This is a genomic window from Sulfurirhabdus autotrophica (assembly GCF_004346685.1).
GTDB lineage: Bacteria > Pseudomonadota > Gammaproteobacteria > Burkholderiales > SMCO01 > Sulfurirhabdus > Sulfurirhabdus autotrophica.
On the sequence record NZ_SMCO01000001.1, the window covers coordinates 692,058 to 807,400 of the forward strand.

Consider the following 115,343-nt stretch of genomic DNA (forward strand, 5'->3'; position numbering starts at 1 on the left):
CGCCTGCTTTCCATATCAGCAAACCACCAACTGCCATCAAACCCAGACCATAGCTTGCAAGACTGGAATACTCTGGCGCACCCAATTCCCTGCGCAAGACTCTGAGAGTAGGTACCTTTCTGAGTTGCAACAAAGGAGGCAGACTGAATGCCAGCAACAATACCAAGCCCGTGAGTACCCCTTCCGCAACTGGAAACAATGTGGGTTGTGGCAATTCTCCTGGCACAACAGAACTTAACCAATGAGCCAAAACTGTCTGGGCCAGATAGCCGAATAGACTACCGATCAAGCTTGCTGCTATTCCTAACCACAAAAATTGATAAAAATTCAATTTAAAAATCAAGGATTGACTCGCCCCCACACACCTCATGACGGCACATCCATCCAGATGACGCCGCATAAACCGGCGTGAAGCAACCGCTACAGCTACCGCTGCGAGCACAACACTGACCAGAGAAGCCAGCCCTAAATACTTCTGGGCGCGCTCAAGGGCAGCACGAATTTCAGGCCGGGCATCCTGCACGCCTTCCAGCTTTTCACCCCTGGCAATATGCTGCTCTGCCCAAGCACGATATTTTTCAACGGCAAGGGCGTCACCTGCTATAAGCAGTCGATAATTAGCCCGGCTACCCGGTTGAATCAATCCTGTTTTGGCCAGATCATCCAGATTCATCATCAACCGGGGGGCGATACTGAAAAAATCACCTGACCGATCCGGCTCTTGAGTGAGAACAGCAGATACAGTCAGGCTTAGCCCACCCAACTCAATTTTATCCCCCGTCTGCAAACCCAACTGCGTCAAAAGACGAGGCTCGGCCCAAACATTCCCTTTTTTTGGGCCTTCATTTACTGCCACACCTGCTGCATATAATTGACTACCTGCCTTCAATTTTCCACGCAATGGGTAACCAGGGCTTACCGCTTTAATTTCAGCGAGCTGGCTTGCTTCCTGGTTTAACACCATGCTTGGAAACAAGACAAAACTCGCCACTTTCAACCCTGAAGAAATGGCTTGAACAGAAAATTCAGTACGAATTGGATGGTCTGATGCAATAATCAAATCAGCACCCAATAACTGATTGGCCTGCCTGCTTAAAACTTGCTGCACCCGGTCAGTAAAAAAACCGACTGTTGTGACGCTGGCTACAGCAATAATGACCGCGAGCAATAACACATTCAACTCGCCAACTCGCCACTCCCGCAGAAGAAATCGCAGGGATAATTTAATCGTGTTCATGCTTTTTCAACAATACACCAATGTTGCGATCATCAGCATTACCTTCCATGATAAATTTACCCGATGCCAACTTGATACGGCGATCACACCTCCCTGCCAGGGCTTCATCATGCGTTACCATCATTAATGTAGTGCGTTGTTCACGATTTAATTCAAACATCAGGTCAATAACTTTGGCACCTGTATCTGTGTCCAGATTGCCTGTCGGTTCATCTGCAAGCAATAAGGCCGGTTGCGTAACAAAAGCTCGCGCAATCGCCACACGCTGCTGCTCACCACCTGAAAGCTGCTTGGGGTAATGCCCCACTCTGTCTGATAACGCCACCCGGTCAAGTATATTCAGCGCCTTATCTCGCGCATTCCTTGTGCCCGACAATTCAAGGGGCAGCATGACATTTTCTAATGCGGTCAAAGCAGGCAACAATTGAAAAGACTGAAATACAAAGCCCAGCATTTCACCTCGCAGGGCTGCCCGACCATCTTCATCAAGTGAAAAAAGTTCCTGACTATTGATAAAAACCTCTCCGGAACTTGGTGTATCTAAACCAGCGAGCAACCCCAGCAAGGTTGATTTACCTGAACCGGAAGCGCCAACAATTGCTACCGATTCGCCCTGTGATACTTTAAGATTGATATCATGCAAGATAATTAACGGCTTACCTTCACTCATTACTTGCTTGGTCAAGCCGTTAGCTTGAACTATTGGACCCGAGAAAATATCTGACATGCTTACACGATTCCTCTTCATTTTTGCGTTACTTTTCGCCACACCCATCCATGCAGCTCAAACCATACTGGTATTTGGAGACAGCCTTTCAGCCGGCTACGGTTTGCCTCAAAACACTGGCTGGGTGAGCCTGCTGGAGCAAAAACTGAAACTAAATAAATTAAATTACAAAGTGGTTAACACCAGTATTAGCGGAGAAACGACAACAGGCGGGCTATACCGCATAGAAAAAACACTGGCCCTGCATAAACCTAAAATCGCCATTATCGAACTCGGTGCAAATGACGGATTACGCGGCTTGTCACTCCAGGCAACAAAAAACAATCTTGAAGGTATCCTGCGAGCATGTAAGCAACAAAAGGCTGACATTCTGATTATCGGTATGCGACTCCCTCCCAATTATGGCAGGGCTTATGCTGAAAAGTTCCACAATATTTTTCTGGAAGTAGCTCAGCATAGCAAATCCTCCCTTGTTCCTTTCTTGCTGGACGGTTTTGCAGATCATCGTGAATTATTTCAGTCGGATGGATTGCATCCCACTGTTGAGGCACAACAACTTATTCTGAATAATGTTTGGAGAAAACTGCAGCCTATGTTGGCAGAATAATTCTAAAGGCGGCTCCACCCAATGGGCTTTCATATACATCAACACTGCCATTATGCAGCTCAATAAATGCCCTGACCAGCGCCAAGCCAAGACCAGAACCAGACAACGTCCGGCTTGGATCGATTCGCGAAAACCGTTCAAATATCTTTTCACGCATCTCGGGTGGAATGCCGGGGCCGTTATCTTCCAGCACAATTTCAACAATATTATCTTTCTGGGATGCACGCAACTGTAACGTACCCCCTTCTGGGACATATTTTAATGCGTTATCAAACAAATTTGATAACGCTTGCGCAATCAACTGCCGATCAACACGAAGGTGAATATCAGATGCAATTTCACTTTTCAATTCCAGGCCATGTTCTTCTGCACTGGGTGCGTACAACTCTACCATTTCACCCAGGAATGCCGTGATATCCACTTCCTTGCGCTTGATCCGCATGCCGCCAGCTTCTGCCTGCCCCAAGGACAATAATGAATTAAAAATAGTTTGCATATTTTCCAATTCTTCCAGCACCCGTTCCAGCGTGGCATGATCAATTTCCGGGTCCTGCTGCCTTAAAGCGACTTCCACATCTGCCCGCAAACGCGTTAGCGGGGTGCGTAAATCATGGGCAATATTGTCGCTCACCTGGCGAATACCTTGAACCAGCCGATCTATTCGCTCTAACATCGCATTGACGTTAATTGCCAGACTGGCAAATTCATCGTTACCCGCAACAGGCATACGGCTGGACAAATCACCGGATTTCACAATTTGCTTTGCTAACTGGTTGAATGACTCTATACGACCATGAAACCGTTGGGTCAGCCAAAAACCTACTGCTGCACCTAGCAAAACAATCAGAATTTCAGTTTTAACAAACGTCAACCATAATTCTTGTTTAAGCTGCTGCAACTGACGGGTGCCAATAGCGACAAACATATTTAATTTATCGGAAAGCGGAAAGGCAATTACTCGCGCGTCGGTTTTGTCTTTTTCGTTCCCAAGCCCACCTAATGTAATTTCCTTAATGCCTTTGAAAGGCTTCATTTCTGGCAAAAAAAGACCGCCGATTTCGAACAAAGTCTTTCCTTTTGCATCGACAACGCGATAAGCCCGGTCTTCTTTACCCTTACTGGAAATCTCATTATCAACAGCTTGAACCATGCCACGATAGCCAGAATCATGCTGTTTGAGCAACATGAGTGTCTGCTGATCTTTCAGCGCACGATCAATCTGCAACGTGAGCGTGGCTGACAACTGGTAATTGAGATACCCAAAAATCAGCAAAGAGCCGAAAATATAGAGCGAAAGAAACCCGATGGTTAACTTAACCGGGGTAGACAAAGAAAAAAAGTTCACTTGACCGATCTAATCACATATCCCGCACCGCGTACTGTATGCAGCAAAGGTGGCGAATAATATTTATCGATCTTGAAGCGCAAACGGCTGATATGTACATCCACTACATTCGTTTGCGGATCAAAAAACAGATCCCACACGTTTTCCAGCAACATGGTTCGAGTGACCACTTGATCGGTGTGCCGTACTAAATACTCTAGCAGCCTGAATTCTCGAGGCTTGAGAAAAATTTCCTGACCTGCACGGGTAACGGTACGTTTAAGCAAATCCAGTTTGAGATCAGCCAACTCAAGCTCAGTTTCAGGTGAGGCTTCTGCAGACATTGACCGACGCAACAAAGCTTCTATCCGTGCCTGAAGTTCTGAAAACGCATAAGGCTTAACGAGATAATCATCACCTCCTGCACGCAATCCCTCCACGCGGTCGTCCACATCACTCTTGGCACTCAAAATTAGCGCGGGCGTTTGCCGGCCTTCTGCACGCAGCATTTTCAGCATGGAAAGGCCGTCCAGCTTTGGCATCATGATATCAATGACCCAGAGGTCGTAAGTGTTGGCTCGTGCCATTTCGAGCCCTTGCTCACCATCCAGTGCCACATCAACTTCATAGCCAAATCCTAGCAGCCCTTTCTTTAAGGAATCCGCTGCCGCTGCATCATCTTCTACAATCAGGAACTTCATAAACTTCCCCCATACCCCTATGTTGTATTGTCGAATGTTATCCGAAGCCTAGAGATTTAATATTAAAACTATTTAATTAGGATTAAATAAATCAGCAAATTATAATTTGCAATATTAGCTAGTTATACTAGCATTGATGTATAACTTACCGGAGGAAGCAAATGAACAACAAACCTTCTCTTGCCGGCTATGTAGTTGAGTTTATTCCTTTTGAACGCAGGCTCGCTCCAAGAAGAACCCCCGTAGAAAATGCTGTTTCTGAACTGAAAGGTGAGCGCAGAAGAACATTTGGACGACGGGGTGATGACCTTGTTGAATCTAAAGCTACGAAACCTGCAAACCTTTCACACTGATTCAGTTTTTCCAAAACATTTAAAGTGGCATGGTTCAAACCATGCCAGTGGTTAGAATACGCTAATTTCACTCTCACCGAATTTTAGCTTCCCAACGATTGTTGCGTATTCAAAACCTTGCTTGTGAAACAATTCCAGCACACTATCAGCCGCTTCTGGCGAACATGAAACCAGTAATCCCCCACTGGTCTGAGGATCACACAGCACATTTTTTTGCCATTCTGGCATGTTTTCAGGTAAAACCACATTATCACCGTAACTTGCCCAATTTCGGCTAGCTGCACCGGGTGCGTATCCTTTTTTTGCAAGCTCTAACGCTACAGGCAGTATAGGCAGTTTAGCAAACTCGATCTCAGCCGATAACCTGGAACCACGACAAATTTCCAGTAAATGTCCCAACAAAGCAAATCCGGTAACATCTGTCAGGGCATGCACTCCCGGCATATCCACCAAAACGGAGCCAGGTGTATTAAGTTGCGTCGTACTGGCCACCATCTGCTGATACCCTTCATCAGATAGTTCACCTTTTTTCAAAGCCGCACTCATGATCCCGATCCCGATTCCTTTCCCGAGTATCAAAACATCGCCAGCTTTGGCTGCATCATTTCGCTTAACTTTGTCAGGATGCACTATTCCCAACGCAACCAAACCGTAAATCGGTTCAGGTGAGTCTATGGAATGACCTCCTGCGATAGGAATCCCCACAGAAGCGCAAACCGACTCTCCCCCTGCCAGTATTCCCTGAATGGTTTCTATTGGCAGTTTATCAATGGGCATACCGACAATTGCCAAGGCAAAAATCGGCTGCGCACCCATAGCGTATATATCCGAAATAGCATTTGTTGCTGCGATTCGACCAAAATCGAATGGATCATCAACAATGGGCATGAAAAAATCGGTTGTGGCGACGATAGCCTGATAATCATTCAAGCGATATACTGCTGCATCATCGCTAGATTCTGTCCCTACCAATAAATTGGGGTTTGGAAGTCTCACTGGGGATTTAGCAAGAATTTCGCTCAAAATGGCGGGAGCAATCTTACAACCACACCCTCCGCCATGAGAAAACTGTGTCAATTTGACATCCATATTATAATCTTTCTGTTCCATGTATTTTTAAGGCCTGATTTTTGATGCAATCCAATGGTATCACCGTATCACAATTGTCTGAATTTGACGAGATCATTGACGTTCGCTCTCCTTCAGAGTTCCGAGAGGATCACATTCCAGGTGCGATTAATTTTCCAGTACTGAATGATGAAGAACGCGCACGGGTTGGGACTATCTACAAGCAGGTCTCTACTTTTGATGCTAAAAAAGTAGGGGCTGCTCTGGTATCCCGCAACATAGCCGACCATATTGACGAACATTTTTGCAATAAGCCTAAAAACTGGCGTCCACTGATATATTGCTGGCGTGGTGGTAGCCGTAGCGGCGCTATGGTGCATATTTTAAACAAAATCGGCTGGCGCGCAGGGCAATTGGAAGGGGGATACAAAAGTTACCGTCGCAGCGTTCTGGAAGAGTTGGAAATATTACCGGCAAAATTTCAATATCGGGTGGTGTGTGGTTTAACTGGATCCGGCAAAAGTCGCTTGCTCCAAGCCATTGAAAAACTCGGTGCACAAGTGCTAGATCTGGAAGGCTTGGCTTTGCACCGTGGTTCGGTGTTGGGAAACTGGCCAGAAACAGATCAACCTCCACAAAAATTATTTGATAGTTCAGTATGGTGGAAATTACGTCACTTCGACCCGGCACGCCCTGTCTACTTGGAAGCTGAAAGCAAGAAGGTAGGCAATATACGTGTGCCAGAAGCCCTCATTCAGGCTATGTGGCAAGGGCAGTGTATTCGCCTGGAAGTCAGCCGGGAATTGCGTATTACACTCTTGAAAGAAGAGTATGCGCATTATCTGGAAAATCCGGAATCATTGAACAAAAAACTGGATTTTTTGACCAGTATTTACGGGCATGATCAGATCGAAAAATGGAAACAGCTGGTACAAGATGGACATTGGGATAGTCTGGTCATGGCGCTTTTAGAAAGACATTACGATCCCTCTTATAGTCGTTCCATGCTGAAACACTACCCTCATTTTGATCAGGGAATCCTGCTGAATGTCACTCAAATTGACGAATCGGGCATGCTTGCCTTGGCTCGGCAAGCTTTATAAATATACTTGTTCATAAACAATACGATAAATTCATTTACTTGACGATCAATTCAAAAGTGCTAGGCTGAATTCAGGGCATCCCTTTAAATCTTCCAGGCATTAAAGTATGAGCATAACTTGGGTTCTTGTTGCAAATTCAAGCAACGCAAATTTATACGTCAATAATGGTCCTCACAAAGGGCTGCAACTCACCAAACAATTCACACATCCAGAAAGCAGGGAAAAAGCTTCTGAACTGGTCTCGGACCGCCCAGGGCACGATCAAGCCCATGGAGGAGGTCATGGATCTTTTACACCGGCAACCTCTCCCAAAGAGCATGAAGCAGAACAGTTTGCTCAGCAATTGGCACATGAACTTGACCAAGGCCGGGCAACGAATTTATACAGCCGCCTTATTCTGATTGCTTCTCCTCATTTCATCGGGATATTAAATAACCGGATCGATGAGCATGTTCGTAAACTGGTGAGTGAAACCATTGAAAAAGATTACACGCAAGCAACTGAAAAAGAACTCGCCGAGCATCTTAAACCTTACCTGTTTTTATAACTTTTCCAGGTATTCGGATTATTAATCGGGTACCTTTTCCTGGCATCTTGACGCAACATTTGAAGAGAGTATTCTGATTATGTATTTCAGGATGTTTTTATCTACAATTAAATTTGGAGAGATCATGGCTACAACTTGGATATTAATTGCTAATGCCAGTTTCGCACGTCTATACGCAAACCATGGTGTAAAAAAAGGATTAGAACTCATCAAAGAATTCAGTCACCCGGAAAGCCGCGAAAAGAGCTCCGAACTGGTATCAGACCGTCCTGGACATAACCAGGGACAGGGTAATGGACATGGCTCATTTGTGCCCGCTTCTGAACCCAAGCAAGTTGAGGCTGGCAGGTTTGCTCAGGAACTCGCGAAAGAACTGGAACATGGGCGTGCAAACAATATCTATGACCGGATTATTCTGGTTGCTTCATCTCCATTTATCGGATTACTGAACAGCCGTTTCAGCAACCACGTGCGCGGATTTATTACCGACAGCATCGAAAAAGATTACACCAAAGTTGCCCAGCAGGAACTGCCTGGCCGTCTGGCGCATTGCATTTACCTTTAACATTGCGACTGGCCATTCCCGATTATTGCGGGGATGGCTACTTAGCCACTGATTTTAATGGCCACCGCCCGACCACCTCGTAAGTCGACCCCTTTTCGCTCACCACAGATTGCACCAGCACAAACTCCTTGTTACCCCACAAAATCGGATCAATTTCCGGCATTTTCTCATGGCAATTTGCCTTTCTTAGCAAAGTTGCATGTGGCACATAAGGGCGCTCATCAAAATGGAATCCGGCTTCTTTAAGCCGAGATGACAAATTTGCTACAAGCTCAGTTAATGCTTCTGGCGTTTCTTCAGGTGTTGCCCAGGCAACCCGGTTATGCCGCCACCAACCTAGTCGGGTGATATTGAGTTCAAACGCAGATGCCTCAACCAGTGCAGCTTGCGCCTTGAGCTCTTCAATACGATCTACTACCACATCTCCAAGGAATACCAGAGTAATGTGAATGGTCTCCGCCCTGGTACGCCGCCCACCGCAGACTGTGAGCAATTTCTTCCCTGCCCGATCCAGTGCTGACCTCACCTTGGCAGTTGGCCACAATGCAAAAAACATACGTGATGTTTTTTGGCCTTCTTCTGTCATACTTTCCGAATCAAGCACACTGCTTCTGCGGCGATACCTTCGCCTCGCCCCGTAAAACCCAGTTTTTCCGTAGTAGTTGCTTTTACATTGACACAATCTGCTGTCACACCGATATCCTCAGCAATATTGAGCACCATTTGCGCAATATGCGGTGCCATTTTAGGGGCCTGAGCAATAATGGTAGTGTCTACATTACCCACCACATAGCCCTTTTCACGAATGATACGTGCCACTTCTTGCAATAATTTTCTACTATCTATTCCCTTGAACCGGGCATCTGTATCGGGAAAATGTTTGCCGATATCACCCAAACCCGCTGCACCCAGCAGCCCATCGCAAATTGCATGTAACAGTACATCTGCATCGGAATGCCCAGCCAAACCTAAATGATAAGGAATATTGACACCACCAATAATCAGTTTGCGGTTTTCTGCAAACGCGTGGACATCAAAACCGTGGCCTATTTTCATTGTTTTCCTTTTAATAAAGATTTTTCAGTGTTTGCTAAGGGGCGAGGGAACCTGCTGCTGACAAATATTTAAGTTTAACTTACCCAAAAAACGCCAGACAAAACGTAAAAATTACCAATACAATTAATCCACCAAATTTTCCAGAATTAACGCTGCCAATTGCAAATCCTGCGGATAGGTGACTTTTAAATTTCGGCTATCGCAAGCGACTAACTTTGGATGAAATCCGAGGTGCTCCACTGCGCGAGCTTCATCCGTAGGAGTATCCGTCCCTAACGCCTGTAAAGCTTTCACCAACAAGCCATATCGGAACATTTGCGGTGTTTGCGCCTGCCAGAGCCCTTCCCGTGGCTCTGTTTGTTTGACTCTACCCTGCGCGTCTGCACGTTTCAATGTATCCGCTACAGGTACAGCAAGCAGCCCGCCTGTTTCATCCTCTCCAATTACTCGAATCAAATTGGCAAGATGCTCATTGGTCAGACAGGGGCGTGCGGCATCGTGCACCAGCACCCAGTCGTCAGCCTGAACAGTTTCCTGAATTTTCTGCAATCCATTCAATACGCTTTCCGCACGGGTATCTCCCCCGCAAAACAGAGGGTTAAGCTTAGATTTAAAAGCACTCCAGTCATATTCGTTCCACATAGTGTCTTCAGGGGACAGTACCACATAGACCTGTTTGATAACGTGGGCACTGCACAAGCGCTTGATCGCGTAATAAATCATGGGTTTTCCCAAAAGCGATAAATATTGTTTGGGAACTTCGTTACCCATTCTGCTGCCAAAACCAGCAGCTGGAATAAGCGCAATATAGTTAGACATGTTTATCCTAAAGACAGCTTTCAGGTTTATTTTTCTTTAACAAAGGTAATTATCGTGTCTTGTGAGGAAATACCGCAAGCTGCACTTGATATTTGGCAACTTACCCTCATCTACTTTTTAAGCATAACCTGTTATTTTTAAGGAGGTTTACATGCATCAAGTTCGTCCAGCCGCTGTAGCAGGCGCCTTCTACCAGAGCAACAAACAGGCATTGGAAAATGATGTCAATGCTATGTTGGCGACTGCCAAAGAAAACAATAGTGAAACAAGTATTGCACCAAAAGCAATTATTGTCCCCCATGCTGGCTACATCTATTCAGGACCAATTGCCGCAGCTGCCTACGCCAGATTAGCTGCTGTTCGCGCTTTGATCAAACGCGTTGTATTGCTCGGGCCAGTCCATCGTGTGCCAGTTCGCGGGCTCGCTCTACCTGGGGTAGCCGCATTTGCCACCCCCTTAGGGGAAATTCAGATCGATCAGCCTGCTGTTGCGGCTATAGAGAAGCTGCGTCAAGTGGTTGTAAGCTCAGCTGCCCATGCCATGGAACATTCTTTGGAAGTACAACTGCCTTTCCTGCAATCGGTTCTGGATGATTTCAAACTAGTGCCATTAGCCGTAGGGGATGCGACATCGGCAGAAGTCGCCGAGGTACTGGATACTTTATGGGGAGGCCCGGAAACACTGATTGTGATCAGTTCTGACCTTTCCCATTTCTTGCCTTATCAGGCAGCACAAGCTGTTGATGCAGAAACGGTACAACATATTCTGAATCTGCACGGCACACTGAATCATGAGCAAGCCTGTGGCGGCACACCTGTCAACGGATTATTGCTTGCAGCCAAACAACACCACCTGCAGCCACAATTGCTGGACCTGCGCAATTCAGGCGACACCGCAGGCGATAAAAGCCGCGTTGTAGGTTATGCCTCATTCGCTTTCATGGAGGAAACAAAAGATGTCCATTAATCAGGGTGAAATTTTGCTCCCGATTGCCCGGTCTTCTATTGCTAATGCATTGGGGCAAGTTCATACAGCAGCAGAGGATGCCCTTTGGCTGCAGGAAAATGGCGCCTGTTTTGTCACGTTAACCCAGGAAGGCCAATTACGGGGATGCATAGGTACACTGGAAGCTCACCGCGCTTTATTGGAGGATGTAAAAGCCAATGCCAAAGCGGCGGCTTTTCAGGACCCGCGTTTTTCACCTCTAACCTCTGCTGAATTTAGCTATACTGAAATTGAAGTTTCATTACTGTCACCCATGCAAGCTTTAAGTTTCTCTAGTGAGCAGGAGGCGCTGGCGCAGTTGCAACCGGAAGTGGATGGCGTGGTATTTGAGTTTGGTCGTTACCGCAGTACGTTCCTGCCCCAGGTATGGGAGCAGTTACCTGCCACCACCGATTTCATGGCGCATTTGAAACATAAGGCGGGGTTAAGACCTGATTTCTGGGCTGAGGAAGTCAAACTCTACCGCTACACAGTGAGTAAATGGAAAGAACGCGATTTAAAGGCGCAAATAGCATGATGGAAGGTTCGCATCACCCTGGCCGTTACTGGCATGTCATCGACGATGGTCGCATTCAATGCGATCTGTGCCCACGTGACTGCAAGTTACACGATGGTCAGCGTGGTGCGTGTTTTGTGCGCATGCGCGAAGGCAACCAGATGGTGCTCACCACCTATGGGCGTTCATCCGGGTTCTGTATTGATCCCATCGAGAAAAAGCCGCTTAACCACTTTTACCCTGGAAGCAGCGTGCTTTCCTTTGGCACTGCCGGTTGCAATCTTGCCTGCAAATTTTGCCAGAACTGGGATATCAGCAAATCCAAAGACATGGATCGCCTGATGGATCAGGCTTCGCCAGAAACCATTGCCATTGCAGCTGAAAAAAGCGGCTGCAAGAGTGTCGCTTTTACCTATAACGACCCGGTTATTTTTGCAGAATATGCCATGGACACGGCCGATGCCTGCCATGCTCGGGGGATCAAAACTGTCGCTGTTACCGCCGGTTACATGCATGCGGAAGCGCGAAAGGATTTCTACTCAAAAATAGATGCCGCCAATGTAGACCTGAAAGCATTTACCGAAGACTTTTATTTCAAATTGACTGGCTCACAGCTCCAACCAGTGCTGGATACTTTGATCTATCTCAAACGTGAAACGGATGTATGGTTTGAAATTACTACCTTGCTCATTCCCGGTAAAAATGACTCAGATGAAGAACTGACCGCTATGAGCAAATGGATCAAAAAAGAACTGGGGCCGGATGTTCCACTGCATTTTTCTGCATTCCATCCAGATTATAAAATGCCGGACATTCCTCCCACCCCACCTGCAACCCTTGTACGTGCGAGGGAAATCGCCCTTAAAGAAGGCTTGAACTATGTCTATACTGGTAATGTGCACAACATTGAAGGGGATACCACCTTTTGCCCGGATTGCCACTCTCCGTTGATTGTGCGCGACTGGTATCAAATCAACCTGTACCGGTTAACCAAAGAGGGACATTGCCCTGACTGCGGCTCAGCATTAGCAGGCAGATTTGCAGAAACCGCCGGGCATTTTGGCAGAAAGCGGATTCCAATTGCAATTAATATGGCCGGAGTCTGATAAATTTTGTTTGTCGCAAGGGCGCGGATAACTTACGTTTAAGTGCCTCTGTGTCTCTGTATTAATAACCGGGGTTAAACCATGACTGCAAAACTGGAACAACTCGTTCACATTCCTGCTGACCAGGTAAAAATTGAAGGCATGCTGGTAATACCGGAGCATGCCAAAGGCCTCGTACTGTTTGCTCATGGTAGTGGCAGCAGCCGACATAGCCCGCGCAATAATTATGTTGCTCAAGTACTCAGAGAAAGTAACATAGGCACGCTTCTAATGGATTTGCTGACACCACAAGAAGACATGGACTACGAAACCCGATTCAATATTCCATTGCTGACTCGCCGTCTGCTCGCTGCCACGCAGTGGATAAAGCATGAATCTGCAACAAAGAATCTGCCAATTGGTTATTTTGGCGCCAGTACAGGCGCTGCTGCTGCTTTGCAAGCAGCAGCAGAAGCAGGTAAGGAGATCAGCGCTGTTGTCTCTCGAGGGGGGCGCCCGGATCTTGCTGGCAATTCTGCTTTATACAATGTTAAATCACCCACATTATTGCTGATCGGAGGCTTCGACGATGTAGTGACCGAACTCAACCGTGAAGCTTACTCCCACATGAATTGCCCAAAGGAATTTTCAATCATCCAGGGTGCTACTCATCTGTTTGAAGAGCCTGGCACATTAGAAGAGGTTGCACATCAAGCCGCTGCGTGGTTCAGCCGTTATTTGATGCCGCCGCAAGTGAGCCAACTATAACAGGTAGCGTTTCTTATTTTAAATAACCTGCAGTGCTATATCGGGCTGTTGATAACCGATTTGCTATAACCTATACAATAATGCGTGCGATACTATCCAGCGCACCTGATAAAAAACGGATATCACAATACATGCCGGAAAACCCACAAGCCGTTTTTACTGCCAAAGCCCTCACCAAAACCTACTATATGGGTGAAGTAGAAATCCCTGCTCTGCGCGGTGTTGATCTGGAAGTTTACCAAAGTGAGTTTATCGTACTACTGGGGCCATCAGGCAGCGGAAAATCCACCCTGCTCAATATTATGGGTGGACTCGACACCCCTACCAGCGGCGACGCGTTCTGGCGCGACCACGATCTGGCGCATGCCAATGAACGGGAACTGACCAGCTATCGACGTGAGCATGTAGGCTTTGTTTTCCAATTTTATAACCTGATCTCCAGTCTCACGGTACGAGAAAACGTGGCGCTGGTTACCGAGATTTCGGTCAACCCACTAAAACCTGAAGAAGCACTGCAGCTGGTGGGGCTTGAACACCGGCTGGATCATTTTCCTTCCCAGCTTTCTGGTGGCGAACAGCAGCGCGTCGCCATCGCCAGAGCCATTGCCAAACGGCCTGATATACTGCTGTGCGACGAACCCACCGGGGCACTTGACTACCAGACAGGTAAAGTAGTGCTGGAGGTCATAGCTAAAATCAATCAGGAACTGGGCACAACGGCAATCGTTATCACCCACAATGCTTCTATCTCTGGAATGGCTAACCGCGTCATGCACTTGGCAAACGGACAGATTGTTTCTATTGAAGAAAACGCCCATAAACTCACCCCTGCGGAGTTATCCTGGTGAAGGCGTTGGATAAAAAACTGCTGCGAGACCTGGCACACATGAAAGGCCAGGCGTTCACCATTGCCCTGGTAGTTGCCGCCGGCATCGGGGCGTTTATTGCTCAGATTTCCACTTATGATTCCTTGAACTGGTCCCGCCAGTCCTATTACGAAACATCCCGGTTCGCTCAGGTATTTGCCGATGTAAAACGCGCGCCCAAGGCTGCAGAACGCCAGCTTGTAGAAGTCCCCGGGATTGCTGATGTTGAAACCACTGTCATGTTCGATGTCACGCTCGATATTCCAGAAGTGGCAGAACCGGTCATCGGGCGCATGATCGGGTTAGCTGATTCCGGCCAGCTACGATTAAACAAACTGTTTCTGCGTCAGGGGCGGATGATTGAGTCTGGGCGCGGTAATGAAGTGTTGGTATCCGAAGCGTTTGCCAAAGCCCGGAAACTTAAACCCGGCGATCAACTCGCTGCCATTCTGAACGGTAAACGCGAGCAATTGCGCATTGTTGGCGTGGTATTGTCGCCAGAATACATATTCGCCACCCGTGGTGGTGTTCTGCCGGATGACAAGGGGTTCGGGATTTTCTGGATGGACCGTGAACGTCTCGCAAGCGCGTTCAATATGGAAGGGGCATTTAACCATGCCGTTTTTCGACTAGCGCCTGGCGCTAACGAACAGGCAGTGATCGATGCATTGGATCGCTTGCTGGAACCCTATGGCGCATTTGGAGCCCACGGGCGTGAAGACCAGATTTCCAATAAGATTCTGAGCCAGGAAATCAACCAGCAAAAGACCATGTCCACGGTTTTTCCGACAATTTTTCTGGCAGTTGCAGCCTTTCTGCTCAATGTCGTGCTTTCCCGCCAGGTAGCCACCCAGCGAAGTGAAATTGCAACGCTTAAGGCAATTGGCTATTCAGATACAGCCATCGCCGCACACTATCTTAAACTGGTACTGTTTATTGTATTTCTCGGGATTATCATGGGCTGCCTGATCGGGGCATTGCTTGGCTACAAAATGACTTCCTTGTACACCGATTTTTTTCATTTTCCACAACTCACTTATCGCGTCCAGCCATGGATTCCTTTAGCTGCCTCCGGCATAAGCCTTATTGCAGCTTTGGGGGGTGCGCTTAAAACCATGCACGGCATCATGCAGCTTGCACCCGCTGAAGCCATGCGCCCGCCCTCCCCTACCAAATTCAAACGAATGTTGCTGGAGTGTTTGGGGCTGGCCAATTTACTATCACCTCAGTCACGCATGATTATTCGTAATTTAGAGCGTCGCCCGTTTCGGACGCTTCTCACCTCTTTTGCTATCGCCTGCGCTGTCGCCATCATTGTTTCAGGCACTTTTTGGGGAGACGCCATTGATTTTCTTGTTTCTGTCCAATTCAACGCCATTGAAAGAGGTGATGCGCAAGTAGTATTTGCCGAGCCAGTCAACGGCCGGGCCCAGTATGAAATAGCTCACCTTCCGGGCGTCTTGTTCACTGAAGCTGCACGATCTATTCCGGTGCGCCTGCGCGCAGGCCATCTTTCTTATCGCACAGCGGTTTCTGGTCTGCCTGAAACTGCTGAATTACACAGAGTTCTGGATACGCACCAGCAACCAGTATTACTGCCAATTGAAGGCGTGCTATTAACAGACCGCCTTGCAACAAGACTCAAGGTAAAGCCGGGAGAACATATCCAGCTTGAAGTGATGGAAGGAAATCGCATAAAGCGCGATGTATTGGTTGCAGGCGTAGTTAACGACATGTTTGGTTTGTCCGCATATATGAATTTCGATACGCTTAACCGCTTGCTTGGTGAAGGTAATACCATTTCTACTGTATCGGTTTCTTTAGATAATTCCCAACTAAACCAATTCAATGCACAAATAAAAGAAATACCTAAAGTGGCAACAGTTACGTTCAAGACCACAGCACTACAAAGCTTCCGGGAAACCTCTGCAAAAAACATCCTGGTATTCACCACAATTGTGACGGTTTTTGCAGCAGCCATTGCGATTGGCGTGGTTTACAATAGTGCTCGCATTGCGCTGGCTGAAAGAGCTTGGGAATTGGCTAGCCTGAGAGTGCTGGGTTTCACAAGGCATGAAGTATCCGCATTGCTGTTAGGCGAGCTCGGTATCGAACTACTTTTGGCAATTCCTTTCGGTCTCTGGCTGGGTTATCTTCTCTCCTTGCTCATAGTGACGCTCACGCATACTGAAACCTTTGCCATTCCAATTATCATTGAATCTAAAACCTATGCCTATGCAGCTTTAACAACGCTTATTGCAGGGATTGCAAGCGCATTATTTGTAAGGCATCGAATTGACCAGCTGGATCTTGTCGGCGTACTAAAAACAAGGGAATAATATGAAATGGACGAAGCGGGCTTTCCCACTTTTAGCAGTATTAGTAATCATCGGTATTTTTATCTGGGCATTTTTACCCAAGCCAGTAACTGTTCAGGTTGCAGAAGTAACTCAGGGTGCTTTCCAGCAGATTATTGAAGAAGACGGCAAAACCCGTGTACGTGAGAGATATATTGTGTCAGCTCCCCTTACCGGGAAGCTTCAACGGATTTCCCTCAAAGCGGGTGACGCCATCCAGCAGAATCAAGTAGTTGCCCTTATCGTAGCCAGTGCCCCGGCTTTGCTGGATGCACGCTCAGAGCGTGAATTAAAAGAACGTGTCGGCGCAGCCGAAGCACAAAAAGAACAATCTACTGTCACAGTAGCGCGTATTCTGGCAACACTCGAAAAAACCAAAGCCGATCTCAAACGCGCCAAACAACTTGCCGCCAATAAATTTATTTCAGCCGCTCAGCTCGATCAGACCGAACTGGATGTCAAAATAAATACCCGCGAGCTGGAAGCCGCAAAATTTGCAGAGCAAGCGGCCAAACATGAGGTTGCCGTGGCCCGCGCCGCATTTCAACAGTTTCACTGTGATGCAGATTGCGAAAAGCTGTCTGGTCGCCATTGGCAAATTCGCTCACCTGTATCTGGCCGAGTGTTGAAAATCGTGCAGGAAAGTGAATTAGTCGTACCAATTGGAGCGCCCTTGCTTGAAATTGGTAACCCCGCGGATTTGGAAGTTGTGGCAGATATACTATCGAGTGATGCTGTCATGATCCCTCCCGGTGCCAAAGTACAGATGAAAGGATGGGGCAGATCTGAACCGTTACTAGGCCAGGTTCGGCGTATAGAACCCTCCGCGTTCACCAAAGTATCCGCACTCGGCGTAGAAGAACAACGCGTCAATGTAGTCATTGACCTCACCTCTCCCCCTGATCAATGGCTAAACCTGGGTGATGGCTTCAAAGTGGATACACAAATCATTGTGTTCAGCACAGACAAAGCCACCAAAACGCCGGTTAGCTCACTATTCAGAAAAGGTAATCAGTGGGCCGTCTTCGTCGCCAAAAATGGCCGCGCTGAAACTCGCACCGTAAAAATTGCCCGCCGTAGCGGGCTGGATGCAATGGTCGAGTCCGGACTGAAAGTCGGTGAAAAGGTCATTCTTTATCCAGGAGATCTAGTGAAAGATGGCATAAAAATAAAACCACAGGAATAAAATTCTGTTTTCCTCTCCACACAACAGGTTCCGCATTGATTACCCCTTTTCCATCATGTGCCGTTTCAATGAGCAGTTTTTGCTGCCCTTTGCCTGAAAAGCAAAATACTGGCCAGCATAAAAGCGAAAATAGCCGCCGAAGCAGAATAGCGGCTTAATGCCAGCCCTCCGGCGCTAAGCGGTTTATCAAGAAAATCACCAACCACTGCACCAAGGGGACGTGTGAGGATGAATGCGGCCCAAAAAAGCACAGTACGAGAAACCATTGTCCAATAGTAAGCTGCCAAAACAAGTGCCAGCAGGGCACTAAACACCATCGCACCTCCTTCATAGCCTAGACCCGCCGTTCCAGCTGTCCAATCGCCCAATGCGGTTCCCAGAGTTTGAGAAAACATGATTGTCATCCAATAAAACATCTCAGCCTTTGGGGAACTAACAGTCTCAACCGATACAGAGCCAAGTGAGCGATACCACACGGCCAAAGAGGTAATCAACAAGGCAAACAGTAGCGTACTACCCCCTGCATATCCAATCCCAAGTGAGCGATCCGCATAATCTGCCAATGTCGTTCCCACTGTTGTTGTAGCGATAATGGTTGTCCAATAAAGGAATGGGTGAAAGCCTTTTGCCTTAATTTGGGCAGCAACAGCAAATAGAAATATTGCTGCAAAGATAGCCGTTCCAACCAGATATCCCAAATTCATTGACATGGACACCGCATCCCCCCCTGTTTCACCCAGTGTGGTAGCTGCAATTTTAATAACCCAGAAGATCAAAGTCACTTCTGGAACCTTGCTCAAGCTCTGTTCGATAGCCTTGTTCATACGGATGCCCTTTTCAATGCTAAATTTATGACTGCTCATTCATGGGGTTAAGTACGACGGGAGAAAAAATCTCTAGGCGTTTAGTCCGCGTTAGGCCCTTCCGGTGCATTTTCCAGGAGATTGCCAGTTTTGGCATCGACACCAACTTCTTGCGTTACCTTGCCATGCCGGATATCGAAGGAATAACGAAGCCCACTCCCTCCTTTTTCCTTTTCCAGTTCCTCATCAGTGATTTTTCCAGGATGCGCTCTGAGTGCAATCACCCGCGCTTGTTCCAGACTTATTTTTGCTTCACCAGCAAGTTCCTGGCCAGTAAATGCGAGTGCATTTGCTGCGGCAACTGTAAAAACCAAGCCCAATGCTTTTATTACACGTTTCTTCGATGCTTTCATGGTTATGCTCTTGTCGAGTTGATTAAAAACATGCAGACGCATTTGCATCTACTGTGATAATCACTCTACACCGCAAAAGTTAGCTCAAAATTAGCAAAGGAGAATTAGCTGAGAGATTGAATCGAAAGCCGGTTGCCTCAACAAATTAAGAATACTGCAGGCGAAATTATCCCATCAAATAATCTACCAACAGTAGTTTGTGAAATTATAACTTTGAAATACTGGATGGCGCACTATGCTTTAAAATCTCCACCACTTCTTCATCTTCTACCTGTGGAAAAGATGCATAGAACTGCCCTACTGCCTGAAAATAATCAGGGGTTTCAAGGCACACCACCTCATCCGCCATATTGGCTACCTTTTCCAGCGTATCCGGTGGTGAGACGGGAACGGCACAAATCAGTTTGGCAGGATTTTTGGCTCGTATGCTATGCAGGGCTGAGATCATGGTTGAACCGGTGGCTAACCCGTCATCAATGACTATGACTATTCGCCCAGCCGGGTCAATAGGCGGACGAATTGGTGTGTATTGGACGCGGCGCTTGCGGATGGTTTCCAGTTGCGCCTGTTTTTCAGACTCAATGTACTCCTGAGTCCCTCCCGCAGATGCCGCATAATCTCCAATATAGGTCCAACCGCTTTCGTCAACGGAACCGATGGCAAATTCGGGGCTGAACGGTGCACGCAATTTTCTCACCAGCACCACATCAAACTCCCCATCGAGTGCATCGGCAATGATTTTTGCCATTGGTACAGCCCCGCGGGGGATAGCCAGAATCAGAGGATTTTTACCTTTGAAGGGAGCAAGCCTTTCAGCAAGAAGAATTGCGGCATGATGGCGATCAGCAAATTGCATGGTTGCTTACCTCGAATTTTGATTGTATTTATTTAACTCTAGCCGTTTCTTGCCGTTTTACCAGCTCAAGCCATTAGTTAAAGCGCATGCTGATTTATTGTCTTAAAATCGGTATAATTACTGGATTTTTCTTTCACGACATGCTTTTTAATCAACCACTTCCAAAGCAGGGTTTACGCAAACGCTACACTAACCTCAATGGTTCAAGTGATGCCTTGGCTGTGGCGCAATTGGCCTTGCAAGCACAACCCCTGATTGTTATTACGGAAACAGCGCTGGAAGCGGCCCGCCTGTGCGAAGAAATCCCCTACTTTGCACCGCAACTCAAAGTTAGCCTGTTACCTGATTGGGAAACGCTCCCCTACGATACATTTTCTCCACATCAGGATCTGGTTTCAGAAAGATTAGCCACGCTTTACCAGATCAAGCACAACCAGTGTGACGTTGCAATCATTCCGGTCACCACTGCACTCTACCGCTTACCCCCTGTTGAATTTCTGGCAGCTTATACATTCTTTCTGAAGCAGGGCGAGAAACTGGATTTGGCCATATTCAAGAGCCAGATGACTTTGGCTGGATATAGCCACGTAAACCAGGTATTGACGCCCGGGGAATACAGTATACGGGGCGGTTTAATAGACTTGTTCCCCATGGGCAGCGCAGTACCCTACCGGGTCGATTTGTTCGACAATGAAGTGGAAACCATTCGCACTTTTGATGTGGATACTCAGCGGAGTATTTATCCGGTTAAAGAAATTCGCATGCTGCCTGCGCGCGAATTCCCTCTTGACGAAGGAGGTATCAGTCACTTTCGCCAGAGCTTCAGAGAAAAATTTGAAGGCGACCCATCCAAAAGCCAGCTATATAAGGATGTCAGCAAGGGTTTAGCACCCAATGGGGTGGAATATTATTTACCGCTGTTTTTTGATAACACGGCCACCTTGTTTGACTATATTCCTGACAACGCCACCCTTTGTCTTTACCACGCATTAGAGTCTGCCACTCAGCATTTCTGGCAAGACACCCAGTCACGTTTCGAATTGTTGCGTGGGGATCGTGATCGCCCTCTCCTGGCTCCGCAAGAGTTGTTCCTGACAGTCGATATTTTTTTCGGTGCGTTGAAAGCTTATCCGCGCATTGAAATACTCAAAAATGCCGAAGAAGCGTCGGAAACTAAAGATATCGTCGCATGTACCACTGGCCCCCTGCCTTCTATCCAGGTAGATCGACGAGCCGATGACCCCACACAAAAACTCAAACAGTTTGTGGATGGATTTAGTGGGCGTGTCCTGCTCCTTGCAGAAAGTTTGGGACGACGCGAAACCATGTCTCAATATTTTGCCGAGCAAGGTCTGATACCTTCGCTGTGCGAAGGCTATGAGCAATGCATGGACAGCGGCCAGCATTTCATGTTGGGTACAGGGCCCCTCAATAACGGCTTTATTCTGGATGATGGCCTCGTAGCCATCATTACAGAAAACGAGCTATACGCGAATCTGGTTCGGAGCCGGTCTGCAAGAGATATCTCACGCAAAACTTCAACAGAAGGCATGCTGCGCGACCTATCCGAGCTCAAAGTGGGTGATCCGGTAGTCCATGAGCAGCACGGAATCGGCCGTTACCTTGGTTTAATCAATATGGATCTGGGTGAAGGGGAAACGGAATTTCTGCATCTGGAATACACCGGTGGCGATAAATTATACGTCCCCGTTTCTCAGCTACACCTGATCAGTCGATACAGCGGCGCTTCGCCAGATGCTGCACCATTGCATAAATTAGGCAGCGGACATTGGGAAAAAGCCAAACACCGTGCCATGAAACAAATCCGCGACACAGCTGCGGAATTACTCAACCTTTATGCCCAGCGTGCTGCCCGCAAAGGCCATTCCTTCACGATAAAACAGCATGACTACGAAGCCTTTTCCGATGGTTTTGGCTTTGAAGAAACCCGTGATCAAGCCCAGGCTATTCAGGCGGTCATGGCTGACATGCAAAGCGGCAAACCCATGGACCGCCTTATCTGTGGTGATGTTGGCTTTGGTAAAACGGAAGTTGCGCTGCGTGCTGCATTTATCGCCATGATGGATGGGCGACAGGTTGCCGTTCTTGTGCCCACAACGCTTTTGGCTGAACAGCACTTTCTGACTTTTTCTGATCGATTTGCAGACTGGCCCATTAAAATTGCCGAAATATCCCGATTTCGTTCGGCCAAAGAGCAAGCTGAAGCCTTGAAGGGGCTGGCTGAAGGAAAAATCGATATTATCATCGGCACTCACCGCCTTATCCAGAAAGATGTGAAATTCAAAAATCTGGGGCTGGTCATCATTGATGAAGAGCATCGATTCGGTGTGCGTCAGAAAGAGCGTTTTAAAGCACTGCGCTCAGAAGTTGACGTCCTGACTCTAACTGCAACCCCTATCCCACGCACTTTGGCTATGTCATTGGAAGGACTGCGAGAATTCTCCATTATCGCTACCGCCCCGCAACGGCGGCTCGCAATCAAAACATTTGTCAGTAAATACAGCGATGGCGTGATTCGAGAGGCCGTCCTGCGTGAATTAAAACGCGGCGGACAAATCTACTTCCTGCACAATGAAGTCGAAACCATTCAGAACATGCAGGACAAACTCGTCAAGCTCTTGCCAGAGGCGCGCATTGCCATTGCCCACGGCCAAATGCGCGAACGTGAGTTGGAACATGTCATGCGTGACTTCTACCAGCAAAGGTTCAACATCCTGCTGTGTACCACTATCATCGAAACCGGTATCGATGTCCCCACGGCCAACACCATCATCATGAACCGGGCTGATCGTTTCGGACTGGCTCAGCTACACCAGTTACGCGGGCGTGTCGGCCGTTCCCATCATCAGGCATACGCCTATCTGCTTACCCCCGGTGACGAAGCGCTTTCCGCACAAGCAAAAAAACGACTGGAGGCCATCCAGATGATGGAAGACCTTGGTTCGGGCCTCTATCTTGCCATGCATGATCTGGAAATTCGTGGTGCCGGTGAAGTGTTAGGTGAATCGCAAAGTGGTGAAATGCAGGAAATAGGGTTTTCTCTTTACACCGAGATGCTAAACGCTGCAGTAAAATCACTCAAAAATGGTGAAGAACCTGACATGCTGCAACCGCTGGGTATTACGACAGAAATCAATCTGCACCAGCCAGCACTCTTACCCAACGACTATTGCGGCGATATTCACGAACGGCTGGTACTATACAAACGCCTTGCCAACTGTGATCTGCAAGAAGAATTGGACGGCTTGCATGAAGAGTTAGTTGACCGATTCGGCCTATTACCGGATGCTGCCAAAGCATTGCTGGAAACACATCGTTTGCGCATACTCTCAAAACCCCTGGGCATTGCCAGAATCGACGCTAGCAGTGAAAGTATATTAGTTCAATTTGTGCCTAATCCACCCATTGATGCGATAAAAATTATCCAGCTGATTCAGCAAAGACGCAATTACAAACTGAGTGGGCAGGACAAATTGCGAATCGAAGTGTCCACCCCAAACCTTGCTGAACGACTTAATACGATCAAAACACTGTTCAACGAACTTACTTAACTTTACAGGAAGCATTGTTTCATGAATCTGATTATCCAGGGCCTGGAAGTCCAAACTCAAGACCTCAAACAAATTGCCAAACTTTGTGCCGCAAACGGTATTGAAAGTATTAATCAGCAAGCCTTCCGTCTGGTAAACACCCACCACACTGACAACATTGCTGAAATTGAGTCTTATTGTGCAAACGCCAAACTGGATTACGCATTTGTTCCAGAAACCCGTGCTATTGATCAATTTGGCTTGCTTGTCATGGATATGGATTCCACCCTGATCACCATAGAATGCATCGACGAAATTGCCGATATGGTAGGCGTAAAGCCTCAAGTAGCGGAGATCACCGAAGCAGCCATGCGCGGCGAAATTGATTTTGCAGAAAGCCTGACGCGTCGGGTTGCACTGCTAAAAGGACTTGATGAATCTGCGCTGCAACGAGTCTATGATGAAAGACTGGAACTCAGTCCTGGCGCAGAAAAAATGTTAAAAAAACTGAAAGACCACGGCATAAAAACTTTGCTCGTTTCAGGGGGATTTACTTTTTTCACAGAAAAACTCAAATCTCGCTTAGGACTGGATTACGCCTCATCCAATACCCTTGAAATCATTGACGGGAAACTCACTGGCAATGTCCTGGGGAAAATTCTGGATGCACAAGGCAAAGCTGATGCACTGAATCAGCTTCGTACAGAACTAGGTATGACAAAAGAACAGGTAATCAGTATGGGGGATGGCGCAAACGACCTGAAAATGATGGCCGAGGCAGGTATCAGTATTGCTTATCGGGCAAAGCCGATAGTAAGAGCACAAGCCAGCTATGCCATCAGCCACGTTGGACTGGATGGCATGCTCAATCTGCTTAATGCATTATAGTAATTTAAACATGGACAGGCTGGTCACTTGCACATATGTTTTTTGCGAAGCTTCCAGATTAAACTGGCGCTGGGTCATCTCACTGATTATTTTATAGGGATCTACATCCAGCAATGATGAAAGCGTTGCAGTATATTGGAGAGTCAAATCGCTATTAATACTTTGTGCGTTATCTATTTCATTCAATCGCAAGCCAACCGATGCCCTGACTGTAGAAACATTCTTTAATTCGTTACTTAATTCAGCCAAGGCTGTTTGTACAGCGGTTGCAACAGAGGCTGGCGTTGCCGTTGAATTCAATGCATTGGCTAAGTCATCCAGCGTTTTAAAGATATCTTGACCTGCAACGCCCGGCTTAAAAACGGCCGCACCAGAATCATTCGCATCGATTTGTCGTGAAGGGCTGATCTGAATTTTTCTCTGTCCTTGATCCCCAACATACACTCCCGCACCGCTCAGTTGGGTAAAAGGTGGTGTTGAACCTTGGTAGTACCCTGAAAAAATATACTCACCACTACTATCTTTCTGATTAGCCAACCCTAACAACTCATTGTATCTGGCACGTACTGCAACACCCAGACCTTCATATCCTACAGACCCGATCGTTGGGTTACCCGCCTGTACAGCACTATCCTGAACATTTTGAATCAAACTGGTAATACTGCCCAAAAACCCATCTTCCAGACTTAAGTTTCCTTTTACCAAGTTTGCATTCGCATCATATTGTTTGATAATTGATTGCGATTGCTGCATCTCTAACCCACGAGCAGAAGCGATAGGATCATCCGAAGGATTTAAAACACGCCTCCCTGTAGAAAACTGCTCCTGATTTTTTACCAAAGCAGCTTGCTGGTCTTGCATCGCTTTGACGCCGGTTTCATAAATCATATTAGAACTAATACGCATGGCAGCTCCTTACTATCCTAGGCTCAAAATTGTATCAAACAATTTAGATGAAATTTCCAGCGCTTTGCTTGCTGCCTGATAAGCCTGTTGATATCGAACAAGATTTGCAGCCTCTTCATCCAGATTCACACCAGATAAAGATTGTTCTGCCTGACGTGTCTGATCAATCAGTGAAGTTTGCGCCTGATTTCTGATGTCGATTTCGCGTGTTTTAATGCCAACCGTGCTAACTAACTGGCTGTACGCACTCTGATAAGAAACTGTAGCTTTACCCGCCGCATTATTGACGAGTGTATTTGCTGTTTGCAAACTGGTTAACTGAAGCGCGTTTCGATTATCACTGGTAGCAGTAAAACCAGGGCCATAATTTGGAGAGATATTAAAAGTATCTCCGTTAGCCGGTGTGCCAGTAATGACAAAATTCACGCCATTCAAAGATATCGTACTGCCAGATGTGTAGGGAATGGGTGCACCGCCGTTGTAACTTGGATCAGCAGAAGACTTTACAAAAGATGAAGTGCTGCTGTCGTATGTCAGCGTTACACTAGCAGTTGGCAGAGTTGCCACACTGCTAACACCGTTAGAACTAATCTGTCCAGTACCCGTATTACTCGGTGTTGCAGAAGTCTGAACCGGTGCAGCTGCAGCGAGATCAGATGTATTCGTTATAGCTACGCTAATATCACGCGCACCATAACGCGTTGGCAATACCAGGAAAGAGTCGCCATTATTGGGAGTACCCGAAGCACTTAAGGTAATTCCGCCAATTGCGGTAGAAAGCGATGCAGCTGCAACGGTTGTAGACGTATTTGAAGTCAGATCGGTGATATTGTAATTTGCCCCTGCTGAATCATAAGTTATTCTATAACTGCCAGTCGTCAGTGAACCCGCAGCGTTAGGGTCAAATGCTGCTGTGAGCTTTACTCCACTGGTATTATTTGTATTTCCACTTACGGAAGGGGACGTGGCAGCTATACTAAAAAAATCTTTTCCCAATACACCGTTCAGATCAACGCCTAGCTTATGTTGGCTATTAAATGTTTCGGCTAAACCAACAGCCACCCTGCCTAATGAGTTTTGAGCAGTTTCGAGAATATTACTGCGAAAATCCAGCAATCCGCCTAATTTACCACCGCCAAGGCTTGCAGTGCTAATAGGTGTATTGGTCGTACCGCTTGAGTTGTAACCAATTACCAGATTATCTGGATCCTCAGCTGACTGATTAACCGTTAAACTGAATGTGCGTTGCCCAACTACCAATGCCTGACCGTTTCCAATATAGACATTTAGGGTGCCATCATATTGCTTTACAACAGTTGCCTTAGCCAGCTTGTTGAGATCACTGACTAATTTATCACGTAGATCCAATAAATCATTAGGTGACTGAGTCGCACTTGCCGTTCCCTGAGCCAAAACAATTTGTTCATTCAAGTTGGCAATTTGTTTTGCGGCGGAGTTAATTTCAGCAACAGTCCCAGACAATTGAGTATTCACATCCTGACGTAAATCAGAAAGGCGCTGATTAATTGTGCCAAAACGACTCACTAAAGTTTGTGCTTCACTCAATACTGATTGTCGCGCTGGAGCTGAAGATGGATTTGAGGCCAGCTCCTGAACGGCGCTAAAAAACTGCTGTACTGAAGGGGAGAGTCCCGCATTGGGATCAGCCAATAAATTATCTATCTGTTTGACTTGACCGTAATACGCGTTCAGGTATTGACCTTGTGCCTCGGTATTCATCACTTGATCGGTTAAAAATTGACTATATAACCGTTGAACGTCGGTAACCTGAACACCTTGCCCCAGGAAGCCCACACCCGATTGCTGAGGTATAGCAGCACCCTGAATAATTTGCTGGCGATGAAAACCGGGCGTAGCAGCATTGGCAATATTATGTTGGGTCGTGATCAAACCGGCTTGAGCAGCCTGAAGTGCGGATATCCCAATACTATATGTGCTCATCTAAACTCCCAGAATGGCACCGAATGGCCATCAATTTAACTATTTATCGGCTGAAAAATCGGAAACTTAAATGATATTTTACATCCCCGTTTAAATACCTGTTTATCAGCTCGTTACAAATTAACATTGTAAATATATAAGTAAAAATCGAAACTCAGGCATTTGTTAACGCAAGCTGCATCGTTTTGCTATTTAAAATACGAGTAATTTTGCTGGCGTAAAGTGGATCCGTTGCATATCCGCCTTGCTGCAAACCTTTGGCAAATCCTGCCGCATCTGTCCCTTGCTCAAGAGCTGAAGCATAGCGTGGATTATTACGCAGTAAATCCGCATAATCACGAAAAGCATCCGCATAGGAATCATAGGCGCGAAAACGCTCAACTGATTTAGTCGCCACGCCGTTGACATATTCTGTTGTCGTTGCCTCGGCTACCGCCCCTTTCCAGTTTTTTCCTGCCTTGATACCAAACAGGTTATAGCTGTTATTTCCCGCTGTATCGCGAATTTCGCGGCGCCCCCAACCACTTTCCAATGCAGCATGACCAATCAGAAAATGTGCCGGCACACCCAATTCTTTACTTGCATCAACCGCTTGTGGCCACATTTTATCAACAAAATCTTTGGGGGAATTCATTCGTGCTGCATCTGAGGGGGTTTCTGCCGCACCCGGAATCACATTCATTTCAGGCAATGGCGTACCTACAATACGATTAGCAGCAGTAACATTGCGCTCAAGTGGCTTTATGACAGGCGGTACATCGCCAGGTTGCACTGAATTGCGCGTTAACTGCTTTACCATCATGTCTGCAAGTCCCAAACCGCCGGAAGTGGAGAACTTCTGAGACAGCTGCTGATCCAGGATGCCTGTATATAAATCGGATTGACTGCTATCAAATAGACCGTCTTTAGGTGTTGCATCGCGCATGCTTTTGAGCAGCATGTTCATGAACAGCGCTTCAAACTGCTTGGCAACCACTTTAAGTGATTCAGTAGTATCCGTTTTAGCTGCCATGCGCAGCTTGCCGACGCTATTAACATCCAACGCAAAATCTGTATGAGTATCTAATCGGTTAATCATAAAGACCGCCCCTCATTCATTAGATCACTTCCAACTCAGCGCGTAGTGCACCTGCGGATTTCATGGCTTGCAATATGGCCAGCATATCCTGTGGGGTAGCGCCAACTGCATTCAATGCCTTAACCACATCACCCAGATTAACACTGGCTGGCAACACAATCAGCCCACCTTTTCCAAACACCACATCAACCTGCGCCTTTTCAGCCACAACTGTTTTACCCTTTGAAAGCGGTGCGGGTTGACTGACAACCGGTTCACTTGAAATGGTAACAGATAAATTACCATGTGCCACCGCACATTTATCCACAGTCACCGTCTGATTCATGACTACAGATCCAGTTCGCGCATTCACAATGACTTTGGGTGCAGATATCCCTGGATTTACCGGCAAGTTTTCCATTCTGGCCATAAAAGCCACACGCTGATTGGCATCCAAAGGGGCACGCACCTGAATCATGCGACTGTCCAACGCATTGGCGACGCCATCTCCCATAGCCAGATTTATAGCCTGCACCATTCGATTTGCTGTAGTAAAGTCAGCGTCGTTCAATTCCAGATTAACATATTCACCTTGGCCTAAAGGGGTATCCACTTGCCTTTCCACTGTTGCGCCAGACGGTATGCGCCCAACATTCAAATGGTTCACCTGAGCGCTGCTCCCTCCGGCTGAAGCACCTGCACCGCTCACCACAATATTCCCCTGAGCAACGGCATAGACCTGACCATCCGCTCCTTTTAAAGGACTCATCAATAACGTTCCGCCACGCAAGCTTTTAGCGTTTCCAATGGAAGAAACTGTCACATCAAGAAGTTGGCCTGGCCGGGTAAAAGCCTGCAAACTGGCTGTCACTGTCACGGCCGCCACATTTTTCAATTGCAAACTTGTGCCGGCGGGCAAATTAACGCCCAGCTGCGACATCATGCTGACCAAACTTTGCACTGTAAATGGCGTTTGCGTGGTCTGATCGCCGCTGCCGTCCAGACCCACAACCAAACCATAACCAATTAACTGGTTGGTGCGCACACCTTGTATAGAAGCGATGTCCTTGATCCGATCCGCACGGGCCGGCAGCACGGTCAAAAGTGCCGAAACCAGTAATATCCAGCGCATTTTTTTCATTTTTAACATCATTATATTTCCTCTAAGCCCTGCTCAGAAAGGTAGCACTGTCAGGAAAAATCTAGCCAGCCAGCCCATGGTCTGCGCTTCATCAATATACCCCGTACCCTTGTATTCGATTCTTGCATCAGCCACTTTGGTTGAAGATACCGCATTACTTCCATTGATAGTAGTTGGATTGACAATACCAGAGAAACGTATGTATTCAGTCCCCTGATCAATCGCCACTTGTTTTTCACCACTCACAAGCAAATTGCCATTGGCAAGCACTTCAATCACTGTTACGGCAATATTGCCCGTGAACAAGTTATTGCTGCCGCTATCCCCTTTACCAGCAAAAGTATTCGAAGATGAACCATCTAGCGCAGTACCCTGGAAAGTTTTGCCAGGCAAGCCAAATATGGTGGGCACTGAGGCACTGGCACTGCCAGTTCGACTGGCTGAACTACTGGATTTTTTAGTCGCGTTGGTTTTTTCTTCAATGAGTATATTCAAGGTATCGCCGACAAAGCGCGCTCGTCTGTCCTCAAAAAGTGTCAACCTGGCAGTTTCTGCCTTATAGATACCACCGTTTGCCGCTGCTTTTTCAGGCATCGGCTGCGGTCTGGCGCTCATCGGCTGATGAACATTTGTTGGTGGAACCATGGCACATCCAGATAACACGAGCATTCCCAGGCATCCGGATAATAAAATCTTGCTTACGTTTTTCAGCATATTCACTTCCACCACTTTTAACTGGAACACACTTTAATTTAAAGCAAGATTAATGCCAGTTTTTATGTCATCTGAACCAGTTTCTGAAGCATCTGATCAGAAGTAGTGATTGCTTTAGAATTAATCTCGAAAGCACGCTGTGTCTGAATCATGTTAACCAACTCTTCAGCCACATTGACGTTAGAAGTTTCCACCATCCCCTGATTCAGGACACCCAAACCATTTGCGCCAGGTGCATTAGCACTGGGCGCACCCGATGCAGAGGTTTCAACGTACAAATTTTCACCCTGGCTTTGCAAACCAGCCGGATTGATAAAACTTGCCAGTTGCAAACTACCCACTTGAGAAGGGTTAGCACTGCCAGGCTGCAATACAGATACTGTACCATCCCGGGCGACTGTTACGGTAATGGCATCAGCGGGAACTGTAATAGCCGGCTGCAGTTGATAACCGCTGGCTGTTACAACTTGCCCCTGACTATCCACCTGAAAAGAACCATCACGCGTATAAGCAGTAGTACCATCCGGCTGCAAAATCTGAAAGAATCCCTTACCGCTGATAGCAATATCCAGCGTGTTGCCTGTTTGCTGAAGATTTCCCTGAGTAAAAATTCTTTCTGTCGCTACCGGCCGAACCCCCGTACCTACCTGAAGACCAGATGGCAATTGCGTTTGCTGAGAGGATTGCGCACCCGGCTGACGCAATGTCTGATAGAGCAAATCTTCAAAAACGCCTCGCGCCCGTTTGAAACCGTTTGTACTCACGTTTGCAAGGTTGTTGGATATGACATCCATCTGCAACTGCTGGGCTTCCAGTCCGGTTTTGGCAATCCATAATGAGCGAATCATGATTTTCCTTTTTTATCTTAAAATCGACTTTCCGCGTTATGCGGTAAGGCTCAGAATCTGGCTGCTTGATTGCGCATTACTTGCCGCTGTTTGTATCAGTTTTGTTTGCATATCAAACTGTCTGGCCAAGTTAATCATATTTACCAATATTTCTGCAGCATTTACATTACTGCCTTCCAACGCCCCTCCAGCCAAATTCACATTGGCATCTGCTGGTGCTATCGTACCGTCCCTAAGTCGAAACAGACCGTCGCCCGACTTAACGATATTAATCTCAGACGGGTTAACCAGTTTAATCCGGCCAACAATGGCTCCTGAAGCAGCCTGCCCAATCGGCACTGTGGAGACAGTTCCATCTTTACCTACAGTAATTTCAGAATCAGGCGGGATAGAGATTGGACCAGAATCGCCCAATACATTTTGGCCGTCGCGTGTTTGCAACACACCATTGGGACTGATCTGCAAACTGCCATTGCGGGTATACGCCTCACTACCATCAGAAGCCTGCACTGCAATCCAGCCCTTACCGTGAACCGCCATGTCCAGATCACGCCCGGTTTGCTGGATCACACCAGGCGTAAAATCGGCGCCAGTTGTGGAATCCACTACAAAAGTCCGAGTAGGCAGCCCCTCTCCATATACAGGCAACGCACGGAAAGCATTTAACTCTGCCTTGAAACCGGTTGTCGTTACATTGGCAAGGTTATGGGCTACCGTAGCCTGCTGCCCTAACGTATGGTTAGCGCCTGTCATTGCAATATAGATCATGCGATCCATTTGATTACCCTCTCAATCCTTCAGTTATCTCAAGTTCACCAATGTCTGCAGAACCTGATCCTGCGTTTTAATAGTTTGCGCATTGGCCTGATATGAACGTTGGGCTGTAATCATGTTTACCAATTCCTGAGTCAGATCCACATTTGAATCTTCTACAGCTGACGACTGCAACACCCCTAAGCTCGATGTACCCGGCGCACCTGGAATTGGCTGACCTGAAGCTGCCGTTTCCGCCCAAAGGTTATTACCCAGCGGCTGCAATCCCTGCGGATTTTTAAAATCTGCCAGCACTACTTGCCCGAGATTGAGTGACTGACCGTTTGAATACCGAGCCTGCAAAATGCCGTCAGCGTCAATTCCAAAGCCTGTTGTTCGTCCTGAAGCATAACCATTTTGAGTTAACGCACTGACACCAAACGAACTTCCATATTGTGTTGAACCAGTAAAGCTTGGTAAAAACGATGCAATCGCAGTTGCTCCTGTCCCCAGCATGGTAGATGTAATTGCAGGCAACGTCACCGTAGATGAAGCCAGCGCGCCGGTACTTGCACTAAAGGTTAGCGTACCCAAACTGGTAACCGCTGTTGGCGTCCCTGTTGGCGTTGTAGCAGGCGTGGCATTCAATATAGTGACATCGCCAGCCGGGTTCGTCACGGTGCCATATACATCCCATGTGTTTGCAGCAGTTTTTGCAAAATAGACACCCAGCGTTTGCGCATTCCCCAAAGCATCATAAACTGTCATAGCAGTTGACGTAGTGTAAGACGTTGTTACCGTGGGGTCGAAGGGCGTGGCCGTAACAACTGAAGCGCGCGAATCCAGATTCACGCCAATATTTGCAGTGGTAGTCACTGACGGCGGAAGATTTGCCGTTGTCACCTGCATATTGGTTATCGATCCAGGGGTAATAACACCCGCAGCATTAGCAGCATAGCCTGTCAGGTTCTTTCCTGAAGAAGTAACAATGAAACCATCTTTATCCAACTGAAACTGACCGTTTCGAGCATACGCAATCGTACCGTTATCACTTATCCGGTAAAACCCTTTTCCATTTATTGCAAGATCCAGTGGGTTGTTGCTAGTGGTTACATTACCCTGAGTAAATTGCTGCACAACGGATGACACCTGCGTACCAATACCAATTTGCAAACCACCAGCACCTGTCAGAGAATTTGCATACACGTCTGCAAACTGCGCTTGGGAAGCCTTAAAACCCACCGTTCCAGAATTCGATACGTTATTACCAATCGTATCCAGATTCTTGGAAGCCGCATTTAACCCGCTCAATCCTTGTTGGAAGCCCATATCTGTCTCCTGATTTCTATAGTATTTGTTTGATCAGCGATAATGCAACAGTCCCTAAACCCGTAGTGTTCAGTGCCGTGCCCAGTGCACCCAATGTAACGCTGCCAACCTGACCATAAGCCAGTTGATCCGCCACAACACTAACACCTTTCTGCACGGCTTTAACGCTAAAGGCATAAGCACCATCTGCAGCAGTTGACCCATCACTCTTAACACCATCCCATTGAAAAGCAACTACACCTGCGTTTTGTGGACCCAAATCAATACTCTGCTGCGCATTACCAGCAAGATCGTTCACAGTCACGACAACACTGTCTGCTGGTTGACTTAAATCAATCCCACCAATTGCCATGCCACTTTGCAACGCGAGCGATGAGCCAGGCGCCAAAACACCTCTACCAATCAACGAAGCTGCTTGCAAGGTTTGACCTTGCGCATAGGAGGCAGACAGTGCTTGCACCGTAGCATTAAGCTTATTGATACCATCAACCGTACTAAGTTGTGCCAATTGAGAGGTAACCTGCGCATTATCCAGCGGATTTAACGGATCCTGGTTTTGCATTTGCGTGACAAGTAATTTCAAAAACCGAGTCTGACCATCATCTACAGCCGATTTGGTGACAGCGCTGGTATTATTCACGCCAAACAACTGACTAGCGCTTGTCGCATCCTGAACTGTGCTCATTTTATTTCTCCTTTAACCTGTTACTGCCCTAAAGCCAATGTCTTAAGCAGTAACGTCTTGGCTGTATTCATCATATCCACGTTGGTTTGATACGAACGGGATGCGGAAATCATATTCACCATTTCTTCCACAACATTTACATTCGGCATAGATACATAACCTTTTGAATCCGCCAAAGGATTTTTCGGGTCATATACCTGTTTCATCGGAGAGGGATCTTCAATAACCGAAGTCACTTTGACACCCGTTGCGCCGGCAGCCTGAAGTGGCACTGCTGAAAAAACCACTTGTTTAGCGCGATAGGGCTGACCTGTGGAACTTGTTGCACTATCTGCATTGGCCAGATTACTCGCCACCACATTCAGCCTTTGTGACTGCGCAGTTAACGCGGAACCCGCAATGCTAAAGACATTAAACATTGACATAGTTATTGACCTTGAATTGCAGACTTTCTCATCTGAACTTCAGCATTCAGAAAACTGAGGACAGCCTGGTAATGAATGGCATTGTCAGTAAATTGCGCCATTTCCACATTTGTATCTACAGTATTGCCGTCAATACTGGCTTGTGAAGGCACTCTGTACATTTCAGCGGCATTCAGAGGCCCACCAGCGTGGCCTTTAATATGGGCGGATGCTGATGTATCCATGGGCAATACACCCCGTGCTGATTGGGCACCTTTCAACACACTTGCGAAATCTACATCGACTGCTTTGTAATTAGGGGTATCCGCATTAGCAATATTTGAGGCCAGCATTTGTTGACGATGGGCGCGCAGATTCAACGCATCCTCAAAAAAATTATTAACTGAGCTCATTCCTTTCATCATCGCAAGCAAACTCCAAATTAGTTACTTGATAAAGACACAAGCATGAAACATGCCAAGTCGGTTTATTGCGAAACTGAATGACTTAATGCTTGAATTATTCGAAGAGAAAAAATAATGCGGCAATTCTTGCCGCCCATACGGCAAGAATTGCATTGGAACAACGAAGGGATGTTTATTGCAGAGAACGACTTAAAAAATAGGATTCAAAATTGATATAGCTCAGAAACGGTTACGCCACTTCCACTCTGTTTCGACCCGCTTCCTTGGCAACATATACCGCCTTATCCGCCCGACCAATCAAAGACTCAACACCTTCATCAGGAAGACGTTCGGCAATACCGGCACTAAACGTGATGAGCACACGTTCGTTCTTGTGCAAGAAAAACTTTTTGGTTAATTCTCGTTGAACCCGTGTCATCACCTTAACGGCTTCTTCAACGGGCGTATCGGGCAATATAATGACAAACTCTTCCCCACCATACCGTGCAATCGTATCCATCGGCCGCAAAGCCTCTTTTACAACGCGCACCAGGTGAATCAAAGCCTCATCCCCAGCCTGATGACCGAGAGAGTCGTTTAATCGCTTAAAATGATCCACGTCCAGAACCGCTACAGATAAGCTAGACTTTACGCGATCAGACCTTGCTATCTCTCGCTCGAACGCGTCGTCCATACCCCGGCGGTTCAAAGTGCCTGTTAACTGGTCTTCGCGCACCAGTTCACTCACCTCATCCAACTCAACTTCCAGCTTAATAATTTTCTGCTCAGCTGATTCAACCTGCTTCCGCGCTTCTATCAACTCATCTCGCGAACGCATTACATCTAACTGCATGCCTTTAGTATCTGCCAGCAACTCTTCCAGAATTTTATTCAGTTGCAGAATATCCTCTGTCTGACTGATTTTGGTTGAGTAACCTTCAATCTTCGAATGATATCCGTCAGTACTTTCAGACAGTTCACCCAATCGATCTACAAAGGTAGTCAGCATGTTTTTCAGGGTAGTTTTTGCGTCATTCAAGCTATGCTTCAATGCGCTTTGCTTGTATATCACTTCCTTAAAACTTCTCTCAGCATCAAACAGCGAGCGAGTATCCAAAGGCTGAGCAATAATCTCCTGAATCACCGCGACTTGCCCATGCAACCATTGGTCATCAATGACCAACTCGCCTACATTATCCACTAGCAAACGCAATAAGCTCATTATGCCAGCCAGCACTTCAGAATCGCTCTCACCCCTTACTTCCAGCTTAAACCAGAATTGTTTCAAATCCTTTGCAAGCCCTTGAAATGCAAGCTCATCCCTAGCTTCTCTGGCCTGTTTTGCTAATTTACCAGCCTCGCCCATCAGTTCAGGAAAATGCGACAAACGTGGCATCACACCTAACTCCAGTGACTGCACCAACAATTCTTGAAGGTATGACTTTGCATCCCCTTTAATGATGCCTGCCAATTGATCTTCACTTCTGGATTGCCTGGGCACTTCACTCTTAGACTCAATCGTCTTAGATTCGGGTTTGCCAACCTCTGCATCAGCCAAACTATCATCCATCTCAATGCCAGATTGCTTGGGCATTTCTGACCAGGATCGAACCAAAGCACCCAGTTTTTCCTGAAGCGCTGCAGAATCGGCAGAGAAATTAGCCAGTACGCGGTCAACACCTTCACGTTTTCGTTTTGAAGTAATACCGCTATGTTTCAGTTCCCATTGTTTGAGCAACTCTTTGATCAAAGTTCCCCAGGAACCTTTTGCTGAACCTGCTACACCTGTACCGCTAGCCAGCGCTGAGAAAGCATGCTCAAATTCTACCCAGTTTTTTTCAGAAAATGCCTTTTCCAGCAAATGCACTGGCTGTTTAAGCCCCGGCGCGTTTTTGACGACATCTTTAAAGATTTTCTGAAGAGCAGGCTCTATACCAGTAGCTACATCCCCTCCAGCACCAGAAATTTCTTGATAAAGCTTTTGATAGTTATCAGGTGTAGGAACCAATCGACGAGTCGTCAAGAGTTTCAACGTTTCACGCGCGATATCTGTAGGGTTAGTGAGCTTTTGCATAGGATTTTATTGAAAGTAATCTAAAACAAAAATAAACATAGAATAGGCCTTATTTTTGTAATTTTCCATTGAATATCATATCATCCGAAAGGATGTTGCCACAATCGCGCATCCTTCCCAATCATCTGGAATTTTTCATGTTACGCATTCGTCTGCTCTTACTATTCTGCTTTTTAGTACCACACTCTGCTTTGGCAGCCTGGCAAGACATTAATGAAATGCGCAATACGATTGATCAATACATTAAATCTCAAACAACTGAATTGCCAGGCAAAGTTGAAACATCCATCGGTACTATTGACCCTCGATTACAACTACCACAATGCCTGAAACTGGAAGCATTTAATATTTCTGGCGGCAGACTTTGGGGAAACAGTACTGTAGGCATTCGTTGCGAGCAGCCTTCATCCTGGTCAATCTATGTACCTGTCAATGTCAAAGTCACAGGAGAGGTTGTGGTCAGTGCACGCCCATTATCCCGTGGCGCGACAATTGGACCGGATGACCTCACTAGACAAAACGCAGATTTAACACAATTACCATCAAGCGTCATAACTCAGCCTGAACAGGCCATTGGCAAAACCGTCACCAGCAGTGTACCGGCTGGAAATATCCTGCGTATTGAAATGCTACGCGCCCCAATTGCAGTAAAGCAAGGTCAAATCGTAAAAATCATCACCAAGGGTTCCGGATTTACTGTCAGCTCTGAAGGAAAAGCATTGTCCAGTGCAAGTGCAGACCAGATAATTTCGGTACGCACATCATCCGGTCAAATTATTAGTGGAACGGTCACCCCTGAAGGAACGGTAGAAGTTCAATTCTAAAATTCGTTCCACTCAAGACGCTAACCGAAACAATCGCTTTTTGCATATATTATTGCCCATGATATTGCTATAATTTCATGAGAAACACTTGTTAATTAAGCGACATAAAATAAACCTAAAGTTATTCGGCTATTAGTCGATATCCTCGTCATGAGGGTTGTTTTATTGTCACCAACCTTAGTTACAACTCATATTTTAAATGGTTTTATAAGTTGATAGAGGTAATAACCTTGAAGATCGATCATACAGTTACAACAGCCTCCGGCCTCAAAATTAATGAGAGCAAGGGTCAGCAAAATCGGGTAAGCAGTACACCTGCGCCTTCCTCCAAACCCGCTGCCGACAGTGTTAGCATCACATCGCTGTCATCCCAGCTACAGGCTTTGGAAAGCAGTTTGTCTGCTGTTAGCGTAGTAGATACCGCCAGGGTAAATGCCATTAAGCAAGCAATTACCGAAGGGCGTTTCAAAATCAATCCTGAAGTGGTTGCAGACAAACTGCTTAATTCTGTTAAAGATCTGGTTTTTAACCAGAAGGTATAATTTTGGCAACAAGCGGCAATATCAGCACCACTTCTCAATTAGTCGCCAACATCAAGGCAGAAATTGAGAATTTTGCTGCATTTTGCGAAATTCTCAAAACAGAACAGGAAGTGTTAAATAATAACGAAATTGATCAACTACTCTCAATTTCAAAGCTAAAATCAGAAAAAGTTGTGCTTTTATCCCAGCTTGCAGAAATTCGTAATCGATTTCTTGCCGGACAAAATTTACTCCCCGATCAGAATGGAATGGAAATTCTCATTAAAATGGGAAATTTACCTGATCCGGATGGTGATATATCCAAATATTGGGGGAAGCTAATTGAGTTAGCAAAAAAAGCACAGCAGTTGAATGAAACAAATGGCATCATGATTGAGACAAAACTTAGTCATAATCAGCAAGCTCTGACAGCACTACAATCTGCAGCAAACCAAGCCACGCTATATGGGCCTGATGGTAAAACGCATTCCACAGGGACTGGCCGCCCGTTAGGCAAGGGTTAATCTTTAGATCAGCATACCCTGTTCAGGCTAATTACTGAGTACCGAGTGGAATTTCAGTTACCCCTTCCTGAACATCCGAAAGAATCATCACTGTCACTCTCCGATTTCTGGACCGCCCTTCAGCTGTATCATTGGTATCAACTGGCTTGTTTTCACCATAACCAATCGCCACTAATCTTTCGGGCGAAACACCACTGGCAGTAAAAACGCGTACAACGCTACTGGAACGAGCGGATGACAATTCCCAATTCGATGGATACTGGGGTGTACTGATTGGAGAATTATCACTATAGCCCTCTACCTGAATATTATTATTTACCCCGGCCAGAACATGCCCAACTGCGGTTAATGCATTGGTAGAGTCAGGCTCCAGCAAGGCCATCCCTGACTCAAAAAGAAGACTAGCGTTAATCTCAATTGCCACACCGCGACTACTCTGCGTCACTCTCACCTTCCCCCCTTTCACTAAGGGTTCCAGAACCTTCAGGATATCCTTTGCAATGCTTTTCATTTTAGCTTCTTGCTGTTTGCGTTTCTGGTCCTGCACCGGCGTTCTCTTGATGGGTAAAACTTGCGACGGCTGATTTCTTTTTGCAGCACCACTTTGCGTACCTGTTGGAACAGGCATATCTGCTCGCGATTGTGTTTTAAACGCATTCACGAGGGAATCGCTCAACACACGATACTTACCTTCATTGACTTGGGAAATAGAATACATGACCACAAAGAATGCAAACAGCAACGTGATAAAGTCGGCATAGGAAACCAGCCAACGTTCATGATTTTCATGTTCTTCCTGTTTATGTTTGCGCGCCATAACGCCGGCTCCAGGCAGTCTGTTCTGAAACGCTCACTACTATTTGTAGAATAGGCAGCTTCAAGCAGCTAAACCCAATATCCCCGAAGTTTGGTTTCTATCATGCGAGGATTCTCGCCATTGGAAATAGAGACCAAACCATCAATTAACATCGATTTCATCATGACTTCATGGGAAACCAATGATTTCAGTTTATTTGCTATTGGTAAAAAAAACAGATTAGCTGAACCCACGCCATAAATAGTCGCTACAAAAGCTACAGCAATACCGCCACCCAGCTTGGATGGATCTGAAAGATTTTCCATCACATGTATCAAGCCCATCACGGCGCCCAAAATACCGATGGTCGGCGCATACCCCCCTGCGGCCTCCCAAATTTTCGCCGCTGCGCGATAGTGTTCTTCATAGGCATCTATTTCAAGCTCCATGGACTCACGAAGCGTTCCCGGTTCTGCTCCATCCACCAGCATTTGCAAGCCTTTCCGAATAAATGGTTCATCTACCGATTCAATCATGGGTTCAAGTGCCAACAAGCCACCCTTACGAGAAACGTTGCTCCATTGGACAATCTGATCAATTAAAACCTGAGGCTCTTTTTCAGGGGGACGAAAAACCCATTTCAGCATTTTCAACCCGAGAAAAAACACTGGCATCGAACTCTGCAACATGACCGCACCAATCGTGCCGCCCATCACTATGATAAAAGCAGTAAACTGGACAAGCGAGTGAACGTTTCCACCTTCCAGCAACTGCCCACCCAGAATGGCTACAAAAGAGATGACAATACCGAAGATACTAACCCGATCCATCAGCAATTCCCTGCTTTGTATTGTAAGTTAAATAAACGGGTAGGCAAGCTTAGGCATCCTCTGGCATTATTCATTTTCAACATATCAGGGAAAAAGTTCAGCAACCATTCAAGCAAGGTTTTTGGGGCATAAGTGAGCTATAACGACACACTTTCCATTTTCTTTACAGCGTGGATTAATCGCGCCATTCTTTTAGACGGCCTCTGAGCCTGGCAACAGCCTGGCTATGTAACTGGCAAACCCTGGATTCACTGACACCCAATACCTCGCCAATTTCCTTTAGGTTTAACTCCTGATCATAATACAAGCCCATTACCAGTTTTTCGCGTTCAGGCAGATTTTCAATACTTTCTGTCAAAACATGGCGAAAACGGTCATCTTCCATGATTTCCAGGGGGTTTGGCGCACCGCCTTCAGCATAGCTTTCAAAAAAATCGCCATCTTCAGACCCTTGAAAATCTTCATAATGCAGCAGTTGATAGCCCCGGGCATCCTGCAACATATCCTGATACTCTGCCAGCGGCACATCAATTTCTTGTGCCAGTTCTTCTTCATTTGGTTGCCGGCCAAGACGTTGTTGCAATTTATTGATCGCCGTTTCAATCGTACGCAATTTTTTACGCATAGTGCGCGGCAACCAGTCAGCCTGCCTTAATTCATCCAGCATGGAACCTCTGACGCGTTGCACTGCATAGGTTTCAAACTGTGCGCCACGATCACCATCATAATTTTCGACGGCTTCCAGAAGACCGATCAATCCAACCTGAATCAGATCATCTACGTGCACACTGGCCGGCAATCTTGCCATAAGATGATAGGCAACGCGTTTCACCATTGGTGCGAATTCAGCAACTATCTGTGTTTTATCAAAACCTGATGCGATTTCACTCATAACAATCTCATGTCATGCGGGTATTATGTAAATTACCGGTAATACGGCTACTTTGAATGAGGCGTTGCATAAATACATCCAGGCGCCCATTGTCCGCTGTTGGGTAAGGCCACTGCTCCAGCATTTCGGTCAATTGCCGGAATGCAACCGCTGATGGTGCCGAAGGAAAAGCATCCACCACGGGCCGATGCATACGGGATGATTGTTTCAGTTTATCATCAAGCGGAACATAGCCCATATAATCGAGAGAAACATCCAGAAAACGACCGGCAGCCTGTGCCATATTATCAAATATTGCCTGTGCTGCTTCAGCTGAAACCGTATTAATCAGAATACGAAATTTTTGTTTCGCATAATCTTGGCTCAATACTTTAATCAATGCATAGGCATCCGTAATAGAGGCAGGTTGATTAGAAACCACAACTACCACTTCTTGCGCTGCCAGACTGAGTGAAAGTACATTACGCTCAATGCCTGCTACTGCATCCATTAATACCACATCTACCGGTTGTGGAAGTTGACGAAAAGACTCTACTAGTCTTTCCCCACTTCCTGCATCCAATTCTGCCAGTGCTTTGACACCCTGCGCAGCTGGCACAATGCCTATTCCTTCTGGACCACGCAGAATAATCTGCTCCATGGTTTTTTCACGACGCAATACATGCAGCAAATCATATTGTGGCTCCAGGCCTAACAAGCGAGACAGGTTTGTCTTTCCCGCATTTTCGTCCAGAACCAATACATTTCTACCCCGTCTGGCAAGCGAAACGGCAAGATTCAGCACTATGCCCGTTTTCCCCACTCCGTTACGACCACTGGCGATGGTAACAATCCGCGCTACGTCCTGAGCAAGCAGGCGCCTTAAACCTTCTGCCTGATCATGTAACGTGTCATCCACGGTATGCTCCCTCACCTGATTTTCCTGTATCGCGAGCAAAACCTGGCTTTTCTTCTGTTGCATTCGCCCCACCAGCCATAACCAGAGGGCAATCGAGCTCATTCATGGAAAAAGGAGAATCGTCTTTACCCGCTTTAAGTGCACGATCAATAAGATAAAGCGGATTAGCAAGATGTAGATCCTCCGGTACACGCTGGCCATTTGTCACAAAGTGCAGGGTTAGCTTATGACGCGTTACTACATCCAGAGCACTACCAAGGCTAAGTGCTTCATCCACCTTGGTTAAAATACATCCAGCCATCCCTTCACCCTGATAGGCACGCACGACGTCTTCCAGAGTATTACCTTGAGAAGTAGCACTCACAAGCAACAAACGTTTTACATCGCGCCCTTTACCGCACAATAAAGAAATTTGCTGAGCCAGCCTGCGATCACGTTGACTCATACCAACCGTGTCGATCAATACCAGATGACGATTTTGCAAGTCAGCTAGAGTCAGCTGCAAATCGGCTTCGTCTTTAACGGCATAGACTGGGACACCAAGAATACGCCCGTATATGCGCAACTGGTCATGGGCGCCAATCCGATAGCTGTCTGTCGTAATCAAAGCAAGGCTATTCGGCCCATGTCTCAGGGTGCAACGCGCTGCCAGCTTGGCCACTGTCGTGGTTTTCCCTACTCCAGTAGGCCCTACCAAGGCATAAATACCCCCTTTTTCTATAATGTCCTGCCCTGACCCAACCGCATGCAGATTATGTACCAGAGCAGTCTTTATCCATTTCAGCCCTTTATCAAAATCATAACCAGCGGGCATATTATCGAGCAACTGCCGGGAAAGCGTCGGGCTGAATCCGACTGTCAGCATCTGGCGCAGGATTTCAACTTTGGCCGGTTCGCGTCTTTGCAAATCTGACCACGCCAACCCGGCTAACTGACCTTCCAGCATCCCTCGCAGAAAACGGATTTCCTTCACTATTTCGGAATTGACTTCCTGATTCTTATCTGCCGCTGGTGTTGCAGGCGAAGGGGTAGGTTCAGGTGCCGGCTGTTGGTTGGAAACAGGGGCACGGGCAGGAGTTGGAGAAACCGTCGGTCGAATGTGCTCTGCAAATATCTCATGTTGAACACTTTGTGGCGCAGGGTTCAGTGGCATCTGAATGCCGGAAGCAGGAGATGCCATGCCGGGATGGTTGGACAGTGACGCCACATCCATATCAGCAACCGCCATGATTTCCACGCCCCCCCCAACCTGACGATTAGAGAGAATAATTGCGTTTGGCCCTAATGCATCCCGCACCTGCCGCAAAGCTTCCCGAGTAGTACTGGCGTGAAACTTTTTAATCATTAAGCCCTGCCCCCGATAACGGCGGTCACTCTAATCGACTTGGTTTCGGGTACTTCGGCATGAGAAATTACTTTTAACTGGGGAATAGAACGTCGAAGGAAACGGGATAATAGTGTTCTTAATGGAGCAGGCACCAGCAATACCGCTGGCAATCCAAGTTGTTCCTGACGCTGCACCGTCACATCTGCCTGCTGCAGAAGATTCTCGGCCAAGCCCGGTTCGAGTCCGGCACCCTCCACTCCCTTGGTTTGGGTCGCTTGCATCAGAATATTTTCTAGCGTGGGCTCCAGCGTTATCACCTGCAATTCGTTTACACCTGGATAAATTTGATGAATGATAGCACGACCAAGCCTGGTGCGTACCGCTGCCGTCAATTCCTCTGCATCTTGTGTACGCGGACCATATTCAGCCATCACATCGATTATGGAACGCATATCGCGTATATGCACCCCTTCATCCATCAGATTCTGCAATACTTTCTGCAATACGCCCAGCGGCACAACCTTGGGAACCACCTCTTCCACCAATTTTGGAAACTCTTTGGAAAGATGATCCAGCAACTGCTGCGTTTCTTCCCTGCCCAGCAATTCAGCAGCATGGCTCTGAATCAGGTTGCTCAGGTGTGTCGCTACTACTGTACTTGCATCCACTACAGTATACCCAAAAGTTTGCGCCTGTTCACGCAAACCGGCCTCTATCCAAACCGCTTCAAGGCCAAATGTCGGATCTTTAGTGACAGTGCCTGGCAATGCACCCAGTACTCGGCCTGGGTTAATAGCCAGAAACATGCCGCCATACGCCTCGCCTTGACCCACTTCAACGCCTTTAAGGGTAATACGATAAGCATTGGGGCGTAGCTCCAGATTATCTCGGATATGCACTGCTGGCACCAGAAAACCCATCTCTTGCGCGAATTTTTTACGAATACCCCTGATCCTGCGCAACAATTCACCATCCTGTGTCTTGTCTACCAAGGGAATAAGGCGATAACCTACTTCAAGTCCTAACACATCTACAGGCAACACATCATCCCAACTGACTTCAATGGGCTCCGTGCTGGATGGGGGCACCATAACGGGTGTTTCTTCTACAACTTCCACCTGCCTGTCGAGCATATAAGCTGAGCCACTCAAAATTGCCGCGATCAAGAAAAAGGCAAAGTGCGGCATACCGGGAATCAAACCCATCATGAACAAAATAGCGGCTGTTACATACAGCACCTGAGACTTTTTGAATAATTGACCTAACAATTGCTGACTCAGATCTTCATCAGTCGCCACTCGACTGACAACCAAACCAGCCGCGGTAGAAATTATCAACGCGGGAATTTGTGCTACCAGACCATCACCAATTGCCAAAAGTGTATAGTTGGTTAAGGCGGTGTTTATATCCAGGTCATGTTGAAAAATACCGACTGCCAAACCACCCACAATATTAATCAAGAGAATCATGATGCCGGCAATCGCGTCACCACGAACAAACTTGCTCGCACCATCCATGGAACCAAAGAAGTCTGCTTCCTGAGAAATTTCTGAGCGCCTTTTTCTGGCTTCATCTTCAGCAATCAGGCCGGCATTAAGATCGGCATCAATCGCCATCTGTTTGCCCGGCATGGCATCCAAAGTGAAACGCGCGCTCACTTCAGCAATACGGCCGGCACCTTTGGTGATCACGACAAAGTTAATGACGACCAAAATAATAAATACCACCAGACCGACGGTATAATTCCCGCCCACCAGAAAGTGTCCAAATGCCTCAATAACTTTTCCTGCGGCATCCGGCCCGGTGTGCCCTTCCAACAACACAACACGAGTGGATGCAACGTTAAGAGAAAGTCTCAATAACGTGGTGACCAGCAACACTGTGGGAAATACAGAAAACTCCAGGGGCTTTTTGGTGTACAGACTGACCAACAGCACTATCATTGCCATCGCAATGTTGAAAGTAAACAGCAAATCCAGCAAAAATGGGGGGAGCGGCAGTATCATCATTGCGAGAATCATGATGATGAGAACCGGCCCTGCCAGCTTGGTCAGATTCATTCTGCCAAGAACTGATTGATCTTCAACTCTCGCATTCATTCTTCAGTTCCCGGATCAAGGTTTTCCGGAACAGGCAAATCACCTGGCGCTTGAGGGATTGCACCTCCACGCGTATCGTATTGACGAAGCTGGTAAATATAGGCCAGCACTTCTGCAACAGCCGTATACAATTCAGAAGGAATTTCTTCACCCATTTCGGCATGTCGATATAATGCACGCGCCAAAGGTGGTGTGCGCAAGATAGGAATCCGATTTTCTTTACCCAGTTCAATAATCCTTTCGGCTAAAAGATGCGCACCTTTTGCGACCACCTGTGGCGCACTCATAGCCTTATCTTGATAACGCAATGCAACAGCATAATGTGTCGGGTTAGTAACAATTACATCCGCCTTCGGCACTTCTGACATCATGCGTCTACGCGCCATTTCACGCTGCATGCTGCGAATTCTTGCTTTGAGCTGAGGATCACCCTCAGATTCCTTGGCTTCCTTGCGTACTTCCTCCTTGGTCATTTTCAGTTTTTTACTGTGTTCCCAAAGCTGGAAGGGCACATCTATCGCCACGATCAAAATCATCGATCCGGAAACAAAGAGCAGTGTATTGCCCATTAAGCGAATGACCTGCCCCATCCCTTCGTCCAACGGAATAGTCAGCAAACTTAACATAACATCGACATTGTGCCAGATAAACCATGCTCCCACTCCCCCTATCAATGCAGATTTAGCAACAGCCTTCGCGAGTTCAACCAGACTGTGCGAAGAAAACATCCGCGCCATCCCTTTGAAGAGATTGAGACGTTTAATATCAGGCGTCAGTGCCTGGAATGAAAACATCCAGCCTGAAAGCATAATAGAAGAGGCCACTGCTGCAACTGCCATCAGTAATAAAAAAGGGAGAAATGCAATCAATATTTCTTGTGAAGCCTGATGCAGCCGGGTTAACATCAGCGTAGTATTAAAAATATCTTCTCGGCTCAATGTAAGTCCATGGCGCATTACTGCAGAAAGACGATCTATCAGAGTTGGCCCCATGAGTATCAGCCCACCGGCAGAAGCCAGCAAACCAGCGAAAGTAGTTAACTCACGCGACCGTGCTATCTGACCCTTTTCACGTGCTTCTTCAATTCGTCGGGGCGACGCAGGTTCTGTTTTTTCTAAGTCGCTATCTTCAGCCATTCCCACCTCTTTGGTGCGGCTAGTTTACCATGCCAGGAGGCAGTGAAAAACTAAGTTTTAACGCAATTCATGCACCCTGGTTTTCTGACAGACATACCCAAATAAAAAGGGCGCCCATTGCGGAGCGCCCTTTTCTGAAATCACCTGAAGAAACAATCTATTCTGCCTCATCAATCCAGGCTAACTGAATCGCTTCCAGAATTTTCTCGTTAGATTTATTGGGATCATCATCAAAACCATCCAACTCTGTTACCCATCGATGCAAATCTGTAAAACGAACATATTGCGGATCTACATCGGTATGCTTTTCACTTAATTCAATGGCAATATCCAGCGTATCAACCCATTTCATGGAATTACTCCTTAATGGCCTTCTTTTACCATATTAATCGTATATTTAGGGATTTCAATCACTAAATCCTGTCCATCCACAATTGTCTGGCAACTCAGACGGGAATTAGGCTCCAGACCCCACGCTTTATCCAGCAGATCATCTTCCTTTTCGTCAGAAGGATTTAAAGATTCCAATCCTTCCCGGACAATCACATGGCACGTTGTACAAGCGCAGGATTTCTCACATGCATGCTCAATATCCACCCCATTAGCCAATAATGTGTCACAAATGGTTTCACCTTTTTTGGCTTCAATTACAGTTCCTTCCGGACATAATTCCTCGTGGGGCAATACAATCAATTGTGGCATAAATAAACTCTGTTTTAGTTTTAAATAATCAAAATAATTTGTTCGCGTGGCAGCAGTATCCCGCCGCCAGATCAGGAGTTGGCAATCTCTTCAATTTTCTGGCCTGCCAGCGCTTTTTTGACGCTTTGATCCATACGCCGTCCAGCAAAGTCAGTTGTAACATGATTAAGCGCCTCAGCAGCCTGCTTAATAGCCTGATGATTATCACCGTCAAGTACTGCACGTAGTTTATCCAAAGCTTCCAATATGGTAGTGCGCTCTTCTTCATTCAGCAGAGTATCACCATCTTCAGCCAAAGCATTTGCAGTTGCTTCCACCAGTGAACGCCCTTCTACCTGCTGTTCGCGCAATGCACGGGAATGCACATCATCTTTTGCATACACATAGGAATCCTTGAGCATACGCGTAATTTCATCATCAGTCAGACCGTAGGACGGTTTCACGGTAATGGCAGATTCTACGCCAGAACTTTGTTCCTTGGCAGAAACGCTTAGCAAACCATCTGCATCCACCTGAAAAGTCACCCGGATTTTTGCAGAACCAGCCACCATAGGAGGGATGCCGCGTAATTCAAACTTGGCCAAGGACCGGCAATCACTTACCAACTCTCGCTCACCCTGCACCACATGAAAACTCATTGCGGTCTGACCATCTTTATAGGTCGTAAATTCCTGGGCACGCGCCGTAGGAATTGTGGAGTTTCGAGGAATCACCTTTTCCGCTAATCCGCCCATGGTTTCAAGGCCCAAAGATAAGGGAATCACATCCAGCAGAAGCCAATCATCATCAGCACGATTACCTGCCAGCACATTCGCTTGAATAGCTGCACCCAAAGCAACCACTTTATCCGGGTCCAGATTATTAAGTGGTTCCTGCCTGAAAAATTCGGCAACAGCTTGCTGAATTCGTGGCATACGCGTTGAACCGCCCACCATCACTACACCCTTGATATCATCGACGGACAGGTCTGCATCTCTCAGCGCCTTACGGGTCGGAATCAAGGTTTTATTCACCAGACTCTGCGTCATTTCCGTAAAATGATCCGTAGTCAACACCAAATCAATAGTTTCACCTGTCGACAACACCGCTGTTATCCGTGTTTCAGAATAGTCCGTCAGACCTTCCTTGGCTTCGCGTGCTTTGGTCAACAACAGTCGCGTATCGTGCGCATTCAAGGCAGACAGTTTGGCTTCTGCCAGAATCCAGCAATAGATGCGATGATCAAAATCATCGCCACCCAGTGCAGAATCGCCATTTGTAGCCAACACTTCAAACACGCCACGGGAAAGCTTTAAAATGGAGATATCAAAGGTACCGCCCCCCAGATCAAATACGGCGTACACACCTTCAGCCGAATTATCCAGGCCATAGGCAACAGCTGCGGCAGTCGGCTCATTCAATAAGCGAAGTACATTCAAACCCGCCAGCCTGGCAGCATCTTTCGTTGCCTGACGTTGGGCATCATCAAAATAGGCAGGCACTGTAATCACGGCACCAACCAACTCCCCACCTAGCGCTTTTTCAGCACGTTCGCGCATTACTTTCAGTATCTCGGCAGACACTTCTACTGGACTTTTCACGCCAGCAATCGTCTTGAGTTGCACCATACCTGGCGCATCTACAAAACCGTAAGGCATATCACTCACATCCGGCAGATCTTTTAATCCGCGCCCCATGAAACGCTTCGCAGAGACGATTGTATTATGTGGATCTTCGCTCTGCTTGGCTTGTGCGGGGCAACCGACGTCCACATGACCATCCGCAAAATACCGTACTACGGAAGGTAATAGTGGACGACCTTTCTCATCGTTGATAACGACACTGATACCATTCCGAACAGTCGCAACCAGCGAGTTGGTCGTGCCAAGGTCTATCCCGATCGCCAGCCGATGCTGGTGTGGGGCCGTGCTCATGCCAGGTTCAGCTATTTGCAATAATGCCATTATGAATCCATTGTTTCGTATGCGTCATTGATCTCAGAAATCAGTTTTTCCAGAAAGCGCAGCTTACGCACATTTTGCGCTGCACCCGGGTAATCTGCCTCTACATCCAGCTGTTTCTCAAGTACGCCATGCAGAGATTTTATTTCCGCTTTTAAACTACTTTCGGTTTGTTCCAGAGCATTTATATCATGCGCCATTTTGGCGTCCATAACCGCTTCACGCAACTCCATCTGCTCCATTAGAAACGCAGCAGGCATAGCCGTATTGGTTTCTTCCTGAGTGTCTACCTGATGGAGATTAAGTAAATAACGTGCACGATTAATAGGTTTTTTCAGGGTCTGGTACGCTTCATTGGTCAGCGTTGCCCATTGCATGGATAGCCGGCGTTCAGCATCGCCCAAATGGGCAAATTTATCCGGATGTACTTGACTCTGTATATCTCGATAAATTTGATCCAACTGGTTGAGATCAAGCTTGAATGCTGGCTGGAAGCCAAAAAGCTCAAAAAAGTTTTTATTGAAATCGTACTTCATTGTGCAGTTAGCCGTTCCGGGTATTGCAGTACAACTAGCTAAACCCGGAACCTGATGATTGAAAGGTTAAACGTTGAAGCTTTCGCCACAACCACATGCATCTTTTACATTGGGGTTATTGAACTTGAATCCCTCGTTCAGTCCTTCGCGCACAAAGTCCAGCTCCGTGCCTTCAAGATAAATGAGACTTTTCGGGTCAACCAGAACAGTTACGCCATAGCTCTCAAAATGCAAATCATCATCATTTGCCTCATCAGCAAACTCTAATTTATAAGCCATGCCCGAACAGCCCGATGTACGAACGCCCAAACGCAGCCCAGCACCTTTACCACGCTTGGCAATAAAGTTTTTCACATGGGTTGCTGCGCTTTCAGTCAATGTCACTGCCATAACAATGCCTCTTTATGGATTTCAATAAATAAAGGGTTAGCTCGCAGCTGCCTGCTCGGACTCTGCTGAACCATGTTTGGTTTTATAGTCGGAAACAGCGGCTTTAATCGCATCTTCCGCTAAAATAGAACAGTGAATCTTTACCGGTGGCAACGCCAGTTCTTCAGCGATCTGGGTGTTTTTAATCTCCATGGCCTGGTCCAGAGTTTTCCCCTTGACCCATTCGGTTACCAAAGAGCTGGATGCAATAGCCGAACCGCAGCCATAGGTTTTGAACTTGGCATCTTCAATAATGCCGTCCTTGTTCACTTTGATCTGCAACTTCATCACGTCACCACAAGCTGGCGCGCCGACCATGCCAGTACCAACACTGTCGTCACCTTTTTCAAAAGCACCCACGTTGCGGGGATTTTCGTAATGATCCAATACTTTTTCGCTGTATGCCATGATGTTACTCCTTACAAGTTATCTGGTTTTACTACGTAAACTTTTAATTAGTGAGCTGCCCACTGCACGGTATTCAAATCAATACCTTCTTTAAACATATCCCAAAGCGGCGACAGTTCGCGCAATTTTGCGATTTTATCCTTTAACAGCTGAATAGCGTAATCTACATCTTCAACAGTCGTAAAACGTCCAATGGTAAAACGAATGGAGCTATGCGCCAATTCATCATTACGGCCCAGCGCTTTCAATACATATGAAGGTTCAAGGCTCGCTGAGGTACAAGCTGACCCACTGGAAACAGCCAAATCCTTGATCGCCATGATCAGGGACTCGCCCTCGACAAAATTAAAGCTGATGTTCAGGTTGTGAGGGACGCGATGTTCCATATCGCCATTCACATACACCTCTTCCATGTCTTTCAAACCGTTATATAATCTGTCGCGCAGCATACGAATACGTTCATTTTCTGTCGCCATTTCTTCGCGGGCAATACGGAAAGCCTCACCCATACCAACAATCTGGTGAGGAGCAAGCGTACCGGAGCGCATACCTCTTTCGTGACCACCACCATGCATTTGCGCTTCAAGGCGAATACGTGGCTTGCGACGCACAAACAAAGCACCAATTCCTTTTGGTCCGTAGGTTTTATGAGCAGAAAAAGACATCAGGTCTACTTTCAGCTTTTGCAAATCAATGGCTACTTTTCCAGTGGACTGAGCTGCATCAACGTGGAAAATGATGCCTTTTTCACGGCATATTTCACCGATAGCCGCGATATCCTGAATCACACCGATTTCGTTGTTAACATGCATAATGGAAACAAGCACAGTATCAGGGCGAATTGCAGCCTTGAGTTTTTCAATGTCCAGCAAACCATTTGGTTGTGGATCGAGGTAGGTCACTTCATACCCTTCGCGTTCTAATTCGCGCATGGTATCAATGACAGCCTTATGCTCTGTTTTCATGGTGATCAAATGCTTGCCTTTACCCTTGTAAAAATGAGCAGCACCTTTGATAGCAAGGTTATTGGATTCGGTTGCACCAGATGTCCAGATGATTTCCTTTGGATCGGCATTGACCAGCTTGGCCACTTCGTCACGTGCATTCTCAACTGCTTTTTCAGCAGTCCAGCCAAATACGTGGGAACGACTTGCAGGATTACCGAAATCTTCCGTCAGGTACTTCATCATCAATGTTGCAACACGTGGATCAACGGGTGTTGTCGCCGAATAATCCATGTAAATTGGTAACTTAACCATAACCTTCTCCGCTTATAACTTATTTGCCAATAACGATACTAAACTGCAATCGCAGATAATTTTCTCAAACGCGCCAATACGGTTTCCAATGCCACTACAAATCCATCAATTTGCGCATCTGCAGTGTCTTTTCCAAGGCTGACCCTTAAAGCGCCACGCGCCAAGTCACGCTCAACCTGCATAGCCATCAGCACTGAACTGGGTTCTGTGCTTCCGCTGGAACAGGCAGATCCGCTCGCCACCGCATATCCAGTACGGTCCAACTCCATTACCAACGTTTCGCCATCAATGCCGGGAAACGCAAAATAACTGGTATTCTGCACCCGATTAGTTGCCTGACCAAATATCACTGCACCTAACCCAGCTAACCCATTCTCAAGTTTTTCGCGCATTGCGAACAAAATGCCGGATGAACCAGCCAACCTTTTTTGAGCTAGCTCGCAAGCCACTCCAAAACCCACAATCGCTGATACATTTTCAGTACCTGCTCTTAATCCTTTTTCATGCCCACCCCCTGAGATCAGGGGTTTCAACTCAAGTCGCTTATCTACCACCAGCGCTGCGGCACCTTTTGGGCCGTATATTTTATGAGCTGACAGCGTCATCGCATGGACATTCAACGATGCAAAATTTACATTAATCTTTCCTAACGCCTGCACTGCATCGGTATGCATCCATGCACCCTGTTTGCGTGCCAGCTCAGCTATTGCTGATACATTCTGTATGACACCCGTTTCGTTATTCACTAACATTGTTGAGACCAATCCGGTTGGTGTCTGCAATGCCAGCTCTGCATCACTTAAATCCAGTAAACCATGACCATCAGATGCAATTTTTCGCAAACTCCAGCCCATACATGCTAACTCTTGCGCTGGTTTCATCACACTGGGATGTTCAACTGAGCCTACAACCAACTGGGAAGGTTTGAGATACGCAGATGCGCCCTTCAACATAAAATTATTGGCTTCAGTCCCACCGCTGGTAAATATCACCTGAGAAGGGTGCGCTCCAACAGCATTAGCTACTTGCTCACGCGCCTCTTCTACTGCCTTTCGCGCATTTCGCCCATATTCATGACGACTGGAGGCATTTCCGAAATGTTGCCTGAAATATGGCAGCATTGCTTCAAAAACTTTTTCGTCTAGTGGCGTTGTGGCATTGTGATCTAGATAAGCCAGCATACTGCAACTATGCTACAAGCAATCCTTCAGCTTTACCGATATGACCACCGCGCCCATCATTTGCAACAGCGACACCTTCGACATTCTGACTTTCAACCAGATGCGAGAGTTTTACCGATGTAAGATAGTCAAAAATGCGCGCATTCAGATTCATCCAAAGATCATGGGTCATGCATTGCTGTTCATCATCGCGACAGTTGCCACGCCCGCCACATTGCGTTGCATCGATCGGTTCATCGACAGCGCGAATAATATCGGCAACGGATACTTCATCCATACTCTTGGCCAGACAGTAACCTCCACCTGGGCCACGAACACTATCAACCAGTGCATGGCGACGCAGCTTGCCAAATAATTGCTCTAAATAGGATAATGATATTTTTTGGCGGTCACTGATACCTGCCAAGGTCACCGGGCCTTGGCCGTGACGCATACCCAAGTCAATCATCGCTGTTACCGCAAAACGGCCTTTCGTTGTCAATCGCATTTTTAACCCGTCCCAGATGAAACGTAACGTTAATATTCGAGATTGATAATATAATACCCGATTGTTTTAGTCAACAATTTTATTCAGGTATTTCGGATCAAATTTATCAGCGGATTCCGGCTCCGGTTCAATCTGAATCCCCATCTTCTCCAACTGTTCCAGAATCAATTCTAGACGATGATCTGTCGTCACGCTGTGGTCTATCAAACCATGCACCGCTTTAACAATGGGATCATTCATGTCTTCACTAATGGCATAAGCGGAAAACCCCAATTTTTCAGCTTTGGCAGCCCGCGCCTTGTCTTGATCGCCATCCAGAATACGTGCTGGTATGCCTACTGCTGTGGCACCGGCAGGCACATCTTTTACAACAACCGCATTAGACCCGATTTTAGCACCATCACCAATCATGATTGGCCCAAGTATCTTTGCGCCAGCTCCCACCACAACACCCTTGCCAAGTGTAGGATGGCGCTTACCTTTATTCCAGGAAGTGCCGCCCAGCGTTACTCCGTGATACAAGGTACTGTCATCACCAATCTCCGCAGTTTCTCCAATCACAACACCCATACCATGATCGATGAACACCCTACTCCCAATAGTTGCTCCGGGATGGATTTCAATGCCAGTCAGCCAGCGACCTATATATGAGATAAAACGTGCCAGCCACTTCAGGTTCCATCTCCACAACCTGTTAGTCAACCGATGAATCAGGACGGCATGAATCCCGGGATAAGTTGTAATGATCTCCCAAGTAGACCTGGCTGCCGGATCGCGATCGAAAACAACCGAAATGTCGCCCCTGATTTTCTTAAACATGCATTATATTCCAGACATTTTTTAAAAGTATGTAATACCATACTAAATTAGTCAACTTTTTGCGTTGCTGACAATATTCCCCGCAGTATATTGACTTCTTCCTTCTCGAGCTGCGCTCTTACAAATAATCTGCGCATACGTTGCATCAATCGTTTCGGCTCGTTCGGGTCAAGAAATCCGGTTTCAACCATTACCTGCTCAAGATGATTATAAAATCGTTCAACATCTTCAAATTGAGCCAATTCTCTTGATTTGGCTTCGACCAGCCCTGTTTCTGGCAACGTCATACGCAATTCATAAGTCAATATTTGTACAGCCGCTGCTAAATTCAATGAAGAATATTCAGGATTAGACGGAATAGTGACCAGCATTTGGCACTTATTGACCTCTTCATTCGTCAACCCGGACATTTCAGTGCCAAAAACGAGCGCAATCTTACAGTTAACAGCATTTTCAAGAATTTGTGGCGCTGCTTGTCTTGTCGTAAACACAGCATGAGACAAATCCCGGTGGCGAGCTGTCACCGCTACCGCCAATGTCGTGCCCTCCAACGCTTCATCCAGCGAAGTGCATACAACTGCATTGACAAGCAAATCATCCGCACCTGCAGACATCGCATTTGCGTGTCCATCAGGAAAATGTTTGGGATTTATTAAATATAATGAATTAAATCCCATGGTCTTCATTGCCCTCGCAGCCGCGCCAATATTGCCTGGATGACTGGTATGACTCAACACAATTCGGATATTATCTAAAATGCCGGGTTTATTCATTTACGGAATACCATTAAAATACGCAAATTCGTTCCTTAATATTTCAAACTGAAGGGTTTACATGCACCCAATGCTCACCATAGCGGTGAAAGCCGCCCGTCGCGCCGGAAGTATCATCAACCGGGCTTCGCTTGATATTGACTTGCTCACAATCAAGCACAAAAACAATAATGACTATGTCAGCGAGGTCGATGATGCGGCTGAACAGGCTATCATTGAAATTCTGCTTGATGCCTACCCAAATCATGCGATTTTAGCAGAAGAAAGCGGACATCAGGGGGATTCAGAATATCAATGGATCATCGACCCTTTAGATGGAACCACCAATTTTTTACATGGTTTTCAACAATATGCAGTGTCCATTGCCTTGCTTCACAAGGGGGTTCTATCTCAGGCTGTCATCTATGACCCTTCCAGAAACGACCTTTTCACGGCATCCAAAGGGAAAGGCGCCTATCTTAATGACCGCCGTATCCGGGTCAGCAAACGCTCTTTCATCAAAGATGCGCTGATAGGAACAGGCTTTCCTTATCGTGATTTTGACCATTTGGATACTTACATGGCCATGCTGCGCGATATGCTGCAGAAAACCTCAGGTGTCCGCCGCCCAGGATCTGCAGCTCTGGATCTGGCTTATACAGCAGCAGGACGCCTCGACGGCTTTTGGGAAATTGGCCTCAAACCGTGGGACATCGCGGCAGGATGTTTATTAGTTCAAGAAGCTGGCGGATTGGTAGGTGATTTTCAAGGCAATGAATCCTATATTGAAAGCGGCAATATTGTGGCAGGCAATCCAAAAGTATTTGCACAGTTATTGCAAATACTTGCGCCACATTTGACTGAAAACTTGAAATAGCCAAAGATCTACTTAACAAATAACAGGTAGTGAGTCAGGTAGCCACTTTGCGCCTGACTCAGCATTACCAGCTAACATAGCGCAGCCCTGCGCTTTATTATTTTCAAGTGGTAAATACTCAAAAATGACTGTCACCCATACCCCCATGATGCAGCAGTACCACCGCATCAAGTCGGAACATCCTGATATGCTTTTGTTTTATCGAATGGGTGACTTTTACGAGTTATTTTTTGAAGATGCCGAAGAAGCTTCCCGCCTGCTGGATATCACCCTGACAACCCGAGGTTCTTCAGCCGGCACACCGATTAAAATGGCAGGCGTTCCCTACCATGCCGCCGAGCAATACCTTGCCAAACTGGTAAAACTGGGAAGATCGGTGGCTGTGTGTGAACAAGTCGGTGACCCGGCAACCAGCAAAGGCCCGGTAGAACGCCAGGTTGCTCGCATCATCACCCCCGGCACGCTGACAGACAGTGCGCTAATGGAGGACAAACGCGACAACATTCTGCTCGCGATTGCTCCTTCCGGAGAAAAAATAGGACTGGCCTGGCTCAATATTGCGAGCGGCGCATTCAGCGGCACAGAAATTACCGAAACACAGCTTAGCAGCGAATTGGAACGCCTGAATCCTGCAGAAATCCTGATCCCAGAGGATTTTAAGCATATTGCGCTAAGCAACACGAAATGCGCATTGAAAAAATTACCGCCATGGCACTTTGACTACGAAACAGCTAATCAACGGCTTTGTCGGCAGTTTTCCACCTTGAGTCTGGAAGGGTTCGGTTGTGAAAATAAGCAGAATGCCGTGCAGGCCGCCGGTGCATTACTTGAATATTCATTGCACACACAAAGAGCCACTCTGCCTCACATCACCGCCTTTTCAGTTGAAAACACCAATATTTATGTTTCAATGGATGCCGCTACCCGACGCAACCTTGAAATCAGCGAGACCCTTCGTGGCGAAGCCTCTCCCACCCTCCTGTCTTTGCTGGATACAACAGCCAGCAGTATGGGTAGCCGATTACTGCGACACTGGTTGCACCATCCCTTGCGCGATAGGGAGATTATTGCCAACCGCCACAATACCATTCTTGCTTTACAAAGCGGAACCGATAGCCCCCCCTATCAAAACATTCACGATACATTGCGGCATTGCGTCGATATCGAGCGGATAACTGCGCGTATCGCACTAAGAACAGCACGCCCCAGAGATTTATCAGGCCTGCGCGACAGCCTGAAAATTTTGCCTTCACTGATCCACATTCTCGCCAGCCTTGATACACCGCGAATCAGGGACTTAAAAGCACTGCTTTCCCCACAGAATGAACTACTGGAATTACTTACGCGAGCAATTCAGGCAGATCCCAGCGTTGTGCTCCGTGAAGGAGGAGTGATTGCAGATAACTACGATACCGAACTCGATGAATTACGGGCAATTCAAACCAACTGCGGTGCGTTTTTACTCGAACTGGAAGCCCGGGAAAAAGAACGCAGCGGTATCACAACACTCAAGGTGGAATACAATCGGGTTCACGGTTTTTATATCGAAGTTTCCAGAGCGCAGAGTGATAAGGTTCCGGATGATTATCGACGCAGACAGACGCTAAAAAATGTAGAGCGTTACATCACTCCCGAATTAAAGTCCTTCGAAGATAAGGCGTTATCCGCTTCAGACCGTGCACTGACTCGGGAAAAGTTACTGTACGAAGCTCTGATTGATAGTTTGCAACCCCACATTCATGGCCTGCAAATCATTGCGACAGCCGTTTCGGAAATAGACGTGCTGGCAACACTGGCAGAACGGGCCATCAAACTGAATCTGACCGCGCCAGAATTTACATCAGAACCAAAGCTGGAAATTATTAATGGGCGCCACCCAGTCGTAGAGAGGCAAATCGATCATTTTATTGCCAACGACACGCTGCTATCCAGATCGCGCCAGATGCTGCTGATTACCGGCCCCAACATGGGCGGCAAATCAACCTATATGCGACAAACTGCATTAATTGTCCTGCTCGCCCATTGCGGCTGCTTCGTCCCCGCAAACAGCGCAACCATTGGCCCGATTGATCAGATTTTTACCCGTATCGGCGCATCTGATGATCTGGCAGGGGGGCGTTCAACCTTTATGGTAGAAATGACGGAAACCGCAAATATCCTGCACAATGCGACGGAAAACAGCCTGGTATTGCTGGACGAAATTGGACGCGGAACGTCTACATTTGATGGATTAGCGCTTGCCTATGCATGCGCACGCAGTCTGACTGAAAAAAACCGCTCATACGCCCTGTTTGCCACACATTATTTTGAACTGACCAGACTTGCGCAAGAATTAAAGCAAGCTGTGAATGTGCATCTGGATGCGGTTGAGCACAAGGATCACATTGTATTTTTGCACAGTGTTGCCGACGGCCCTGCCAGCCAGAGTTATGGATTACAAGTTGCCGCGCTAGCAGGCGTACCCGGGAACGTTATTCAAATGGCAAAAAAACACTTGGTGCTACTGGAGCAACAAAGCATCAATTCAGGCATGCAAGGCGATTTATTTTCTGCAGTTCCTGCACAGGAGCCTGAACCTGAGCACAATCCGGTACTTGAAAAACTACGTGAAACAGAACCCGATGAATTAAGCCCTAAAGCAGCTTTGGAATTGATCTATATCTTAAAAAAAATGGCAGAACCATCCTAAACAGACCGGATTCCCAAACCACAGTGCAACTCACCGTCAATCTGAAAATCCCGCCAATTTAATAATTAGTGTTGATGCCCGTGTGCACCATGCACATGGCCGTGATCAATTTCTTCACCACTTGCAGCACGTACTTCCTGAATTGTGCAATTGAAGACTAAAGTCTGCCCTGCCAACGGATGATTGCCATCGACGATCACTTTGTCTTCAGCCATATCTGTTATGGTGTAGATCAGAATTTCTTCCGAACCTTCCGGTGCACCTTCAAACTGCATGCCTACTTCAGCATTTTCCGGAAACTGGTTACGTGGCTCGACACGCACCAGATTTTCATCATACTCTCCGAAAGCATTATCTGGCTCGAGCATCACTTCACAGCTATCCCCGGCTTTTTTTCCATCCAGACTATCTTCAACAACTGGAAAAATACCATCATAACCTCCATGTAAATAAGTCACGGGCTGGTCACTCTTTTCCAGAATTTTACCTTCTTTATCTTTCAATTCGTAATTGATTGTTACTACTGTATCTTTTGCAATTTGCATGAATTCACCCCAAAACCTTAACAAGTTTCAACATTTCTGCAGCATGGCCCTTTGCGTTTACACCGTAAAACGCATGTTGCACCACACCCTGTTTGTCAATAATAAAAGTGGAACGCACAATACCCATACGTTTCACCCCCTCTTTTTCTTTCTCTTGCCATACACCATACTTGCCACATACTTCACCTTCAGTGTCGGCAAGCAGTCTGACAGACAACCCGTGTTTGTCACGGAAAGCGCCATGACTGATGCAATCGTCCTTGCTCACACCTAACACAACCGTATCATAGCGCGCAAAATCCGAATCCCTGTCGCTGAAATCGGTCGCTTCAATTGTGCAGCCCGGTGTATCATCTTTAGGATAGAAATACAGCACAACATGCTTCTTTCCTTTAAAATCGGAAAGCTTGACCGGCTCCATATCAGCGTCCGGCAAGGTAAATCCTGGTGCAGTCTGACCAGCTTGCAACATAATCACTCCTCATCTTTCGATAAGGGAATTCTAACCGATTTTGCTTAACATTAATCCTGAACAGCCATTTTTTTTAATCATGAATAAACATTTATTAGGCGGCATCACCCCGCAAAAATTTCTGAAAGAATATTGGCAAAAAAAACCTTTGCTGATTCGTGATGCCCTACCTGAGTACGCACATCTCCTAACACCCAATGAAATCGCAGGACTTGCCTGTTCAGAAGATTTGCAGTCGCGCCTGGTGACTGAAACGCGCGGCAAATGGCACCTGCGCCACGGTCCTTTTAATGAACAGGACTTTTCAAAACTTCCAAAATCAAAATGGTCACTACTGGTTCAAGGCATTAACAACATCGTGCCAGAGGCATCTGAGTTACTCCATGAATTCAGTTTCATACCACATGCCCGCCTTGACGACATCATGGTAAGTTATGCGCCAAAAAATGGCGGGATTGGCCCCCATGTAGATTCCTATGATGTTTTTCTGCTTCAGGGTGCAGGTCACAAGCGATGGCAAATCAGTGATCAACAGGACAGAAGCCTTATTCCGGACGCGCCTCTGCGTATATTGCAGAACTTCGAGCCAGAAGAAGAGTGGCTAGTCGGTCCGGGAGATTTGCTTTACCTGCCACCACGTTATGCGCACTATGGCATCGCCCAGGATGACTGCATCACTTACTCTGTAGGATTCCGCGCACCATCCGCACAAGAACTAGCCACTCAGTTTCTAGTGTATTTGCAGGACAACATTCAAATTCACGGGATGTATCAGGATCCCGACCTGACTCGCCAGCAACATCCCGCGGAAATAAGCAACAAAATGATTCGAAAAGTGGAAGACATGCTTAAGCAAATCCACTGGAACCGTGACGATATCAGCCAGTTTCTTGGACGCTACCTGAGTGAACCCAAGTCCCATATATTTTTCGACGCGCCCGAACCCCCGCTCTCACCAACTCAATTTAAAAAGCGCTCACATAAGCTTGGCATCCAGCTTGCCCTGCAAAGCCAGATGTTATTTCAAGGACAAACCTTATTTTTAAATGGTGAATCTTTTGAAACCAGCTTGCCAACCACCAACAGCCTGCTCGAACTGGCCGACAACCGTATGCTGCAACCCGGGACGCCTGCAAACAAAGATACAGATGCCTTGCTTTACCAATGGTATTTAAACGGCTATATTGAAATTCAAGAATAATCTGGCGACTGACACATTGACCCAAATTGTGATGACAAATCAACCAGTCCACACGAAGTTAGGGGGGGGAAATGACCTGGAAGCAGCAATTAACCGCGTCATTTCCCAGGCACAGCGATATCTACGCATATTTGACTACAACCTTTCAGAAGGCAACTACAATAGTCCAGACAGGTTCGAGTTACTACGCAATTTTCTGCTTTTAAGCAGAGCCAATCGACTGGATATTTTGCTGCACGACACGGATCACCTTACGCGTTACTGCCCGCGTATGATCATTCTCCTCCAGCAGTTCAGCCACGCCATACGAATCCATAAAATATCGCCTGAAGCCAAGGGCATAGACGACCCTTTCATTATTGCGGATGAATCACATTACGTACATCGATTTCACTACAATAACCCACGTGCTCTGCTCGGCTTACATGACAATCCTGGCACCTTAAAATTAAGCCAGCGATTTGCTGAAATATGGGATACATCAACACCCTCTACTTTTGCAACAACACTTGGTTTATAATGATTGCCGTATTTATATACCATCCATACCGCTAAAAGTGTTGCAAATATCCAACAAATAACTTGTTTTTGCTTCGAACTCCTTAAAGGCACTGGATATTTAATATAGATATGCTAGAATTTTTTAGTCGGTCTGAATATTCGGTCTAATATTTTGGCTTTAGATGACCGATTTACAAGTGGTCTACTGTCATACTTTTTGAATTAAAGGGAACTTAAATGAAATACTCCATCCTGCTCGCCGCCCTATTAGCTGTATCTTTGTCCGCTTGCGGTAAGAAAGAAGAAGCTGCTGCTCCTGCTCCTGAAGCTGCTGCTCCTGCTGTTGAAGCACCAGCGCCAATGGCTCCTGAAGCTGCTGCTCCTGCTGCAGACGCTGCTGCTCCTGCTGCTCCAGCAGATGCCGCCGCTCCTGCTGCAGACGCTGCTGCTCCTGCTGCTCCAGCAGATGCCGCCGCTCCTGCTGCAGACGCAATGAAGAAGTAATTCTTCTCAAGAAAAAAGCCGGCGTATAGCCGGCTTTTTTTCGCCTGAATTTTGCAAACATCAGATTAAATAATCTGTCGCCAGTCAAAACCCATAGTTTGATCAGCCACCCCCACCCAATCATTTTCACAGCCTAAAGCACCAGATAAAGCAGTTTGTGCAAGCAAAGGGGCATTATTTTTTTCACTCAGATGTGCAGCAACAACGTGTTGCAGACGCGTTTGATCCAGTTTTTTTAGTAATTCAGCTGAAACCGAATTTTCCAGATGGCCAAATTTCCCTGAAATCCGCTGCTTTAGCCCCGGTGGATATTTGCTGTTATACAACATATCCGCATCATAGTTACATTCCAGAACAAGTGAATCCAGTCCACTTAACATGGTTTCTATATGAGGGGTTGAACACCCCACATCTGTCAAAACACCCAGACGCTGCTTTCCATTGCCAAAGACGAATTGAACAGGCTCCCGCGCATCATGAGGAACCGGAAAAGGTTGAACTTCTATATCACCGATTGGGAAGGAAGTATGAGCTTCCATTAATTGATATTCAGGCAAACGGGTTGTTGCCGCTTCCCAAACACTAAAAGTGCCATGAGTTAACCAGACTGTTAACCCATATTTCCGTGCAAAACCAGCCACCCCCCCAAGATGATCAGTATGCTCGTGAGTCACTACTATCCCACTTAAATCTCCTGGGGATAATCCCACTCTGGACAACCTTGCAACTGTATCAGCAATACCAAACCCGCAATCTAGCATAACCCGGGTTTGCTTTACTTCCACAACCAGCGCATTACCGGAACTGCCGCTCCCGAGGCTAGCGAAGCGCACCCAAGCCTTCAGATAAGTGCGCTGTACACTGCATTATTTCAACTGCTCATACAGCATATTCAATATTTTACCTGCGGTAGCAGAACGATCTATATTACCGTCTTTACCCAACACCTGTACCAGACTGCCATCTGCAGATTCTTTTACAGAAACACGATACTGTATCTTCTGCTCTTCTTTGTCACTGCCACTGCTGCGCCAGAATGCAAGTTTCGACAAAAATCCTTTCTCCCCCTTGTTACCATCAATTTCAGGGTCAACATAGCGCACATAGTAAAGCCCTTTAGCGCGATCCCGATCTTCTACAGTAAATCCAACCCGGTCAAGCGCCAGTCCAACTCTACGCCACGCGCGATCAAACCGATCGTTTAATTGAAGCCTGGAGGAACCATCGGCCACTTTAGATAAATCCGCCCGCTTTTCAATAGTGCTTGCCGTCAGTATTGTTTTGGCGCGTTCTTGTTCTACACCAAAGCGCACCATTAGGCGCCCCAGCATTTCTGCTTCCAGTTCAGGATCCGCAGGGCGTGGCTCCCAAAGGGTTTCAGTCCCGCCATCACCCCCTTTGATGACTTCATACATGCCACGGTGACTAACGTATATTTCTGTTGTTCCGTTATCTTTCCCGCGTTCCAGACGTGTCCTGAATTTATCTCTTTCAGGCGTAGAATAAAGGCTGTCCAGCACCTTACCCAGTATATTACGAATGGCGTCCTGGGGTATCTTGGCACGATTTTCTGCCCAGTCTGTTTCCATGATACCCGCTTCACGCCGCTCAAGGTTGATGATAAAACCATTTTCCTGCCAGAAATCTTTTACTATCGGCCAAACTTTTTCAGGGCTTTCATTGACTACCAGCCATCGCTGAGATCCAGCTCGCTCAAATTTTACTGTTTTCTGACTGGGCAATAAATCTGTAGCTCCAGCTTGAGGAGCTTTACCTGCTCGTTCCTGATTGTATTCAGAAAGTGTTGCACTGCCTTTGGTTGCCAAATCCGGCACAACAAAGCGATCATCTGTACCTGGCACAGTCAAATCAGGCGGAATTTCAAGGGATGGCAATTTACCGGCAGATTTATAATCAATTTTTTTACTGTCCATGAAAGGAAGTGAACCACATCCAGACAACATTGCCGCTGTTAGCAAAGCCAACGTTCCAAATTGCTTGTAGCCTTTCTTGCTCTTCATTGATTACCTTCCTAAAATTTCAAAATACCTGTCGCCAGGGTATTGCTTATATAGAATAACTTTATAGTCCGGCTTGTTTCATTGCTTGCCGAACCGTTTCATGATTTGATGGGGTAAGCGGGGTAAGGGGCAAACGGATTCCTCCTTCAATCAGGCCCATTTGCTGCACAGCCCATTTAACGGGAATCGGATTGGCCTCTACAAATAATTTCTGATGTAAACCCAATAACTTATTATTGATAGCAATTGCCGCAGCCAAGTCACCAGTAAACGCTGCAGTACACATATCATGCACCAACCTGGGCGCCACATTTGCAGTCACAGAAATCGTACCGTGACCTCCTAAAAGCATCAAAGCAAGAGAACTGGCATCATCGCCACTATAAATAGCAAAATCTGCCGGGGCACGAAGCAACAAATCCGTTCCACGTTCAATGTTGCCTGTCGCATCTTTAATTCCGATAATATTCGGAATATGTGACAAGCGTAACGCAGTGTCATTGCTCATATCGCAAACGGTACGGCCGGGTACATTGTATAGAATCTGAGGAATATCAACGGCTTCAGCAATTGCTTTAAAATGCTGAAACAATCCTTCCTGAGTGGGCTTGTTGTAATAAGGCACTACGGACAAGCTATATTGGGCACCAGATAGCTTGGCACATTGCGTTAATTCAATCGCTTCCCTGGTTGAGTTAGCCCCTGTTCCAGCAATCACCGCAATGCGACCTGCCGATTGTTCTGCTACAACACCAATCAGCTTACAATGCTCATCAAAATCTACAGTGGGTGATTCACCAGTCGTACCCACTATAACTATACCGTCGGTACCTTCCTTAATATGAAAATCAACCAGGCCTCTCAGGCTGTCTATATCCAGACTGCCATCTTCATGCATGGGGGTAACTATCGCAACCAGGCTGCCTTTAAGCATCACGAACTATCCGCACAAAACCGTTAGTTTACCCCATTAATGGCCCACCGGAAATACAAGCCACTTGCTTTACTCAAGTTACTTTTCATCAATCCTGCAAAACACAGTTACATCTTAATGTCTATGCGGCATACAACATTGCTTTTCATCTCTTGGCATGTCATCTGTAAACAACACTTGGCCAGTTATTGCATTGGGTCGAAAAGTTGTACACCCCTTCAACCCCATTGAATAGGCATCCTGATATATCGCCTGAAAGGACTCAAAACTGAATTCCTCAGGGACATTTATTGTTTTTGAAATGGCATTATCTACGTATGTTTGCAGTGCTGCCTGCATAGCAATATGCCTGTGAGGAGGTATGTCTGCCGCACGAACAAAGGCAGGCGTCAGGGGAACATCACCAAACAACTGCCGGTATTTTGCAAAGGCCAAATCATTTACCTTTACAACCATAAAGCTGCCATCAGGGTTACGAACCCGGCGCATGCAACTAAATTCATAAACAGGTTCCAGACCACTGGAAACATTGTTCGCCAAAAGGCTAATTGTACCGGTTGGTGCAATCGCTATCAGATGACTGTTGCGTATCCCAAATTGATGAATATCCTGCTTGATGTCTTCAGGAAGCGTATTAATAAACTCTCCGCTTAAATATGCATCTGCTTCAAATAAAGGGAACCTCCCTTTTTCCTTAGCTAACAATATCGATGTACGATATGCACTATGGCAAATTTGGCGCATTACGCTAGCAGCCAGTTGCAGAGCCGGTTCACTTTCGTAAGGAATCCCCAGCATAATCAAAGCATCAGCCAATCCAGTTATACCCATACCCAATCTTCTGCTGCCAGTTGCAGCTGCCGCCTGCTTGGGCAGAGGAAACAACGACAAATCATAAACATTGTCCAGCATGCGTGTAGCAATAGATGCTGTTTTACAAATCCCTTCCATATCGAGTATTGCACCGGAAGAAAAAGGCGATTTTACAAATGCGGTTAAATTAATTGATCCAAGGTCACATGCACCGCTTGGCGGTAAAGGAATTTCTCCACATGGGTTTGTTGCACTGATATTCTCGCAATAGTGAAGATTATTCAGTTTATTGATACGATCAATAAAAATAACACCCGGCTCTGCATAGTCATAGGTGGAACGCATGATTTTACCCCAAAGCTCACGCGCCTTTAATTTCCGGACAATTTTGCATGAAACCGGACTGGTACTTCCGGACCACACTTTTTCGATATACTCTCCTTCGGCAACACCACTCACTCTCACGGGAAATACCAATGACCATTCCTCATCCATTTCAATGGCTCGCATGAAAGCATCGCTCACCAGTACGGACAAATTAAAATGCCGTAAATCTACCGGATCTCGCTTGGCATCGATGAATTCTTCAATATCAGGATGATCACAACGCAAAGTTGCCATCATTGCACCCCGCCTGTTTCCTGTAGAAAGAATAGTGGTACACATACGATCCCAGAGATGCATAAATGAAACCGGACCAGAAGCAACCTTGCCAACCCGGCGGGCCAAATCTCCTTTAGGGCGCAAGGTTGAAAAATCATAACCCACCCCACCACCATGCTGCATGGTGATTGCACCATCTTTGAGCGCATCGAAAATTCCCGCAAGAGAATCCTCAATCGTATCCATAACGAAACAGTTAAAAAGCGTAACCTGCTTAATTGTTCCTGCTCCTGCAAGAATACGGCCACCCGGCAAGAATCTAAACTCTTCCAGAATTGAATAAAAGCGATGCTCCCAACCTATAGGATCAAAAGTTTCAACGCCAGCAATTGCGTGCGCCACACGTCGCCAAGTATCCTCTACAGTACGATCAGGCTCCATACCCAATTCAAGATTGCGGTATTTTAAATCCCAGATTTTTTTTGAAAACTCAGAATGAAAGTATTGATGGTTCATAAAGGCGTTGTAGCATCACCAGTAATGAAGACCAGAATGGAAACAGGAATAGGCGAGTGCAGATCACTCGCCTGTAATTTTACAGCAAGAATTGCTACATCAAATCCTGGTGCATCAAACCAAGAAAAGCATCTATATCCAGCGTTGCCAGAAAAGCGGGACTAGGGTTTTGTTCACGAGCAGACATATTTATCTGCTGCAAAGCAAGATTTGGTTCTGAGAAAACCGATGAATTAGCCTTACAGTCTACACGCGCAACTTCCGCATTGTAATCAGCAGGACATCCCAACTCAATGGTACCCGAGCACATATCCATGACTATAGCCATTTCACACCTCCTCGCGATTATTCGGAACACAACCTGCGTGTAATTACTATATCGGACTTATAGGGAATAAATAAAGGGGAAAAAGCAATTATTTCAAAAATATTTATTTTTGATGACTATTTTGCGGTCAAAACGCCACAGATTCGTTGGACCTTGGCTGGTTTAGGCAGATTTACGATTTTCTCTTCAAACCCTAGAATACGCAATCTGTCGCCAAAAACTTGCAAAAGCTCACCAGGTTGCAACAAAAAGTCGGGGTTACTTGGCTTTCCATATACCTCATTACCCACAGCAAAAGTCTCATAAATCAGCACGCCCTCTTCCGCTAGCGCTTCCAGCAGATTTGGAAAAAGTGGCCGATGTAAATAATTAGTCACAACAATGCCAGCAAATTCACCTGGTTCAAACGACCACACCCCCTGCTCCAAGTCATATTCCAGAACAGACACTGCATCAAGTCCGTTTAATTCAGTAAGTGCACTGATGTCTTTATCCACCGCGCACACTTCCAATCCCGCTTCAGCAAGAAATAGCGTATGCCTGCCAGAACCTGCCGCCAAATCAAGCACCCGACTACCCGGAGCAATTTGGGGTACCCACCTGACTACCCATTCTGATGGTGGCAACATGCAGGAACTCGCGTATTCAGGGATACTGACTATCATGATTAAGGTGTGCTTGGCCTGGCTTGGCGGAACACTTCAAGCGCTGTGTTTATACCGTCTGTCCACAATCTTTCAAATAGGGGGGGCATGTAGGGTAATGTCAGATATAACAAGAAAAAACCTGCGGTAATAGTCAAAGGAAAACCAACTGCGAAGATGTTCAATTGCGGCGCTGCACGAGTCATGATTCCCAGTGCCAAATTAGTAATCAGCAGAGCCGCGACGATCGGAAGAGAAATCCACACGCCAGCACGAAATATCTCCCCGCCCCATTCGGCAACCGTCCGCCATCCTTGAGCAGATAAAGGCTGAGCAGTGATTGGAAGGGTATAAAAGCTCTCAGAGAGGGCGGTCAGCACCACAAAATGTCCATTTGTGGAGAGAAACATCAATATTGCGAGAAGGCCGGTAAATTGCCCTATAACAGGGACTTGAGCAGCACTGATATGATCAAAGAACGTTGCAAAACCCAATCCCATCTGCAATGCAGCCAAATTTCCAGCCATTTCTACCGCCGAAAACACAATCCGCATCACCAATCCCATTGAAACGCCAATTATTATCTGTTGCAGCAATATCAAAATGCCGGAAGCAGAGCCAAGTTCGACAGGTGGGGGGGGGCCCAATGTGGGAATAAGTACGAGAGTCAACAGAAAAGCAGCACCAATTTTAATTCGTCCCGGCACTGCGCGGTTACCAAAAATTGGATCGGTGCTTACCAATGCCAGAATACGCACAAATGGCCAAATAAAAATGATCAGCCAGGCATTTAATTGTGCTGCTGTGACGGTAAACATAGGCTACTGTAACACGTGTTGATGAGCTATAAACCGGTTATCCCACCAGGCCAGGTATGCTTGAGTATAGTCTTTGTGTGAAATCAACAAGCTGCCCGATCATCCATGACCCAAAAGCAATCATCATAAAGAAAATCACCAATAATTTAGGAATGAAAGAAAGTGTCATCTCATTAATTTGTGTTGCTGCCTGAAAAATACTGACAAGCAGACCTACTGCCAAGGCACTGATCAGCATAGGCGCAGACACCATAAGCGTTATTTGCAAAGCCTGCTGACCAATAGTCATTACACTTTCAGGAGTCATATCAACACCTCACCAAATCAAATTTACTTAAAATAACAAATTCTTCAAACATAGAAACTTTGCACCAGTGAAGCAATCAACAAATTCCAGCCATCCACTAAAACAAACAGCATCAGCTTGAATGGCAACGAAATCATGACCGGTGACAACATCATCATACCCATGGACATAAGCACACTGGCTACAACCATGTCGATAATTAAAAATGGAATAAAGATAACAAAACCAATTTGAAAAGCGGTTTTTAGTTCGCTGATTACATATGCTGGAACCAGAATTTTCATTGAAACATCTTCCGGCCCCTTGAGCGGAGGACTTTTTGAAAGTTTAACAAATAGTGCTAAATCCTCTTGCCTGGTTTGCCGCAACATAAATGTTTTGAGGGGAGCCATACCCTTGTCTAATGCTTCGCTTAGGACAATTTTATCTTCCATATAAGGTTTATAAGCTTCGCCATATATCTTATCCAACACGGGAGACATCACAAAAAACGTCAGAAACAAAGACAAACCTACAATTACCTGGTTGGGTGGTGCCTGCGGTGTACCAACAGCTTGACGTAATAAAGAAAGCACGATGACTATGCGCGTAAACGAAGTCATCATCAATAGAAGTGCGGGCAAGAAAGTCAGCGTAGTCAGAAACAGCAGCGTCTGAATACTGACCGAATAACTTTGCCCACCTCCTGCTGCAGGTGTACTAATAAACGCAGGCAAGCCGGCTTCTGCGAAAGCCCTGACAGGAAAGGTAAAAAAGAAAGCCAATGCTAGCAAAGTGATGCAAAATCGCATTAATCTTTGGTGCTGTACATCAGACAGGTTAAATCGATAATTATGCACTTCAGCCACGTTTTTTTCCCTGCATCGCGAGTTTTAACCAATTTGGGAAAGCGACATCGCTATTTTCGGTTGTTGCTTTGAGATCAGCATCTGGCGGCTTTGGCATAGTATGTAAAGTATTTACTTGACCGGCAGCCACACCCAGCAAAAGCCAAGTCTCCCCGATTTCAACCAGCACAACCCGTTCTTTGGGGCTGACCATCATTCCACCGACCAACTTAAGCATCCCACCTGCGCTAGACTGGCCAGGTCCGATACGTCGCAGCAACCATGCCGTGCCAGCAATTGCAGCTAACACGATGATTAATCCGAACAAAACCTGCAGCATACCACCAGCTGTGGCAGATGAAACAGGAGGGGAGACGGTTGATGCAGGCTGCGCCGCCTGTGCGGTAACGCTAAGCAACAACCAAAGAAAAGACAGCCGGGTGATAGCGTCCCACAGTTTCTTGCCAGACAATGTCATCGTTGAAGTCTGCGTAAGCGCTCTGAAGGGGTAATGATATCAGTCAGACGAATTCCGAACTTATCATTGACGACGACAACCTCACCTTGTGCAATCAAACATCCGTTAACCAGCACACTCATTGGTTCGCCCGCGAGACCATCCAGCTCAACTACTGAGCCTTGAGCCAATTGCAACAAGCTTCTAATCGCAATCTTCGTACGCCCCAGCTCTACTGTAAGATTTACCGGAATATCCAGAATCATGTCAAGATTATTTGGGCTCGCCCCCGCTGCGCCTGGCGTCAATTGCTCAAAAATCTGTGCAGGGGCAACTTTTGGCTGCTCGGGTGCAGCTGCAGCATCTGCTGGCGCTGCTGCATCCTGTTCAGCCATAGCGGCAGCCCAATCATCCTCACCTGACGATGCTGGGGCAGTCTCCTGTTCTGCTAATGCGGCGGCCCAGTCATCAGCGCTAATATCATCGTTCTCAGCCATGCCTGTCTCCCTCAGCAGCTATATTATCTGCTCCGGCCAAAACCTTATTCACTTTAAGAGCATATTGCCCATTCAGAATACCGTACTTGCATTCAAGTACCGGAATACCATCTACTTCGGCCACAATCGCTTCGGGTATATCAAGGGATATAACGTCACCTACTTTCAAATTAACAATTTGTCCAAGGGTAATGGGTGCCTCACCGAGATTTGCCACCAAATTAACTTCCGCATTTTGTACCTGACTGCGCATCAAACTAATCCAGCGCTGGTCTACTTCATTGCGATCTGCCTGCATGCTGCTGTACAACAAGTCCCGAATTGGTTCAATCATAGCATAGGGCATGCAGACGTGAAAATCACCACCACCCGCACCTAGCTCAATATTAAATGTTGTAGTCACCACCACCTCTGTTGGCGTTGCTATGTTTGCGAATTGCGTGTTCATTTCTGATCGCACATAGTCAAACTCAATGGGATAGATAGGATCCCAGGATTTCTTGTACTCCTCAAAAACCACTTTCAGCATATTCTGGATGATGCGCTGCTCAGTAGGCGTAAAATCTCTGCCCTCAACCCGAGTATGGAACCTTCCATCCCCGCCAAATAAACTATCTACCACCAAAAATACAAGATTAGGATCAAAAATAAATAAAGCTGTGCCACGTAACGGGTTCATATGAACCAGATTCAAATTTGTAGGCACTACCAGATTACGTACAAACTCACTGTATTTTTGAACTTTGACAGGCCCAACCGAAATTTCGGCATTGCGCCGCATAAAGTTGAAAAGACCAATCCGGAATAAACGCGCAAAACGCTCATTAATCAATTCAAGCGTCGGCATCCGCCCACGAACGATACGCTCTTGCCTGCCGATATCGTACGGACGAACACCGGAGACAGACTCCTCCCCTTTGGCCTCATCCGGCTCGCCAGTCACCCCCCTCAGGAGGGCATCGACTTCTTCTTGTGAGAGTATGTCGTCAGCCAATTTGAATATCTATTACTGAATGATAAATGATGTAAAAAGCACAGCGAGCACCCCTTCTTTAGGTTTCTTTACGCCAAGCACCTTATTAATCTGTTTCTCAATTTCTTCACTCAACTGTTTTTTACCTTCCATAGTCGCAAGATCTTCAGCCTGCTTGCTGGAAAGCAGGCGCAATAGAACATCACGAATTTCAGGCATGTGCAATTTGATATCTTCACCCAGTTTTGGATCTGAAATTTTTAGGGAGATTTCAGTCTGTAAATAATGCTCTCCACCTGTCAGGTTAACTGTGAATTGCTCTAATTTTTCAAAAACAGGGGGAGCTTCAACCTTTTTTTCCGGTGCAGCATGAGGATCTTTTTTACCTTGCGTGAAATACCATCCAGCCCCGCCGCCACCAGCCAAAAGCACCACCAAAATAATTATCAACATCAGCTTGCCCTTTTTTTTAGGGGCGCCTTCAACTATTTCTTCTACGATTTCTTCTTTTTTTGCTTTGGACATCTATTCACTCCAGCCATTTATCGTGGTATCGCACTACTGCCCAAACGCATCATTATTTTTATAGTTTTGAGAAGCTTTTAGCAACAGTTACTTGTTTACAACACCAGATCAATTCATCAAACACTTTTAACGCTTTATAACCCTAAATGAATTAAAAAACAAGCATTTTGGATCGATAGTTTATGTTATTTATGATTTCAACTTCTAAATATCGCCCGAGATCAATTCAACGCAACCCGAAATCTAATTTAATCGTAAAAAAAGCCGCATACCCTGAATTAAAGGGTGTGCGGCTTTTTTATAATATAGCCAAACGTTCTGTTAAAATTTTAAAACATACTAATCAATATATTACATTATGCAAACGTATTTACCATTCCATTCCCCCGGGTTTTTATCGCAGTTGGTGCCGTACTTTGCACGATCAATGCGTCGCTAAAACTTTCAGTACGTACATTGTTCTGCTTTCCACGCTGGCCTTCCTCACCTGAAAAAGCATGCTGTTGGGAAAATGATTGCGAACTGACTGACACATCTCCTAAGGTCAAACCATTATCAGCCAGCATTTCTCTTAAACGAGGCAAAGCAGCTTCAATAGCATCTCTCACAGCAGGATGGTGCGATACAAACTGCGCTGTAGTTTGGTCGTTAGCAATGGTAAGACGTACTTCCAAAGGACCAAGATTGGGCGGATTCAAATGCAATTCTGCGGTTTTTTGAGTTTGGGTGGCTATCCAAGCAATTTTCTGCCCCAGTGCATTATCCCATCCTGGGGCACCCACTTTCGGGTCAACAGTTGCTACAAGATTAGTCTGTAATGGCTGCGAATTTAGTTGATTAACCGTAAGTGTAGACAGACCATCAGTTCTCAATTGGGAATTGGTATTTGTTGAGCTCGTTAAAAACTCCTTGGAGCTATCAGCTGGCGTTTGCAATGCCTTGCCTAGATCAGCAGCGCGGAATAATTTGCCGTCCCCGGCAATTTCTGCCGCCTGATTTTTAACACCCTGATACTTTTCAGGTGCGGATAAATCAATTTGCCCCCCTTTTCCGACTGACGGACCAATTTTTATATCGCGAGACTGGCCCGCATCTGTTTTGGAGGCAATTATCTGAAACGCTTGAGGCGCAATATTTTGCGCGACCACGGGAAATAAGGTTGCAATGTTTGGCTGCTGGTTCGCTCCCTGCAAAGAAGCATTATCCGCATTTTCTGTAACTTCATCAGACTTTAATTCTTTCGTAGATTTTGCTTCTTCAGGACGTGCAGATGTAGCGGAAATTTGCTTTTGCAGTAGGGCCCCAAAGCCAGATGTTTCGCTAGATTTTGCCGAAGAATCAGAATTTGAGTCAGCGCTGGAGTTAACTGTGTTACCTGATTTTGCAGCGGCATTTGAACTCTGAACAACTTGAATATGTGCTGTAGAAGCAGGCGCCATCAAATTATTCATATTCATTCCTCTAAATAAGCAAGATATTTCATACTTTTATAGAAGCAATATATGTGCCACAAGCACTTTACTCTGATTCGAACCTTTTATTGCTTGATATTTCGTCTTGCTCACGTTGTTCTTGAGCTGATTCATCCTGAAGCACTTTTTTTTGATGTCGCTCTGATAATGTATCGTAAGCATTAAGCTTTTTTTTATGCAGCAACCACTCCTGCTGACCTTCCTCCCAACGCCCTTTGCACCGTTCAACCTCCTCACGTTGCTGAGCAATTGCGACGGCAAGCTTCACTAAAAACTGCTGGAAGTTTCGAATTTCCGTGACCTGCATGCCTTTTTCTGTTGATTGCAACAGTCTTGCACGATACTCTTCCTCATACTGCTGTAATTGCCTTAACTTTTCTTCCGCCCCCAGCCATATTCCTTTCAGGCCGCTCAACGTCCTTGCAGACGAATCGGCATGATCTCGTGTTAATTCAAGTAAAGCCTGTAATGGAAAACGACGTGCCATAGTTTTATGGTACTCCAATTACCAATTTACTGAAGCAGTGAAATCAGTCCTGACCTGCTGGAAGCATAATCAGCTCGATACTGAATATTCTGGGTCAGAAAAGCCTCCATCTGCGGGTACATTGCTACGGCTTCGTCCAGCACGGCATCATTGCCTCTTACATACGCACCTACAGTAATCAGGTCACGACTGCGCTGATAACGCGAATAAAGGTACTTGAAACGCCGCACAGCTTCCATTTCTTCTGGTGATAGCAATTCATTTATAGCACGACTGATTGATGCTTCAATATCAATGGCTGGGTAATGCCCCTGATCCGCCAGATTGCGGGAAAGCACAATATGGCCATCCAGAATAGCGCGCGCACTGTCTGCAATCGGGTCCTGCTGATCATCTCCCTCTGCCAGCACTGTATAAAATGCTGTAATGGAACCACCGCCTTCCTTTCCATTTCCCGCACGCTCAACCAATTGGGGTAACTTTGCAAAAACAGAGGGCGGATAACCCTTTGTGGCAGGTGGTTCACCAATTGCCAACGCAATTTCTCGCTGGGCCATGGCAAACCGAGTCAAAGAGTCCATGATCAACAATACATTTTTCCCCTGATCACGAAAATATTCTGCAATCGCCGTTGCATACGATGCACCATGTAACCGAACCAATGGAGGAGAGTCTGCGGGCGCTGCCACGACTACCGAGCGCGCCAATCCTTCTTCTCCCAGAATATTTTCAATAAAATCCTTTACCTCACGCCCCCGTTCACCAATCAGGCCGACCACCACCACATCAGCGCTGGTATAACGTGCCATCATTCCCAGCAAAATACTTTTTCCGACACCACTCCCGGCAAACAGACCCATGCGCTGCCCGCGCCCTATTGTTAATAATGAGTTGATTGCCCGCACCCCCACATCCAGCACATCCCGGATAGGTTCACGTTCTAACGGGTTCATAGGGCGACTATGGAGCGGAACCCGGTCTTCAAGATGCATAGCGCCCTTCCGGTCGAGTGGCCTACCCGCACCATCCAGCACACGTCCTAATAGCTCATTACCCACTTCAACCTGTTTAATGCGATCTTCTGATCGACGCTTGGGACGGACTTCCGCACACATTTTTGGTGGCGCTACGGCAGAAGTCTCGAGTGGCATGACTTTTGCGCCTGGCACCAGACCATACACATCAGTTGATGGCATCAGAAACAACTTATCACCAGAAAACCCGACCACTTCCGCATCAACCTTAAAGCCCCCAGGCTGATAAACGACGCAACTACTCCCTACAGCCAGCCTCAGCCCAACGGCCTCCATCACTAACCCGGCAACACGGGTAAGTCGACCGCTCGCCACCATCGGGCTTGTAGCAACAACAGCCGAGCGACACGCCTCACAATAGTTTTTCCATCTTTGGAGTGAGTTTAATGAAGGGGATTTACTATCCAAGCCAGCTATCATCCCTGCCAAGAGCGGCAACCACTATTTTCCATCGAGACTCGAGGGTAGCATCTATATCAGTATTGGAATTTTCGATACGGCATCCACCCCTGTCAATTCGGCTATCTTCGATGATTTTATAGCCGGAGTGAGACAAGTCTGCCTCCAAATAAGAACGCACAAGCACAGCATCTTCAGGATGTAAGAGTAAATGAGGGTGATGGCCAGACACCGGAAGCAATTTAATGGCTTCACGCACGATGGTTGTTATCAGTTCTGGCTTTACCTTCAAAGCCTGATGCAACATTTGCCTTGCGATTTCAATTGCAAGCCCACCCAGATCTTCCGCAACTTGCTGATCAATTTGAGCCAATGCCTCTTCCAAACCCTGCAGAAGCGTTCCCATCCGCTCAGCATCAGACTGGGCAGTACTTTTCCCGTCATGGTACCCAGTAGCATAACCTTCTTCATAAGCTTGCTGGTGTATCCGTTCTACTTCTTCAGCAGTAGGAAAATGCACATCTTTAGACTCACCAGCCTCAGCCTGATTGACTGAAGGTACCAAAGTCTCGTCCAGAGAATTCAGTTCCCATCTCTGGTAAGCACTGAGCTTCTCCTTGGGAATGATGTTATTCGACAAGACCTTCGTCTCCGCCCTTACCACCCATGATTATCTGGCCTTCATCAGCAAGCTTCCGCACAATTTTGAGAATCTCTTTCTGCTCACCTTCCACTTCACTGAGGCGAACGGGTCCTTTGGCTTCAAGATCGTCCCGAAGCATTTCAGACGCACGTTGAGACATATTTTTGAATATTTTCTCTCTCAATTCAGGCGCAGTGCCTTTCAATGCCAGAATCAGCGATTCGGACTGCACTTCACGCAGTAACAACTGGATTGAACGATCATCAAGTTCCATCAAATTATCAAACACAAACATCTCATCTTGAACTTTTTGCGCCAAGTCAGGATCGTAATCTCTAATTCCTGAAATAACAGAAGTTTCTTCTGCCGATCCAAAAAAGTTCAATATTTCAGCTGCAGCGCGCACACCACCCATTGCACCTTTTTTACCGATTTTGTCGCCACCTGTCAGCAATTTGGTCAGCACGTCATTTAATTCCCTTAATGCTGATGGCTGCACACCTTCCAGCGTCACAATGCGCAAAATCACATCGTTTCGTAATCGTTCAACAAAATGCCCTAAAACCTCACTCGCCTGATCGCGATCCAGATGCACCAAAATAGTCGCTATAATCTGCGGATGTTCATTCTTGATCAATTCGGCAACAGAGGCCGAATCCATCCACTTCAACCCCTCTATACCGCTCGTATCACCGCCATGCAAAATACGATCAATCAAATTGGCGGCCTTGTCATCGCCTAGCGCTTTAGTCAGCACTGAACGGATATAATCGTCAGAAGCTCCGGTAAGCGAAGACTTCTCAGCCGCTTTTGTACGAAACTCACTGAGCACTTCTTCAACTTGGTCACGCTTGACATTTTTCAGTGCAGCCATTGCTGCACCTAGCTTTTGCACTTCCTTTGGCCCAAGAAATTTGAAAACTTCAACAGCTTCCTCTTCGCCCAGCGACATCAGCAAGATCGCGCTTTTCATGATACCGTCTTCGCTCATGCGCCTTCAACCCATTCCTTGACTACTGAAGCAACTACACCAGGCTCCTGCTTAGCCAGATCTTTGGCTGCACGAAGATTTTCATCATACCCAGTTTGAACTTTTGCTTTTTCGTATATAACGCCTTCCTCTTCAGTCAATTCTTCGCCATCAGGACCTTTGACATGCACAACTTCCTTTGGTTTCGCCATTTCTCTAAAAATGGGTCGAAGGACCCCGAAAACAAGGTAAAAGGCGATTACAGCTATCAGAACATTTTTCAACACTTCTTTAGCTAAAGAGATGTTTGCCGGATCTTTCCAGATAGGTAACGCAGGAATCTCTTCTTTTTCGCCACCACTAAACGAGGCATTTACAACATTCAGTGTGTCGCCACGCTCTTGGCTGAAACCCATTGCTTCTTTAACCAGATTATTAATCTGTGCAATTTCCTGAGGGGAAAGAGGCTTAAAGCTTACTTTGCCCGCCTTACCTACCTCTTTGCGAAAATTAACAACCACGGCTACAGATAAACGCTTAACCGAACCAACCGGTTGCTTTACGTGGCGAATCGTCTTGTCCACTTCATAATTAATCGTTGATTCCTTATGCGTATTTGCGTTAGAGGCAGCTATAGGTGATCCCTGATTAGCAGCAGCTGAAGGCGCAACAAGGGGGGCACTTGCTGCTCCCGGAGGCTGATTGGAAAGCGCGCCAGGCACTCCACTAGCCGGCTGCCCAGCGCCACCAGACGATTCATTACTTTGCTGACTGCGAATTGCGGCATCAGTTGGCGTAGCATTTGGCTTGAAAGTTTCTGCTGTTTGTTCAGCCTGAGAAAAATCCAGGTCAGCTGCAACCTGTGCACGAACATTATCCGACCCAATAAGCGTGCTAAGTATCGTTTCAATTCTTTTCACATAGCTCTGTTCAACCTGATGCAGATAATCCAGTTGAGTCGGGTCCAACCCTCCCAACGCCATGCTGTCGGCCACCGGACTTAACAAATTACCGTTCTGATCCACTACTGTCACATTTTTAACTGGCAACTCAGAAACGCTGCTTGATACAAGATGTAAAATACCATTTACCTGGCCTGCATCCAGCACTCTGCCGGGGTATAGATTAATCAGAATGGAAGCACTAGGCTTTTGCTGTTCTCGAATAAACACTGAAGGCCTTGGAATAGCCAAATGAACTCGCGCCCCTTGAACAGCAGAGAGAGATTGAATGGAACGGGCCAACTCGCCTTCCAATGCACGTTGATAATTCACCTGCTCAAGAAACTGGCTCGTGCCAAGCTTCTGTGTTTCCATCAATTCAAAGCCAATTGCGCCGCCTCTTGGCAAACCTTGGGAAGCCAGCTTTAAACGGGTATCGTAAACTTGAGAAGAAGGAACAAGAATCGCACCGCCATCTGCGACTTTGTAAGGGACATTCATTTGTTGCAATGAGCTGACAATTGTGCCGCCATCTCGATCAGACAAATTACTAAATAGCACTTTGTAGTCAGGGACTTGTGACCACATCCACAAACCAGCGAGCAAAGCTATGGAAGCCGCCAAGGCAACCATCATGCCTAATTTTTGAGCGTTGGGAAGACTATTAAAACCCTGAAACAGGGAAGAAAATGACTGTTGGGGCGCTACTGCCATAAACACTCCCCAGTTTGATAAATCTCGACAAGTGGCAAGATTCGTTCTTTATTGTTGTATTCGGAAAGGCTGAGTTTCTTAAACATCGCCATTTGCGCTCCACTATGTGGATGCGACAAGCCAAAAATCAGGCCAAGCTTTTCGTTTTGCATCGGCCCTGATTCAAACTTGCATATTCATTATTTCCTGGTAGGCAGTAACCAGCTTATTACGCACCTGAACCATTGTCTGGAAGCTAAGATTAGCCTTTTGCAAAGAAAGCATCACTTCATGCAAGTTTGCATCTGGCGCTCCCAACTCAAACTCCTTGGCCAAACCACTTGCAGCTTGCTGCGCACCATTCACTTGATCAATTGAACTTTTCAGCACCGCAGAAAAGTCCGTGCCTTCGGCAGTTGCTGGCGTGGCTGATCCAGACGCCAGTGACGAGGCGACCCGTAATTGCCCAAGCAGTTGTTCTATACCTTGCGTGCTCATAGATAAAGTCTCCTGCACCATTATAGCTAATTTGAAAATTCGCCGCTACATAGATTCATAAAAATAGCAGCAATTTTCATGCCAACACCAACTTCGACTTCAGATAATTAACTATCTTCCTCACGATATTGCTGCAGTTTGTAACGTAACGTCCTTTCGCTAATCCCTAACCGTTCAGCTGCCTGCTTCCGAGAACCCTTCACTGCCGCCAGTGTTTCAACAATATGTGCTTTTTCAAGGGATTTCATATCCATTGAGGGTGAGTTCACCGGATTCCCTGCCAACGGAGATGTGTATTCACTCACGGCAACCTTCGGCAAATAGAGATACTCGCATTCTACAACTTCCCCTGGCGCAAGGATCATCGCACGTTGAATCACATTTTCCAATTCTCTGATGTTACCCGGCCAGGAATATTGAGTCAATTGCCTTTCCGCATCTTCAGAAAACACCATGCCGTGACGACCAACACTACTCGCCAAGCGGCCCATTAAATGCCGTGCCAGGGGGATAATATCCTGAGAACGCTCTCTCAATGCAGGCAAAGGCAAGGGAAAAACATTTAAACGATAAAACAAATCCTCTCTGAATCGCCCATTTCTCACCTCGTCCGCCATATCACGGTTAGACGTAGCAATCACCCGAATATTTAACGGGATGGCCTTACTTCCTCCCACACGCTCAACTTCCCGCTCCTGCAACACACGCAGCAGTTTAGCCTGAAGTCCCAATGGCATTTCTGAAATCTCATCTAACAGCAATGTTCCTTCCTGAGCCTGTTCAAACTTACCTGCATGCGCCTGACTTGCCCCAGTGAATGAACCTTTGTCATAACCAAATAATGTTGCTTCAAGCAAATTTTCTGGAATTGCGGCACAGTTGATTGCAACAAATGACTTATCAGCGCGGGAAGAATGGCGATGAATAAACCTGGCCAACACTTCTTTCCCCGTCCCACTTTCACCGGTGATCATGACTGTCGCTTCGGTGTTTGCCACTCGTTGCGCAAGCGATAATAATTCGACAGTTCGAGGATCCTGCCCGATCACCTCTCCACTTTCCACATCAAATGAAGGCAGCATGTATCGAGCCACTTCCGCCAGCAAGTGATCCGGCTCAAACGGTTTGGGCAAGTAATTGCATGCGCCTTCACGCATTGCTTCAACGGCTTTTTCAATCAGACCGTAAGCCGTCATCATTAATACCGGCACATAGGGATAACGGGCTTTGATCTCGCGCAACAATGTATGGCCGTCCATCGGCTTCATTTGCACATCCGTCAAAACCAGACCGACACGCTGGTTTTGCAACAGCTCTAGCGCAGAAGGCCCATCAGCCATACTTAATGCTTCGTAGCCAGCCAGTGCCAGCGTGTCACAGAGAGCTTCACGCAGATCGTTGTCATCTTCAACCACTAAGATAGGTAATGCATTCATAAATATTTAACTTTTCGGCAACCTGATTATAAATTTGCTGCCAGAACCAACGGAAGAATCCACTTGCACTTCTCCGCCATGGGCCTGTATCACACCGCGCACAATTGCCAAACCTAAACCGGTACCTTCCGTACGTGTTGTAAAAAAAGGCTCGAATAGCCGAGATTGCGTTTCAGCATCGATACCTTTACCCGTATCCTCTACCGACAATTCGACATGGTCCTTGCAAAGAATACCGCCTAACACGACACCGCCACCATCAGAACATGCCTGCATTGCGTTTTCAAGCAGATTGAGCAATGCCCCCGTTAAAGCTTTTCGACTGCCGAGAACAGATACTCCATCTGTTTTATCCTCTACTGCAAATGCCAGCTTATGCTGAATCATTTGCGGCTCCATGACCTGTTGCAATTCAGCCAATAATGCAGAAATTTTAACATTCTCTTTCGAAATCTTTTCACCCTTAACAAACAACAACATATCCTGTATCAAGCGCTCCAGATGGCGCAGCCTGAGCAGCGATTTTTCTGCAAAACGAACACGATCCGAATCAGGTAAGTTCGGCTTTGTCAGATTCGCCGTATAAAGGAGTGCCGTTGCTAACGGGGTACGAAGCTGGTGAGCAAGACCCGCAGCCATTTCCCCCATTGCGGACAACCGCTGATGACGTTCTAACTGCTGCTGCATCTCATGGGATTCAGTTACATCATGAATTAAAAGAATTCGCCCCCCTGCCATGTCCAGTGAGCTACTGCCAATACTGACTCGCCTCAAGGGACGAAGACCTTCTTTAGACATAACATCCCATTCATGGGGTGTGATGGTTTGACTGAGGAAACGCGATGCAACCTCATCCCATTTTTCACCCAGCAATGTTTCACCGAACATCTGATGGGCTGCAGGGTTCACTTCCGCAATGATACCTTCTGAATTCAGTACTACCACGCCACCAGGCAATGCCTCCAGAAGCAACCCAAGGCGTTGGGAAAGCGCTTCTTTTTCTAAAAACTGGCGTCGCAATTCGCCATTTGCGACAGCAAGCTCACCAGTTAGCCCTTCAACTTGCAGTTGCAATTCCTTGTAAACCCCGGTTAACTGAGCTGACGCTTGACTAAAAAGCGTAAAGGCTTGTTCCAGTTCCTGCTGATTTACCTTGTTTTCCTGATCAGACAAAAGAGACTTCTCCAGGCACTCTGCCATTCAAATGACGATATTATTTTGAGCACAACTCGATTTTAAGGTTGGTCAATATTTTGACATATGCACAATTCTATAAAGGGATGGGTCATGTTACCGTTAATTATCGCAAAATGTGCACTGAAAATTATTTCCAATCTTAATTATCAACCATACCGCTAAAGTTTTCATAAAATTTGCCGATCTATTACGAAATAAAATAGTTTTCTGGATTGTGAACTTGAATTATATGGTTTTTTCAGATGATCTATTTTTAACTAATTAAAACCATCGGGGTCTGAGAATGAATTTCCTTCAAAATTTAAAAATTCGAACCAAACTAAATGTTCTGGTTATTCTTGTTTCATTACTTCTGATAGGAATTGGCGCTACCGGACTAGTTGGGATGAATGCTTCCAACAGTGCGCTTTCAACTGTATATAATGACCACCTGATCGCGATCAATCAATTAAACGAAATTCGCAATTATCAGATGCAAATGCGCATTGACCTGTCAAATGCAAGACAAGAAACAGATGCCTTTGAAGTGTTGAGCCATATTGACAAGGTTAGAAGCAGTATTTTTCAAATTGAAAATCTTCTAAAAACCTACAATGAACGCAATATATCCCCAGCAGAAAAAAAACTATTAACGGCGTTTGTGGATGCTCGCCTTATATATGGCAGAACTGGTGTCATGCCAATGATTGACCTGCTCCAAGCAGAAAAATACGCACAAGCCGACACGTTACTAAAAACAGTTACTGTTCCAACATACAAAAATGCTTCCCAAGGAATTGACAATTTAATTCAGTTCCAAGTTGACAATGCAAAAAATGAATTCGAACGCGTAACAGTACTCACTAAAACTATTCGTACCGTCTCTATCGTCAGTATTGCTATCGGATTAACCTTAGCCATTTTAATTGGATTTATTATTACCCGTTCAGTTAGCTGCGGTGTAAGAGAGTTGGATCGCGCTGCTACCTGTCTCGCCAATGGCGACCTGACAGCCCGTGCCAAATGGGATAGCAAAGATGAATTAGGGGGAGTTGCACGGGTATTTAATACAATGGCAACTGAGTTTTCCTCACTGATCAAACAAGTACACCAATCCGCAGATCAGGTTGCCAACGCTGCAGAAATCCAGACAAATGGCGCTGAAAAAGTTTCCATTATTTCCAAAAATCAGACGCAACAGGCTTCCATTGCGGCCACTTCCATTGAAGGTTTAAATTCCGCTGTAAAAGAAGTGGCACAAAAGACTGCTGAAGTTGTTGCTGCAGCAAATGAAGCAAGTGTCATGGCAGCTGAAGGACAGCAGGTGGTCAATAATGCAGCAAACGGCATCCAGCAAGTATCCAGAACGGTTAGCGCGTCAGCTGAAATGATTGAAGCACTGGGACAAAGATCGAATCAAATTGGCCAAATTGTAAAAGTGATTAAAGACATTGCGGACCAAACCAATCTACTTGCTTTGAATGCGGCTATTGAAGCTGCACGTGCCGGCGAACAAGGTCGCGGGTTTGCAGTGGTAGCTGACGAAGTCAGAAAACTGGCAGAACGTACAACTGCTGCCACTTCGGAAATCTCGCAAATGATCTCTGCAATCCAATCAGAAACAGGCAGTGCAGTATCTACAATGGAAAAAGGCAGCGTACAAGTCAGTGAAGGCGTGGCAATGGCTAATCAGGCCGGAAAATCCCTGGAGGAAATCAATAACAGCGTAAAACGTGTGGTTGAAATGGTACAGCAAATTGCCAACGCCACGCGCTCACAAAGCGAATCTTCAGACGAAATTACCAGCAGGGTTGAGCATATAGCGAAAATGGCACTTGAAAACGCAGAATCGGTCGATAAAACGACTCACTCTTCCCATGACCTGCAAAAACTCTCCGGTCATCTCCAAGCGTTAGTCAGCAAATTTAAACTGTAAATTATTGCAATTTCGCAAATCACAACCTATAGAACAAGTGCGCCATTAACTAATACAACCAAATCCATGCTAATTGAAAACGACTATTTACCTAGCTGCTATAAAGTTTTTAAAAATATGTCCGTTAAAAAAGAAGTTAATATTTTATTTCAACATAGCTTCGCAAATACTTAAGAATCAGTTTACTTGCAAATTCACATAATACAGAGGCAGACATGTTTAAAAATATAAAAAGCATCAGAACCAAACTTATGCTCTCAACAGGACTTGCTACCATATTGGTTTTAGCAGCTTTAGTTATTGCGTTGCTAAGCATCCAGCAAGTCACCGCTGAATTTCTGAAGGTGATGAACCATGACCAGCCGCAGCTACAGGCATATAACGATATGTACGCACAGGGATTGCAAGGTGGGCAGGCCTTAAGAAACTTGGTTCTTGACCCTTCAAACAAAAAATCCCTTGAAAACCTGGACGTATCTGTTGCTGATTTTAAAGAAGCACAAAGCGTTGCAAACAGACTTTTAGAACAGCAAGAAACCGAAGAGGCAAAGATGCTTCAAGAAATTGCTTCTAAATGGGAAATTACCCTAGCGGCCAGAGAGAGAGTCAAAGCAGTATTAGGAACCAATCAAGCTGAAGCCATGGCTATCCTCAACAAAGATGAGCGACCAGCATGGCGAGATGTGCGCGAAGATCTTATTAAACTGAAGGATCTTCAACACGAATTTCTTGAAGCAACAAAAAACCAGGTTGCGGCCGCCGCAAAAAAAGCCTTATTTATCAGTATAGTTCTGGGCATAGTCGCCGTTGTTATCGGAAATTTCCTGGTCCTGTTTGTGATGGCTCAAATCAAAAAATCAATGGACACCTTGAATCTGTTCATGGCTGACCTGGCTTCTGGCAAAGGGGATTTGACAAAACGGATGGTGATCACCTGTAAAGATGAAATAGGTCGCACTTCCGAATCATTCAATCAGTTCATGAAAAACATGCAATCCGTTATCAATGAGATTCAATCGAATGCCGATCAAGTTGCCAGTGCCGCGAGCGAACTTTCTGCCACTTCATCTCATGTCAGTGAAAGCTCACGCGTACAAAATGAAGCTGCTTCAGCTACTGCAGCTTCAGTAGAGGAATTGACTGTAAGCATTGCTTCGGTTGCAGATACTGCAAGTGAAGTAGACCAATTATCAAAAGAAAGTCTGGAACTGACGCGCAAAGGCAATGAAAGCCTTTCTGAGTTAGTGGGCGAACTTGACCTGGCTGAATCTGCCGTTAACGAAATTGCTTCATCAGTACAAGAATTCGTCAGCAGTACCAGCGTCATTACCAACATGACCAAACAAGTGAAAGACATCGCAGAACAGACCAATCTGTTGGCGCTAAACGCGGCTATTGAAGCTGCACGGGCAGGTGAGCAAGGACGTGGCTTTGCCGTTGTTGCAGATGAAGTACGCAAGCTGGCTGAAAAATCGGCTCAGTCTGCAAGCGAAATTGATAGTGTCACTCAAAAACTTGGGCAACAATCCGCTAATGTAGAAAAGTCCATTCAAAAAGGGATTCATTCATTACAATCCAGCCAGGAATTCATGGAAAATGTAGCCATTGCACTGGGCGAAGCCAATGGCTCTGTTGCACAAGCCAGCCACGGGGTCGATAACATCACGGCTTCGGTCAAGGAACAGAAAAGCGCCAGCAACGCCATTGCACAAAACATAGAAAAAATTGCTCAAATGGCCGAAGAAAACGATTCAGCCATTCAGGAAACATCCGATGCTGCTCACAATCTGGAACAACTGGCCGCCAATTTGCAGAATGTTGCCAGCAGATTCAAGGTTTGATGAAGTGCCTGATTGCTTTTACAACAATAGCATTTGAGACAAGTATTAGAATAAAAATGACTGAAAAAGCTCACTCAGTTTCAAGAAACAATCATTGCTTTTGGAGTTGCGAAGAACATGTCAGACCTACTTAAGAACATTGATGCTCGCGCCAAACTGGCAGGAACCAACAAGTTGGAAATCCTGTTGTTTACGTTGGGTACAGACAGCCGTTCAGGGCGCAAGGAAACATTTGGCATCAACGTATTTAAAGTACGGGAGGTCATGCGTGTTCCAGAAATAACGCGAGCACCTGAAATGCCGGACTCTGTAGAAGGCATGGTCAGCCTGCGTGGCGTATTGGTTCCTGTAGTTGACCTTGCAAGGTATGCCGGAGTGGACACTGGCAATCCACCAGACATCATGATTGTTACCGAATACAATGGCCACACACAAGGATTCCTGGTAGCTGCAGTGGATACAATTCTACGTTTGGACTGGTCAGCAATGCGCGTTCCGCCTGCGATGCTGACTGCACAAATGGGGGGCTTAGTGACCGCAGTAACCGAACTTCAGGATAACCGGTTAGTTATGTTGCTGGATGTAGAAAAAATACTTTCTGAAACCAGCCATTTCGACGACAGCAATCTATTTGTAGGCCTATCACCACTTGAAGTAACGGACCGTACTATATTTTTTGCTGATGACTCGTCTGTCGCAAGAAAACAGATCGAACAAACCCTTGATATCCTGAATGTAAATTATATAAGCGCAAACAATGGGTTGCAGGCTTGGGAAGAATTGCAAAAAATTGCCAATCAGGCTGAGCTAAATCAAAAACATGTCAAAGACTTCATCCAACTTATTTTGACTGATGTCGAGATGCCTGAAATGGATGGTTATGTACTCACCAAAAAAATCAAAAGCGATCCACGTTTCAAAGGAATTCCAGTCATCATGCACTCTTCTTTAAGCAGTGATGCAAACCAGCAACTTGGCTTATCAGTTGGCGTAGATGATTACGTTCCCAAATTCGAACCTCACAAATTAGCGGCCATGCTTACGAGCAAGCTAAGCCAAAAATAAGCAGGTACGAAGCAAAACTTGAACTGAGGGAAACAAAATGGATTCAAAGGGAAATCAGAAACTTCTCGACACAATTGATGCCAGAACCAAGCTTGCAGGGTCCAATAAAATGGAGATTCTGTTATTTTCCTTGGGAAACAACGAAGTTTTTGGCATCAATGTTTTTAAAGTACGTGAAGTGAGTCAAACGCCGCAAATCACAAAGACGCCCTATATGCCAGTTGGCGTTGAGGGGGTCATTTCCTTGCGTGGAAATATTATTCCAGTGATTGCACTCGCGAAATTTATCGAGGTTGAAGATGCGCCAGAAGATACCGGCCAGACAATGATTGTGACTGAGTACAGCCGTCGAACTCAAGGCTTTCTAGTGCACTCTGTTGATCGAATCATCCGGGTAGACTGGGACAAGGTCAAACCACCAGAATCCATGCTTGCTGGAAATGACAGCATGATTACGGCAATTACCGAACTCCCCGATGGAAAACTCGTATCCATTCTGGATGTGGAACAGATACTTGCCAATGCCATTGGGGAAGCACCTATTCCTGAGCTGGTCCCCATTGAATCCAAAACTGAAATTGTTGTGTTCTTTGTAGATGACTCAGCTGTGGCACGTAAAGAAATTGTTATGGTGCTGGATAAACTAGGGGTAAAACACCAACTTGCGAATAATGGACTCGAAGGCTGGGAGAAACTGCAGGGGCTTGCAAATCGTGCCCAGCAAGATGGCTTTGATCTTCATGATCAGATCAAACTGATTCTTGTAGATGCAGAAATGCCAGAAATGGATGGGTATGTACTTACCAAGAACATCAAATCTGATCGCCGCTTCAGTAATATCCCGGTGGTCATGCATTCATCACTCTCTTCTGAAGCGAATAAAGCGATGGGAAAAGCCGTTGGAGTAGATGCCTATGTGGGCAAGTTTGACCCCATCGCGCTTTCAGAAACTTTACGGCCATATTTAAGCAGATAAAACAATACATTATACGATCTTAACAAGCACGTGTCGCAAAAAATGAAAGTATTGAATTTTAGATTTGAGTTGAAATACAGTGTTAGCAATGCCTTAACAGCATTTTCACCAGGCAAATATTAAACTTATGTATAAAAGCATTGTTATAATCAAAGTTTAAGTAAACACTGGATCTTACAGCATCCTGACAGGATTTAAGGATTGCAGTTTTGGTCAAAATTGTGGAGTGATGCATGGCTGATAAAAATATGAAGTTTTTGGTTGTAGATGATTTTTCCACTATGCGAAGAATTGTGCGCAACCTTTTAAAAGAACTTGGGTTTACCAACGTTGATGAAGCCGAAGATGGTGTCGTTGCACTTCAAAAGCTTCGTGGCGGAAATTTTGAGTTTGTGGTGAGCGATTGGAATATGCCCAACATGACCGGTATTGAACTGCTCAGGAACATCCGGGCAGATGCTGATTTGAAAAGCTTACCTGTACTGATGGTAACGGCTGAAGCAAAGAAAGAAAACATTATCGAAGCAGCCCAGGCTGGTGCTAGCGGCTATGTTGTAAAGCCTTTTACTGCAGCCACATTAGAAGAAAAGCTGAACAAAATATTTGAAAAGATGGGTAAATAAGGAGAAATGCCTTGAGTAATGCTTCCCAAAACAGCGGTGATTCAGACGATTTAGAAGCTTTGTTTGATAGCATCGTAATGGCCGGCACTGCTGAGCCAGAAGCGGTGGACACTCCTGCACCCGCAGTTGAAACTGTTACTTCCTCCGCAGATAAATCAAGCGAAGATACAAGTTGTAACGAAACGGTGTATTCCCAGATTGGCCACATGACGCGCAACCTGCATGAAACATTACGCGAGTTAGGGTATGACAAATCCCTGGAAAATGCGGTGGAATCCATGCCTGATGCTCGAGACCGCCTCAATTACATTGCAGCAATGACTGAGCAAGCCGCAGAGCGTGCTTTGACTGCTACTGAAGCAGCAATCCCGATTCAGGAGAAGCTTGAAGCAGATGCCGCAGCGCTATCGCAGCAATGGGATCGATTGTTTGCCAAGCAGTTAAATGTAGAAGAATTCAAAACCCTGGTAACGCAAACCCAAGGTTATCTGGCTGATGTGCCTGTCCGTACCAAGGCAACCAACGCACAATTAATGGAAGTCATGATGGCTCAGGATTTTCAGGATCTCACAGGCCAGGTTATCAAAAAAATTATTGATGTGGCTCAAAGTGTTGAACAGCAATTGGTTAAGTTACTGGTTGAAAGCACCCCCCAAAGCAAGAAAGCAGAAGTTAAATCCGGATTGCTTAACGGGCCTGTGATTAACAGCGAAGGTAGAACAGATGTTGTTACCAGCCAGACGCAAGTAGACGATTTATTGGACAGTTTAGGATTCTAATCAGATTTGTGCGCAACCGTAAAACAGCGGATTCGGACAAAACTTGAAATGGAAATAAAAAGATGAGCGATTTCGAAGGCATGGAAGAGTTGTTACAGGACTTCCTCACAGAAGCAACAGAGCTACTGTCAGAAGTGGATAACAAACTGGTAGAACTTGAAAAGTCACCTAACGACAAAGCAATGCTCAACGACATTTTCCGGGGTTTCCACACCATCAAAGGTGGGGCTGGCTTTCTGAATGCCAATGAACTGGTTGCATTGTGTCACAGGACAGAAAACCTGTTTGATAAGTTGCGAAACAGTGAATTAACCTTAAATGCCGAGATCATGGATGCCATCATGCACGCTACTGGCGTGGTACGCGACATGTTTGGGTCACTGGCACAACACCAGCAACCCCAAGCCGCGGATCCTACCCTTTTGGCCATCCTGGATGCTGCTATTGCCGGTGAAGCCGTTCAAAAATTATCTGCAACGTCATCTGTAAAACCAGATTCCCCTGCTCCGCAAGCATCTGCAGACGGTGTTGACTGGAACAACCTGTACAACGCCTTGGTTGGCGAAGAAGCCAAAGCAGCGCCTGCCGATTCTCACCCAACTATCAAAGACATTTCATCCATTCAAAAAATAGAACCCATTACTCAAACAGCGGCCAAAACCCCGCCCCAACCACAACAACAGTATGTGGCCAAAGAAACAACCATTCGTATTGATACGGTCAGACTGGATCAGGTACTGAACTTGTCAGGCGAGATTGGATTAACTAAAAACCGTTTGAACTGTCTGCGTGCAGATATCCTGCAGGGTAGATCAAATAACGAAACCATGCGGGCTCTGGACGAAGCCGTAAGCCAATTGGACCTGTTGGTTGGTGATTTGCAAAATGCGGTGATGAAAACCCGTATGCAGCCAATAGGCAGACTCTTCCAGAAATACCCGCGGCTTGCCAGAGACTTGGCGAGACAATTAGGTAAAGACGTTGAACTGATTATTACAGGTGAAGAAACCGAACTGGATAAAACCATGATCGAGGATTTAAACGATCCATTGGTGCATCTTGTTCGCAACGCAGTCGATCATGGCATTGAAAATCAAGAAGAACGCGATTTATCACATAAGCCTTCAAAAAGCATTGTCAAACTCAGCGCAACCCAAGTGGGCGACCATATCATTATTGAAATATCCGATGATGGTCGAGGAATGCGTCCAGATGTCATCAGAAACAAAGCGGTGGAAAAAGGCGTCATAGATCTGGAAACGGCGAATACACTTGATGACCGTCAATGTCTGAACCTGATTTTCCTGCCAGGATTTTCTACTAAAGACCAGATTTCCAGCGTTTCAGGACGGGGAGTAGGCATGGATGTGGTGAAAACCAACATCCAGCGCTTGAATGGCCGTATAGACGTCACTTCAGTTGTTGGCCAGGGCAGCGTCTTTACTATTTCACTTCCGCTGACCCTAGCCATCTTACCCGTGCTGGTTGTTCGTGTAGGTGCGCAACCATTTGCTGTCCCATTGTCTCTGGTCAGGGAAATCATCCCCATTCAGTCCGAGAACGTACAACAAGTTTCCGGGCGAGCAACGATGGTAGTCCGCGATGAAGTATTGCCTATACGATCCCTGGCTACCCTGCTTGGATGGCCTGATAATACTTCTCCCGCCTTTGGCGTACTGATGCAATCTGGAGATACCTCCTTTATATTGGCAATTGACGGATTCGTGGGACGCGATGACGTCGTTATCAAGCCATTAGTCGATATCAAACCCAAAGGCGTTGCAGGTGCCACCATGTCTGGAGATGGCTCCATTGTTCTAGTACTGGATATGGAAGAACTGCTGCGAACTAATACAACAGAAACCCGCGCCAGTCTTTTTGCCAGAGCGAATTAGTTTACTTTAAGTCTTTAACTCGCAGAGGAAAAAATAAATCGCATTTTATTTTTTCCTCTGCGAGTTAAAAGATTTGATTTATCTTTCGAGTTTGTTAATAATCGTTACAGAATATTAAACGATTACCAGTAATCGTTTAATCCCCCCTAAATAACTGGCCTACCTAAACTCTATGCAAGATCAAGCCTTTATCGGCCGCCAGGCCATACTAGACAAGCAGCAAAAAATTGTTGCCTATGAACTATTGTTCCGGCACAGCGGAACAGCTACTACTGCTGAAATTACCGATGATGTGCACGCTGGCACTCGCGTCATTGCAAACGCTTTTGGTAATATGGGCAGCCAATGGGTGTTAGGAGATAAATTCGCTTTCATCAATATCGCTACACCGATGCTGGAAAGCGAATTTCTGGAATTGTTACCCGCCAGGCAAGTGGTACTCGAAATTCTGGAAACGGTATTACCTACACCTGAACTCATTCAACGCTGCAAAGAATTACGCGCGATGGATTTTCGCCTTGCGCTGGATGATTACGAACACACACCTGAAATGACGCCGTTTTTGGATGTAGTAGATTTCGTCAAACTGGACATCCAAAAGCTAGGGCCGGTTAAAACCGCTGAAACAGTCAAGATTCTAAAAAATTACCCAGTAAAACTGGTAGCGGAGAAAGTTGAAACCCATGGTGAATTTAAAGGGTGCAAAAACCTGGATTTTGATTTTTACCAAGGGTATTATTTTGCACACCCAGAAACACTGACCGCAAAGATAATCAATCCAGCTCACGCGAACGTATTGCAACTCCTTAATCAGGTTCGCAAAAATGAAGATATTAAAGATATCGAACTCGCATTCAAACGTGATGTCGCTCTTTCATTCAAACTACTACGGTATATAAATTCAGTAGGTTTCGGTCTTTCGTGCGAAATTCAGTCTATCAAACATGCAGTATCCATTCTTGGCTACCAGCAACTTTACCGCTGGTTAACGTTATTGCTCGTCACAGCTGGTACGTCAGAGTCCACCCCCCCTGCGTTGATGAAAACAGCTGTAACGCGCGGACGCCTCACTGAATTGCTGGGACAGGATCATCTGGATAAAAACGATCGGGACAATTTATTTATTGTAGGTGTTTTCTCACTGCTTGATGCAATGCTTGAAATGCCGATGGAAAGTGTATTAGACAAGCTTTCCCTCCCTGAAAACATTGCAGACGCACTGCTTACTCGCCAGGGCATTTACGGGCCTTTTCTGGAACTCACAGAAGCATGTGAAGGAACAGATGTAGACCGAATTGAAAGCCTGGCAGAGGCTTTGCAGCTAGAACCAGATGCAGTCAACAAAGCCCATTTTGAAGCCTTGGCATGGGTTGAAACCCTAGGAATATAGTTCCCGTTATATATACTGTAAAATTCAAACTCAGAGAAACTCAGGTGAAATAACTGCCCGAAGGATAGTTTGCTTTTCACCTTGGCGTATACGGTTGCTTAGCCACCAGATACTTCCCTTTTTCATGCTCCAGTCTGCTTCCTCTCCTGAAAGAAGAAATGCAGCAGCACGTGCCAGGGTGGGCTGATGCCCAACAATAATGACTGCTCCTTTGGCTGATGGCCAACCCGCCGCCGCCAGAACAGTAGCAACATCCGCACCTGGCGCCAACTCTTTTCGTATTTCATACTTACTGGTGAGCGCATCCGCTGTTTGCAAGGCTCGCTTTGCCGGACTAACCAGAACGCTTAAATTATTCGGCAACCTGGGTTTCAGCCACTGCGCGACCAATTGAGCATGCTTCTCGCCTTTCTCTGTCAGCTTTCTGGTTGTATCAGGAAATCCATCCTCTGCATCGGCATGACGCCATAAAATCAAATCCATCCACTGCTCCATCATATTATCTCGCTTAGCTTAACAAACGCTGGTTACAGTTTTATAACAAACCTGCAAAAGACTACTTCTTCAAAAATCCATCCAGCAAATTAAGGATAGTAAAACTTGCCGCACTATTCAGCTAACGTTATACCGATTTCAACGACTTTGATTTAGCAAAAAGTGCGTAGCCACGCTCAGCCTTGCTTTTATCTTCCGTTTGCAGAGTGACTGTTTTATTCAAAAGTTCAGCCAGTTCAAACAAAGCCTCAGGCTCACCCGATTTCAGCTCCAGCTCTACTTCACAAATAGGTTCAGTCAAATTGCTCACCTGTATTTCACCGACATCCAATGCCAACTCAACCACCCCTCTTGGCAATTCAAGTAACCATGTTGTACGCCAGAAATTTGTCTCAAACACAGGCATCATGGCATCTTGGACTTCTGGGGTAAAGACACTGTACCAAGGTGATTGGGCAAGTTTTTCAAAGTCCGGCTTTTCGCCTTCAACTTCAACCTCCCACTCATTTCGCTGATGCAACCCACCTTCCACCTTCCCCCCACCTTTCACAGTTTGAATCCAGAGGGAATCAACCAGACGCATTCGAAATGCCATTTTCTGCTTTACCAAAGTCAAATCTGGCGTATCAAGGTAAATATTCCGCAATGATTTCCTCTCCGAATTTATACCGTTCAGCAGCGGGTGATTCATCAGGGCAGGAATATCAGCTTTATTTATCAGTAATTTCAATTCAATTTCAGTATGCATAAGATAGATAGATTCCATGGTTTTGAGGTAGCATTGTTAGTTATGACTGAATTTAAAGCACCAGAATACTATATTAATCGAGAACTCAGCCTGCTGGCTTTTAATGACAGGGTTCTGGCACAGGCTGAAGATACCAACACTCCTGTACTGGAACGGCTACGTTTTTTGTGTATTTTCAGTAGCAATCTGGATGAGTTCTTTGAAATCCGGGTAGCTGGCCTGAAGGAAAAAATAAAACTGGGTAGCGTCGCAAAGAGCCCGGATGGCATGCCCCCTCAACAGACTTACCAGCTTGTCAGCAAACGAACTCATGAGCTCATAGCCCGACAATACCGCCAGTTCAACGATCTGATCCTACCCGAGCTGGCACGTCATGGTGTGCGATTTTTACGGCGCACCCATTGGGATGAAACCCAAAGCGAATGGATTAAATCCTATTTTTTCCGTGAGGTGATGCCGGTCCTGACCCCTATTGGACTTGACCCATCCCATCCATTTCCCCGTGTATTGAACAAAAGCCTGAATTTTGCCGTGGAACTGGAAGGGAAAGACGCTTTTGGCCGCAACTCGGGCACCGCAATCGTTCAGGCGCCCCGCGCCCTCCCCCGCGTTATCCGTTTACCCAATGATATTGCAGGCTGTGAATACGGCTTTGTGTTTCTCTCATCCATTCTTCACGCTCATGTAAACGAGCTTTTCTCCGGCATGAATGTCAATGGCTGCTATCAATTCCGTGTTACGCGTAATAGTGATCTATTTGTTGATGAAGAAGAGATCAAAAACCTCCGGCTAGCTTTACAGGGTGAATTACCGCATCGACATTATGGGGATGCAGTGCGCTTGGAAGTTGCCGACAATTGTTCTGAAAAAATGGCCGGTTTTTTACTGGAACAATTCAATCTGACAAAAAACGATCTGTTTCGGGTAAACGGCCCGGTTAACTTAGTCAGATTGATGCAAATCCCGGATGCAGTTGATTTACCATTTCTGAAGTTTCCGCCATTTGTTCAAGAGATTCCAGCCACTGTATCGAAACATCCTGACATGTTTCAGACAATACGCAAGAGCGATATCCTGCTACATCATCCATTTCAATCATTCAAACCGGTAGTCGATTTTATTCAACAGGCATCCCGAGACCCGCAAGTCGTTGCCATCAAGCAAACTGTATATAGAACCAGCACGGATTCAGCCTTGATGGGTGCCCTGATCCAGGCAGCGCAAAGCGGCAAAGATGTGACGGTTGTCGTTGAACTTCTGGCAAGGTTTGATGAAGAAGCCAATATCAACTGGGCAGCCAAACTCGAAGATGCCGGCGCTCATGTCATTTACGGTGTAGTCGGTTACAAAACTCACGCCAAAATGATATTGGTTGTCAGAAGAGAAGAGCAAGGATTAAGACGCTACGTACATTTGGGCACAGGTAATTATCATCCGAGAACATCCAAACTCTATACGGACTTTGGACTTTTCACCTGTTCAGAAGAAATCGGCAGTGATGTGAACGATATTTTCGCCCAACTCACCGGACTAGGAAAAGCAAGTCAACTCAGATACTTATGGCAAGCACCCTTCACTTTACATCCGAAACTGATCAAAGCTATACACAACGAAATTGAACATGCCCAAAAAGGCCGCCCTGCTGCCATTATAGCCAAGATGAATTCATTGGTTGAACCACAAATCATCCAGGCTCTGTACGAAGCATCTTGTGCAGGGGTCAAAATTGATTTAATTGTGCGCGGAGTATGCGCTCTGCGTCCTGGCATACCCGGCGTTTCTGAAAACATTCGTGTGCGATCCATCATTGGCAGATTTCTGGAACATACCCGCATATTTTATTTTCGTAACAATGGAAAACAAGATGTCTATTTATCCAGTGCCGACTGGATGGACCGAAATTTTTTCCGCCGGATTGAAGCCTGCTTCCCCATATTGAATCAGCGCCTTAAAAGACGTGTTATTGCCGAAGGGCTAAGAACATACTTGAGAGATAACTTACAGGCTTGGGAAATGGACCCAGATGGACGTTATTATCGCAAAACCCCCAATCGCGCCCAACCCTTCAGTGCACAGGAAAGTCTATTAGATAAATTTTCTGACGAAAATTAGTCAGCTATCTGTTACTCAATAATCAATAAATCTGTATTTAATTCATGTAATTGCTTCACGAGGATAATATTATGCGTCTGGATGACGAACGCACAAGTGACAATGTAGAGGACCGACGCGGTGCAGGTGGTAGCGGCATCAGTTCTGGAGGACTTGGTATTGGCGGCATTCTACTGGCATTGGCTGGCAGCTATTTTTTTGGTATAAATCCATCCACTTTGCTGGGGCTTGTCTCAAACGTAACCCAACCATCCCCCCGGTCAGCACAGTCACACAAACCACCAGCCAATGATGAGATGGCTATTTTTGTCTCAAAAGTATTAGCCGATACAGAGGATACTTGGCACACGGTTTTTGCTGAAGCAGGTAAAGAATATAAAGACCCAAAACTTGTCTTGTTTACAGGTTCAACCCCTACCGCATGTGGCACTGGCGACACAGCAATGGGACCGTTCTATTGCTCGTTAGACCAAAAGGTTTATATTGATCTTGCTTTCTACCGTGACTTGAAAGAACGTTATCATGCGCCGGGGGAATTTGCCGAGGCTTACGTGATCGCACATGAAGTAGGCCACCATGTACAAAAGTTGCTGGGCACTTCAGACAGAGTTCATGCAGCCCAGCAACAAGCTGGCAGCAAGGTCAAGGTAAATGCACTGTCTGTTCGACTTGAACTGCAGGCTGACTGCTATGCGGGCGTTTGGGGCAACCGTGCCAATACCATGAAACATATTATTGAACCGGGTGAGATTGAACAGGCGCTGACAGCAGCTACGGCCATCGGTGACGACCGCTTACAGAAGCAGGCTCGCGGATACGCTGTACCCGATACGTTTACCCATGGATCTTCTGAGCAACGGGTGCGTTGGTTCAAACGTGGTATTGAAAGCGGAGATCCAAAACAATGCAATACTTTCAAAACACGAGAATTATAAATTTACTTAAGTTTGAAAAAAGTAATCTACCAAGAAATCTTTATGAAAAAATCATTTAGCAACAAATCTCGCAGGGAAATGCTCATTGTCGGTTTGCCAGCACTTGCGCTTATTATTGCTCTGTTCTGGATTGCGTCTATGTTTGTACAACCAGCGCCACCCAAACTGCTCTATATGTCCACGGGGTCAGAAGGTGGGGCGTATCACGGTTATGCCAAACGATATAAAGAAATTCTGGCTCGCCATGGCATAACGCTGGAACTTCAAACATCATCCGGCGCCCTTGAAAACCTGCAGCGCCTGAAAGATGTCAACACTCACTTTACAATCGGTTTTGTTCAGGGCGGAACCGCTACGGCTAAAGATGGTGAAAATTTAATGTCTTTGGGCAGCATGTACTATGAACCCTTATGGGTGTTCTATAGAAGTAAAGCACCTTTGGACCGGATTGTTCAGCTACAAGGCAAAAAACTCGCGGTTGGTGTGGAAGGAAGTGGCACACGCAAGCTTGCATTGCAAATTCTGGGGGCCAATAACATGGGGAAAGGGCTTGAAAGCCTTGCGCCTCTGGCTGGAGATGCAGCCGCAGATGCTCTTCAGAAAGAACTCGTGGATGCGGTTTTTATCATTACAGGTGCTGATTCAGTTGCGGTACATAAAATGCTGGATATGGAGGGAGTTCGCCTGATGAACTTCGCACAAGCCGGTGCGTATGTAAAACGATTCCCATTTCTTTCGCAGGTCACGTTGCCACGTGGCGTAGTTGATTTGGTACGGGATATCCCCGGGCAGGACATAACACTGATCGCAACCACTGCCAATCTGATAGCTCGTGACGCTATTCATCCGGCCTTGGTTAGCTTATTGGCACAAGCTGCAACTGAAGTACATGGCGAGACAGGTATGTTTCAGCAGGCAAGGGAGTTTCCTGCTGTTAAGGACTTAACGTTCGAGGTTAGCAAAGATGCCGAGCGCTACTACAAATCCGGCCCCCCATTCCTACAGCGCTATTTGCCATTTTGGGCCGCTGTACTGGTAGATCGTATTTTGGTGATGGCATTGCCGTTACTAGTGCTTATCCCTATTTTGCGAGCCATTCCCGCTCTTTATAAATGGCGCATCACTTCACGTATTTATCGATGGTATGGTGAACTGTCTGCACTGGAGAGCGAAATTAAAAGGCAATACGACCCAACCCGTTACGCTGATTATCTGGCGCAAATTGACAACATGGAAGATCGAGCCAACAACCGCCCGATTCCTGTTGCCTATACTCACCTTCGTTATACACTGCGCGAACACATCAATCTGGTTCGGGCTTCTCTGGCGCGAAAAAGGGCGGAAGAAAGACCAGTCTGACACAACGATTGATCCACAATGATGCCCAATAAAAATGACTTGGCGAATTTAATTATCGTATGGGCGCTATCATAAACAGGCGCTCTATCTACCGTGAATGGCAGTCCCAAAGATAGTGAGCAACAGACTTTCATCGGGGGAGTTACAGAAAGATTTTTTCTACTGGTTCAGCGCAACGTTAGAAATTATTTGCCACAAACCAGAGTATCAAGCAAAAACCCATTGCTCCAAGTTAGCGTAGATACTGCTCATTCAATACCCCCTTTACTCCAGTCATCAAACTGTCACGTTTCGGCGCTAATATGCACTGCATTTACATTTCCAAAAGAAGTTTATGCTTATTTGCGAAAGATGCCTCCATCAGAAAATTTGGCTAACCGCCAACAGCAAGTCACACTTTAACGAAAAGTTGACTATCAAACATTTCGTTACTTGCCATACATGTAAGCAACTCGCCTTATGCACTATTTACTCTGGAAAACTCACCAGGAAGAAAAATATGGATTTAAGCGTTCACTCGCGAAATCTCGCACATGAATATAAATTTCCTATTGAAACCATATAGCTACAAATAAAATAAACTATTTTTACCAAGTTCAATTCAGAGTAACCAATGTTAAACCAGATAAAAAACTTCCCTAGCAATGACATGCGTGACCATTTAAAAGAAATAATTGAAAACCGTCGTCTCACTGCTGTTTTCCAACCTATCATCTCAATGCGAGATGGCCATATTATTGGCTTTGAAGGATTGATACGCGGTCCTTCTGACAGTCTTCTCCATTCCCCCATCAATCTATTCAAAGCAGCAAATCTGAATAAACTTTCTGTTGTAATGGAACAGCTCTGTCGGCAAGTTGTTCTTGAAACGTTTGTTAAGCTTGGGCTGATTGGCAAACTATTTCTTAACGTTAGTCCGGAGTGCTTATTAAAGCCAGATTTCAAACAAGGTGAGACGCTGTGCTATATGCAAAATTTAGGCATTAATCCAGACCAGGTCATCATCGAACTTACTGAAAGCCAGCCAACATTTGATTACAATCTGTTACGAGAAGCGACCACACATTATAGAGAAATGGGGTTTGAAATAGCCATAGACGATCTGGGCGAAGGATTTTCCGGATTACGCCTGTGGTCAGAGATTCGCCCTGATTATGTCAAAATCGACAAACACTTCATTCAAAACATTAATCAGGACCCGCTGAAACTACAATTTGTCCAATCCATTCAAAAAATTGCTGAAAATGCTGCCGCTCGCGTGATTGCAGAAGGTATTGAAACCCAGGCTGAATTGATGATCATCAAGGACTTGGGCATTGATTTCGGGCAAGGCTATCATATTGCACGCCCTAGCAGTACGCCATCTGTCATTGCCCCAATCGAAATCAGCAAAGCATTGTGCTTGCCGGGCATTACGGTCTACCCGCAATCTAAGAGCCTGACGCAAAATACCATATCAGCAAGCCGACTGCTCATTGAAGTACCTGTCGTTACACCAGACACTATGAATGAAGAGGTTTATAAAATTTTCAGCGAATCCCCAGCGCTTCAAGCCATTCCGGTAGTAAAAAATGGTACGCCTGTGGGCATGATCAACCGTCATATGTTGATTGACTCATTTTCCAAGCTTTACTCTCGCGAGTTATATGGCAAAAAAGCATGCTCCAAATTCATGGATAGCGCACCCATGATAGTTGACAAGGATATCAGCATTCAGGCACTCAGCCACCTCATGGTAGCAAGCGAGCGCCGTTATCTTTCTGATGGGTTCATTATTACCAGCAAAGGGGAATACATCGGCATCGGTACTGGTCATGACCTGATGCGGGAAATTACCCAAATGCAGATAACCGCCGCACGTTACGCCAATCCACTTACGCTGCTACCCGGGAATGTGCCTATTAATGAACATATAGACAGGCTGATACATAGTCAGGCATCGTTTGTTGTCTGCTATTGTGATCTGGATAACTTCAAGCCATTCAATGACAAATATGGTTACCGCAGAGGCGACGATATCATTCAGTTGACAGGAAAAACGCTCTCCAATATCTGCAACCCGGATTGTGACTTTATTGGCCACATCGGTGGGGATGATTTTTTCATTCTGTTTCAAAGTGCTGATTGGGAAGAACGTTGCCAGGATGCACTTTCTGAATTTAGTAAACTCATCGCCCCATTTTTTTCAGCCAGCGATTTTGCCCAAGGCGGGTTCATCACCGCAGACCGAAAAAACGAACAGGTTTTTCAGCCTTTAACTACGCTTTCAATTGGTGCCGTGCGTATAGAGCCAGGGATATTTAACTCACACAATGAAGTTTCATCAGTAGCAGCAGAGGCAAAAAAACGTGCAAAAGCTATTCATGGTAATAGTTTGTTTATTGACCGCCGCCATTATTGCAATGAAACCAGGGACTGCCATTCCACAGAAGAGTGTGCATTGATAACTTAAATATGAGGATAGTAAGCTGGGTTGGGGAAACCAGATAATACGCGCGACAAGTGTCTGAGTGTTGGAAGTGATTCACAATAATAACGGGTGAAAAAAATACACTTACTATAATTGCGCCCAAATTTCACAACCTGGCAAAATGCTCATACTTTATGGGCTAATCCCCTTTACTATTGGAAATACTGAAACTCACTCCAATCGATTTCCATTCTTTGATTTCAGATTGCAATGCATTGTCTGTCAAAGGGTTTTGTTCCAACCAGCCTTTTTCAAGTTTTAATCGATACTCGTTATCACGCAGCTTCAATTGTATTTTAGGCACTTCAATATCAGTACGGCTTCGATAAAACAGCACAGCCAGGCGCAATACCAGAATAGCAAGCCAATAAGCGGGCTTATCAGCAATTCCTGGCACTTTGGATAATGAACCACGTTGTGCCCTTACCAGTAAACCGAGCTGGGATTGTTCCAGTTTTGAAAACCCTGGCATGTCTGCATGTTCAAGAATATAGGCGGAATGTTTATGATATCCACTATGGGCGATAGAAATACCGATTTCGTGAAAGTCTGCTGCCCATAAAAGATGTTGCTTCAGTTCTTCTATATCTTCCTCAAGCCCTTGAGCGACTTCGACAAAAAGTGATGAGGAAAAATTTGCTACGCGAAATGCCTGACTGGGATCAACATGGTAGCGACGCATAAACTGCTTTACAGTCGCATCACGCATATCATGATGATGGAAGCGACCTAACAGATCGTATAACACACCTTCACGAAGGGCAGCACCTGCAATGTTCATTTGCTGAATACCCAGCTCTGAAAATATCGCTGACATGATTGCCAGCCCGCCTGGTAAAACCGGAATACGATCCTGTTTCATCCCCTGCAAATCCAGCTTTTTGCAATCTCCCGCTTTCAACAAAACAGTTCGGAGTTGTGCCAGCCCTTCAGCCGTGATACCCACTTTGCTCCACCCATTTTGCTCCAGCAAATCAGCCAACGCACGAGCCGTACCCGATGAACCTATTGCTTCCTGCCAGTGCCCGCTGGAAAACTTGGAACGAATGGATAGCAGTTCCATTTTTGCGGCCATTTCAGCATTTTGCATGGCATCTTTAGTAATCTTTCCCTCAGGAAAAAAGCGCAAACTGTAACTGACACAGCCCATGTACAGGCTTTCCATCTTGTAGGGTTCTAATCCCTCGCCAATAATACATTCAGTCGATCCACCACCGATATCTACTACCAGCCTGTGGTTCTGAGAGGCAGGCACGCTGTGGGCTACCCCTAAATAAATCAGCCTTGCCTCTTCCCGCCCGGCAATGACTTCAATCTGAAAGCCCAGCGCTTCTTCAGCTTTCGTTAAAAAAGCTGGCGCATTTTTGGCAACACGCAGTGTATTGGTTCCTACCACCCTTACGGCATGAATAGGCAACCCTCTCAGTCGCTCACCAAAACGCTTCAGGCATGACAGTGCACGAGCCTGAGAGTCTTCATCAAGAAATTTTTCTGGTGTTAAACCTGCACCAAGACGTACCGTTTCTTTCAGAGAATCCAGGGGATATATTTGATCATCCACCACGCGCGCAACCTGCAAACGGAAGCTGTTTGACCCCAAATCCACGGCGGCGACAATATCATATTCTTCCACGCTTAACGCCTATAAGTAAAATGTGAGTTTAACATGGGAAGATTCAAGTATGACGTCAGGGATGGCAAACAGGCCCATCATCAGCAGACTCCACACTTTTCGCAATTGCCACTACTAATGCCTGAACTTCATCAAGGGTGAAAACCTCTAACAGCCGATTGGCCATCTCAGGCTCCAGCCTTACCATACATGGGCGCCCATCGTTCAGAGTAACGCGAATTCCAGCCGCATGTTTCACAAGACCGCCATCTTCTTGTTCTACCAACTGTGATTGTTCTTCGAGCAACTGATCATAAAACTGTTCCAGAGAAAGCGCCAAATCCTCTGGCAAATTCTCAGGTACGAGTACAATCAATCCCATCGAATCTTCGGATTCACTACAAACCACACCCAGTTGATTTGAGTAGTCCATGAAACGACCAAGCAAGCCCTGATCAAAGAATATATATTCCAGCATAAAAAATTCCGATTGTTACAATACCAATATTGGCACTATTGCGTTTCTGGCAGGAGTATTTCTTCCAGCGCAGCATGTTGCTCCAGCCAGGCTTCTTCTGCTTGATGCAACTGTTCTGTGACTTTTGCCTGCTGCATAAGCGAAGTCTTTAGCAATTCTTTCTTCTCATCCAGATAGATATCTGCATCAGCCAGCAAGCTATCCAGCCTGGTTTTTTCAGCAGTATATGACTCGATTTCCTTTTCTAATTTCTTGATCTTTGCTTCAATTGGCTTGCGCAATACGGCGAGCCGATTACGTTCTTCCGCTTCAACGCGTTTACGCGCTTTACGATCAACCTCTTGAGACTTATCACCACCATTGGAAGCGGGTTCAGCACTGGACTGCTCAGCACGCCACCTGCGATAGTCATCGAGATCACCATCAAAAGGCGACACGACGCCGTTGGCTGTCAGCAGAAACCGATCTGTAGTCGCCCTTAACAAGTGACGATCATGAGAAACCACCACCAACGCACCTTCATAATCCTGCAAAGCCAAAGTCAGGGCATGGCGCATCTCAAGGTCCAGATGGTTGGTAGGCTCATCCAACAATAACAGATTAGGTCGCTGCCAGATCAGCAATGCCAAAGCCAATCGGGATTTTTCTCCACCGGAGAATGGCGCTACGGGGCCAAGCGCAGCCTCTCCTCGAAAGTTGAAGCCACCCAGAAAGTTTCTCAATTCCGATTCGCGCGCGCTGGAATCCAGCCTTTGTAAATGTTGCAAGGGGCTTTCTTCCGGTCGCAATTGCTCCAGTTGATGTTGCGCAAAATAGCCAATACGCAAATCTTTCCCTTCAATCCGTTTACCTGCCACCACAGGCAGCTCACCTGCAAGTGTCTTGATCAGAGTAGACTTACCCGCGCCATTAGCACCTAGCAGTCCTATTCTGGCGCCGGCTTCCAGACTGAAATTGATACCTTTTAATATCGGGTTATCAGCATAACCGGCACTGACTTCCTCCAGCCGTATAACTGGATTGGGGGTAGATTCCGCAGCTCGGAAACTGAAATAAAAAGGCGAATCCACATGAGCAGCGGCAATCATTTCCATCCGCTCCAGCGCTTTTATCCGGCTTTGTGCCTGACGCGCCTTCGTGGCGGATGCTCGGAAACGATCAATATAGGAATGGAGATGGGCTACTTCCCGTTGCTGTTTTTCAAAAGCGGATTGCTGCAATGCCAACCTGGCAGCACGTTGCCGCTCGAAATCTGCATAATTACCGGTATAAAGCGTAATTTGCTGATGCTCTACATGTGCGATTGCATTGACTGTATTGTCCAGAAAATCCCGATCATGAGAAATCAGCAACAAAGTACCAGGATAACTTTTCAACCATTGTTCAAGCCATAACACCGCATCCAGATCCAGATGGTTTGTGGGTTCATCCAGCAATAATAAATCCGAACGACACATCAGCGCCTGGGCAAGGTTCAATCGCATGCGCCAGCCACCTGAGAAAACGGCCACAGGTTTATCGAATTGTTCAGGTGAAAATCCTAGTCCATGCAACATGCGGGCTGCACGGGACTTTGCGCTATATCCTTCAATATTGTCGAAACGTGCATGTAACTCGGCAATCAGTTCTCCGTTATGCGCATCCTCTGCTTGCCGCAAAGCCGCCTCCACTTCACGCAGCTCACGGTCTCCATCCAGCACAAAATCAATCGCACTGACATCCAGTGCAGGCGTTTCCTGAGCTACATGCGCAATTTCCAGACGTGAAGGCATATCCAGATCACCTTTATCCGAGTGAATTTCCCCTCGGAATAAAGCAAACAGCGTGGACTTACCACTCCCGTTAGCGCCGGTTACACCAATCTTCTGGCCAGCATGTATGGTCAGATCAATATTATCAAAAAGGATTTTACTGCCACGTTGCAGCGATAGTTTGCGTAATGAAATCATGGGTGCGAGTTTACCAGAAGGAATAAAGGAATGATTCCCTATGTAAGAATATGGTTATATTTATCTTCTATTCAGGTTAAAATTGCGAGCTGAATTTTTTACATCAACAACACTAACGAGGAATATCATGGCTGTTTTAGTAACCAAACCTGCTCCAGATTTCACTGCTGCAGCGGTAATGCCTAACAACACAATCGAAGAAAATTTCAACCTGAAAAACCACATCAAAGGCAAATATGCCGTGCTTTTCTTCTACCCGCTTGATTTCACCTTTGTGTGCCCAAGCGAAATCCTGGCTTTTGACCACCGCATGAAAGAATTCAAAGACCGCAATGTTGAAGTCATTGCTGTCAGCGTTGATTCCGAATTCACCCACTTGGCGTGGAAAAACACCCCTGTTGAAAAAGGTGGTTTAGGCAATGTGCAATTCCCGATGGTAGCTGATCTTAGCCACGCTATTGCACGTGACTATGACGTGTTGATTGGTGACAAGGTTGCACTGCGCGGTTCATTCCTGATCGACACCAATGGTATTGTTCGCCATCAAGTTGTCAACGATCTGCCACTAGGCCGTGACGTAGATGAAATGATCCGCATGGTAGATGCCCTGCAATTTAATGAACAGCATGGTGAAGTTTGCCCAGCTGGCTGGAACAAGGGTAAAGCAGGTATGAAGGCTTCTCCGGAAGGCGTTGCTGAGTATCTGGCTGCGCACGCAAGCGAATTGTAAGAATTAAAAAGGGTGCAAGCGCACCCTTTTAGTATACTTTTAAACCTGCCCCATTATTTTTATTCAAAAAAATAATGGGGCAGGTGCTTTATATTTAGTGCATTGCCAAAATTGGCAAACCAATCACTGTCCGATTCCGCCCTTGCTGCTTAGCGGCGTAAAGTGCATTATCTGCTGCCTTTAACATATCCAGCGATTTAGCAGAAGATTCCGGCACAACGCTCACCACTCCGATACTCACCGTGACAAAATTTTCCACTTTTGAAACAGAGTGTAAAATTTGCAAATGCGCGATTTTTGCGTGTATGCTGGCAGCCAGCTTCTCCGCGCTTATTTGATCTGCACTGGGCAGCAATATCACAAACTCTTCCCCACCAAAACGCGCAGTACATGCTCCCGGTGCATCCACACAATCTCTCAGCGCTTTCGCAACTTGTTGCAGACACGCATCTCCTTCTACGTGACCGTAGGTATCATTGAATTCCTTGAATACATCAATATCAATGAGCAACATGGACAAGGGTTGCCTGGATCGCAATGCATCTTCCCACTCATTAACCAATGTTTCATCAAAGCAGCGTCGGTTTGCAATACCAGTCAAATTATCAATATTACACATTACTTCCAGTGTGCGGTTTAACACTTCCAGTTGCTGCTCCCGCTCTTTGCGAATATCCATTTCCATCTTGAGCCTGAATGCAGCCCGAACCCTTGCACTCAGTTCAATGGCGTTAATCGGTTTACTGATAAAGTCAGTAGCACCAGCAGCAAAAGCGCGCTCCAGAAATGAAACTTCGCCGCTGATTGACACCATAATAATAGGGATATCCTTAAGTTGATGCACAGCCCGGATATGCGAGATAGCGTCTATGCCATTCATTTCCGGCATCATAACGTCCATCAATACCAAATCCACTGGTGAATTCTCGCTAACAATCTTGTCAAACACACCCAATAAATTTAAAGCGTCATGTGCTGAAGAGCATGACAAAACGTCCGTATACCCGATAGCATGTAACAACATCTCAAGCGAGTGACGTGCGATTTCACTGTCATCAACAATCAATATTTTCATGTTTTCTATCAACACAATACTTAAATTTACCCTATAAAAACAGCAAGTAATAAATATTCGAGAATCTTTACAAATCCAGATTTACCTCATGCGTTTGCAAAACTAATTCAATCTGGATTCATCCCCAATCTTGCCTTTTTCCAGATCAATCAGGATATTTTTCCCCTCAAGAACCGTCGCACAAGCCAGTAAAAAAAGTTCAATGAATTCATTGCGTTCATCTTCAGGCAATTTGCTCTGCTGGTTGAAGGTACCAAACATGGAATCGTGAAAAGAAGCAACGTACAAAATCTGCTTTTTGATTTCTTCTTCGTTGAAATAGTCTTGCTCTGCCGCACCAACAATAATGACAGGTTCATCCATTTTTTTTCTTATTTCTTCGAACAAATGCCGTATATATTCTGCAGCGCTTTGACGACCTTTATCATCCGCCAGTGTCACCTCCAGACTGACTTGTTGGCCAGCCTTTGTTTTCAGCATAATTCGTTTTTCTACAGGTTCTGCTGGAGCAGCAAAAGGGTTAATAATCATGGTTATTTCCAATAATTCAACAGAGCAAATTGTAACATGCACAAGCACGCAAACTGCCACAGGGTAATACCATATTCAAAAAGCAAGCGTATACTGAACAACCAAACTTTATCTGACGCCCCTTATCCAAGCAGGAGAAATCGTGAGTATAGCTTACTGGTGTATTTTAGTTGCCGCCCTGATCCCATACCCGATTGCGATGTTAGCCAAAGCAAAAGCCGGCTACGACAATCACGCACCTCGGGAATATCTTGCAAAGACAGATGGTTATAGAAAACGGGCAAACTGGGCACAATTCAACGCATTTGAAGCATTTCCCGCTTTTGCTGCGGCAGTCATCATTGCACAACTGCAACACGCACCCCAAAGCACCATTGATATGCTTGCAGTAGCCTTCATCGCTTTTCGCATTCTGCACGCGAGCTTTTACATACTGGATAAAGCCACTTTGCGTTCTACTGTCTGGGCACTTGGTTTTTCATGTGTCATTGCTTTGTTTGTCATTGCCGGCACTCAATAACCTGCAGAAAAATAGTAACTGGCAACATCGTGGTTTACTATTCCTTTAGCTTCATTATTTATTTTTGCCGACGTATTCTCACACGTTGCAAACCTGTGGACAATACTTGCCACTGATGCAACATCAGACCGCATAAAATACATACTGTCCCAATCCACACCGCGGACTGAATTTTCTCCCCGTTCAACACATGTCCCAACATCAGCGCACTAACAGGTGTAATCAAGGTAATTAAAGCTGTCTGACCAGCTTCCAGCCGCTTTATGATATAAAAATACAGGTTAAACCCTACAACCGAACCAAACACGCCCAGATACACAATCGACCACCCAGCTCTTGGAACAAGCGACACCGGCACAGTACCATCTACCAGCGCCCAGCTTAATGCAAATAATGGAACTGCCACTATAAGTGCCCCGCTAGTCACGGATAATGCAGGTAAATCCGCACCGATTCGCTTCACCCACACCAGACTCACCGATTGCAGCACTACTGCCAGCAATACCACACCAACGCCGGCCCCCACGTGTACACCAACACTTAAACCTGAACCAAAAATAGCCACTAGTCCCAATAATCCAAGCAATGCGCCTAAAACTTTATTCAGCGTAAAGCTGCGCTCATTCAACCAGAAAGCCGCTGTCAAACTGGTTATAATCGGTTGCAAACCAAATAGCAGCGCAATCAATCCTGATGGGATATAAAGCGCGCCCCAATATACGCAGGACATTGCACCAAAAATGCCTAACCCACCTGCAAAATAGGTCAGTCTGGCTTCTCGATAAAGCGGAAGCTTCACCCTGAAAACCAGCATTAATAGTAAGCAAATCACAACGCCAATCATCATACGCGCAGTAACGGCAAATAAAAATCCGTTACCTTCAGTACTCCACTGAATGGCAAGCGGTGTCGTTGACCAGATCAGAATGATAGACAAATAGGCTACTGGCACTGACATCATTTTTTCCTTGATGCAAAATAAAAAAGGCCACAGAAAATTTTCTGTGGCCTTTTTAGAATTTTACTGAGAACGTTACTTCAACTTAACGCATCCAAATGCCACAGATCATGTTTACCCACCCACACTCGCAGCATGGGTCGAATAGATACACATTTATGCATGGAAATTGAATTCATAATTGATATTCTTTACTGAAACGCGCTGTATGTCAAATAAATATTCTGGCTAAATTATAATTGTGGGTATCAGACTGTCTCGGCAGGCAAGGCTATCTTGTGATCTACGCTGAACTGATAGTCTTGAAAAACATGCTCTGCCGACAAAATCTGATAGCTTCCATCAGCTAATTGATGCGTCGTATCCTTTAAACGATAGGTGTAATGCCCGCAGGTCCAACAATCAAAATTGCGCATGTGCGTACATAAACAGGTTTTATCTTTAACAGATATATTTTTGCCATCAGGATGCTTTACCAATTCACGATTATAGGCATCAATGTAGCTGCAATGGCCATGACCATCCAGTAAATAACCATAAGCTTCACAATTTGGCTGAATACCCGCACCTATGGATGGACTATTTTTCAGCATTCGCATCGGATAGCCCGTTGGCGAAATTTCGTTGACTTCAATGTTATCTTCGCTCGTTTTAAAATACTCTTGCTGCACCTTGGCTGGCAGCCCACACTCCTTGGTCACCGTAAATCGGGTTGCCACTTGCACGGCAGCCGAACCAGTATCCAGAAACTCCATGGCATCCGTGCCGGTAAATATCCCTCCTGCCGGAATAACGGGAATATGTATCCCTTCCTGAGCAAAATATTGATGTATTTCATTCACGATGGTTTTCAGATCATATTTAGCCCAATCCAGGCCGAAACCCAAGTGCCCACCGGCAAGCGGGCCTTCAACTACAACATAATCAGGCAGACGGTTTAAGCGCGCATTTTTACGCAAAAAAAGCTGCAAAGCTCGTAAGGATGAAACGATGATACCAAACTTCACATCGCGAAAGCGCGGATGATCCTGTACCAGGGAAAGCGAACCCAAATGCAAACCGGCACTTAATGTAATCCCCTCAATACCTGCGTCCATTGCCGATTCCAGACGCACCCGCAGCGTATCTTTCGGGCTGTTCATGGTGAGTTTTTCCATACAGTTGATGAATATCATGCCATCACCCCGCTTGGCTCCCATAGCCTGTCCTACATGTAACTTTGTGGCTTCTGCCAATTGCCCCAGGTCAAACTGAACAACTGATTTATCAGTATTATTGAAGTTATATTTATATTTTTTTTGCTTGTCTTTAACAAAGTGGGTCTTGAAACGACGATCTGAAACCGTTGGAACCATTGCATCCGAGATATGACCAACCCCGCCAAGCTTAGCTACGACCAGCGCAAGCTCCACAGTTGAAATATCTACACCCATACCGCCAATCATGATTGGCACCAACTCTTTCTTGCCAAATTTCAGTCTAAAATCATCTACTCGCTTCATACTATCCTCTCTGCAAAGGAAGGTTCTCTTCCCTCAAACTTCACTACAACAACCTTGAATACTGCAATTAAATTACCACTGACCAGAAATGATTTTTTCTAGCCAGAATAATCCTGTCACCGTTTTCACTTCACAAATTTCACCACTTTTCACCCTATCCATGGCTGTTCCAAAGGGTAGCTGGAAAATCTCAAGAAATTCATCTTCATCTGGCTGGAGCTTGCTAAAACTCAACCCTTTCGCCATATAATACACGAGTTTTTCATCCGAATATCCGATACAAGGATAGATTGTTGTGACGTATTGCCAATCTTTTGCAAGGTACCCCGTTTCCTCAAGGAGTTCTCGTTTCCCACAAGTAAGCTCATCTTCGCCAGGATCAATTTTACCGGCAGGAAATTCAATAAATTCCCTTCTTAAAGGGTACCGGTACTGTTTTTCCAATAGCACATCACCATTGTCCAACAAAGGAAGAATCACTACAGCACCTGGATGAACAATGTATTCACGACTAGCATGTTTGCCATTCGGCAAAACAACCTGATCTTCCTTTACATGAAGCAAACGACCTTCATACACCGTTTTTGTTGTTATCTGGGATTCTTCCAGTCTACTATTTTTCATAAAACAACGTTCCTGCAATGGCTCCAGATCTTTAAATCACATCTCAATGTTGGTTATATGGCTATATCCCGAAATACACAAGGGGCACAGGCTGATTACCTGTACCCCTCAAGATAATTCATACCAGGGAAATTTAGTTCAGACGCTGCCGCCAAAAGTAGCGGTAAACAAATCCAGGATAGGCAAAAACCAGAAAGAGGCAAAGTGTAACTGCATAAAATTCCCATTTTTGCTGATGCACAGGGCCCATTTTTGCTTCAAGAAAATAGGCCAGCGCTCCTACCGCACCATAGATAGCAAACCATTCCACAAGACGCCATCCAAAAGCCTTGAATCCGCTTTTAAAAGGGATAGCAAATAAAAATCGTTCGCTAACAAAAGGTAAATTTGCGGCTATCAGGCCGACTATAAGCAATGTTATGGTATTTAGGTTCACAGTGAATTTTCTATCGCATAAGCACACAGCGCCATCAGCGGCTGCGGCAAGATTCCCAACGCCAGCACGGCCAGGCCGTTGGCACTCATTAGTAAACGCACATCTGCTTCTGGCTTGATGGCATTCATATCATTTGGCGCATCAAAGTACATCAGTTTAATGATACGCAGATAATAAAATGCGCCGATAACTGACATCAATACAGCAAAAACAACTAACCAGATAAAGCCTGACTGAAGTGCTGCCTGCAGTACGGACAGTTTAGCGTAAAAACCAACAGTTGGTGGAACACCCGCCATGGAGAACATCAATAACAGCATGAGAAATGCATACCATGGACTGCGCTGGTTAAGCCCTTTGAAATCATCAAGGTTTTCAGCTTCAAATCCCTGCCGTGACATTAACATGATCATGCCAAATGAACCAAGACTCATCAGCACATAGACCAGTACATAAAACATTGAGGCACTGTAGCCGCCTAATGTACCGCTTAAAAAGCCCAACAACAGGAAACCCATATGAGAAATAGTCGAATAGGCCAGCATACGTTTCAAGTTGGTTTGTGCAATGGCAGTGATGTTTCCAATCGCCATGGACAATACTGCCATGATAATCAACATACCTTGCCAGTCCTGAAGCAAACCTTGCATACCCTGCACTAAAATGCGCATCACAAAAGCAAATGCCGCTATTTTAGGCGCACTGCCAATAAAAAGTGTGACTGCAGTTGGTGCGCCCTGATAGACATCGGGAATCCACATATGGAATGGCACCGCACCCAGCTTAAACGCCAGACCTGCGACTACAAAAACCAGTCCAAATACCAGCACTGTGCGGTTTTCCACGCCTTGTTGAATAGCCATGGAAACCTCGTTGATATTCAGACTGCCTGTTACACCGTAAAGCATGGACATACCGTATAACAACATTCCAGAAGCCAGCGCACCTAATACAAAGTATTTCATTGCTGCTTCTGTCGCAACAGCAGAATCTCGCTGCAAAGCCACCATCGCGTAAAGGCAGAGTGATAAAAGTTCCAGCCCCAAATACAACGTCAGAAAATGATTGGCTGAGATCATAATCATCATGCCCAGCATTGCAAACAATGCCAGCACAAAAAATTCGCCACGGTACATCCCACGCAACCGGATATATTCTCTGGAATAAACAAGCAAAATAGAAACAGTAAGATAAAGCATCAACTTCAGAATATCCGACATGGGGTCATCTACCACCATGTTACTGAAAGCATAAACCACGTTCTGCTGTGCTGTTGAGACGGTAATAAAAGCACAGATGAGCAGTGTTATTTGCGTCAGGCCGTAAGTAACAAAGCGATTTTTGTCGCTGATGAACAAATCAAGAATGAGGATAAAGGATGCTGCTGCCAGCAAAAACACTTCCGGCAAAACAGGTATCAAATTAGTTAAGGTAAAACTCATTTATTCATATTCCTTTAGCACTACGTCCAGTCTTTGTTCTTATCACAAGACATTTTACAGCTTGCTTTGCGCTACATGCACCAGCAAATTACTCACGGAACTATGCATCACCTCAGTGAATGGTAGTGGATACATACCCATGGTTAATACGGCGATTGCCAACAAACCTAATATAAGAAATTCCCGTCCGGAAATATCCTTCATTTCCTCAACGTGTTTTTGCGTGACATTGCCAAACACAACACGTTTGTACATCCACAAGGTATAAGCCGCTCCAAAAATCAGTGTCGTTGCCGCAAGGAATGCGTACCAGAAATTCGCTTGAAGAGCCCCCATAATCACCATGAACTCGCCTACAAATCCACTGGTACCAGGCAAGCCGGAATTAGCCATGGCAAACAGCATGAAAAATGCTGAAAATTTGGGCATTTTGTTAGCCACGCCACCATAATCTGAAATCTGGCGTGAATGGACACGGTCATACATGACACCGACGCACAGGAAAAGCGCAGCAGAAATGAATCCATGAGAAATCATCTGCACCAAAGCACCTTCCATACCATAGGCGTTAAATATGAAAAATCCTAAGGTAACAAAGCCCATGTGGGATATTGACGAATACGCAATCAACTTTTTCATGTCACCCTGGGCTAGCGCGACTAGACCAATATAAACAACAGCAATCAGTGACAGGGTAATCATGAATCCAGATAAAATATGGCTGGCATCGGGCGCAATTGGCATGGAGAAACGGAGGAAACCGTAAGCACCCAGTTTCAGCATGATCGCCGCCAATACGACAGATCCGCCTGTTGGCGCTTCTACGTGGGCATCCGGCAACCAAGTATGGACCGGCCACATGGGAACCTTTACCGCAAACGCCATGAAAAATGCCAGAAAAATCAGGATTTGCGGTATTTTCTCAATACGGAGTTCGTGATAATCCAGAATTTCAAAGCTTCCGCCTGACAAGTTGTACAGATAAATGAAAGCTACTAGCATCAGCAGCGATCCTAGCAAGGTATACAGGAAAAACTTGATAGATGCGTAGACGCGATTCGGCCCTCCCCAAACGCCAATCGCAATAAACATGGGAATAAGCATTGCTTCCCAGAATACGTAAAACAGAATGGCATCCAAGGCGGCAAACACACCATTCATTAACCCTGACATAATCAGGAACGCAGCCATATACTGTGCGACATTCTTTTGAATGACCTTCCAGCCTGCCAATACAACCAAGACTGTCGTAAAACTGGTCAGCAGGATGAACAACATGGAAATTCCGTCTACACCCAGATGGTAATTGATGTTAAATGATTCAATCCAGGGGCGCATCTCAGTAAACTGCATACCCGGATTAATCAGATCAAACTGAGTGTACAGTGGTATCGCAACAACAAAGCCTGCGATTGCGCCCAGCAAGGCAATCCAGCGTGCCAAAGCAGCATTCCGGTCACTTCCGGTTGCCAACACCAGCAATCCGGTCAGTATCGGAACCCATATCACCAAACTCAATGGAGGAAATCCAGCAATCATAGTTATCCTAAATTCTTGAAACGCAAGCACATACACTTGCAACAAACACGACACTCAGCATTTTGTTCAAATCCACAACCAGTGGTTTACCTCAATTTTTTACAAAAATTGCAACCAAAACAAACACGCCTATAATCATCGCGAATGCATAGTGGTAAATATAGCCAGACTGGAAATACCTGATCATTCTGGAACTCCAGCCAATTAAGCGGGCCGTTCCATTTACAAAAAATCCATCAATAATTTTTACATCGCCAATACGCCATAACACGCCACCCAACTTGCGCACACCCCCGGCAAAAAACCAGTCATTGAAAGCATCAAAACCGTATTTATTCTCTAGAATGATATAAATCAGACTAAAACGATCCTTCATCATTGCAGGGATATCAGGCCGTTTCATATAAAAATACCATGACACCACTACCCCTGAAAGCGCCAGCCAGAAAGGCAACGTCATTAATGAATGTAATGCCATAGCAAATGCGCCATGAAATTCATGGGTCAGTTCTTCCATCGCAGAATGCGCTTCTGAAATATGAATCACACCTTTAAAGTAGTCACCAAACAGCATCGGTTCGATTGCCATATACCCAATTACCACCGAGGGGATTGCCAGCATAATCAATGGCAAGGTAACGACCCATGGTGATTCATGCGGCACACCACCGTGACCATGCCCATGGTGATCATGGCCATGATCACCATGGGTATCAAATCGCTCTTTACCATGAAAAACCAGGAAATACATACGGAAAGAATAGAATGCGGTGACAAAAACGCCCGCCACCACCGCAAAATAAGCAAAACCTGAACCAGGCAAATGCGACAATCCTACTGCTTCTATAATGCTGTCCTTGGAATAGAACCCGGAAAAGAATGGTGTTCCGATAAGAGCCAGCGAACCAATCAAAGAGGTAATCCAGGTGATGGGCATGTATTTGCGCAGACCACCCATGTGACGAATATCCTGATTATGGTGCATTCCAATAATCACGGAACCTGCCGCCAGGAACAATAGCGCTTTAAAAAAAGCGTGGGTCATCAGATGAAAAATAGCCACTGAGTATGCAGATGCGCCAAGCGCGACAGTCATGTAACCCAATTGTGACAAGGTTGAATACGCCACCACACGTTTAATGTCGTTTTGAATAATACCCAGAAAGCCCATAAACAATGCCGTGATTGCCCCAATGACCATCACAAAAGACAAAGCCGTTTCTGACAGTTCAAACAAGGGTGACATCCGGGCCACCATAAATATACCCGCAGTTACCATCGTGGCAGCATGAATCAGCGCAGAGATCGGTGTTGGACCTTCCATGGAGTCAGGCAACCATACATGCAGTGGAAACTGCGCGGATTTACCCATAGCGCCGATAAACAACAAGATACAAATCACGCTCATCAGAGACCATTCCTGGCCCGGAATCAGCTGAATGGTATGTTCAGCCAACTCTGGTGCTCGCGCAAAAACAGCAGCATAGTCCAGCGTGCCAAATT

General features: G+C 46.0%; 116 protein-coding genes (2 of these 116 cut by a window edge). 36 read left to right on the top strand and 80 right to left on the bottom strand.

The genetic code is table 11. From position 1 onward, the window contains the following. Together EDC63_RS03310 and EDC63_RS03315 are read right to left on the bottom strand one after the other, a co-directional pair. Positions 1-1,237, bottom strand: partial view of an ABC transporter permease gene (locus EDC63_RS03310; RefSeq protein ID WP_124947405.1) — the 5' end (the start) only. Its footprint begins 1,262 nt before the window's first position; the window shows 1,237 of its 2,499 coding nt (coding positions 1-1,237); its start codon is at positions 1,235-1,237; its stop codon lies beyond the left edge, outside the window. After that, complete coding sequence (locus tag EDC63_RS03315; RefSeq protein WP_124947404.1) at positions 1,224-1,964, bottom strand: ABC transporter ATP-binding protein; 741 nt, start codon at positions 1,962-1,964, stop codon at positions 1,224-1,226. Before EDC63_RS03315 ends, EDC63_RS03310 begins: the two co-directional genes overlap by 14 nt. Between EDC63_RS03315 and EDC63_RS03320 the strand changes: the two genes are divergently transcribed. Further along, on the top strand, positions 1,963-2,571 hold the full coding sequence (locus tag EDC63_RS03320) for an arylesterase (RefSeq protein WP_124947403.1): 609 nt from the start codon (positions 1,963-1,965) through the stop codon (positions 2,569-2,571). The two genes, EDC63_RS03315 and EDC63_RS03320, sit on opposite strands and share 2 nt — an antisense overlap. Here the strand turns inward: EDC63_RS03320 and EDC63_RS03325 are convergent. Further along, on the bottom strand, positions 2,555-3,916 hold the full coding sequence (locus EDC63_RS03325; protein WP_124947402.1) for a sensor histidine kinase: 1,362 nt from the start codon (positions 3,914-3,916) through the stop codon (positions 2,555-2,557). The genes EDC63_RS03320 and EDC63_RS03325 overlap by 17 nt on opposite strands. Beyond that, positions 3,913-4,596, bottom strand: a complete 684-nt coding sequence (locus EDC63_RS03330; RefSeq protein WP_124947401.1) for a response regulator transcription factor — start codon at positions 4,594-4,596, stop codon at positions 3,913-3,915. The genes EDC63_RS03325 and EDC63_RS03330 overlap by 4 nt, the downstream gene beginning before the upstream one ends. A gap of 161 nt (positions 4,597-4,757) precedes the next feature. On the opposite strand from EDC63_RS03330, the gene EDC63_RS03335 reads away from it, so the two are divergent. Continuing rightward, positions 4,758-4,949 (top strand): hypothetical protein, encoded by a 192-nt coding sequence (locus EDC63_RS03335; RefSeq protein WP_124947400.1) that lies wholly within the window; start codon positions 4,758-4,760, stop codon positions 4,947-4,949. Between the two features lie 51 nt (positions 4,950-5,000). On the opposite strand, the gene selD is transcribed toward EDC63_RS03335, so the two are convergent. After that, entirely contained in the window at positions 5,001-6,059 is a 1,059-nt protein-coding gene (gene selD, locus EDC63_RS03340; protein ID WP_223248385.1) for a selenide, water dikinase SelD, read from the bottom strand. A gap of 23 nt (positions 6,060-6,082) precedes the next feature. On the opposite strand from selD, the gene mnmH reads away from it, so the two are divergent. The 3 genes from mnmH to EDC63_RS03355 all read left to right on the top strand — a co-directional run bounded on the left by mnmH (position 6,083) and on the right by EDC63_RS03355 (position 8,232). Next, positions 6,083-7,120 (top strand): tRNA 2-selenouridine(34) synthase MnmH, encoded by a 1,038-nt coding sequence (mnmH, locus tag EDC63_RS03345; protein WP_124947985.1) that lies wholly within the window; start codon positions 6,083-6,085, stop codon positions 7,118-7,120. Between the two features lie 106 nt (positions 7,121-7,226). Further along, entirely contained in the window at positions 7,227-7,667 is a 441-nt protein-coding gene (locus EDC63_RS03350; protein ID WP_124947399.1) for a host attachment protein, read from the top strand. Positions 7,668-7,791: 124 nt separating this feature from the next. Continuing rightward, positions 7,792-8,232 (top strand): host attachment protein, encoded by a 441-nt coding sequence (locus EDC63_RS03355; RefSeq protein ID WP_124947398.1) that lies wholly within the window; start codon positions 7,792-7,794, stop codon positions 8,230-8,232. Positions 8,233-8,269: 37 nt separating this feature from the next. Here the strand turns inward: EDC63_RS03355 and thpR are convergent, their stop codons facing one another. The 3 genes from thpR to ispD all read right to left on the bottom strand — a co-directional run bounded on the left by thpR (position 8,270) and on the right by ispD (position 10,107). Further along, on the bottom strand, positions 8,270-8,818 hold the full coding sequence (gene thpR / locus EDC63_RS03360; RefSeq protein WP_124947397.1) for an RNA 2',3'-cyclic phosphodiesterase: 549 nt from the start codon (positions 8,816-8,818) through the stop codon (positions 8,270-8,272). Beyond that, positions 8,815-9,288: a 2-C-methyl-D-erythritol 2,4-cyclodiphosphate synthase gene (gene ispF, locus EDC63_RS03365; RefSeq protein ID WP_124947396.1), complete on the bottom strand. Its 474-nt coding sequence runs from the start codon at positions 9,286-9,288 to the stop codon at positions 8,815-8,817. The genes thpR and ispF overlap by 4 nt, the downstream gene beginning before the upstream one ends. Positions 9,289-9,411: 123 nt before the next feature. Further along, a complete protein-coding gene (ispD, locus tag EDC63_RS03370; protein ID WP_124947395.1) occupies positions 9,412-10,107 on the bottom strand; it encodes a 2-C-methyl-D-erythritol 4-phosphate cytidylyltransferase in 696 nt (231 codons plus the stop codon). A 151-nt stretch (positions 10,108-10,258) separates the two neighbouring features. Here ispD and amrB point away from each other — a divergent pair, with 151 nt between their 5' ends. From amrB to EDC63_RS03400, 7 genes are all read left to right on the top strand, one after another. Beyond that, positions 10,259-11,074, top strand: a complete 816-nt coding sequence (gene amrB / locus EDC63_RS18500; protein ID WP_165922895.1) for an AmmeMemoRadiSam system protein B — start codon at positions 10,259-10,261, stop codon at positions 11,072-11,074. Next, positions 11,064-11,630 (top strand): AmmeMemoRadiSam system protein A, encoded by a 567-nt coding sequence (gene amrA / locus EDC63_RS18505; protein ID WP_165922896.1) that lies wholly within the window; start codon positions 11,064-11,066, stop codon positions 11,628-11,630. Before amrB ends, amrA begins: the two co-directional genes overlap by 11 nt. Beyond that, positions 11,627-12,715, top strand: coding sequence for an AmmeMemoRadiSam system radical SAM enzyme (amrS, locus tag EDC63_RS03380; protein WP_223248383.1), 1,089 nt, complete (start codon positions 11,627-11,629; stop codon positions 12,713-12,715). The genes amrA and amrS overlap by 4 nt, the downstream gene beginning before the upstream one ends. Before the next feature lie 81 nt (positions 12,716-12,796). Then, complete coding sequence (locus EDC63_RS03385) at positions 12,797-13,462, top strand: dienelactone hydrolase family protein (RefSeq protein ID WP_124947394.1); 666 nt, start codon at positions 12,797-12,799, stop codon at positions 13,460-13,462. A gap of 80 nt (positions 13,463-13,542) precedes the next feature. Beyond that, positions 13,543-14,310 (top strand): ABC transporter ATP-binding protein, encoded by a 768-nt coding sequence (locus EDC63_RS03390; protein WP_223248382.1) that lies wholly within the window; start codon positions 13,543-13,545, stop codon positions 14,308-14,310. Between the two features lie 5 nt (positions 14,311-14,315). Beyond that, positions 14,316-16,667, top strand: a complete 2,352-nt coding sequence (locus EDC63_RS03395; protein WP_223248381.1) for an FtsX-like permease family protein — start codon at positions 14,316-14,318, stop codon at positions 16,665-16,667. Between the two features lies 1 nt (position 16,668). Further along, complete coding sequence (locus EDC63_RS03400) at positions 16,669-17,871, top strand: efflux RND transporter periplasmic adaptor subunit (RefSeq protein WP_124947391.1); 1,203 nt, start codon at positions 16,669-16,671, stop codon at positions 17,869-17,871. Positions 17,872-17,936: 65 nt separating this feature from the next. On the opposite strand, the gene EDC63_RS03405 is transcribed toward EDC63_RS03400, so the two are convergent. From EDC63_RS03405 to EDC63_RS03415, 3 genes are all read right to left on the bottom strand, one after another. Further along, the gene (locus tag EDC63_RS03405) at positions 17,937-18,695 is read right to left on the bottom strand and encodes a COG4705 family protein (RefSeq protein ID WP_124947390.1); all 759 of its coding nucleotides are present in this window, start codon (positions 18,693-18,695) and stop codon (positions 17,937-17,939) included. 80 nt (positions 18,696-18,775) lie between these two features. Then, positions 18,776-19,087 (bottom strand): PepSY domain-containing protein, encoded by a 312-nt coding sequence (locus EDC63_RS03410; protein WP_124947389.1) that lies wholly within the window; start codon positions 19,085-19,087, stop codon positions 18,776-18,778. Between the two features lie 205 nt (positions 19,088-19,292). Next, a complete protein-coding gene (locus tag EDC63_RS03415; protein ID WP_124947388.1) occupies positions 19,293-19,943 on the bottom strand; it encodes a phosphoribosyltransferase in 651 nt (216 codons plus the stop codon). A gap of 140 nt (positions 19,944-20,083) precedes the next feature. On the opposite strand from EDC63_RS03415, the gene mfd reads away from it, so the two are divergent. Further along, positions 20,084-23,515, top strand: coding sequence for a transcription-repair coupling factor (gene mfd / locus EDC63_RS03420; protein WP_124947387.1), 3,432 nt, complete (start codon positions 20,084-20,086; stop codon positions 23,513-23,515). Positions 23,516-23,536: 21 nt separating this feature from the next. Next, entirely contained in the window at positions 23,537-24,382 is an 846-nt protein-coding gene (serB, locus tag EDC63_RS03425) for a phosphoserine phosphatase SerB (RefSeq protein ID WP_124947386.1), read from the top strand. Here the strand turns inward: serB and flgL are convergent. The 12 genes from flgL to EDC63_RS03485 form a co-directional block, all read right to left on the bottom strand. Continuing rightward, positions 24,377-25,288: a flagellar hook-associated protein FlgL gene (flgL, locus tag EDC63_RS03430; RefSeq protein ID WP_124947385.1), complete on the bottom strand. Its 912-nt coding sequence runs from the start codon at positions 25,286-25,288 to the stop codon at positions 24,377-24,379. The two genes, serB and flgL, sit on opposite strands and share 6 nt — an antisense overlap. A 12-nt stretch (positions 25,289-25,300) precedes the next feature. Continuing rightward, the gene (flgK, locus tag EDC63_RS03435; protein WP_124947384.1) at positions 25,301-27,250 is read right to left on the bottom strand and encodes a flagellar hook-associated protein FlgK; all 1,950 of its coding nucleotides are present in this window, start codon (positions 27,248-27,250) and stop codon (positions 25,301-25,303) included. A gap of 154 nt (positions 27,251-27,404) precedes the next feature. After that, positions 27,405-28,328 carry a flagellar assembly peptidoglycan hydrolase FlgJ gene (flgJ, locus tag EDC63_RS03440; protein ID WP_124947383.1) on the bottom strand — a complete coding sequence of 308 codons (924 nt, stop codon included), beginning with the start codon at positions 28,326-28,328 and terminating at the stop codon, positions 27,405-27,407. Between the two features lie 19 nt (positions 28,329-28,347). Beyond that, complete coding sequence (locus tag EDC63_RS03445; protein WP_124947983.1) at positions 28,348-29,448, bottom strand: flagellar basal body P-ring protein FlgI; 1,101 nt, start codon at positions 29,446-29,448, stop codon at positions 28,348-28,350. Between the two features lie 33 nt (positions 29,449-29,481). Beyond that, positions 29,482-30,162 (bottom strand): flagellar basal body L-ring protein FlgH, encoded by a 681-nt coding sequence (locus EDC63_RS03450; protein ID WP_124947382.1) that lies wholly within the window; start codon positions 30,160-30,162, stop codon positions 29,482-29,484. A gap of 62 nt (positions 30,163-30,224) precedes the next feature. Beyond that, complete coding sequence (gene flgG / locus EDC63_RS03455) at positions 30,225-31,010, bottom strand: flagellar basal-body rod protein FlgG (RefSeq protein ID WP_124947381.1); 786 nt, start codon at positions 31,008-31,010, stop codon at positions 30,225-30,227. 36 nt (positions 31,011-31,046) lie between these two features. Next, positions 31,047-31,787 carry a flagellar basal-body rod protein FlgF gene (gene flgF, locus EDC63_RS03460; protein ID WP_124947380.1) on the bottom strand — a complete coding sequence of 247 codons (741 nt, stop codon included), beginning with the start codon at positions 31,785-31,787 and terminating at the stop codon, positions 31,047-31,049. A 24-nt stretch (positions 31,788-31,811) separates the two neighbouring features. Beyond that, positions 31,812-33,092 (bottom strand): flagellar hook protein FlgE, encoded by a 1,281-nt coding sequence (flgE, locus tag EDC63_RS03465; protein ID WP_124947379.1) that lies wholly within the window; start codon positions 33,090-33,092, stop codon positions 31,812-31,814. A gap of 16 nt (positions 33,093-33,108) precedes the next feature. Continuing rightward, positions 33,109-33,777, bottom strand: a complete 669-nt coding sequence (locus EDC63_RS03470; protein ID WP_124947378.1) for a flagellar hook assembly protein FlgD — start codon at positions 33,775-33,777, stop codon at positions 33,109-33,111. Between the two features lie 20 nt (positions 33,778-33,797). Beyond that, entirely contained in the window at positions 33,798-34,202 is a 405-nt protein-coding gene (flgC, locus tag EDC63_RS03475) for a flagellar basal body rod protein FlgC (RefSeq protein ID WP_124947377.1), read from the bottom strand. Between the two features lie 2 nt (positions 34,203-34,204). After that, a complete protein-coding gene (gene flgB, locus EDC63_RS03480) occupies positions 34,205-34,594 on the bottom strand; it encodes a flagellar basal body rod protein FlgB (protein ID WP_223272269.1) in 390 nt (129 codons plus the stop codon). 241 nt (positions 34,595-34,835) lie between these two features. Continuing rightward, positions 34,836-36,659: a sensor domain-containing diguanylate cyclase gene (locus EDC63_RS03485; protein WP_124947375.1), complete on the bottom strand. Its 1,824-nt coding sequence runs from the start codon at positions 36,657-36,659 to the stop codon at positions 34,836-34,838. 137 nt (positions 36,660-36,796) lie between these two features. Here EDC63_RS03485 and flgA point away from each other — a divergent pair, with 137 nt between their 5' ends. The 3 genes from flgA to EDC63_RS03500 all read left to right on the top strand — a co-directional run bounded on the left by flgA (position 36,797) and on the right by EDC63_RS03500 (position 38,528). Continuing rightward, complete coding sequence (gene flgA, locus EDC63_RS03490; RefSeq protein ID WP_124947374.1) at positions 36,797-37,483, top strand: flagellar basal body P-ring formation chaperone FlgA; 687 nt, start codon at positions 36,797-36,799, stop codon at positions 37,481-37,483. Between the two features lie 230 nt (positions 37,484-37,713). Then, positions 37,714-38,025 carry a flagellar biosynthesis anti-sigma factor FlgM gene (gene flgM, locus EDC63_RS03495; RefSeq protein WP_165922897.1) on the top strand — a complete coding sequence of 104 codons (312 nt, stop codon included), beginning with the start codon at positions 37,714-37,716 and terminating at the stop codon, positions 38,023-38,025. A gap of 2 nt (positions 38,026-38,027) precedes the next feature. After that, entirely contained in the window at positions 38,028-38,528 is a 501-nt protein-coding gene (locus EDC63_RS03500; RefSeq protein WP_165922898.1) for a flagella synthesis protein FlgN, read from the top strand. Positions 38,529-38,559: 31 nt separating this feature from the next. Here the strand turns inward: EDC63_RS03500 and motD are convergent, their stop codons facing one another. From motD to EDC63_RS03590, 18 genes are all read right to left on the bottom strand, one after another. Then, complete coding sequence (gene motD / locus EDC63_RS03505; RefSeq protein WP_124947371.1) at positions 38,560-39,345, bottom strand: flagellar motor protein MotD; 786 nt, start codon at positions 39,343-39,345, stop codon at positions 38,560-38,562. Positions 39,346-39,413: 68 nt separating this feature from the next. Continuing rightward, the gene (locus EDC63_RS03510) at positions 39,414-40,154 is read right to left on the bottom strand and encodes a flagellar motor protein (RefSeq protein WP_124947370.1); all 741 of its coding nucleotides are present in this window, start codon (positions 40,152-40,154) and stop codon (positions 39,414-39,416) included. Between the two features lie 175 nt (positions 40,155-40,329). After that, on the bottom strand, positions 40,330-41,046 hold the full coding sequence (locus EDC63_RS03515) for an RNA polymerase sigma factor FliA (protein ID WP_124947369.1): 717 nt from the start codon (positions 41,044-41,046) through the stop codon (positions 40,330-40,332). Positions 41,047-41,053: 7 nt separating this feature from the next. Beyond that, complete coding sequence (locus tag EDC63_RS03520; protein WP_165922899.1) at positions 41,054-42,007, bottom strand: MinD/ParA family protein; 954 nt, start codon at positions 42,005-42,007, stop codon at positions 41,054-41,056. Beyond that, positions 41,937-43,289: a flagellar biosynthesis protein FlhF gene (flhF, locus tag EDC63_RS03525; RefSeq protein ID WP_124947367.1), complete on the bottom strand. Its 1,353-nt coding sequence runs from the start codon at positions 43,287-43,289 to the stop codon at positions 41,937-41,939. The genes EDC63_RS03520 and flhF overlap by 71 nt, the downstream gene beginning before the upstream one ends. Next, complete coding sequence (gene flhA, locus EDC63_RS03530; RefSeq protein ID WP_124947366.1) at positions 43,289-45,370, bottom strand: flagellar biosynthesis protein FlhA; 2,082 nt, start codon at positions 45,368-45,370, stop codon at positions 43,289-43,291. The genes flhF and flhA overlap by 1 nt, the downstream gene beginning before the upstream one ends. Further along, positions 45,367-46,506 (bottom strand): flagellar biosynthesis protein FlhB, encoded by a 1,140-nt coding sequence (gene flhB, locus EDC63_RS03535; RefSeq protein WP_124947365.1) that lies wholly within the window; start codon positions 46,504-46,506, stop codon positions 45,367-45,369. The genes flhA and flhB overlap by 4 nt, the downstream gene beginning before the upstream one ends. Positions 46,507-46,663: 157 nt before the next feature. After that, positions 46,664-46,858 carry a Fe-S cluster assembly protein IscX gene (gene iscX / locus EDC63_RS03540; protein WP_124947364.1) on the bottom strand — a complete coding sequence of 65 codons (195 nt, stop codon included), beginning with the start codon at positions 46,856-46,858 and terminating at the stop codon, positions 46,664-46,666. Positions 46,859-46,869: 11 nt separating this feature from the next. Next, entirely contained in the window at positions 46,870-47,208 is a 339-nt protein-coding gene (gene fdx / locus EDC63_RS03545; RefSeq protein ID WP_124947363.1) for an ISC system 2Fe-2S type ferredoxin, read from the bottom strand. Between the two features lie 71 nt (positions 47,209-47,279). Further along, positions 47,280-49,151 (bottom strand): Fe-S protein assembly chaperone HscA, encoded by a 1,872-nt coding sequence (gene hscA / locus EDC63_RS03550; protein WP_124947362.1) that lies wholly within the window; start codon positions 49,149-49,151, stop codon positions 47,280-47,282. Beyond that, positions 49,151-49,684: a Fe-S protein assembly co-chaperone HscB gene (gene hscB / locus EDC63_RS03555; RefSeq protein WP_124947361.1), complete on the bottom strand. Its 534-nt coding sequence runs from the start codon at positions 49,682-49,684 to the stop codon at positions 49,151-49,153. Before hscB ends, hscA begins: the two co-directional genes overlap by 1 nt. A gap of 66 nt (positions 49,685-49,750) precedes the next feature. Next, the gene (iscA, locus tag EDC63_RS03560; protein ID WP_124947360.1) at positions 49,751-50,074 is read right to left on the bottom strand and encodes an iron-sulfur cluster assembly protein IscA; all 324 of its coding nucleotides are present in this window, start codon (positions 50,072-50,074) and stop codon (positions 49,751-49,753) included. 36 nt (positions 50,075-50,110) lie between these two features. Further along, entirely contained in the window at positions 50,111-50,521 is a 411-nt protein-coding gene (gene iscU / locus EDC63_RS03565; protein ID WP_124947359.1) for a Fe-S cluster assembly scaffold IscU, read from the bottom strand. A gap of 47 nt (positions 50,522-50,568) precedes the next feature. After that, on the bottom strand, positions 50,569-51,780 hold the full coding sequence (locus EDC63_RS03570; protein ID WP_124947358.1) for an IscS subfamily cysteine desulfurase: 1,212 nt from the start codon (positions 51,778-51,780) through the stop codon (positions 50,569-50,571). 38 nt (positions 51,781-51,818) lie between these two features. Beyond that, entirely contained in the window at positions 51,819-52,961 is a 1,143-nt protein-coding gene (locus tag EDC63_RS03575; protein WP_124947357.1) for a cysteine desulfurase family protein, read from the bottom strand. Positions 52,962-52,968: 7 nt separating this feature from the next. Further along, positions 52,969-53,448 (bottom strand): Fe-S cluster assembly transcription factor, encoded by a 480-nt coding sequence (locus EDC63_RS03580; RefSeq protein ID WP_124947356.1) that lies wholly within the window; start codon positions 53,446-53,448, stop codon positions 52,969-52,971. A gap of 66 nt (positions 53,449-53,514) precedes the next feature. Further along, positions 53,515-54,267, bottom strand: a complete 753-nt coding sequence (cysE, locus tag EDC63_RS03585; RefSeq protein WP_124947355.1) for a serine O-acetyltransferase — start codon at positions 54,265-54,267, stop codon at positions 53,515-53,517. Between the two features lie 47 nt (positions 54,268-54,314). Continuing rightward, the gene (locus EDC63_RS03590; protein WP_124947354.1) at positions 54,315-55,040 is read right to left on the bottom strand and encodes an RNA methyltransferase; all 726 of its coding nucleotides are present in this window, start codon (positions 55,038-55,040) and stop codon (positions 54,315-54,317) included. 61 nt (positions 55,041-55,101) lie between these two features. On the opposite strand from EDC63_RS03590, the gene EDC63_RS03595 reads away from it, so the two are divergent. Then, positions 55,102-55,896, top strand: a complete 795-nt coding sequence (locus EDC63_RS03595; protein WP_124947353.1) for an inositol monophosphatase family protein — start codon at positions 55,102-55,104, stop codon at positions 55,894-55,896. 124 nt (positions 55,897-56,020) lie between these two features. Then, complete coding sequence (gene mutS / locus EDC63_RS03600; RefSeq protein WP_223248380.1) at positions 56,021-58,585, top strand: DNA mismatch repair protein MutS; 2,565 nt, start codon at positions 56,021-56,023, stop codon at positions 58,583-58,585. A 65-nt stretch (positions 58,586-58,650) separates the two neighbouring features. Here the strand turns inward: mutS and EDC63_RS03605 are convergent, their stop codons facing one another. Both EDC63_RS03605 and EDC63_RS03610 read right to left on the bottom strand, forming a co-directional pair. Beyond that, positions 58,651-59,130, bottom strand: coding sequence for an FKBP-type peptidyl-prolyl cis-trans isomerase (locus tag EDC63_RS03605; RefSeq protein WP_124947352.1), 480 nt, complete (start codon positions 59,128-59,130; stop codon positions 58,651-58,653). A 4-nt stretch (positions 59,131-59,134) separates the two neighbouring features. Beyond that, entirely contained in the window at positions 59,135-59,602 is a 468-nt protein-coding gene (locus tag EDC63_RS03610; RefSeq protein WP_124947351.1) for a peroxiredoxin, read from the bottom strand. A gap of 79 nt (positions 59,603-59,681) precedes the next feature. Here EDC63_RS03610 and EDC63_RS03615 point away from each other — a divergent pair, with 79 nt between their 5' ends. The 3 genes from EDC63_RS03615 to EDC63_RS03625 all read left to right on the top strand — a co-directional run bounded on the left by EDC63_RS03615 (position 59,682) and on the right by EDC63_RS03625 (position 61,808). After that, positions 59,682-60,803, top strand: coding sequence for a cupin domain-containing protein (locus tag EDC63_RS03615; protein ID WP_132920882.1), 1,122 nt, complete (start codon positions 59,682-59,684; stop codon positions 60,801-60,803). Between the two features lie 31 nt (positions 60,804-60,834). After that, complete coding sequence (locus EDC63_RS03620) at positions 60,835-61,323, top strand: DUF7931 domain-containing protein (protein ID WP_124947350.1); 489 nt, start codon at positions 60,835-60,837, stop codon at positions 61,321-61,323. Between the two features lie 218 nt (positions 61,324-61,541). After that, on the top strand, positions 61,542-61,808 hold the full coding sequence (locus EDC63_RS03625; RefSeq protein WP_124947349.1) for a hypothetical protein: 267 nt from the start codon (positions 61,542-61,544) through the stop codon (positions 61,806-61,808). Positions 61,809-61,873: 65 nt separating this feature from the next. Here EDC63_RS03625 and EDC63_RS03630 read toward each other — a convergent pair whose 3' ends face one another. From EDC63_RS03630 to EDC63_RS03735, 23 genes are all read right to left on the bottom strand, one after another. Then, positions 61,874-62,641, bottom strand: a complete 768-nt coding sequence (locus EDC63_RS03630; RefSeq protein ID WP_124947348.1) for an MBL fold metallo-hydrolase — start codon at positions 62,639-62,641, stop codon at positions 61,874-61,876. A 33-nt stretch (positions 62,642-62,674) separates the two neighbouring features. Then, positions 62,675-63,829 (bottom strand): outer membrane protein assembly factor BamC, encoded by a 1,155-nt coding sequence (bamC, locus tag EDC63_RS03635; RefSeq protein ID WP_124947347.1) that lies wholly within the window; start codon positions 63,827-63,829, stop codon positions 62,675-62,677. Positions 63,830-63,890: 61 nt separating this feature from the next. Beyond that, complete coding sequence (dapA, locus tag EDC63_RS03640) at positions 63,891-64,763, bottom strand: 4-hydroxy-tetrahydrodipicolinate synthase (RefSeq protein ID WP_124947346.1); 873 nt, start codon at positions 64,761-64,763, stop codon at positions 63,891-63,893. A 114-nt stretch (positions 64,764-64,877) separates the two neighbouring features. After that, entirely contained in the window at positions 64,878-66,695 is a 1,818-nt protein-coding gene (locus EDC63_RS03645; RefSeq protein WP_124947345.1) for an adenosylcobalamin-dependent ribonucleoside-diphosphate reductase, read from the bottom strand. A 94-nt stretch (positions 66,696-66,789) separates the two neighbouring features. Further along, positions 66,790-67,023 carry a hypothetical protein gene (locus EDC63_RS03650; RefSeq protein ID WP_124947344.1) on the bottom strand — a complete coding sequence of 78 codons (234 nt, stop codon included), beginning with the start codon at positions 67,021-67,023 and terminating at the stop codon, positions 66,790-66,792. 116 nt (positions 67,024-67,139) lie between these two features. Further along, the gene (locus tag EDC63_RS03655; RefSeq protein ID WP_124947343.1) at positions 67,140-67,688 is read right to left on the bottom strand and encodes a class I SAM-dependent methyltransferase; all 549 of its coding nucleotides are present in this window, start codon (positions 67,686-67,688) and stop codon (positions 67,140-67,142) included. A 2-nt stretch (positions 67,689-67,690) separates the two neighbouring features. Beyond that, positions 67,691-68,485, bottom strand: a complete 795-nt coding sequence (gene fliR / locus EDC63_RS03660; protein WP_124947342.1) for a flagellar biosynthetic protein FliR — start codon at positions 68,483-68,485, stop codon at positions 67,691-67,693. A gap of 37 nt (positions 68,486-68,522) precedes the next feature. Further along, positions 68,523-68,792 carry a flagellar biosynthesis protein FliQ gene (gene fliQ, locus EDC63_RS03665; protein WP_124947341.1) on the bottom strand — a complete coding sequence of 90 codons (270 nt, stop codon included), beginning with the start codon at positions 68,790-68,792 and terminating at the stop codon, positions 68,523-68,525. A 44-nt stretch (positions 68,793-68,836) separates the two neighbouring features. Next, a complete protein-coding gene (gene fliP / locus EDC63_RS03670; protein WP_124947981.1) occupies positions 68,837-69,583 on the bottom strand; it encodes a flagellar type III secretion system pore protein FliP in 747 nt (248 codons plus the stop codon). 49 nt (positions 69,584-69,632) lie between these two features. Then, the gene (gene fliO, locus EDC63_RS03675; RefSeq protein ID WP_124947340.1) at positions 69,633-70,097 is read right to left on the bottom strand and encodes a flagellar biosynthetic protein FliO; all 465 of its coding nucleotides are present in this window, start codon (positions 70,095-70,097) and stop codon (positions 69,633-69,635) included. After that, positions 70,094-70,573: a flagellar motor switch protein FliN gene (gene fliN, locus EDC63_RS03680; protein ID WP_124947339.1), complete on the bottom strand. Its 480-nt coding sequence runs from the start codon at positions 70,571-70,573 to the stop codon at positions 70,094-70,096. The genes fliO and fliN overlap by 4 nt, the downstream gene beginning before the upstream one ends. Beyond that, a complete protein-coding gene (fliM, locus tag EDC63_RS03685; protein WP_124947338.1) occupies positions 70,566-71,567 on the bottom strand; it encodes a flagellar motor switch protein FliM in 1,002 nt (333 codons plus the stop codon). Before fliM ends, fliN begins: the two co-directional genes overlap by 8 nt. A gap of 12 nt (positions 71,568-71,579) precedes the next feature. Then, positions 71,580-72,071: a flagellar basal body-associated protein FliL gene (gene fliL / locus EDC63_RS03690; RefSeq protein WP_124947337.1), complete on the bottom strand. Its 492-nt coding sequence runs from the start codon at positions 72,069-72,071 to the stop codon at positions 71,580-71,582. 356 nt (positions 72,072-72,427) lie between these two features. Continuing rightward, positions 72,428-73,522 carry a flagellar hook-length control protein FliK gene (locus EDC63_RS03695; RefSeq protein WP_165922900.1) on the bottom strand — a complete coding sequence of 365 codons (1,095 nt, stop codon included), beginning with the start codon at positions 73,520-73,522 and terminating at the stop codon, positions 72,428-72,430. A 67-nt stretch (positions 73,523-73,589) separates the two neighbouring features. Continuing rightward, on the bottom strand, positions 73,590-74,030 hold the full coding sequence (fliJ, locus tag EDC63_RS03700) for a flagellar export protein FliJ (RefSeq protein WP_124947335.1): 441 nt from the start codon (positions 74,028-74,030) through the stop codon (positions 73,590-73,592). A gap of 26 nt (positions 74,031-74,056) precedes the next feature. Further along, positions 74,057-75,472: a flagellar protein export ATPase FliI gene (gene fliI / locus EDC63_RS03705; protein ID WP_223248378.1), complete on the bottom strand. Its 1,416-nt coding sequence runs from the start codon at positions 75,470-75,472 to the stop codon at positions 74,057-74,059. After that, entirely contained in the window at positions 75,465-76,103 is a 639-nt protein-coding gene (locus EDC63_RS03710; RefSeq protein ID WP_124947333.1) for a flagellar assembly protein FliH, read from the bottom strand. The genes fliI and EDC63_RS03710 overlap by 8 nt, the downstream gene beginning before the upstream one ends. Further along, a complete protein-coding gene (fliG, locus tag EDC63_RS03715) occupies positions 76,093-77,097 on the bottom strand; it encodes a flagellar motor switch protein FliG (RefSeq protein ID WP_124947332.1) in 1,005 nt (334 codons plus the stop codon). Before fliG ends, EDC63_RS03710 begins: the two co-directional genes overlap by 11 nt. Continuing rightward, a complete protein-coding gene (fliF, locus tag EDC63_RS03720; protein ID WP_124947331.1) occupies positions 77,094-78,731 on the bottom strand; it encodes a flagellar basal-body MS-ring/collar protein FliF in 1,638 nt (545 codons plus the stop codon). Before fliF ends, fliG begins: the two co-directional genes overlap by 4 nt. After that, positions 78,722-78,883, bottom strand: a complete 162-nt coding sequence (locus EDC63_RS18510) for a hypothetical protein (RefSeq protein WP_165922901.1) — start codon at positions 78,881-78,883, stop codon at positions 78,722-78,724. The genes fliF and EDC63_RS18510 overlap by 10 nt, the downstream gene beginning before the upstream one ends. Positions 78,884-78,893: 10 nt before the next feature. Next, positions 78,894-79,208, bottom strand: coding sequence for a flagellar hook-basal body complex protein FliE (gene fliE / locus EDC63_RS03725; protein ID WP_124947330.1), 315 nt, complete (start codon positions 79,206-79,208; stop codon positions 78,894-78,896). A 107-nt stretch (positions 79,209-79,315) separates the two neighbouring features. After that, the gene (locus tag EDC63_RS03730; RefSeq protein WP_124947329.1) at positions 79,316-80,644 is read right to left on the bottom strand and encodes a sigma-54-dependent transcriptional regulator; all 1,329 of its coding nucleotides are present in this window, start codon (positions 80,642-80,644) and stop codon (positions 79,316-79,318) included. A 6-nt stretch (positions 80,645-80,650) separates the two neighbouring features. After that, positions 80,651-81,844, bottom strand: coding sequence for a two-component system sensor histidine kinase NtrB (locus tag EDC63_RS03735; RefSeq protein WP_124947328.1), 1,194 nt, complete (start codon positions 81,842-81,844; stop codon positions 80,651-80,653). A gap of 280 nt (positions 81,845-82,124) precedes the next feature. On the opposite strand from EDC63_RS03735, the gene EDC63_RS03740 reads away from it, so the two are divergent. From EDC63_RS03740 to EDC63_RS03775, 8 genes are all read left to right on the top strand, one after another. Next, positions 82,125-83,756 carry a methyl-accepting chemotaxis protein gene (locus EDC63_RS03740; protein ID WP_124947327.1) on the top strand — a complete coding sequence of 544 codons (1,632 nt, stop codon included), beginning with the start codon at positions 82,125-82,127 and terminating at the stop codon, positions 83,754-83,756. 251 nt (positions 83,757-84,007) lie between these two features. Next, positions 84,008-85,597 (top strand): methyl-accepting chemotaxis protein, encoded by a 1,590-nt coding sequence (locus tag EDC63_RS03745; RefSeq protein ID WP_165922902.1) that lies wholly within the window; start codon positions 84,008-84,010, stop codon positions 85,595-85,597. A 117-nt stretch (positions 85,598-85,714) separates the two neighbouring features. Then, positions 85,715-86,662: a chemotaxis protein gene (locus tag EDC63_RS03750; RefSeq protein WP_124947325.1), complete on the top strand. Its 948-nt coding sequence runs from the start codon at positions 85,715-85,717 to the stop codon at positions 86,660-86,662. A gap of 37 nt (positions 86,663-86,699) precedes the next feature. Further along, the gene (locus EDC63_RS03755) at positions 86,700-87,638 is read left to right on the top strand and encodes a chemotaxis protein (protein ID WP_124947324.1); all 939 of its coding nucleotides are present in this window, start codon (positions 86,700-86,702) and stop codon (positions 87,636-87,638) included. Between the two features lie 233 nt (positions 87,639-87,871). Further along, positions 87,872-88,261: a chemotaxis response regulator CheY gene (gene cheY / locus EDC63_RS03760; RefSeq protein WP_124947323.1), complete on the top strand. Its 390-nt coding sequence runs from the start codon at positions 87,872-87,874 to the stop codon at positions 88,259-88,261. Positions 88,262-88,272: 11 nt separating this feature from the next. After that, positions 88,273-89,040, top strand: a complete 768-nt coding sequence (cheZ, locus tag EDC63_RS03765; protein ID WP_223248377.1) for a protein phosphatase CheZ — start codon at positions 88,273-88,275, stop codon at positions 89,038-89,040. A gap of 62 nt (positions 89,041-89,102) precedes the next feature. Further along, positions 89,103-90,935 carry a chemotaxis protein CheA gene (locus EDC63_RS03770; RefSeq protein ID WP_132920884.1) on the top strand — a complete coding sequence of 611 codons (1,833 nt, stop codon included), beginning with the start codon at positions 89,103-89,105 and terminating at the stop codon, positions 90,933-90,935. Between the two features lie 172 nt (positions 90,936-91,107). Beyond that, a complete protein-coding gene (locus EDC63_RS03775; RefSeq protein ID WP_124947322.1) occupies positions 91,108-92,325 on the top strand; it encodes an EAL and HDOD domain-containing protein in 1,218 nt (405 codons plus the stop codon). Positions 92,326-92,355: 30 nt separating this feature from the next. Here the strand turns inward: EDC63_RS03775 and sixA are convergent, their stop codons facing one another. Together sixA and EDC63_RS03785 are read right to left on the bottom strand one after the other, a co-directional pair. Beyond that, on the bottom strand, positions 92,356-92,808 hold the full coding sequence (gene sixA / locus EDC63_RS03780) for a phosphohistidine phosphatase SixA (RefSeq protein ID WP_124947321.1): 453 nt from the start codon (positions 92,806-92,808) through the stop codon (positions 92,356-92,358). 139 nt (positions 92,809-92,947) lie between these two features. Then, a complete protein-coding gene (locus tag EDC63_RS03785; protein ID WP_165922903.1) occupies positions 92,948-93,568 on the bottom strand; it encodes a CYTH domain-containing protein in 621 nt (206 codons plus the stop codon). A 42-nt stretch (positions 93,569-93,610) separates the two neighbouring features. Between EDC63_RS03785 and ppk1 the strand changes: the two genes are divergently transcribed. The 4 genes from ppk1 to EDC63_RS03805 all read left to right on the top strand — a co-directional run bounded on the left by ppk1 (position 93,611) and on the right by EDC63_RS03805 (position 100,426). After that, positions 93,611-95,680: a polyphosphate kinase 1 gene (ppk1, locus tag EDC63_RS03790; RefSeq protein WP_124947319.1), complete on the top strand. Its 2,070-nt coding sequence runs from the start codon at positions 93,611-93,613 to the stop codon at positions 95,678-95,680. 71 nt (positions 95,681-95,751) lie between these two features. Further along, the gene (gene ypfJ, locus EDC63_RS03795; RefSeq protein ID WP_124947318.1) at positions 95,752-96,615 is read left to right on the top strand and encodes a KPN_02809 family neutral zinc metallopeptidase; all 864 of its coding nucleotides are present in this window, start codon (positions 95,752-95,754) and stop codon (positions 96,613-96,615) included. 42 nt (positions 96,616-96,657) lie between these two features. After that, complete coding sequence (locus EDC63_RS03800; RefSeq protein WP_124947317.1) at positions 96,658-97,974, top strand: TAXI family TRAP transporter solute-binding subunit; 1,317 nt, start codon at positions 96,658-96,660, stop codon at positions 97,972-97,974. Positions 97,975-98,623: 649 nt separating this feature from the next. After that, complete coding sequence (locus tag EDC63_RS03805) at positions 98,624-100,426, top strand: GGDEF domain-containing protein (protein ID WP_124947316.1); 1,803 nt, start codon at positions 98,624-98,626, stop codon at positions 100,424-100,426. 157 nt (positions 100,427-100,583) lie between these two features. On the opposite strand, the gene ppx is transcribed toward EDC63_RS03805, so the two are convergent. The 3 genes from ppx to EDC63_RS03820 are packed head-to-tail and all read right to left on the bottom strand — an operon-like array spanning position 100,584 to position 104,483. Next, the gene (gene ppx / locus EDC63_RS03810) at positions 100,584-102,077 is read right to left on the bottom strand and encodes an exopolyphosphatase (protein ID WP_124947315.1); all 1,494 of its coding nucleotides are present in this window, start codon (positions 102,075-102,077) and stop codon (positions 100,584-100,586) included. A 55-nt stretch (positions 102,078-102,132) separates the two neighbouring features. Then, positions 102,133-102,534, bottom strand: a complete 402-nt coding sequence (locus EDC63_RS03815) for a hypothetical protein (protein WP_124947314.1) — start codon at positions 102,532-102,534, stop codon at positions 102,133-102,135. A gap of 35 nt (positions 102,535-102,569) precedes the next feature. Continuing rightward, complete coding sequence (locus tag EDC63_RS03820) at positions 102,570-104,483, bottom strand: ATP-binding cassette domain-containing protein (RefSeq protein WP_124947313.1); 1,914 nt, start codon at positions 104,481-104,483, stop codon at positions 102,570-102,572. Positions 104,484-104,610: 127 nt separating this feature from the next. Here EDC63_RS03820 and EDC63_RS03825 point away from each other — a divergent pair, with 127 nt between their 5' ends. Beyond that, entirely contained in the window at positions 104,611-105,213 is a 603-nt protein-coding gene (locus EDC63_RS03825) for a peroxiredoxin (protein WP_124947312.1), read from the top strand. 94 nt (positions 105,214-105,307) lie between these two features. Here the strand turns inward: EDC63_RS03825 and EDC63_RS03830 are convergent, their stop codons facing one another. Together EDC63_RS03830 and EDC63_RS03835 are read right to left on the bottom strand one after the other, a co-directional pair. Continuing rightward, entirely contained in the window at positions 105,308-106,288 is a 981-nt protein-coding gene (locus EDC63_RS03830) for a diguanylate cyclase domain-containing protein (RefSeq protein WP_124947311.1), read from the bottom strand. A 102-nt stretch (positions 106,289-106,390) separates the two neighbouring features. Continuing rightward, a complete protein-coding gene (locus tag EDC63_RS03835) occupies positions 106,391-106,819 on the bottom strand; it encodes a hypothetical protein (protein ID WP_223248374.1) in 429 nt (142 codons plus the stop codon). A 142-nt stretch (positions 106,820-106,961) separates the two neighbouring features. Here EDC63_RS03835 and EDC63_RS03840 point away from each other — a divergent pair, with 142 nt between their 5' ends. Then, a complete protein-coding gene (locus tag EDC63_RS03840; RefSeq protein WP_124947310.1) occupies positions 106,962-107,339 on the top strand; it encodes an MAPEG family protein in 378 nt (125 codons plus the stop codon). A gap of 58 nt (positions 107,340-107,397) precedes the next feature. Here the strand turns inward: EDC63_RS03840 and EDC63_RS03845 are convergent, their stop codons facing one another. From EDC63_RS03845 to nuoL, 7 genes are all read right to left on the bottom strand, one after another. Then, on the bottom strand, positions 107,398-108,297 hold the full coding sequence (locus tag EDC63_RS03845) for a DMT family transporter (RefSeq protein ID WP_124947309.1): 900 nt from the start codon (positions 108,295-108,297) through the stop codon (positions 107,398-107,400). Between the two features lie 248 nt (positions 108,298-108,545). After that, positions 108,546-109,799 carry a nitronate monooxygenase gene (locus tag EDC63_RS03850; protein WP_124947308.1) on the bottom strand — a complete coding sequence of 418 codons (1,254 nt, stop codon included), beginning with the start codon at positions 109,797-109,799 and terminating at the stop codon, positions 108,546-108,548. 72 nt (positions 109,800-109,871) lie between these two features. Then, positions 109,872-110,423 (bottom strand): NUDIX domain-containing protein, encoded by a 552-nt coding sequence (locus tag EDC63_RS03855; protein ID WP_124947307.1) that lies wholly within the window; start codon positions 110,421-110,423, stop codon positions 109,872-109,874. Between the two features lie 133 nt (positions 110,424-110,556). Continuing rightward, entirely contained in the window at positions 110,557-110,859 is a 303-nt protein-coding gene (locus EDC63_RS03860) for a DUF2818 family protein (RefSeq protein ID WP_124947306.1), read from the bottom strand. Then, entirely contained in the window at positions 110,856-112,301 is a 1,446-nt protein-coding gene (gene nuoN / locus EDC63_RS03865; protein ID WP_124947305.1) for an NADH-quinone oxidoreductase subunit NuoN, read from the bottom strand. Before nuoN ends, EDC63_RS03860 begins: the two co-directional genes overlap by 4 nt. A 54-nt stretch (positions 112,302-112,355) precedes the next feature. Then, positions 112,356-113,840 carry an NADH-quinone oxidoreductase subunit M gene (locus EDC63_RS03870; RefSeq protein WP_124947304.1) on the bottom strand — a complete coding sequence of 495 codons (1,485 nt, stop codon included), beginning with the start codon at positions 113,838-113,840 and terminating at the stop codon, positions 112,356-112,358. 91 nt (positions 113,841-113,931) lie between these two features. Beyond that, positions 113,932-115,343, bottom strand: partial view of an NADH-quinone oxidoreductase subunit L gene (nuoL, locus tag EDC63_RS03875; RefSeq protein WP_124947303.1) — the 3' portion only. The gene runs 577 nt beyond the window's last position; the window shows 1,412 of its 1,989 coding nt (coding positions 578-1,989); its start codon lies off the right edge, out of view; its stop codon occupies positions 113,932-113,934.

Excerpts from the sequence above, each read along its gene's own strand:
- EDC63_RS03445 (WP_124947983.1), bottom strand. The coding sequence starts at position 29,448 with ATGAAAAAAATGCGCTGGATATTACTGGTTTCGGCACTTTTGACCGTG.
- EDC63_RS03655 (WP_124947343.1), bottom strand. The coding sequence starts at position 67,688 with ATGATAGTCAGTATCCCTGAATACGCGAGTTCCTGCATGTTGCCACCA.
- EDC63_RS03510 (WP_124947370.1), bottom strand. The coding sequence starts at position 40,154 with ATGGATCGGGTTAGTATCTTCGGTATTGTCATCTCTTTTGTAGCCATT.
- EDC63_RS03745 (WP_165922902.1), top strand. The coding sequence starts at position 84,008 with ATGCTCTCAACAGGACTTGCTACCATATTGGTTTTAGCAGCTTTAGTT.
- EDC63_RS03520 (WP_165922899.1), bottom strand. The coding sequence starts at position 42,007 with ATGCAACAGAAGAAAAGCCAGGTTTTGCTCGCGATACAGGAAAATCAG.
- EDC63_RS03355 (WP_124947398.1), top strand. The coding sequence starts at position 7,792 with ATGGCTACAACTTGGATATTAATTGCTAATGCCAGTTTCGCACGTCTA.
- ppk1 (WP_124947319.1), top strand. The coding sequence starts at position 93,611 with ATGACTGAATTTAAAGCACCAGAATACTATATTAATCGAGAACTCAGC.
- mnmH (WP_124947985.1), top strand. The coding sequence starts at position 6,083 with ATGCAATCCAATGGTATCACCGTATCACAATTGTCTGAATTTGACGAG.
- serB (WP_124947386.1), top strand. The coding sequence starts at position 23,537 with ATGAATCTGATTATCCAGGGCCTGGAAGTCCAAACTCAAGACCTCAAA.
- amrS (WP_223248383.1), top strand. The coding sequence starts at position 11,627 with ATGATGGAAGGTTCGCATCACCCTGGCCGTTACTGGCATGTCATCGAC.
- EDC63_RS03570 (WP_124947358.1), bottom strand. The coding sequence starts at position 51,780 with ATGGTTAAGTTACCAATTTACATGGATTATTCGGCGACAACACCCGTT.
- EDC63_RS03320 (WP_124947403.1), top strand. The coding sequence starts at position 1,963 with ATGCTTACACGATTCCTCTTCATTTTTGCGTTACTTTTCGCCACACCC.
- amrB (WP_165922895.1), top strand. The coding sequence starts at position 10,259 with ATGCATCAAGTTCGTCCAGCCGCTGTAGCAGGCGCCTTCTACCAGAGC.
- flgF (WP_124947380.1), bottom strand. The coding sequence starts at position 31,787 with ATGGATCGCATGATCTATATTGCAATGACAGGCGCTAACCATACGTTA.
- sixA (WP_124947321.1), bottom strand. The coding sequence starts at position 92,808 with ATGGATTTGATTTTATGGCGTCATGCCGATGCAGAGGATGGATTTCCT.
- fliJ (WP_124947335.1), bottom strand. The coding sequence starts at position 74,030 with ATGGCACGTCGTTTTCCATTACAGGCTTTACTTGAATTAACACGAGAT.
- fliE (WP_124947330.1), bottom strand. The coding sequence starts at position 79,208 with ATGAGCACGCAAGGTATAGAACAACTGCTTGGGCAATTACGGGTCGCC.
- EDC63_RS03625 (WP_124947349.1), top strand. The coding sequence starts at position 61,542 with ATGAAATACTCCATCCTGCTCGCCGCCCTATTAGCTGTATCTTTGTCC.
- flgC (WP_124947377.1), bottom strand. The coding sequence starts at position 34,202 with ATGTCAATGTTTAATGTCTTTAGCATTGCGGGTTCCGCGTTAACTGCG.
- EDC63_RS03515 (WP_124947369.1), bottom strand. The coding sequence starts at position 41,046 with ATGAGTGAAATCGCATCAGGTTTTGATAAAACACAGATAGTTGCTGAA.
- EDC63_RS03485 (WP_124947375.1), bottom strand. The coding sequence starts at position 36,659 with ATGCAAAAGCTCACTAACCCTACAGATATCGCGCGTGAAACGTTGAAA.
- EDC63_RS03575 (WP_124947357.1), bottom strand. The coding sequence starts at position 52,961 with ATGCTGGCTTATCTAGATCACAATGCCACAACGCCACTAGACGAAAAA.
- selD (WP_223248385.1), bottom strand. The coding sequence starts at position 6,059 with ATGGAACAGAAAGATTATAATATGGATGTCAAATTGACACAGTTTTCT.
- EDC63_RS03770 (WP_132920884.1), top strand. The coding sequence starts at position 89,103 with ATGAGCGATTTCGAAGGCATGGAAGAGTTGTTACAGGACTTCCTCACA.
- flgG (WP_124947381.1), bottom strand. The coding sequence starts at position 31,010 with ATGATTCGCTCATTATGGATTGCCAAAACCGGACTGGAAGCCCAGCAG.
- cheY (WP_124947323.1), top strand. The coding sequence starts at position 87,872 with ATGGCTGATAAAAATATGAAGTTTTTGGTTGTAGATGATTTTTCCACT.
- hscA (WP_124947362.1), bottom strand. The coding sequence starts at position 49,151 with ATGGCATTATTGCAAATAGCTGAACCTGGCATGAGCACGGCCCCACAC.
- EDC63_RS03825 (WP_124947312.1), top strand. The coding sequence starts at position 104,611 with ATGGCTGTTTTAGTAACCAAACCTGCTCCAGATTTCACTGCTGCAGCG.
- EDC63_RS03590 (WP_124947354.1), bottom strand. The coding sequence starts at position 55,040 with ATGAATAAACCCGGCATTTTAGATAATATCCGAATTGTGTTGAGTCAT.
- EDC63_RS03850 (WP_124947308.1), bottom strand. The coding sequence starts at position 109,799 with ATGAAGCGAGTAGATGATTTTAGACTGAAATTTGGCAAGAAAGAGTTG.
- EDC63_RS03645 (WP_124947345.1), bottom strand. The coding sequence starts at position 66,695 with ATGAACCATCAATACTTTCATTCTGAGTTTTCAAAAAAAATCTGGGAT.
- fliG (WP_124947332.1), bottom strand. The coding sequence starts at position 77,097 with ATGAGCGAAGACGGTATCATGAAAAGCGCGATCTTGCTGATGTCGCTG.
- flgJ (WP_124947383.1), bottom strand. The coding sequence starts at position 28,328 with ATGATTAACCGATTAGATACTCATACAGATTTTGCGTTGGATGTTAAT.
- fliL (WP_124947337.1), bottom strand. The coding sequence starts at position 72,071 with ATGTCCAAAGCAAAAAAAGAAGAAATCGTAGAAGAAATAGTTGAAGGC.
- mutS (WP_223248380.1), top strand. The coding sequence starts at position 56,021 with ATGACTGTCACCCATACCCCCATGATGCAGCAGTACCACCGCATCAAG.
- EDC63_RS03735 (WP_124947328.1), bottom strand. The coding sequence starts at position 81,844 with ATGGCAGAGTGCCTGGAGAAGTCTCTTTTGTCTGATCAGGAAAACAAG.
- flgL (WP_124947385.1), bottom strand. The coding sequence starts at position 25,288 with ATGCGTATTAGTTCTAATATGATTTATGAAACCGGCGTCAAAGCGATG.
- iscA (WP_124947360.1), bottom strand. The coding sequence starts at position 50,074 with ATGGCAGTGACATTGACTGAAAGCGCAGCAACCCATGTGAAAAACTTT.
- EDC63_RS03595 (WP_124947353.1), top strand. The coding sequence starts at position 55,102 with ATGCACCCAATGCTCACCATAGCGGTGAAAGCCGCCCGTCGCGCCGGA.
- EDC63_RS03845 (WP_124947309.1), bottom strand. The coding sequence starts at position 108,297 with ATGTCAGTGCCAGTAGCCTATTTGTCTATCATTCTGATCTGGTCAACG.
- EDC63_RS03615 (WP_132920882.1), top strand. The coding sequence starts at position 59,682 with ATGAATAAACATTTATTAGGCGGCATCACCCCGCAAAAATTTCTGAAA.
- EDC63_RS03750 (WP_124947325.1), top strand. The coding sequence starts at position 85,715 with ATGTCAGACCTACTTAAGAACATTGATGCTCGCGCCAAACTGGCAGGA.
- ispF (WP_124947396.1), bottom strand. The coding sequence starts at position 9,288 with ATGAAAATAGGCCACGGTTTTGATGTCCACGCGTTTGCAGAAAACCGC.
- fdx (WP_124947363.1), bottom strand. The coding sequence starts at position 47,208 with ATGCCACAATTGATTGTATTGCCCCACGAGGAATTATGTCCGGAAGGA.
- EDC63_RS03415 (WP_124947388.1), bottom strand. The coding sequence starts at position 19,943 with ATGCAATTTGCTGATCGCCATCATGCCGCAATTCTTCTTGCTGAAAGG.
- EDC63_RS03775 (WP_124947322.1), top strand. The coding sequence starts at position 91,108 with ATGCAAGATCAAGCCTTTATCGGCCGCCAGGCCATACTAGACAAGCAG.
- amrA (WP_165922896.1), top strand. The coding sequence starts at position 11,064 with ATGTCCATTAATCAGGGTGAAATTTTGCTCCCGATTGCCCGGTCTTCT.
- EDC63_RS03830 (WP_124947311.1), bottom strand. The coding sequence starts at position 106,288 with ATGAAAATATTGATTGTTGATGACAGTGAAATCGCACGTCACTCGCTT.
- cysE (WP_124947355.1), bottom strand. The coding sequence starts at position 54,267 with ATGTTTAAGAAAATCAGGGGCGACATTTCGGTTGTTTTCGATCGCGAT.
- fliP (WP_124947981.1), bottom strand. The coding sequence starts at position 69,583 with ATGCGATTTTGCATCACTTTGCTAGCATTGGCTTTCTTTTTTACCTTT.
- EDC63_RS03740 (WP_124947327.1), top strand. The coding sequence starts at position 82,125 with ATGAATTTCCTTCAAAATTTAAAAATTCGAACCAAACTAAATGTTCTG.
- iscX (WP_124947364.1), bottom strand. The coding sequence starts at position 46,858 with ATGAAATGGGTTGATACGCTGGATATTGCCATTGAATTAAGTGAAAAG.
- EDC63_RS03870 (WP_124947304.1), bottom strand. The coding sequence starts at position 113,840 with ATGATTGCTGGATTTCCTCCATTGAGTTTGGTGATATGGGTTCCGATA.
- fliF (WP_124947331.1), bottom strand. The coding sequence starts at position 78,731 with ATGGCAGTAGCGCCCCAACAGTCATTTTCTTCCCTGTTTCAGGGTTTT.
- fliR (WP_124947342.1), bottom strand. The coding sequence starts at position 68,485 with ATGTTTACCGTCACAGCAGCACAATTAAATGCCTGGCTGATCATTTTT.
- EDC63_RS03410 (WP_124947389.1), bottom strand. The coding sequence starts at position 19,087 with ATGAAAGCATCGAAGAAACGTGTAATAAAAGCATTGGGCTTGGTTTTT.
- EDC63_RS03855 (WP_124947307.1), bottom strand. The coding sequence starts at position 110,423 with ATGAAAAATAGTAGACTGGAAGAATCCCAGATAACAACAAAAACGGTG.
- EDC63_RS03610 (WP_124947351.1), bottom strand. The coding sequence starts at position 59,602 with ATGTTGCAAGCTGGTCAGACTGCACCAGGATTTACCTTGCCGGACGCT.
- EDC63_RS03805 (WP_124947316.1), top strand. The coding sequence starts at position 98,624 with ATGCGTGACCATTTAAAAGAAATAATTGAAAACCGTCGTCTCACTGCT.
- EDC63_RS03400 (WP_124947391.1), top strand. The coding sequence starts at position 16,669 with ATGAAATGGACGAAGCGGGCTTTCCCACTTTTAGCAGTATTAGTAATC.
- EDC63_RS03605 (WP_124947352.1), bottom strand. The coding sequence starts at position 59,130 with ATGCAAATTGCAAAAGATACAGTAGTAACAATCAATTACGAATTGAAA.
- flgE (WP_124947379.1), bottom strand. The coding sequence starts at position 33,092 with ATGGGCTTCCAACAAGGATTGAGCGGGTTAAATGCGGCTTCCAAGAAT.
- EDC63_RS03730 (WP_124947329.1), bottom strand. The coding sequence starts at position 80,644 with ATGAATGCATTACCTATCTTAGTGGTTGAAGATGACAACGATCTGCGT.
- bamC (WP_124947347.1), bottom strand. The coding sequence starts at position 63,829 with ATGAAGAGCAAGAAAGGCTACAAGCAATTTGGAACGTTGGCTTTGCTA.
- EDC63_RS03650 (WP_124947344.1), bottom strand. The coding sequence starts at position 67,023 with ATGGCTATAGTCATGGATATGTGCTCGGGTACCATTGAGTTGGGATGT.
- EDC63_RS03315 (WP_124947404.1), bottom strand. The coding sequence starts at position 1,964 with ATGTCAGATATTTTCTCGGGTCCAATAGTTCAAGCTAACGGCTTGACC.
- EDC63_RS03620 (WP_124947350.1), top strand. The coding sequence starts at position 60,835 with ATGACAAATCAACCAGTCCACACGAAGTTAGGGGGGGGAAATGACCTG.
- EDC63_RS03450 (WP_124947382.1), bottom strand. The coding sequence starts at position 30,162 with ATGCTGAAAAACGTAAGCAAGATTTTATTATCCGGATGCCTGGGAATG.
- fliO (WP_124947340.1), bottom strand. The coding sequence starts at position 70,097 with ATGACATTGTCTGGCAAGAAACTGTGGGACGCTATCACCCGGCTGTCT.
- EDC63_RS03815 (WP_124947314.1), bottom strand. The coding sequence starts at position 102,534 with ATGCTGGAATATATATTCTTTGATCAGGGCTTGCTTGGTCGTTTCATG.
- EDC63_RS03385 (WP_124947394.1), top strand. The coding sequence starts at position 12,797 with ATGACTGCAAAACTGGAACAACTCGTTCACATTCCTGCTGACCAGGTA.
- fliQ (WP_124947341.1), bottom strand. The coding sequence starts at position 68,792 with ATGACTCCTGAAAGTGTAATGACTATTGGTCAGCAGGCTTTGCAAATA.
- mfd (WP_124947387.1), top strand. The coding sequence starts at position 20,084 with ATGCTTTTTAATCAACCACTTCCAAAGCAGGGTTTACGCAAACGCTAC.
- flgA (WP_124947374.1), top strand. The coding sequence starts at position 36,797 with ATGTTACGCATTCGTCTGCTCTTACTATTCTGCTTTTTAGTACCACAC.
- hscB (WP_124947361.1), bottom strand. The coding sequence starts at position 49,684 with ATGAAGTACGATTTCAATAAAAACTTTTTTGAGCTTTTTGGCTTCCAG.
- EDC63_RS03820 (WP_124947313.1), bottom strand. The coding sequence starts at position 104,483 with ATGATTTCATTACGCAAACTATCGCTGCAACGTGGCAGTAAAATCCTT.
- EDC63_RS03835 (WP_223248374.1), bottom strand. The coding sequence starts at position 106,819 with ATGATTATTAACCCTTTTGCTGCTCCAGCAGAACCTGTAGAAAAACGA.
- EDC63_RS18510 (WP_165922901.1), bottom strand. The coding sequence starts at position 78,883 with ATGCAAAACGAAAAGCTTGGCCTGATTTTTGGCTTGTCGCATCCACAT.
- EDC63_RS03350 (WP_124947399.1), top strand. The coding sequence starts at position 7,227 with ATGAGCATAACTTGGGTTCTTGTTGCAAATTCAAGCAACGCAAATTTA.
- EDC63_RS03695 (WP_165922900.1), bottom strand. The coding sequence starts at position 73,522 with ATGAATAATTTGATGGCGCCTGCTTCTACAGCACATATTCAAGTTGTT.
- EDC63_RS03330 (WP_124947401.1), bottom strand. The coding sequence starts at position 4,596 with ATGAAGTTCCTGATTGTAGAAGATGATGCAGCGGCAGCGGATTCCTTA.
- iscU (WP_124947359.1), bottom strand. The coding sequence starts at position 50,521 with ATGGCATACAGCGAAAAAGTATTGGATCATTACGAAAATCCCCGCAAC.
- motD (WP_124947371.1), bottom strand. The coding sequence starts at position 39,345 with ATGGCGCGCAAACATAAACAGGAAGAACATGAAAATCATGAACGTTGG.
- flhF (WP_124947367.1), bottom strand. The coding sequence starts at position 43,289 with ATGATTAAAAAGTTTCACGCCAGTACTACTCGGGAAGCTTTGCGGCAG.
- flgK (WP_124947384.1), bottom strand. The coding sequence starts at position 27,250 with ATGAGCACATATAGTATTGGGATATCCGCACTTCAGGCTGCTCAAGCC.
- thpR (WP_124947397.1), bottom strand. The coding sequence starts at position 8,818 with ATGACAGAAGAAGGCCAAAAAACATCACGTATGTTTTTTGCATTGTGG.
- EDC63_RS03390 (WP_223248382.1), top strand. The coding sequence starts at position 13,543 with ATGCGTGCGATACTATCCAGCGCACCTGATAAAAAACGGATATCACAA.
- EDC63_RS03335 (WP_124947400.1), top strand. The coding sequence starts at position 4,758 with ATGAACAACAAACCTTCTCTTGCCGGCTATGTAGTTGAGTTTATTCCT.
- EDC63_RS03580 (WP_124947356.1), bottom strand. The coding sequence starts at position 53,448 with ATGCGATTGACAACGAAAGGCCGTTTTGCGGTAACAGCGATGATTGAC.
- EDC63_RS03405 (WP_124947390.1), bottom strand. The coding sequence starts at position 18,695 with ATGAACAAGGCTATCGAACAGAGCTTGAGCAAGGTTCCAGAAGTGACT.
- ispD (WP_124947395.1), bottom strand. The coding sequence starts at position 10,107 with ATGTCTAACTATATTGCGCTTATTCCAGCTGCTGGTTTTGGCAGCAGA.
- nuoN (WP_124947305.1), bottom strand. The coding sequence starts at position 112,301 with ATGAGTTTTACCTTAACTAATTTGATACCTGTTTTGCCGGAAGTGTTT.
- fliN (WP_124947339.1), bottom strand. The coding sequence starts at position 70,573 with ATGGCTGAGAACGATGATATTAGCGCTGATGACTGGGCCGCCGCATTA.
- dapA (WP_124947346.1), bottom strand. The coding sequence starts at position 64,763 with ATGCTTAAAGGCAGCCTGGTTGCGATAGTTACCCCCATGCATGAAGAT.
- flgB (WP_223272269.1), bottom strand. The coding sequence starts at position 34,594 with ATGAGCTCAGTTAATAATTTTTTTGAGGATGCGTTGAATCTGCGCGCC.
- EDC63_RS03470 (WP_124947378.1), bottom strand. The coding sequence starts at position 33,777 with ATGAGCACAGTTCAGGATGCGACAAGCGCTAGTCAGTTGTTTGGCGTG.
- EDC63_RS03755 (WP_124947324.1), top strand. The coding sequence starts at position 86,700 with ATGGATTCAAAGGGAAATCAGAAACTTCTCGACACAATTGATGCCAGA.
- EDC63_RS03800 (WP_124947317.1), top strand. The coding sequence starts at position 96,658 with ATGAAAAAATCATTTAGCAACAAATCTCGCAGGGAAATGCTCATTGTC.
- ypfJ (WP_124947318.1), top strand. The coding sequence starts at position 95,752 with ATGCGTCTGGATGACGAACGCACAAGTGACAATGTAGAGGACCGACGC.
- flhB (WP_124947365.1), bottom strand. The coding sequence starts at position 46,506 with ATGGCTGAAGATAGCGACTTAGAAAAAACAGAACCTGCGTCGCCCCGA.
- flhA (WP_124947366.1), bottom strand. The coding sequence starts at position 45,370 with ATGAATGCGAGAGTTGAAGATCAATCAGTTCTTGGCAGAATGAATCTG.
- EDC63_RS03785 (WP_165922903.1), bottom strand. The coding sequence starts at position 93,568 with ATGCATACTGAAATTGAATTGAAATTACTGATAAATAAAGCTGATATT.